This is a genomic window from Gilliamella sp. Pra-s60 (assembly GCF_009795755.1).
Lineage (GTDB): Bacteria > Pseudomonadota > Gammaproteobacteria > Enterobacterales > Orbaceae > Gilliamella.
In genome coordinates this window covers 115343-230685 of sequence record NZ_WTFA01000003.1, presented here as the reverse complement: position 1 = coordinate 230685, position 115343 = coordinate 115343, and the positions used below count along the sequence as shown (strand labels likewise).

At 35.0% G+C, this 115343-nt stretch carries 104 protein-coding genes, 5 tRNA genes, 1 other RNA gene, 1 pseudogene and 1 riboswitch (1 of these 112 cut by a window edge); of the genes and pseudogenes, 40 read left to right on the top strand and 71 right to left on the bottom strand.

All coding sequences use genetic code 11. From position 1 onward, the window contains the following. Positions 1–73: 73 nt before the first annotated feature. The 7 genes from GQ596_RS04120 to purH form a co-directional block, all read right to left on the bottom strand. Positions 74–385 (bottom strand): hypothetical protein, encoded by a 312-nt coding sequence (locus tag GQ596_RS04120; RefSeq protein WP_160400415.1) that lies wholly within the window; start codon positions 383–385, stop codon positions 74–76. 10 nt (positions 386–395) lie between these two features. Then, on the bottom strand, positions 396–566 hold the full coding sequence (locus tag GQ596_RS04115; RefSeq protein WP_160400414.1) for a hypothetical protein: 171 nt from the start codon (positions 564–566) through the stop codon (positions 396–398). Between the two features lie 51 nt (positions 567–617). Next, positions 618–1493: a DUF4225 domain-containing protein gene (locus tag GQ596_RS04110; RefSeq protein WP_160400413.1), complete on the bottom strand. Its 876-nt coding sequence runs from the start codon at positions 1491–1493 to the stop codon at positions 618–620. Further along, positions 1472–1645, bottom strand: coding sequence for a PAAR domain-containing protein (locus GQ596_RS04105; RefSeq protein WP_160400412.1), 174 nt, complete (start codon positions 1643–1645; stop codon positions 1472–1474). The genes GQ596_RS04110 and GQ596_RS04105 overlap by 22 nt, the downstream gene beginning before the upstream one ends. Next, positions 1632–1760, bottom strand: coding sequence for a hypothetical protein (locus GQ596_RS11165; protein WP_255471033.1), 129 nt, complete (start codon positions 1758–1760; stop codon positions 1632–1634). Before GQ596_RS11165 ends, GQ596_RS04105 begins: the two co-directional genes overlap by 14 nt. Before the next feature lie 19 nt (positions 1761–1779). Next, positions 1780–3078 carry a phosphoribosylamine--glycine ligase gene (purD, locus tag GQ596_RS04100; protein WP_160400411.1) on the bottom strand — a complete coding sequence of 433 codons (1299 nt, stop codon included), beginning with the start codon at positions 3076–3078 and terminating at the stop codon, positions 1780–1782. A gap of 96 nt (positions 3079–3174) precedes the next feature. Continuing rightward, the gene (purH, locus tag GQ596_RS04095) at positions 3175–4767 is read right to left on the bottom strand and encodes a bifunctional phosphoribosylaminoimidazolecarboxamide formyltransferase/IMP cyclohydrolase (RefSeq protein WP_160400410.1); all 1593 of its coding nucleotides are present in this window, start codon (positions 4765–4767) and stop codon (positions 3175–3177) included. A gap of 262 nt (positions 4768–5029) precedes the next feature. On the opposite strand from purH, the gene idnO reads away from it, so the two are divergent. From idnO to GQ596_RS04080, 3 genes are all read left to right on the top strand, one after another. Then, the gene (gene idnO / locus GQ596_RS04090; protein ID WP_160400409.1) at positions 5030–5794 is read left to right on the top strand and encodes a gluconate 5-dehydrogenase; all 765 of its coding nucleotides are present in this window, start codon (positions 5030–5032) and stop codon (positions 5792–5794) included. 140 nt (positions 5795–5934) lie between these two features. Next, positions 5935–7185, top strand: a complete 1251-nt coding sequence (locus tag GQ596_RS04085; RefSeq protein ID WP_160400408.1) for an MFS transporter — start codon at positions 5935–5937, stop codon at positions 7183–7185. 134 nt (positions 7186–7319) lie between these two features. Beyond that, positions 7320–8312: a substrate-binding domain-containing protein gene (locus GQ596_RS04080; protein WP_160400407.1), complete on the top strand. Its 993-nt coding sequence runs from the start codon at positions 7320–7322 to the stop codon at positions 8310–8312. Between the two features lie 115 nt (positions 8313–8427). On the opposite strand, the gene era is transcribed toward GQ596_RS04080, so the two are convergent. From era to GQ596_RS04040, 8 genes are all read right to left on the bottom strand, one after another. Continuing rightward, positions 8428–9333 carry a GTPase Era gene (gene era / locus GQ596_RS04075; protein WP_160400406.1) on the bottom strand — a complete coding sequence of 302 codons (906 nt, stop codon included), beginning with the start codon at positions 9331–9333 and terminating at the stop codon, positions 8428–8430. Further along, positions 9330–10007 (bottom strand): ribonuclease III, encoded by a 678-nt coding sequence (gene rnc / locus GQ596_RS04070; RefSeq protein ID WP_370516483.1) that lies wholly within the window; start codon positions 10005–10007, stop codon positions 9330–9332. The genes era and rnc overlap by 4 nt, the downstream gene beginning before the upstream one ends. Before the next feature lie 8 nt (positions 10008–10015). After that, positions 10016–11014: a signal peptidase I gene (lepB, locus tag GQ596_RS04065; protein ID WP_160400404.1), complete on the bottom strand. Its 999-nt coding sequence runs from the start codon at positions 11012–11014 to the stop codon at positions 10016–10018. A 46-nt stretch (positions 11015–11060) separates the two neighbouring features. After that, positions 11061–12857: a translation elongation factor 4 gene (lepA, locus tag GQ596_RS04060; protein ID WP_160400403.1), complete on the bottom strand. Its 1797-nt coding sequence runs from the start codon at positions 12855–12857 to the stop codon at positions 11061–11063. Positions 12858–13011: 154 nt separating this feature from the next. Beyond that, positions 13012–13923, bottom strand: coding sequence for a MucB/RseB C-terminal domain-containing protein (locus GQ596_RS04055; RefSeq protein ID WP_160400402.1), 912 nt, complete (start codon positions 13921–13923; stop codon positions 13012–13014). A gap of 78 nt (positions 13924–14001) precedes the next feature. Then, positions 14002–14562 carry a sigma-E factor negative regulatory protein gene (locus GQ596_RS04050; protein ID WP_160400401.1) on the bottom strand — a complete coding sequence of 187 codons (561 nt, stop codon included), beginning with the start codon at positions 14560–14562 and terminating at the stop codon, positions 14002–14004. 49 nt (positions 14563–14611) lie between these two features. Continuing rightward, positions 14612–15184: an RNA polymerase sigma factor RpoE gene (rpoE, locus tag GQ596_RS04045; protein ID WP_160400400.1), complete on the bottom strand. Its 573-nt coding sequence runs from the start codon at positions 15182–15184 to the stop codon at positions 14612–14614. Between the two features lie 218 nt (positions 15185–15402). Further along, positions 15403–17892, bottom strand: coding sequence for a class I adenylate cyclase (locus tag GQ596_RS04040; protein ID WP_160400399.1), 2490 nt, complete (start codon positions 17890–17892; stop codon positions 15403–15405). Positions 17893–18009: 117 nt separating this feature from the next. Between GQ596_RS04040 and GQ596_RS04035 the strand changes: the two genes are divergently transcribed. Both GQ596_RS04035 and GQ596_RS04030 read left to right on the top strand, forming a co-directional pair. Next, positions 18010–18621: a CoA pyrophosphatase gene (locus tag GQ596_RS04035; protein ID WP_160400398.1), complete on the top strand. Its 612-nt coding sequence runs from the start codon at positions 18010–18012 to the stop codon at positions 18619–18621. A gap of 352 nt (positions 18622–18973) precedes the next feature. Further along, complete coding sequence (locus GQ596_RS04030) at positions 18974–19774, top strand: YdgH/BhsA/McbA-like domain containing protein (RefSeq protein ID WP_160400397.1); 801 nt, start codon at positions 18974–18976, stop codon at positions 19772–19774. A 275-nt stretch (positions 19775–20049) separates the two neighbouring features. Here GQ596_RS04030 and GQ596_RS04025 read toward each other — a convergent pair. From GQ596_RS04025 to GQ596_RS04000, 6 genes are all read right to left on the bottom strand, one after another. Continuing rightward, positions 20050–20124: transfer RNA gene (locus GQ596_RS04025), tRNA-Gln, on the bottom strand. A gap of 181 nt (positions 20125–20305) precedes the next feature. Next, positions 20306–20380, bottom strand: a tRNA-Gln gene (locus GQ596_RS04020). A 23-nt stretch (positions 20381–20403) separates the two neighbouring features. Beyond that, positions 20404–20488 (bottom strand) — tRNA-Leu (locus GQ596_RS04015). A gap of 37 nt (positions 20489–20525) precedes the next feature. Next, a tRNA-Met gene (locus tag GQ596_RS04010) sits at positions 20526–20602 on the bottom strand. A gap of 116 nt (positions 20603–20718) precedes the next feature. Then, on the bottom strand, positions 20719–21816 hold the full coding sequence (locus tag GQ596_RS04005; protein ID WP_160400396.1) for a multifunctional CCA addition/repair protein: 1098 nt from the start codon (positions 21814–21816) through the stop codon (positions 20719–20721). Continuing rightward, entirely contained in the window at positions 21817–22431 is a 615-nt protein-coding gene (locus GQ596_RS04000) for a TIGR04211 family SH3 domain-containing protein (RefSeq protein ID WP_160400395.1), read from the bottom strand. A 275-nt stretch (positions 22432–22706) separates the two neighbouring features. Between GQ596_RS04000 and GQ596_RS03995 the strand changes: the two genes are divergently transcribed. Beyond that, the gene (locus GQ596_RS03995; RefSeq protein ID WP_160400394.1) at positions 22707–23474 is read left to right on the top strand and encodes a hypothetical protein; all 768 of its coding nucleotides are present in this window, start codon (positions 22707–22709) and stop codon (positions 23472–23474) included. An 82-nt stretch (positions 23475–23556) separates the two neighbouring features. Here the strand turns inward: GQ596_RS03995 and recB are convergent, their stop codons facing one another. From recB to proQ, 15 genes are all read right to left on the bottom strand, one after another. Further along, entirely contained in the window at positions 23557–27033 is a 3477-nt protein-coding gene (gene recB / locus GQ596_RS03990) for an exodeoxyribonuclease V subunit beta (RefSeq protein ID WP_160400393.1), read from the bottom strand. Next, the gene (gene sixA / locus GQ596_RS03985; protein WP_202112417.1) at positions 27012–27455 is read right to left on the bottom strand and encodes a phosphohistidine phosphatase SixA; all 444 of its coding nucleotides are present in this window, start codon (positions 27453–27455) and stop codon (positions 27012–27014) included. Before sixA ends, recB begins: the two co-directional genes overlap by 22 nt. A gap of 25 nt (positions 27456–27480) precedes the next feature. Further along, entirely contained in the window at positions 27481–27777 is a 297-nt protein-coding gene (locus tag GQ596_RS03980; protein ID WP_160400391.1) for a YfcZ/YiiS family protein, read from the bottom strand. A 243-nt stretch (positions 27778–28020) separates the two neighbouring features. After that, entirely contained in the window at positions 28021–29787 is a 1767-nt protein-coding gene (locus tag GQ596_RS03975) for a DEAD/DEAH family ATP-dependent RNA helicase (protein WP_160400390.1), read from the bottom strand. Between the two features lie 327 nt (positions 29788–30114). Then, positions 30115–30975, bottom strand: a complete 861-nt coding sequence (gene nlpI / locus GQ596_RS03970; RefSeq protein ID WP_160400389.1) for a lipoprotein NlpI — start codon at positions 30973–30975, stop codon at positions 30115–30117. Between the two features lie 25 nt (positions 30976–31000). Next, positions 31001–33121, bottom strand: a complete 2121-nt coding sequence (gene pnp / locus GQ596_RS03965; RefSeq protein ID WP_160400388.1) for a polyribonucleotide nucleotidyltransferase — start codon at positions 33119–33121, stop codon at positions 31001–31003. A gap of 307 nt (positions 33122–33428) precedes the next feature. Continuing rightward, positions 33429–33698, bottom strand: a complete 270-nt coding sequence (gene rpsO / locus GQ596_RS03960) for a 30S ribosomal protein S15 (RefSeq protein ID WP_085164450.1) — start codon at positions 33696–33698, stop codon at positions 33429–33431. Between the two features lie 149 nt (positions 33699–33847). Beyond that, positions 33848–34771 (bottom strand): LysR family transcriptional regulator, encoded by a 924-nt coding sequence (locus GQ596_RS03955; protein WP_160400387.1) that lies wholly within the window; start codon positions 34769–34771, stop codon positions 33848–33850. Positions 34772–35018: 247 nt separating this feature from the next. Beyond that, a complete protein-coding gene (locus GQ596_RS03950; RefSeq protein ID WP_160400386.1) occupies positions 35019–35771 on the bottom strand; it encodes a TSUP family transporter in 753 nt (250 codons plus the stop codon). Continuing rightward, positions 35768–36841 carry a chorismate synthase gene (gene aroC / locus GQ596_RS03945; RefSeq protein WP_160400385.1) on the bottom strand — a complete coding sequence of 358 codons (1074 nt, stop codon included), beginning with the start codon at positions 36839–36841 and terminating at the stop codon, positions 35768–35770. The genes GQ596_RS03950 and aroC overlap by 4 nt, the downstream gene beginning before the upstream one ends. A 30-nt stretch (positions 36842–36871) precedes the next feature. Then, entirely contained in the window at positions 36872–37765 is an 894-nt protein-coding gene (prmB, locus tag GQ596_RS03940) for a 50S ribosomal protein L3 N(5)-glutamine methyltransferase (RefSeq protein WP_160400384.1), read from the bottom strand. A gap of 141 nt (positions 37766–37906) precedes the next feature. Further along, positions 37907–37994: transfer RNA gene (locus GQ596_RS03935), tRNA-Ser, on the bottom strand. 71 nt (positions 37995–38065) lie between these two features. Continuing rightward, a complete protein-coding gene (locus tag GQ596_RS03930) occupies positions 38066–38155 on the bottom strand; it encodes a YnhF family membrane protein (RefSeq protein ID WP_160400383.1) in 90 nt (29 codons plus the stop codon). 24 nt (positions 38156–38179) lie between these two features. Further along, positions 38180–40258 carry a carboxy terminal-processing peptidase gene (gene prc / locus GQ596_RS03925; RefSeq protein WP_160400382.1) on the bottom strand — a complete coding sequence of 693 codons (2079 nt, stop codon included), beginning with the start codon at positions 40256–40258 and terminating at the stop codon, positions 38180–38182. A gap of 9 nt (positions 40259–40267) precedes the next feature. Further along, complete coding sequence (gene proQ, locus GQ596_RS03920; protein WP_160400381.1) at positions 40268–40792, bottom strand: RNA chaperone ProQ; 525 nt, start codon at positions 40790–40792, stop codon at positions 40268–40270. 406 nt (positions 40793–41198) lie between these two features. Here proQ and bamE point away from each other — a divergent pair, with 406 nt between their 5' ends. Continuing rightward, entirely contained in the window at positions 41199–41561 is a 363-nt protein-coding gene (gene bamE, locus GQ596_RS03915; protein WP_160400380.1) for an outer membrane protein assembly factor BamE, read from the top strand. A 134-nt stretch (positions 41562–41695) separates the two neighbouring features. Then, an RNA gene (gene rnpB, locus GQ596_RS03910) (RNase P RNA component class A) lies at positions 41696–42083 on the top strand. A gap of 1 nt (position 42084) precedes the next feature. On the opposite strand, the gene GQ596_RS03905 is transcribed toward rnpB, so the two are convergent. From GQ596_RS03905 to GQ596_RS03880, 6 genes are all read right to left on the bottom strand, one after another. Next, complete coding sequence (locus GQ596_RS03905) at positions 42085–42780, bottom strand: DedA family protein (protein WP_160400379.1); 696 nt, start codon at positions 42778–42780, stop codon at positions 42085–42087. Positions 42781–42812: 32 nt separating this feature from the next. Beyond that, a complete protein-coding gene (gene tldD, locus GQ596_RS03900; RefSeq protein ID WP_160400378.1) occupies positions 42813–44270 on the bottom strand; it encodes a metalloprotease TldD in 1458 nt (485 codons plus the stop codon). 52 nt (positions 44271–44322) lie between these two features. Beyond that, positions 44323–45798 carry a ribonuclease G gene (gene rng / locus GQ596_RS03895; protein WP_160400377.1) on the bottom strand — a complete coding sequence of 492 codons (1476 nt, stop codon included), beginning with the start codon at positions 45796–45798 and terminating at the stop codon, positions 44323–44325. 10 nt (positions 45799–45808) lie between these two features. After that, positions 45809–46294 carry a rod shape-determining protein MreD gene (gene mreD / locus GQ596_RS03890; protein ID WP_160400376.1) on the bottom strand — a complete coding sequence of 162 codons (486 nt, stop codon included), beginning with the start codon at positions 46292–46294 and terminating at the stop codon, positions 45809–45811. Further along, complete coding sequence (gene mreC, locus GQ596_RS03885; protein WP_160400375.1) at positions 46281–47159, bottom strand: rod shape-determining protein MreC; 879 nt, start codon at positions 47157–47159, stop codon at positions 46281–46283. Before mreC ends, mreD begins: the two co-directional genes overlap by 14 nt. A gap of 101 nt (positions 47160–47260) precedes the next feature. After that, positions 47261–48307: a rod shape-determining protein gene (locus tag GQ596_RS03880; RefSeq protein WP_160400374.1), complete on the bottom strand. Its 1047-nt coding sequence runs from the start codon at positions 48305–48307 to the stop codon at positions 47261–47263. 374 nt (positions 48308–48681) lie between these two features. On the opposite strand from GQ596_RS03880, the gene accB reads away from it, so the two are divergent. From accB to GQ596_RS03865, 3 genes are all read left to right on the top strand, one after another. Beyond that, the gene (accB, locus tag GQ596_RS03875; protein WP_160400373.1) at positions 48682–49146 is read left to right on the top strand and encodes an acetyl-CoA carboxylase biotin carboxyl carrier protein; all 465 of its coding nucleotides are present in this window, start codon (positions 48682–48684) and stop codon (positions 49144–49146) included. Between the two features lie 32 nt (positions 49147–49178). Next, positions 49179–50525 (top strand): acetyl-CoA carboxylase biotin carboxylase subunit, encoded by a 1347-nt coding sequence (accC, locus tag GQ596_RS03870; RefSeq protein ID WP_160400372.1) that lies wholly within the window; start codon positions 49179–49181, stop codon positions 50523–50525. A gap of 68 nt (positions 50526–50593) precedes the next feature. Further along, positions 50594–51232 (top strand): bifunctional 4-hydroxy-2-oxoglutarate aldolase/2-dehydro-3-deoxy-phosphogluconate aldolase, encoded by a 639-nt coding sequence (locus GQ596_RS03865; RefSeq protein WP_160400371.1) that lies wholly within the window; start codon positions 50594–50596, stop codon positions 51230–51232. 54 nt (positions 51233–51286) lie between these two features. On the opposite strand, the gene GQ596_RS03860 is transcribed toward GQ596_RS03865, so the two are convergent. Both GQ596_RS03860 and GQ596_RS03855 read right to left on the bottom strand, forming a co-directional pair. Further along, complete coding sequence (locus GQ596_RS03860; RefSeq protein ID WP_160400370.1) at positions 51287–52057, bottom strand: ABC transporter permease; 771 nt, start codon at positions 52055–52057, stop codon at positions 51287–51289. After that, a complete protein-coding gene (locus GQ596_RS03855; RefSeq protein ID WP_160400369.1) occupies positions 52050–52994 on the bottom strand; it encodes an ABC transporter ATP-binding protein in 945 nt (314 codons plus the stop codon). Before GQ596_RS03855 ends, GQ596_RS03860 begins: the two co-directional genes overlap by 8 nt. 204 nt (positions 52995–53198) lie before the next feature. Between GQ596_RS03855 and mog the strand changes: the two genes are divergently transcribed. From mog to GQ596_RS03835, 4 genes are all read left to right on the top strand, one after another. Continuing rightward, positions 53199–53777, top strand: coding sequence for a molybdopterin adenylyltransferase (mog, locus tag GQ596_RS03850; RefSeq protein ID WP_160400368.1), 579 nt, complete (start codon positions 53199–53201; stop codon positions 53775–53777). A 175-nt stretch (positions 53778–53952) separates the two neighbouring features. Then, positions 53953–54411 (top strand): transcriptional regulator ArgR, encoded by a 459-nt coding sequence (argR, locus tag GQ596_RS03845; RefSeq protein WP_160400367.1) that lies wholly within the window; start codon positions 53953–53955, stop codon positions 54409–54411. Between the two features lie 116 nt (positions 54412–54527). Then, positions 54528–54701: riboswitch (Lysine riboswitch) on the top strand. 75 nt (positions 54702–54776) lie between these two features. After that, positions 54777–56141, top strand: a complete 1365-nt coding sequence (gene lysC, locus GQ596_RS03840; protein WP_160400366.1) for a lysine-sensitive aspartokinase 3 — start codon at positions 54777–54779, stop codon at positions 56139–56141. 204 nt (positions 56142–56345) lie between these two features. Next, entirely contained in the window at positions 56346–56588 is a 243-nt protein-coding gene (locus GQ596_RS03835; RefSeq protein WP_160400365.1) for a GlsB/YeaQ/YmgE family stress response membrane protein, read from the top strand. 47 nt (positions 56589–56635) lie between these two features. Here GQ596_RS03835 and GQ596_RS03830 read toward each other — a convergent pair whose 3' ends face one another. Further along, complete coding sequence (locus GQ596_RS03830; protein ID WP_160400364.1) at positions 56636–56968, bottom strand: hypothetical protein; 333 nt, start codon at positions 56966–56968, stop codon at positions 56636–56638. A 113-nt stretch (positions 56969–57081) separates the two neighbouring features. On the opposite strand from GQ596_RS03830, the gene cysS reads away from it, so the two are divergent. After that, on the top strand, positions 57082–58476 hold the full coding sequence (gene cysS, locus GQ596_RS03825; RefSeq protein WP_160400363.1) for a cysteine--tRNA ligase: 1395 nt from the start codon (positions 57082–57084) through the stop codon (positions 58474–58476). A 97-nt stretch (positions 58477–58573) separates the two neighbouring features. On the opposite strand, the gene trmJ is transcribed toward cysS, so the two are convergent. Then, complete coding sequence (trmJ, locus tag GQ596_RS03820) at positions 58574–59263, bottom strand: tRNA (cytosine(32)/uridine(32)-2'-O)-methyltransferase TrmJ (protein WP_237398356.1); 690 nt, start codon at positions 59261–59263, stop codon at positions 58574–58576. 319 nt (positions 59264–59582) lie between these two features. Here trmJ and raiA point away from each other — a divergent pair, with 319 nt between their 5' ends. From raiA to mutY, 3 genes are all read left to right on the top strand, one after another. Beyond that, positions 59583–59915 carry a ribosome-associated translation inhibitor RaiA gene (gene raiA / locus GQ596_RS03815; RefSeq protein WP_160400361.1) on the top strand — a complete coding sequence of 111 codons (333 nt, stop codon included), beginning with the start codon at positions 59583–59585 and terminating at the stop codon, positions 59913–59915. 99 nt (positions 59916–60014) lie between these two features. Beyond that, positions 60015–61166, top strand: coding sequence for a bifunctional chorismate mutase/prephenate dehydratase (gene pheA / locus GQ596_RS03810; RefSeq protein ID WP_160400360.1), 1152 nt, complete (start codon positions 60015–60017; stop codon positions 61164–61166). 4 nt (positions 61167–61170) lie between these two features. Next, entirely contained in the window at positions 61171–62214 is a 1044-nt protein-coding gene (mutY, locus tag GQ596_RS03805) for an A/G-specific adenine glycosylase (RefSeq protein WP_160400359.1), read from the top strand. A gap of 84 nt (positions 62215–62298) precedes the next feature. On the opposite strand, the gene GQ596_RS03800 is transcribed toward mutY, so the two are convergent. Both GQ596_RS03800 and GQ596_RS03795 read right to left on the bottom strand, forming a co-directional pair. Further along, a complete protein-coding gene (locus GQ596_RS03800) occupies positions 62299–63483 on the bottom strand; it encodes an FAD-dependent monooxygenase (protein ID WP_160400358.1) in 1185 nt (394 codons plus the stop codon). Positions 63484–63501: 18 nt separating this feature from the next. After that, entirely contained in the window at positions 63502–63672 is a 171-nt protein-coding gene (locus tag GQ596_RS03795) for a Sec-independent protein translocase subunit TatA (RefSeq protein WP_160400357.1), read from the bottom strand. A 632-nt stretch (positions 63673–64304) separates the two neighbouring features. On the opposite strand from GQ596_RS03795, the gene GQ596_RS03790 reads away from it, so the two are divergent. Both GQ596_RS03790 and GQ596_RS03785 read left to right on the top strand, forming a co-directional pair. Further along, entirely contained in the window at positions 64305–64994 is a 690-nt protein-coding gene (locus GQ596_RS03790) for a S24 family peptidase (protein ID WP_160400356.1), read from the top strand. Positions 64995–65248: 254 nt separating this feature from the next. Next, a complete protein-coding gene (locus GQ596_RS03785) occupies positions 65249–67084 on the top strand; it encodes an ABC transporter ATP-binding protein (RefSeq protein WP_160400355.1) in 1836 nt (611 codons plus the stop codon). A 69-nt stretch (positions 67085–67153) separates the two neighbouring features. Here the strand turns inward: GQ596_RS03785 and dacB are convergent, their stop codons facing one another. Beyond that, entirely contained in the window at positions 67154–68590 is a 1437-nt protein-coding gene (gene dacB, locus GQ596_RS03780) for a serine-type D-Ala-D-Ala carboxypeptidase (protein ID WP_160400354.1), read from the bottom strand. Between the two features lie 180 nt (positions 68591–68770). Between dacB and GQ596_RS03775 the strand changes: the two genes are divergently transcribed. Further along, on the top strand, positions 68771–69793 hold the full coding sequence (locus GQ596_RS03775; RefSeq protein WP_160400353.1) for a TerC/Alx family metal homeostasis membrane protein: 1023 nt from the start codon (positions 68771–68773) through the stop codon (positions 69791–69793). A gap of 29 nt (positions 69794–69822) precedes the next feature. Here GQ596_RS03775 and cycA read toward each other — a convergent pair whose 3' ends face one another. Continuing rightward, positions 69823–71196, bottom strand: a complete 1374-nt coding sequence (gene cycA, locus GQ596_RS03770; RefSeq protein ID WP_160400352.1) for a D-serine/D-alanine/glycine transporter — start codon at positions 71194–71196, stop codon at positions 69823–69825. A gap of 191 nt (positions 71197–71387) precedes the next feature. Here cycA and mltA point away from each other — a divergent pair, with 191 nt between their 5' ends. The 3 genes from mltA (at position 71388) to asmA (ending at position 75032) form a co-directional block, all read left to right on the top strand. Then, the gene (gene mltA, locus GQ596_RS03765; RefSeq protein WP_160400351.1) at positions 71388–72467 is read left to right on the top strand and encodes a murein transglycosylase A; all 1080 of its coding nucleotides are present in this window, start codon (positions 71388–71390) and stop codon (positions 72465–72467) included. A 70-nt stretch (positions 72468–72537) separates the two neighbouring features. Beyond that, on the top strand, positions 72538–73119 hold the full coding sequence (gene dcd / locus GQ596_RS03760) for a dCTP deaminase (protein WP_160400350.1): 582 nt from the start codon (positions 72538–72540) through the stop codon (positions 73117–73119). 32 nt (positions 73120–73151) lie between these two features. After that, complete coding sequence (gene asmA / locus GQ596_RS03755) at positions 73152–75032, top strand: outer membrane assembly protein AsmA (protein WP_160400349.1); 1881 nt, start codon at positions 73152–73154, stop codon at positions 75030–75032. Between the two features lie 53 nt (positions 75033–75085). Here asmA and hslU read toward each other — a convergent pair whose 3' ends face one another. The 11 genes from hslU to sucC all read right to left on the bottom strand — a co-directional run bounded on the left by hslU (position 75086) and on the right by sucC (position 84967). Continuing rightward, the gene (hslU, locus tag GQ596_RS03750; protein WP_160400348.1) at positions 75086–76414 is read right to left on the bottom strand and encodes an HslU--HslV peptidase ATPase subunit; all 1329 of its coding nucleotides are present in this window, start codon (positions 76412–76414) and stop codon (positions 75086–75088) included. Positions 76415–76435: 21 nt separating this feature from the next. Further along, positions 76436–76963: an ATP-dependent protease subunit HslV gene (gene hslV / locus GQ596_RS03745; RefSeq protein WP_160400347.1), complete on the bottom strand. Its 528-nt coding sequence runs from the start codon at positions 76961–76963 to the stop codon at positions 76436–76438. A gap of 153 nt (positions 76964–77116) precedes the next feature. Next, positions 77117–78247: a cell envelope integrity protein TolA gene (gene tolA, locus GQ596_RS03740; RefSeq protein ID WP_160400346.1), complete on the bottom strand. Its 1131-nt coding sequence runs from the start codon at positions 78245–78247 to the stop codon at positions 77117–77119. Between the two features lie 27 nt (positions 78248–78274). Then, on the bottom strand, positions 78275–78703 hold the full coding sequence (gene tolR, locus GQ596_RS03735; protein WP_370516482.1) for a colicin uptake protein TolR: 429 nt from the start codon (positions 78701–78703) through the stop codon (positions 78275–78277). After that, positions 78700–79371 carry a protein TolQ gene (gene tolQ, locus GQ596_RS03730; RefSeq protein WP_160400344.1) on the bottom strand — a complete coding sequence of 224 codons (672 nt, stop codon included), beginning with the start codon at positions 79369–79371 and terminating at the stop codon, positions 78700–78702. The genes tolR and tolQ overlap by 4 nt, the downstream gene beginning before the upstream one ends. Next, on the bottom strand, positions 79368–79763 hold the full coding sequence (gene ybgC / locus GQ596_RS03725) for a tol-pal system-associated acyl-CoA thioesterase (RefSeq protein WP_160400343.1): 396 nt from the start codon (positions 79761–79763) through the stop codon (positions 79368–79370). Before ybgC ends, tolQ begins: the two co-directional genes overlap by 4 nt. A gap of 186 nt (positions 79764–79949) precedes the next feature. Continuing rightward, positions 79950–80060, bottom strand: a complete 111-nt coding sequence (locus GQ596_RS11245) for a cytochrome bd oxidase small subunit, CydX/CbdX family (RefSeq protein ID WP_160400342.1) — start codon at positions 80058–80060, stop codon at positions 79950–79952. A gap of 10 nt (positions 80061–80070) precedes the next feature. Then, on the bottom strand, positions 80071–81207 hold the full coding sequence (gene cydB / locus GQ596_RS03715; RefSeq protein WP_160400341.1) for a cytochrome d ubiquinol oxidase subunit II: 1137 nt from the start codon (positions 81205–81207) through the stop codon (positions 80071–80073). A gap of 20 nt (positions 81208–81227) precedes the next feature. Beyond that, the gene (locus tag GQ596_RS03710; protein WP_160400340.1) at positions 81228–82799 is read right to left on the bottom strand and encodes a cytochrome ubiquinol oxidase subunit I; all 1572 of its coding nucleotides are present in this window, start codon (positions 82797–82799) and stop codon (positions 81228–81230) included. Between the two features lie 98 nt (positions 82800–82897). Continuing rightward, on the bottom strand, positions 82898–83770 hold the full coding sequence (gene sucD / locus GQ596_RS03705; RefSeq protein WP_160400339.1) for a succinate--CoA ligase subunit alpha: 873 nt from the start codon (positions 83768–83770) through the stop codon (positions 82898–82900). A 27-nt stretch (positions 83771–83797) separates the two neighbouring features. Beyond that, a complete protein-coding gene (sucC, locus tag GQ596_RS03700) occupies positions 83798–84967 on the bottom strand; it encodes an ADP-forming succinate--CoA ligase subunit beta (RefSeq protein ID WP_160400338.1) in 1170 nt (389 codons plus the stop codon). Positions 84968–85144: 177 nt separating this feature from the next. On the opposite strand from sucC, the gene fldA reads away from it, so the two are divergent. The 5 genes from fldA (at position 85145) to cls (ending at position 88760) form a co-directional block, all read left to right on the top strand. Beyond that, on the top strand, positions 85145–85657 hold the full coding sequence (gene fldA / locus GQ596_RS03695; protein ID WP_160400337.1) for a flavodoxin FldA: 513 nt from the start codon (positions 85145–85147) through the stop codon (positions 85655–85657). A gap of 78 nt (positions 85658–85735) precedes the next feature. Continuing rightward, positions 85736–86194: a ferric iron uptake transcriptional regulator gene (gene fur, locus GQ596_RS03690; protein ID WP_160400336.1), complete on the top strand. Its 459-nt coding sequence runs from the start codon at positions 85736–85738 to the stop codon at positions 86192–86194. Positions 86195–86263: 69 nt separating this feature from the next. Next, a complete protein-coding gene (locus tag GQ596_RS03685) occupies positions 86264–86809 on the top strand; it encodes an inner membrane-spanning protein YciB (RefSeq protein ID WP_160400335.1) in 546 nt (181 codons plus the stop codon). Between the two features lie 25 nt (positions 86810–86834). Beyond that, positions 86835–87290, top strand: coding sequence for an acyl-CoA thioester hydrolase YciA (gene yciA / locus GQ596_RS03680; protein WP_160400334.1), 456 nt, complete (start codon positions 86835–86837; stop codon positions 87288–87290). Between the two features lie 6 nt (positions 87291–87296). Beyond that, positions 87297–88760 (top strand): cardiolipin synthase, encoded by a 1464-nt coding sequence (cls, locus tag GQ596_RS03675; RefSeq protein WP_160400333.1) that lies wholly within the window; start codon positions 87297–87299, stop codon positions 88758–88760. 38 nt (positions 88761–88798) lie between these two features. Here the strand turns inward: cls and cpdA are convergent, their stop codons facing one another. Both cpdA and nudF read right to left on the bottom strand, forming a co-directional pair. Continuing rightward, positions 88799–89629: a 3',5'-cyclic-AMP phosphodiesterase gene (cpdA, locus tag GQ596_RS03670; protein WP_160400332.1), complete on the bottom strand. Its 831-nt coding sequence runs from the start codon at positions 89627–89629 to the stop codon at positions 88799–88801. Positions 89630–89797: 168 nt separating this feature from the next. Further along, positions 89798–90427 carry an ADP-ribose diphosphatase gene (gene nudF, locus GQ596_RS03665; protein ID WP_160400331.1) on the bottom strand — a complete coding sequence of 210 codons (630 nt, stop codon included), beginning with the start codon at positions 90425–90427 and terminating at the stop codon, positions 89798–89800. Positions 90428–90565: 138 nt separating this feature from the next. On the opposite strand from nudF, the gene tolC reads away from it, so the two are divergent. Beyond that, entirely contained in the window at positions 90566–91912 is a 1347-nt protein-coding gene (tolC, locus tag GQ596_RS03660) for an outer membrane channel protein TolC (RefSeq protein WP_160400330.1), read from the top strand. A gap of 72 nt (positions 91913–91984) precedes the next feature. On the opposite strand, the gene GQ596_RS03655 is transcribed toward tolC, so the two are convergent. After that, positions 91985–92875 (bottom strand): LysR family transcriptional regulator, encoded by an 891-nt coding sequence (locus GQ596_RS03655; protein WP_160400329.1) that lies wholly within the window; start codon positions 92873–92875, stop codon positions 91985–91987. A 90-nt stretch (positions 92876–92965) separates the two neighbouring features. Between GQ596_RS03655 and GQ596_RS03650 the strand changes: the two genes are divergently transcribed. Both GQ596_RS03650 and GQ596_RS03645 read left to right on the top strand, forming a co-directional pair. After that, entirely contained in the window at positions 92966–93661 is a 696-nt protein-coding gene (locus GQ596_RS03650) for an NADPH-dependent F420 reductase (protein ID WP_255475405.1), read from the top strand. 115 nt (positions 93662–93776) lie between these two features. Further along, a complete protein-coding gene (locus GQ596_RS03645; RefSeq protein ID WP_160400327.1) occupies positions 93777–94565 on the top strand; it encodes an SDR family oxidoreductase in 789 nt (262 codons plus the stop codon). An 87-nt stretch (positions 94566–94652) separates the two neighbouring features. Here the strand turns inward: GQ596_RS03645 and metG are convergent, their stop codons facing one another. Then, positions 94653–96680 carry a methionine--tRNA ligase gene (gene metG, locus GQ596_RS03640; RefSeq protein ID WP_160400326.1) on the bottom strand — a complete coding sequence of 676 codons (2028 nt, stop codon included), beginning with the start codon at positions 96678–96680 and terminating at the stop codon, positions 94653–94655. Positions 96681–96918: 238 nt separating this feature from the next. On the opposite strand from metG, the gene apbC reads away from it, so the two are divergent. The 3 genes from apbC (at position 96919) to GQ596_RS03625 (ending at position 100149) form a co-directional block, all read left to right on the top strand. Further along, positions 96919–97992, top strand: coding sequence for an iron-sulfur cluster carrier protein ApbC (gene apbC, locus GQ596_RS03635; protein ID WP_160400325.1), 1074 nt, complete (start codon positions 96919–96921; stop codon positions 97990–97992). A gap of 314 nt (positions 97993–98306) precedes the next feature. After that, the gene (tpx, locus tag GQ596_RS03630; protein WP_160400324.1) at positions 98307–98819 is read left to right on the top strand and encodes a thiol peroxidase; all 513 of its coding nucleotides are present in this window, start codon (positions 98307–98309) and stop codon (positions 98817–98819) included. A gap of 136 nt (positions 98820–98955) precedes the next feature. Further along, a complete protein-coding gene (locus GQ596_RS03625) occupies positions 98956–100149 on the top strand; it encodes a sugar transporter (RefSeq protein WP_160400323.1) in 1194 nt (397 codons plus the stop codon). A 75-nt stretch (positions 100150–100224) separates the two neighbouring features. Here the strand turns inward: GQ596_RS03625 and GQ596_RS03620 are convergent, their stop codons facing one another. Next, entirely contained in the window at positions 100225–102156 is a 1932-nt protein-coding gene (locus GQ596_RS03620; RefSeq protein ID WP_160400322.1) for an ABC transporter ATP-binding protein, read from the bottom strand. A gap of 198 nt (positions 102157–102354) precedes the next feature. Here GQ596_RS03620 and GQ596_RS03615 point away from each other — a divergent pair, with 198 nt between their 5' ends. Beyond that, positions 102355–104532, top strand: a complete 2178-nt coding sequence (locus tag GQ596_RS03615) for a phage holin family protein (protein ID WP_160400321.1) — start codon at positions 102355–102357, stop codon at positions 104530–104532. Between the two features lie 60 nt (positions 104533–104592). On the opposite strand, the gene glyA is transcribed toward GQ596_RS03615, so the two are convergent. The 5 genes from glyA to GQ596_RS03590 form a co-directional block, all read right to left on the bottom strand. Continuing rightward, a complete protein-coding gene (gene glyA, locus GQ596_RS03610) occupies positions 104593–105849 on the bottom strand; it encodes a serine hydroxymethyltransferase (RefSeq protein ID WP_160400320.1) in 1257 nt (418 codons plus the stop codon). A 346-nt stretch (positions 105850–106195) separates the two neighbouring features. Beyond that, positions 106196–107797, bottom strand: a complete 1602-nt coding sequence (locus tag GQ596_RS03605; RefSeq protein WP_160400319.1) for a hypothetical protein — start codon at positions 107795–107797, stop codon at positions 106196–106198. Positions 107798–108231: 434 nt separating this feature from the next. After that, entirely contained in the window at positions 108232–109707 is a 1476-nt protein-coding gene (locus tag GQ596_RS03600; RefSeq protein WP_160400318.1) for a hypothetical protein, read from the bottom strand. 328 nt (positions 109708–110035) lie between these two features. Further along, a complete protein-coding gene (locus tag GQ596_RS03595; RefSeq protein ID WP_160400317.1) occupies positions 110036–110737 on the bottom strand; it encodes a response regulator in 702 nt (233 codons plus the stop codon). A gap of 15 nt (positions 110738–110752) precedes the next feature. After that, positions 110753–112342 (bottom strand): sensor histidine kinase, encoded by a 1590-nt coding sequence (locus GQ596_RS03590; RefSeq protein ID WP_160400316.1) that lies wholly within the window; start codon positions 112340–112342, stop codon positions 110753–110755. A gap of 275 nt (positions 112343–112617) precedes the next feature. Between GQ596_RS03590 and GQ596_RS03585 the strand changes: the two are divergent. The 3 genes and pseudogenes from GQ596_RS03585 to citC all read left to right on the top strand — a co-directional run. After that, a pseudogene (locus GQ596_RS03585) lies at positions 112618–113910 on the top strand (2-hydroxycarboxylate transporter family protein); the annotation flags it as partial. An 89-nt stretch (positions 113911–113999) separates the two neighbouring features. Further along, the gene (locus tag GQ596_RS03580; RefSeq protein WP_160400314.1) at positions 114000–114845 is read left to right on the top strand and encodes a fumarylacetoacetate hydrolase family protein; all 846 of its coding nucleotides are present in this window, start codon (positions 114000–114002) and stop codon (positions 114843–114845) included. A gap of 4 nt (positions 114846–114849) precedes the next feature. Next, on the top strand, positions 114850–115343 hold the 5' portion of the coding sequence (gene citC / locus GQ596_RS03575; RefSeq protein ID WP_160400313.1) for a [citrate (pro-3S)-lyase] ligase. It continues 541 nt past the right edge of the window; the window shows 494 of its 1035 coding nt (coding positions 1–494); the start codon lies at positions 114850–114852; its stop codon lies beyond the right edge, outside the window.

Sequence of the window (115343 nt, the reverse complement as noted above, 5' to 3'; positions counted from 1 at the left end):
GACTGTTATAAAACATACCATAGCTATTATATTCTCCTTTATCATTATTTAGGCTTTTCATAATTCATTTAGGTTATTTCCATTTTTTCCTTTTTATGTATCTACGTGGTGTTTCAAGAAAGCTAATAAAAAATACATACAATATAAAAATAAAAACAGCTGACCAGAAAAAAATAATATTTGAAAAAAACCCTTCTCCTGGCTGACTTATAATTAACAGGCTATATAAAGAAATAAAATAAAAATAAAAAAGAGCTAAACGTCGTTTACGATTTAAAGTCTTATCATTTTCATAGTCCATTACAATATATCCCGAGAAATAGCGCCGGATAAAACACCCAACAATAGCAAAAAAATAATAGCTAACCCATATTTCAACAGCCATGCAAATCTCCTTATTTTATAATATTACCGCCTCTATCTTTTCTATATGTTGAACCATCACTACTTTCACAGCTATAATAATCTGGTGCATCATCATTACCTATTGTGATTATCAATGAACAATTCTCAACAATTTGTCCTGTATTAATAATTGTTTCTGGCTCTTTAACAACCATGCTCACTTGGTTGGTATCTTTATTAAGTACAAAAGCTTTTTTTAACTGATTAGCTAGTTATCTAAGAGAAATAGCATCACCAAGAATTTCCACAGTTAATAATTTCTTACTCATTTGTTTGTAAGCGTTTTCTAAATCACGGCGACCATATTTAAATAATTTAAATCTCGGATCACCAAACTTATTCAATTTCGGCACTAATTTCAACTTAGCCCCTACTGACATACTTAAATCTAAACTATCATAAGCAATATCACCTATTGAAGAATCAAAACCTAAAGACTCGGTAGCATCTTTATACCAACCTCTTAAAGGCCCATCAACTTCCATACTCCTGTTGCCGCCATCAATTTCGTTCATAACACCATTAACAATGCCAGCTCCTCCTTCATATATTCCATTTCCTCCATGCGCTATCATAGGGGCACCAATAAGACATGACAATCCCACAGAACAAAGTGCTACCCCAGTTTGAATCATTCCTACACCACCAAAAATAGACAAACCATTTTTCAACCATATAAAACTTTGCTCTAATAAATTATTTTCTTCAGTCTTTATTTTCTTTGCGCCTTCCTCATAACTCATTTCTCCACTTTCAACTTTATTGACAATATTCATGGCATATGTATCAACATCATCAATAAAAGATTGTTTTATTTCGTTATAATAAAGGTGTTTTTCGCATAGTTCGTGGGTGCAATCCATTAAGCGCTTGGCATCCAATCGAATTTTTGACGTGTCGTCACTCATTTCAAGTGGTGAGTCACTTTGCGTATACATCAGGTTTTGAAAAATAGGTAATGAGGTTTTTGAAGAGCTAGGCATTTTAAAACTTGAGCTTTTCGCTGATGAATGGATTGCAACATTAACATAAGTAAAGCTTTTAGTGGCGATAATTCGATTCTCACCTATTGGACATCTACAATACAATCATATGTTCCTTCAATAATGGAACCATACCCTTTTGTACATTTAGGACAACTTGCGTAATCGCCTAAGCATGCAATGCCTTGACCTTGAGAAAACCCTCCATTTGATGCGGAAATTACTTTACCACCAGTTGTCGTATCATCGCCCAACACTGCTAATAATTTGTTCACTCCCTTCTCCCATTCTTTTATTTAAAAATTTAATAAGAATTGATGAGCATTGCGTTAATTGTTCGTTCATACCTACTATGGCGTCATTAAACGCCATAATTAATTAACTTTAGAAATTAAGATTTATGGCCGTTTTGCTCTCGCTCAATCGCACGGTAACCTATATCATGCCGATAAAAACAACCATGCCAATAGATGTCTTTGGCTTGCTGATAAGCCCGTTGTTGGGCTTCAAGTACCGTGTTACCAAGTGCGGTTATGCACAATACTCGCCCGCCATTAGTGTGAACACGCCCTTTTTCTAAACTAGTACCCGCATGAAAGATTTTGCAATCTTCGGTTGATTCGGCAGGCAATCCAAGGATGACATCTTTGGTATTATATTTGCCTGGGTAACCGCCAGCGGCAAGCACCACGCCTAATGCAGGTCTTGGATCCCATTTTGATTTGACGGTATCTAATTTGCCATCCACTGCCGCAAGGCAGAGTTCGACCAGATCGGATTGCATTCGCATCATAATTGGTTGTGTTTCAGGATCGCCAAATCGGCAGTTGAATTCAATAACTTTGGGGTTGCCATCTTTGTCAATCATTAAGCCAGCATATAAAAAGCCAACATAGACATTGCCTTCTTGCGCCATACCGTTAACGGTTGGGTAGATAATCTTATCCATTACCTTTGCAAAAACCGCATCAGTTACAACAGGAGCTGGCGAATACGCGCCCATTCCCCCCGTGTTTAAACCTGTATCGCCGTCGCCAACACGTTTATGGTCTTGGCTAGTTGCCATTGGCTCGACATGTTTGCCATCAACCATGACAATAAAGCTGGCTTCTTCACCGTCTAAAAATTCTTCAACCACAACGCGGTGCCCTGCATCGCCAAAGGCGTTGCCTGCTAACATGTCATGTACGGCATCTTCGGCTTCTTTTAGGGTCATGGCAACAATCACCCCTTTGCCAGCCGCTAGGCCGTCGGCTTTGATGACAATTGGGACGCCTTTTTCACGGATATAGTTAATAGCTGGAGCAACTTCGGTAAAGTTTTGATATTCTGCGGTGGGGATATTGTGGCGAGCTAAGAAGTCTTTAGTAAAGGCTTTTGATCCTTCAAGTTGTGCAGCTGCTTTGGTTGGGCCAAAGATTTTTAATCCTGCTTTTTGAAAGCTATCAACAATGCCAATCACTAACGGGGCTTCGGGGCCAACTATCGTTAAATCAATTTGTTCTTGCTGAGCAAAACTAAGCAGTCCACCGACGTCGGTCGCTTTGATGTTGATATTTTCTAAGCTAGGCTCTAGTGAAGTACCTGCATTACCTGGTGCAACAAAGACTTTAGATACTCGTGGTGATTGTGCAATTTTCCAAGCAAGCGCATGTTCGCGCCCACCATTACCAATGACTAAAACTTTCATAAAAGATCCTTTAACGATGTCTTTTTTAATAAAAAGATAAATATAGGTAATTTATTTTTAATAATAAGCAAAGTCGCCATATTATTCATATCAAAATTAATGTCTAAAATGACGCATATTTGTAAATATCATTGCAATATTGTGTTCATTTGCAGCTTGAATCACTTCGTCATCACGAATCGAGCCACCGGGCTGAATTACACACGTTACCCCTGCAGCTGCTGCCGCATCAACTCCGTCTCGAAATGGGAAAAACGCATCTGAAGCAACGACAGAACCCGCTACTTCTAGGTTTTCGTCTTGCGCTTTGATTCCAGCGATTTTGGCGGAATAAACTCGGCTCATCTGTCCTGCGCCAATACCAATTGTCATGTTGTTTTTGGCATAAACAATGGCATTGGATTTAACAAATTTAGCCACTTTCCAACAAAATAAAGCATCAGACAGTTCTTGCTCTGTTGGTTTGCGTTTGGTGACAACGGTAAGTTCGTTTGGCGATACCATGCCTAAATCACGATCTTGCACTAATAAACCACCATTAACACGCTTAAAGTCTAGGCTGACTGTCGCAGGCTTTGACCATTCGCCACATTCCAGTACTCGTACATTTTTTTTCGCTTCAATAATAGCTAATGCATCTTGATTGACTATTGGGGCAATGATGACTTCAACAAATTGTTGTTGAACAATAGCTTGAGCCGTTGCCGCATCTAATGGGCGGTTAAAGGCAATAATGCCCCCAAAAGCTGATGTCGGATCGGTTTTATAGGCATTTAAATAGGCGTTTAGGATATTGTCACTAACCGCAACACCACAAGGGTTGGCGTGTTTGACGATCACGCAAGCAGGCTGTTCAAATGATTTTACGCATTCAAGCGCAGCGTCGGTGTCGGCAATGTTGTTATAAGATAGTGCTTTACCTTGCAGTTGTCTTGCCGTTGCAATCGATGCTTCCTTAATGCTTTCTTCAATATAAAAAGCCGCTTGTTGGTGGCTGTTTTCACCATAGCGCATGTTCTGTTTTTTTATAAATTGGAGATTTAATGTGCGTGGAAATTGACCTGCTGGTTTGTCGGTTTCGCCCATATACGGTGGTACTTGTTGCCCAAAATAGTTGGCAATCATGCCGTCGTATTTGGCGGTGTGTTCAAAGGCTTTAATGGCAAGGTTGAAGCGATATTCAAAAGAAAGGGCGTTTTGGTTATTATCCATCATATTAATGATATTTTCATAATCACCACAATCAACCACAATAGCAACATCTTTATGATTTTTAGCGGCAGAGCGCACCATAGTTGGACCGCCAATATCGATATTTTCAACGGCGTCTTCTAATGTGCAGTTGGGTTTGGCAACCGTTTTAGCAAATGGGTAAAGGTTGACAACCACCATATCAATCGGTGCAATTTGGTGTTGTTGCATAATGTCATCATCAACACCTCGTCTTCCTAAAATAGCACCATGAATTTTGGGGTGTAGTGTTTTGACTCGCCCATCCATCATTTCAGGAAAGCCTGTGTAGTCTGACACTTCAGTTACAGGTATTTGGTTGTCCATAAGTAGCTTTGCTGTTCCCCCTGTTGAAAGAAGTTCTACATTTCGTTCAGATAGGGCTTTGGCAAATTCTAAAATACCGGTTTTGTCGGATACACTAAGTAAAGCACGGCGAATGGGGCGAAACTGCTGCATGAGGGGGCTCCGAAGTTGATATTAAAATTCAAATTATTGAGTCGCATTATATATAAATTAAGGGGGGATGTTTAGTATTAACTTATTAAAAAATTTTATTAAACAAGCCTAAAAACGGTTAAATCATAATATTTGATATTGATCACAAAATTAACATTTTCATGGTAAATAACGCATTGTTGGCTTTCTTTTTTTACTTTTCCATAATATTGTTACGCGTAACTGTTATGCATAACAATATTTGAAATACAAGGAGAAAATCATGCAATCTTTATTTGAACTAAAAGGAAAACGCGCTTTAATTACAGGTTCAGCACAAGGTATTGGTAATTTGCTTGCCACAGGTTTAGGGCAATATGGAGCAAGTATCATTATTAATGATATTACCCAAGAACGTGCTGAAAATACAGCAAACCAACTTAAATCACAAGGCATTGATGCCGTTGGCGTCGGTTTTGATGTAACCAGTTATGATTCAGTCGAAAATGCCATTAATTATATTGAAAAAGAGATCGGACCTATTGATATATTAATCAATAACGCGGGTATTCAACGCCGTCATCCGTTTATTGAATTTCCTGAAGCTGATTGGGATGCCGTCATTAATGTTAACCAAAAAGCGGTTTTTTTAGTTTCACAGCAAGTCGCTAAGCACATGATCAAACGTAAGCAAGGAAAGATTATCCATATTTGTTCAATGCAAAGCGAACTTGGTCGCGACACCATTACCCCCTATGCCGCATCAAAAGGTGCAGTGAAAATGCTTGTAAAAGGTATGTGCGTTGAACTTGCACGTTACAACATTCAAGTCAATGGTATTGGGCCTGGTTATTTTGATACCGAGATGTGCAAAGCTTTGGTTGAAAACAAAGAATTTACTCAATGGTTATGTCAAAGAACGCCAGCCGCTCGCTGGGGGAAACCTGAAGAACTTATTGGCTCGGCGGTGTTTTTGTCGTCTGCTGCATCAAACTTCGTTAATGGGCATATTCTTTATGTTGATGGCGGAATGTTAGCGGCAGTTTAGAGCCATATTGCGACAATTGTATTTTTACGGACTTAAATCAAGGAAGGTTAAAACAATATATATAAATAAAAAATTGATAAAAATAGGGATGAAAATTGTCGCAAAATCACTTTATTATTAATTGAAAGCGAGAATAAAACATGAATATAACAAACAAACTAGCGCCGTCTCGTTGGTGGCGTTTAATGCCAATCATTTTTATTACTTATAGTTTAGCTTATTTAGATCGTGCCAATTATGGCTTTGCCTCTGCAGCGGGGATTAATAAAGATTTAGACATCAGTCCAAGCACTTCGTCATTAATTGGCGCTCTTTTTTTCCTTGGTTATTTCTTTTTTCAAGTACCGGGATCGGTTTATGCAGTTAAGCGAAGTGTTCGTAAGCTGATTTTTGTGTGTTTAATACTGTGGGGATTGTGTGCCGCATTGACAGGGATGGTCAGTAATATTCCAACACTTATGGCGATCCGTTTTGTTCTCGGTATTGTTGAAGCAGCAGTTATGCCATCAATGTTAATTTATATCAGTACATGGTTTACTAAAGCCGAACGTTCAAAAGCCAATACATTTTTAGTTTTAGGTAATCCTGTAACCGTATTGTGGATGTCAATTGTATCAGCGCACTTAATCGACCTTTATGGTTGGCGCGAAATGTTCATAATTGAAGGCTTACCAGCTGTATTATGGGCAGTAGTGTGGTGGTTCCTTGTTCGTGACAAACCATCCGAAGTTAAATGGCTCACCGACGCCGAAAAAGCTGATTTTAAAGCTGTCATGGATAAAGAACAACAAAATATCAAACCCATGCGTAACTATGGCGAAGCGTTCCGTTCTGCCAGTGTTATTAAACTCTGTGCAGTGCACGCATTATGGAGTATTGGTGTATATGGCTTTATGATGTGGATGCCGTCAATCATCAAATCGGCAGGCAATGTTGATATTATATCGGTTGGTTGGTTTGCGGCTATTCCTTATTTTGTTGCGATTGCTATGATGTTAATTGTCTCTTTCTATTCTGACAAACTACAAAATCGTAAACTTTTTGTTTGGCCATTATTACTTGTCGCAACCATTGCATTTTTTACTGCTTATTTGCTTGGGGCTGAACATTTTTGGATCTGTTTTGTGCTTTTATCACTTGCTGCTGGCTGTATGTACGCACCTTATGGACCTTTCTTTGCTTTAATTCCTGAATTATTACCAAGCAATGTATCGGGTGTGTCGATTGGATTAATTAACAGTTTTGGAGCACTTGGCGCATTTATTGGTGCTTGGTTAGTGGGTGTTATCAATGCAGCAACGGGCAGTGCCGGAGCGTCATATATCTTTATGGGCGTATCTTTAGTTTTATCTGTTATTTTGATGGCTAGCGTTAAAGCGCCTAAAAAATAACCAATAATATCAAAAAAATAAGAAGGCAATGGATACTGCCTTCTTAATTTATTCTAACGAATATTATTTATTTTCTTGTTTTTACTGGTAAAATGCCACACATTCAACCAGCATCCCTCCTAAAATAATAGGTTATGAAAGATAAGCGTATTAGTTTACAAGATATTGCCAATTTAACTGGCGTGACTAAAATGACCATTAGTCGCTATCTAAAAAACCCTAAACAAGTCTCTGAAAAAAACCAAGAAAAAATAGCAAAAGTGTTAAAAGAGATCCAATATATTCCCAATCTTGCACCACAAATCATGCTTGGTTCGCGCAGTCACTGTATTGGCATTGTTATACCGTCTTTTAAAAACCAAATATTTACAGAAGTGCTTGCTGGTATTGAATCGGTCGCATCAGCTCAACATTACCAAACAATTATTACTAACTATAATTATGATAAGCAGTTAGAAGAAGAAAAAATTATTAACCTGCTGTCATACAACGTCGACGCTCTTGTCTTGATGGAAAAGGAGCACACTCAAACCACCCTACAATATTTAAAAACTGCTAATATTCCTGTTGTTGAACTTATGGATATTACCAAAGCATTTTTTGACATCCAAGTCGGCTTTGATAATGAGCAAGCCGCCTATGATATGACTTTGCAAATGATTGAATCTGGCAAAAAAAATATCATCTATTTTAATTCCATTGCAAGTGCACGCGATAGCCAACGTTACAAAGGTTATCAACGTGTTATGAAACAATCAGGATTAACACCACGTCAGATTATCCCCAATGCAATATCATCAATAGATTTAGGCAAAAGTTTATTTCACCAAGCAATTCAAAAATATCCTGATATGGATGGTATTTTATGTACTAACGACGATATGGCAATAGGTGTACTACTTGAGTGCCAAAATTATCAGATCCCTGTTCCTGAACAAATTGCTATTGCAGGCTTTCATGGTTTAGAAATTGGTCGAGCAAACAACCAAAAGATTGCAACCGTCATTACGCCACGATTTGAGATTGGTAAAGTTGCAATCGAATTATTATTGCAAAAATTAAATGGTGAGCATGTGAAAAGTAGTGTTAATTTAGATTATAAGATTGATAAAGGGCAAACAATTTAGGGGATTTTTTGTTAAAAAAGTGGTCAGGAAAGCTATTGATTTTATTGAATTTTTTTAAATGAAAAATCAGGCATCGTTATGCCTGATTGATAACTTAAAAAATCTAGCGGAATCGTTAATCATCACTATAGCCTAAACTTCGTAATGCTCGCTCATCATCTGCCCAGCCTGCTTTGACTTTGACCCAAAGTTCTAGATGGACTTTGTTATCAAAAAATGATTGCATGTCTTTACGGGCTTCAATACCAATTTTTTTGATTTTTTCGCCTTTGTTGCCAATGACCATTTTCTTTTGTCCGTCACGCTCAACTAAGATTAGTCCGTTAATGCGGTACATTCCATTACGTTCATCAACTTTAAATTGTTCAATTTCAACCGTTACTGAATAAGGTAATTCGTCACCTAAAAAACGCATGAGTTTTTCACGAATAATTTCTGACGCCATAAAACGTTGTGAGCGGTCGGTAATGTAATCTTCAGGAAAATGGTGTTCACCTTCTGGTAAGTGTTTTTTGACGATATCTTTGATGATATCAACGCCTTCACCTTTTTCGGCGCTGATTGGTACCACATCAAGGAAGTTAACTTTTTGACTAATTGCTTGAATGTGGGGTAATAATTGCGTTTTGTCAGTGACATTGTCAATTTTATTAATGACTAATAATACTGGGCATTTGCAGTCTTTGAGTTTATTGGCAACCATTTCGTCATCGTCATTCCAATGAGTCCCTTCTACAACAAAGATCACAAGTTCAACATCACCAATCGAGCTACTTGCCGCTCGGTTCATTAGGCGGTTGATGGCTCTTTTTTCTTCAATGTGCAATCCAGGCGTGTCGATATAAATAATTTGGTCGTTATTCTGCGTGTCAATACCGACAATGCGGTGCCTTGTAGTTTGCGCTTTGCGCGAGGTAATCGAAATCTTTTGACCAAGCAGTTGGTTCAATAGTGTTGATTTACCTACGTTTGGTCGCCCCACAATGGCGACAAATCCACAATGTTGTGTTGTTTCTGTCATTTTATACCTAGTTGGTTGAGTGCTTCTTGTGCTGCTATTTGTTCTGCTTTTCGGCGACTTAAACCACGACCTAAATATTCGCGGTTGTCATTATCGATTTTGCACTGAATTAGGAATTCTTGTTCGTGATTATCGCCAGTAACTTCAAGAATAAGATAACATGGACGTGGTCGATGAATCCCTTGTAAATATTCTTGTAATCTTGTTTTAGCATCTTTTTGCTTTATACCTGGTTGAATTTGGCTTAAGCGAGTTTGGTACCACGATAAGATTAACTGACGAATTGTGTCGATGTTGCTATCTAAATAAATGGCACCAATAATGGCTTCAACGGCATCGGAAATAATTGATTCGCGACGAAATCCACCACTTTTTAACTCGCCTTGTCCTAAAATAAGGTGATCGCCTAATTTAAAATCTTTGCCAATTTCAGCAAGCATTTGACCGCAAACGAGTGTAGCTCGCATTTGGCTTAGGTCGCCTTCGTCTTGTTTGACAAAACGGTGATATAGCTCATCAGCAATGACAAAACTTAAAATAGAATCCCCAAGAAACTCTAAGCGTTCGTTATGCATTTTATTAGCGCTTCGGTGAGTGAGCGCTAATTCAAGTAGCGATAGATCTTGAAACTGATAGCCGATCGATTGTTGAATTTGTGTAAATTTTTTCATAATGATAATTTTTAATGTATTCCACCAATACGACTAAAGCGAATTCCTGTTGGCCACTCATCTGGTTGTTTTTCAAAGCTAATCCAAATTGCAGTTGCTTTACCCACAAAGTTACCTTCAGGTACAAAACCAAAGTATCGACTGTCACTACTGTTGTCACGGTTGTCACCCATCATAAAGTAGTGACCTTGTGGTACAACCCAAGTGGCTGTTGGTTGACCGCTTTGGTGGTAATAATTTGTATTTTCTTGTGCATCAGGCGTAATTAATATGTCGTGCGGTTTGTCGCCTAGTGTTTCTTGTTGAACATATATATTTAATGTTACAACACTAGCAGAGTCGGTAATACCTTTATCAGCATATTGTTCTAGCGTATAAAAATTAGGGGTTTGTTTGAACCGTTTATACACTTCTTTCCAGTTACTTAGTCTTGGTTCGCTGTAATGCAAGTCAAGCGGCTGTGATTGCTGACCTTTGCAATTGGTATCCGTTGTTTGGCACGCTGGATAAATTACAATTTTCTTTTCTTTATCCAGATAGACAATTTTATCGCCTGGTAAACCTACTACACGTTTAATCAGATCCCTTTCAGGCATATTTGGGTCTTTAAATACCGCTACATCACCACGTTTAGGGTGCCCTGTTGGGATGATAACTGTGTTAGTAATAGGATCACGTAAGCCATAAGCGTATTTTTCAACCGCAATAAAGTCACCAATGAGTAACGTTTGCATCATTGACCCTGATGGGATTTGAAACGGTTCATATAAAAATGAGCGGATAAAAAACACGACAAATAAAACTGGGAAAAACGATGCCAAGTTTTCAACCCACACTTTGGGTTTACCCACTTCAGCAAGTATCTTTCCGTCAACCTCACCATTGCTTTGGGTGCGGATTTCTTCTACTTTACGCTGTCTTGCCGGTTTCCATTTGAATTTTTCTAAAAACCAAAAGATCCCAGTAATAAAAGTTGCGGTTGTTAATATGATGGCAAACATTCCAGCCATTTTTTTTCCTCTTTAAATGAATCTTTTATCAATTCGTTTTAATTAGTTAATCTTTTCCTACATGCAAAATCGCTAAAAATGCTTCTTGTGGTAATTCAACATTACCAACTTGTTTCATGCGTTTTTTACCTTCTTTTTGCTTTTGTAAAAGTTTCTTTTTACGACTCACGTCACCACCATAACATTTAGCTAATACGTTTTTGCGTAGTTGTTTTACAGTTGATCGTGCTATGACGTGATTTCCGATAGCCGCTTGTATGGCAATATCAAATAGTTGACGAGGAATAAGCTCTTTCATCTTTTCGACTAATTCCCGTCCTCGATAAGGTGCATTGTCTTTGTGGGTAATCAAGGCTAATGCATCAACACGTTCACCGTTTATTAATACATCTAATCTTACCATGTCGGCAGCTTGGAATCGTTTAAAGCTGTAATCTAATGAAGCATACCCGCGTGAAGTTGATTTTAGTTTGTCAAAAAAGTCTAATACAACTTCGGTCATTGGAATTTCGTACGTTAAAGCAACTTGGTTTCCATGATAAACCATGTTAGTTTGTACCCCACGTTTTTCAACACATAATGTGATGACGTTACCTAGATAGGTTTGTGGTACTAAAATATTACATTCAGCAATCGGTTCACGCAGTTCCTGAATATTATTTACCGCTGGTAATTTGGCGGGGCTATCAACATAAATAATGTCATTGGATGTGGTTAGCACTTCATAAACAACCGTTGGTGCAGTAGTTATAAGATCAAGGTTGTATTCACGCTCTAAGCGCTCTTGGATAATTTCCATATGCAGTAGACCAAGAAAACCACAACGGAACCCAAATCCTAATGCCCCTGAATTTTCAGGTTCATAAAATAATGAGGCGTCATTTAGGCTTAATTTGCCTAGCGCATCACGAAAAGCCTCGTAATCGTCAGAACTAGTTGGGAATAACCCAGCATAAACCTGTGGTTTGACCTTTTTAAAGCCAGGTAATGGTTCTTGTGCCGGTGCTTTTGCTAAGGTTAAAGTATCCCCGACTGGGGCACCTAATATATCTTTGATAGCACAAACAACCCAGCCCACTTCGCCACAATGCAGGCATTGTTTATCAACTTGTTTAGGCGTAAATATACCAAGTCGATCAACGTTGTATGTCATGCCTGTACTCATAACTTTAATTTTGTCACCTTTGTTTAATTCACCATTTTTTATGCGAATTAATGAAACAACGCCTAAGTAATTATCAAACCATGAATCAATAATAAGTGCTTGTAATGGTGCGCTTGAGTCGCCTTCTGGTGGAGGAATGTCGTTGACAAGTTGTTCAAGAACATCCGTCACGCCCACACCTGTTTTGGCTGAACAACGAACAGCATTACTTGCGTCGATGCCAACAATGTCTTCGATTTCGGCCGCTACACGCTCTGGTTCGGCTGCGGGTAAATCGATTTTATTTAGTACAGGAACAACTTCAAGATCCATGTCTAAGGCGGTATAGCAGTTTGCTAGTGTTTGTGCTTCAACGCCTTGCCCTGCATCAACAACTAATAATGCGCCTTCACAAGCGGCAAGCGAGCGCGAGACTTCATACGAAAAGTCAACATGACCGGGAGTGTCGATAAAATTGAGCTGATAGGTTTCGCCATTTTTAGCATGATAATCAAGCGTAACACTTTGAGCTTTTATGGTGATACCTCGCTCACGCTCAAGATCCATTGAGTCGAGCACTTGGGCTTCCATTTCACGATCTGAAAGTCCGCCACAAATTTGAATGATGCGGTCTGAAAGTGTTGATTTACCATGGTCAATATGGGCAATAATCGAAAAATTGCGGATATTTTTATTCATATTAATAATATTATAATGAGTATCTTGGTTATTAATGGTTAACTATCTAAAATGCCTTTGGTTATTACCAACATTGCTAATAATTACATAGTCATAAAGGCGTCATTTTACACATTTATCACTGCTAAGCATAGCGTTATCGAGAAGTTTGCACTTATTTCTGGATAATATTTTGTGCTATACGTTCAAGCGTGGTATGCGGTAAATTACCAATGATGATAATATTTTTATGACCCAAGTTAGTTGAATAGATAGTGCGCCCACCTTGTTGTATAATTTGGTGTGATTGCTTAGCTTGTTCCGAGGAAATATTAACCGTAAATGAAAATACACCATCTGAAAACAATTTAGTTGCAATATCAGAGTTGTAAAAGTTCAGATTATAAGCAGCGATTTCCTTAAATCCTTTAGGTAACCAAGCTAATCGCCATTGGTCAAATGCACTATCTTGCTTTTCGATCGATAATAAAACAGGATAAGTTCGGTTGTTGATATAATCTAGCTGTTTTTTCTTATCAAGATTTTCATCTAACTGGATCACTTTTATCTGATTAATAATGTTGTTATTTTCATCCAATAAATCAACTCTGATCGGCAAATAGGTTTGATCATCAATCCAAATCAGGTAGCTATAACGGTCCTTTTCTTTAGCGATAATTTTTACCTGTTGTGCACTACGATTTGCCGTTCTTGCTTTGCCTAATAAAATAAAATCGTAAACCTCGCTTAAGTCATTAAAATTATTATAAATCACATCAGGAAAAGCTTCGATAATGCGTGGGCTAGTGATCGAAAACGATGGGCTATCAGGTTGAAAGTAACTCGTTACGCCATTGTGCAAGATGATCTCTTTATCTGGACCTTCAAGATAGCGTAAACAGGCATTAATATCGTTTGTGTCTGCTGCACCTAAATGGCTATATTCAAATGTGGTTGCATACTGATCTTTATCTTCAAATAAGAAGTGGATATGATAATTTTGTGTTTGAGCTGCATGATGCATTTTGTTTAATAGTGTTAAGGCATCATTGGTGTCATTAGCATAAACGGATGCGGAAAAAAACACGAAAAACAGAGTGAAAATAAAATTTCTACTCTGTTTTATAAAATGTAGCACAAAATAATAGGGTAATTTCATTTCGAATTAGTGAGCATTAAGTCTTTTCTGTAATTCGTAATCTTGCACAAGCAATCTAATTTTGTCGTATTGTCGCTTTTCAAGCAGTTGCTGATCGTTTTGCTGATGAATTCCACCTACTGGTGCGATATTAACGCCCACCGGCACAGTGTTTAATGTAGGAGTGCCATTCACATTATCCGTTTGGCTTTGTTGATATTGAACACCAGCAATAATACCGAGTGTGACACACGCCGCAAGTCCAACTTGGCTCACTTTAGCAAAAAAGTCTTTAAGGTGAATCCAAATTAGGTTTTCAGCTTTTGGTAGTGCTGTTGCGTTGATATTCGGTTGATCTGTTAGTGGATTGTATAGATCTTCACTCGCAATAGCTTGAGCAATTTGATTAGAGATATCTAATGTTAATGAGCAACTATGCAACTCACCTCGCATTGTATCTCTTACAATATGATAGCGGTGCCAGCATGATTGCAAACTCTCATTATGCGATACTTCATCAACAATATGATCATGAGTGAACTCGCCATCCATAAGTGATGAAAGTTGCTCTTTCTGTTCTATTTGCATAGTAAATACCTTAAATTTATGACTACTTTTATCAATCTGTTTGTAGCCATTAATTGAGTAATGGTTTTAATTTTTCATCTATTGCTTCACGAGCTCTAAAGATACGTGATCGCACTGTTCCAACAGGTGAATCCATAATTTCAGCAATCTCTTCGTAGCTTAAACCATCGATTTCACGCAATGTAATTGCTGTTTTTAAATCATCAGGCAGAGCCTCAATCGCTGCAAATACAGTTTTTTTCACTTCATCTGAAAGTGCTAAATTTTCAGGATTATCAAGATCCCTTAGTGAATCTGCACCTTCGTAACCTTCGGCTTCGCTAGCTTCGATATCTGATGCTGGCGGCCGTCGCCCTTGAGAAGTTAAGTAATTTTTTGCCGTATTAACCGCAATGCGGTACAACCATGTGTAAAAAACGCTTTCACCTTTAAAAAGACTTAATGAGCGATATGCCTTAATAAAGCTTTCTTGCACAACATCAGGGACTTCTGACGCTAATACATAACGAGAAACCAAATGAGCTAATTTGTTTTGATAACGAACCACAAGTAGATTGAATGCATTTTTGTCTCCATTAACAACGCGATCAACTAATACTTGGTCTGTTACTTGCTCCCCCATTAAAGGCCATTCCTTATTACGTTAATAACTGTCAATCGGCCCAAATTTGTGCTCTCAGACAGTTAGATTCTTAAATTTAAAAAAAGTTCCCATTATTCTAATAGAAATTGAATTATTTTACTTATTAATTGTAAATTTTTATCTTTTTATACTAAAAAACATGCTTCCCTGAAAGTTTTTGGCAGGAATTATAGTTAAATAAGATCATTGTCGATCATTTAATTAAGCGGAATGATCTCTCGATCTCCAGAGTCATTATAAGTGATTTGATAAAATTGTGGTAAATTAAAATTAACGGCACTGCCAGTAGTAAAAGTAAAACGGTCATCAGATAAAACATAAAAATCGTTAATATCTTTTACCATGTTTTCTTTTGATCCATTGCAATTACGGTAAATTTCAACTTGATTATGTTCGTTTAAGATATAAAGATCAAAACCTAAATCAGTATCTTCAAAAAAGAATTGGATGATACCTCGATAAGCAAAACTGTCAATTTCTTTCGGTAGTTCATTAGTTTGATCTAAGATATTTAGCGGTCTGCCTTGTATTTTATTATTTGATACTGCACCATAAAAGTCGATCGCATTTTCAAATTGATGACTAGAAACACCTAATCTTTCAAAAAATAGGTACCAAGAAGATCCCCCTACTCTTAGCGGTTTGACTTGTGTTGAATTATTTTGTGTCGTAGTTAGACGTAAATCAACACATTCATCCATGAGTTTTTTTATTTGCTGTTTGATTTCGTAACTTAGGTGCTCACTATAACAAAAAATGTCAATGGAATTGGGTAGATCGGCATCTTTGTGCATACGATTTAATAATGCTTTTATGGCTTCAAGCACAGACAATGTTCCACTAAAGTGAAGTATGCGAATTTCATTCCACGAATTTCGATAAAGAAGATCAATCGTTCCAACTAAGCTTAGTTCATCTTTACCATAATTAAGTACACTATTGGTAACTTCATCATCTAATTCAATATTAGCAGTTGGATCGTCTTCCAGATTTAAAATGATCGCCAAGTGACGGATTTCACATGGCCCATATAACTGTTCTTCAGTTGCTGCAGGAACATCGATAGGAAAGTAATTTTTTAGATCAGCGATCAATTTATTAATTTTTGCGTTATTACGGTTTTTACCATCCCGATAATAAAATTGGGTAGTATCAGCAATTAAACCGTTAAAATAACACCAACTAACAAGTTTTACTAAATACTTGCTATATTCAAGATATTGATGCCCAATAATTGATTGCAACATGGGTTTTTGATTGTAAACATACCATCCCGCTCGATTAATGCGATCTTCTGCCACATGAATAAACGTCAAGGCATCTTCTTGCAAATTGTCGGATATGTTAAGTTTTAATGTTGTTATTTTTCCCGGTAACACTTCAAAAGCAGCATAGAGTTTACGCGTTAAAATCGCAAGATCTTGAGGACTAATTAATGAGTCTAAATTATTACGACGACCAAAATTGAGTAGGTTCCGATAGCCTGTCATCATAGTGTGTAATAAAATTTCATGCATTTCACGAACTTGCTCTATTTTCCAAGTTTGGCAGGCATCTAATTTAGCAATTTGGTGCTCATTCCATCCCCAATCTTTAACTAAATCGCTCAAAATTTTACGGCGCCAAGATGGTGATTGCATAGAGACAGATAGTTTTTCATTCACTTTTAAATAAAAACAGTTGCGAATTAGTTCAAGTCGTTCATAGTCATTAATTTCTATAAGATAGTTACTGATTCGGTCTAACAGCATGTAGTATGAATCTAGATTCATTCCTTGATGTTTTTTACCTTTTTGAATGAATTCTCTCATCTGGTAAGCAATCGGTTTATTTTCAGGATAGATCCATGAATACGCTTCTAATAATAGAGTTTTAAGTACCGCTTTAAAGGGGGAATCGATACTTTTATAAAGCTGCCATAAACTTGCACCAAAATATTCTTGCGCGGATAAGCTAGTTAGTGGACCAAAATCAATCCAGTCATTTCTCTCAATTAAATTAAGATCTACCATAGCTCTAACGCACTGTTCGTATGTGGGATAAGTGACATTATTTATGGTATAGTTATAAGGCACAGCAAACCACAACAAAAGTTTTCCTGCTAATAAATTTGCAGAGCGATAAAATTCTTCAAGTAATAAAATATGTTGCGCAGAGCCACAATTTTCACCCATTAAACATTCGTGATGTTGTTTAATAAAACGATCGGCATCAACCACAAATAACGTTAACTTGACTTGTAAACTTTCTGCCCATTTTTCGATTAATCGACATTTTTGTTGTAAATTATCTTTTTGCTGATCTGTTAAGTTATTTTCAATACATATCCAAATATCAAGATCAGATTGAACTGATTGCCCAAGAGAGCAAGTACTACCCATCGAATATAAAGCGGAGATCGCTGCTGGTAGTGTTTTTTCGGTTGGCGTTTGGTCTGTAGGTGGAATAAAATTGTATTGGTTTTTCAGTAGTTCATTTGCATCGTCAGATAATTGATAATACGCAATACCAGAAGGTATATGACCTTCTATATATCCGGGTAATTGAGGAGTATGGTAATGAAAAAGTGCCGGAAGTAACAAAAAAACCTGTTGAAATTCAGCTGACATGCCTATAAGCGCACGCTCACGCTTTAAATTGGCAAGATCTTCGAGTTCTTTTTTTAGGTTATTGATATAATATTGCATAGCTTCAATTAGGAAAAACGTGCGTATTAAACTAACGCTTTTATTAAGTTAGCATGTTATTCGTGTAAGGTAAATAGAGCAACAATTTAAATTAAATGCTGGATAAAATTAATTATTATGATCACAATCGAAAGGATAACAAAACAGATTCAAAAATGTACAACTATAAAACGTGTTGATAATAAAGCTGCTGTGCTATTACCGATCGTTCATGTTGATGATCAACTCCAGCTATTGTTTCAAGTCAGATCAAAAAAACTAAAACGACAACCGGGGGATATTTGTTTCCCTGGTGGGCGTGTTGAATTAGCGGATATCAATCCCGAATACACAGCTAAACGCGAAACCGTTGAAGAATTAGGCCTCCCCCTTAATCAAATTAAAATTTTAGGGCAATTACCTAAATTTATTGCCACGTTGGGTATGATGATTTATCCATTCGTAGGTACAATAAATTCACTAGATGATTTGCAACTAAACCATGATGAAGTTGAACAAATTTTTACTGTTCCTATTGCATGGTTTATTGACAACCCACCACAACGTGCAACGATGTTTATTGGACATAAACCTGCCGATGACTTTCCTTTTGATATTATTGTCAACCGTTCAGCCAATTGGCAAAAAAGATCTGAACATTCGGTCTATTTTTATCAGTATCAAGATTGGGTTATTTGGGGTTTAACCGCACAATTGATTAATTTATTTATTGAAAATATTTGTGAATAACTGTCATCAATAAAATACTGTTAAAAAAATAGCAAACAAAATCAGTGCTGAATTAACGCCATTTTTAGCAATTAATTTCATTTTAAGCAAATAATGCTAGGCGATTTGCTGTTTCATTAAAAGAGCTTGAGGATTTTTCATAAACATCTTATAACAGTAGCTAGTTGTTTTACTATCTGTTCCTACTAAAACAACTATATCTTAATGCTTTTAACAAGTAGACAAGGATAAAACACTCAGGAGCTTCATAAATTCGAATACTCTCTAAGCGACATCATTAATACATCTGCAAATTAAATAAGCGTTAAACAGTGATTTTCTATTTTAATAATTCAAATTGAAGGGCTATATCATGAAACGTTTTACTAAATCTTCTATTGCTTTAGCTGTATTATTATCTTTACCTATTGCTAATCTTTATGCTGCTCAACCATTAACATCTAAAGAAAGCCGCCATTTAATACCATTGAAAGAAATTTCAGTAACAGGAAATTATCTACAAGCTGATAATGCTGCAGATGATATTTCGCGTGCAGCTGATGAAGCCGGTGCTCAATATTATTATATTACAGCAATGGAAACTCCAGCTAGTGGAACTTCTTCAGATCGTGCTATTGTTTACGCTAATATTTACAAATCTAATGCTCAAATAGCTGTCGAGCAAAATCCAACCACTTATAATGGCGTTGTTTCCTATAACCGCTCAAAAGCCCTTTACTATGTACCATTTGAAGTCGTTAAATTTAAAGGTAATTACAACAACACTTCCGAAATTACTGAAGCGGCAAGTAAATTAGCCGCTGAAAAAAATGCCTATGCGTTTTATATCGATTCTATTTCATCAGTCGGTAGTCAAGACCAAGCCCAAGACATTGATGTTTCATTATATAAACAAGATGCACCTGTGAGGGATTACATCGTTACAACCGCAATACAAGGTCAAGATGCTTACGAAATCAGTAGCGAGGCATTTAAACGCATGACACCATACGATACTATTAGCTTCCATGGTGTCTTTAACGATACTTCTGAAATCAGCGAAGCAGCACAAAAACATGCTGTTGCTAATGGTGCACATTTTTATTATGTAAAAGAAGTATCAAACAACCCAGCAAGTACAGCGCAAACTGTTTTTATCAATTTATATAAATAATAAATAAACTTGTTCTTTACTAAAATCAACCCATGTAGCAATTCACTTTCCTACATGGGTTTTTATTTTAAAAAGCGGTCAGGAAAGTTATTGATTTTATTAGATTTTTATTTTTGATTAAAATCAAAGAGTTACTAACAATTAAGTAAGCAAAAGCACACCAAAATTCTATTCAGCAATAACAAATCAGCATTTCCGTTCAATTAAAATGATATTTAGATAAGCAACGGCCACTAAAAAAACATTTATGTGTGCATATGTTTAGTGTGAATAGTTGGCTGGGGTACCAGGATTCGAACCTGGGCATGGCGGGATCAAAACCCGCTGCCTTACCGCTTGGCTATACCCCAATTGAAGGAGGTGATATCTGGTACGAGTAGTGGGATTTGAACTCGCACACCTTCCGGAACTAGAATCTGAACCTAGTGCGTCTACCCATTCCTCTATACCCGTTTAGGATAATCGAAAAAATAAATTGCAAAAGCAATAGTAGACTGAATAATCAGATATCAAAAAATTAAGCAGTTGGAATGGCTGGGGTACCAGGATTCGAACCTGGGCGTGGCGGGATCAAAACCCGCTGCCTTACCGCTTGGCTATACCCCAATAAAGAAGACACTAAAATTAAATGGTGCGGGTGGAGAGACTTGAACTCACACACCTTGCGGCGCCAGAACCTAAATCTGGTGCGTCTACCAATTTCGCCACACCCGCACTGAATACTTCCGGTAAAAGTACTACCTAATCTTAATGGTGGCTACGACGGGATTCGAACCTGTGACCCCATCATTATGAGTGATGTGCTCTAACCAACTGAGCTACGTAGCCATTCATTCGCAACGTCATAACCAACACTGCGAGGCGCATTATGCTTGTATTACGCAAAATCGTCAACCCTTTTTTTTAGATATTTTGAAAAAAATTGACGACTGATTAAGATGCAATCAAATCCAGTTTAATAACGCTTCAATTCGCCTTTTTTGTAGTTCAAAATGAATTTGCTTTCCTGTGTAACCTTCCACAATAATGTGTTGTACATTGACATTATTGGCAATCTTATAAGCTTCTTTTAGGTAATTTGCTTGTACAAATTCAGGCGTTTTGGCAAACGATTGACTTGCTGTAATGAGTTGCTCAAGGTGTGAAGGGTTACGCCAAACATCGATACTATTTAGTAAAGACACAATTTGCTCAGCGGTAAGCATGTGTATATGCTCAAAATCATGACGATATTGCTGAACCATAACGGCAATTTTAGTGTAATTATTAGGTGCTTTGATTTTTTTACATAGGGCTTCAACCACTGGCTTGCTAGGTAACTGAGCACACAACACGGCAAATCGGATGGTTAAATCATCAGTTAATAAAGCAGATTGTTTTAGTGCATCAACTATATTGGTTGATAACTCTAATGAGGGAAAGAGTAATGTCAACGCACCGCATTGTTCAAGCACTTGAAAGTAGATTTGTGGATTTTTTGCTGATAATGCTTTTTCAGTTTCCTTCCATACACGTTCGGCAGTTAGATAGCTAATTTCACCCGCTATTACCATTTGTTTCATTAGCGCTAAGGTTTGTGGTGCTACCTTAAAACCAAGCTGATAAAAACGTGCTGCAAAGCGAGCGACACGCAAAATACGCAATGGATCTTCACGAAAAGCAGGTGATACATGGCGTAAAATCTTATGTTTAATATCATCCACACCATGATAAGGATCGACAATATTGCCATTTTCATCCATGGCAATAGCGTTAATGGTTAAATCCCGACGAATGAGGTCTTGTTCTAATGTAATTTCTTTACCAAAATCACAAATAAATCCAGTATAGCCTTTACCTGATTTGCGCTCAGTTCGAGCTAATGCGTATTCTTCTTTTGTTATAGGATGCAAAAACACGGGGAAGTCTTTACCTACTTGTTGATACCCTAAAGCCAAAAGTTCTTCAGGCGTAGCACCAACAACAACCCAGTCATGGTCAGAAACGGGCAGATGTAACAATCTATCACGTACACTTCCGCCTACAAGATAGATTTTTCTCATCTATCGCATCCAACGGTCTTTTTTGCGTCGGCTAGGTATAATACTTGGTAATATCAATCCTAAAATAAGTCCTCCTCCTGCAACAAGTCCGCCATAGGTAAACCAAGTTACAATAAGATCACGGCGTTTATCGTCCACTTGATTTAACATCGATTCAATTTGTGAGTTCTGCTCTTTAACTTGTTGTTCTAAAACTGCATTTTTATTTTGCAGTGTTGCTATTGATTCTTCTGCTAGTTTTAGTTTTTGAACATAGTCGCTCACCAATTTTTGTTGATTTGCTTCAGCGTTATCTACTTTGTCTTGATATTCGGCAAGTTTCGCTTCTAATGATGGAAAGCGTTCTTTATAACTTGGTTGTTCATTGAGTTTATTCGTTTCAATCCAAGCTGTACTGCCATTATTAAGTTGAATTCGGGTATATTTGCCATCGGCACTTTTTTCAAGCTCAACAACTTTTGCTCCTGCTTTAACAGCATTAGAAAACGCATATTGCGAACCTGGTCCTCGACGCAAATAAATATCAACATTATCAGTCACATATTTGTCTACAGCATACGTATCAAAAGCCATCACAAAAAATGAAAGCATCGCAATAATATTTTGTTTTTTCATTAAATTTCCAAAAAAAGCTTATAAATAGGTACATAATAACATAAATAAACAGCAATTCGCATAATCATTTTATAACAAACCGTTTTTAAAGTTTAAAATAGAATTGTTTGTAAAAAACTGATAAACACCAGTCGTTTATAATAAGTTGTCTATGAAATTATTACGAAAGGCACAATCATCTAAATTTATTCCAAAGAATTTAATTTTCCCCAAATAATACAAATTTTGGCTAATATATGTGATTAGTTATATGATTAATTTAGTAAGGAATAGAAATGAAGCATTTTATCTCATATTGTTATTTAATTTTATCTATTTTCCTTTGTAGTTGCGACTCAGCAGAAAAGCCTTTTAATCGTTTGAATGAAGAACCTTCTATAGCGCCATACTCGCGCTATATAAAAAAACAAGTATTTAAAACAGAAGCTAATGGCGAATTGGAAAGTGTTGCAAATTATCAATACACAAAATCAGGAAATATATTATCAAGTCATGTCAAATACACTAACTCAAATGTGCTTGAAACCAGTTTTGAATTCGATTATAAAAGCAAAAAATTCAATCATTACAATCAATTATATAAAATCAATATCACTGGAGGAAACTTTGTTTTAGATAATAATAATGATTTTATTAAATTATCTGGAGTTAACGATGGTACTATTTTCAATAATAATTTTGAATACAGCCGAACAAATACTTTTAAAGATGGTAAAATTATTCTTTCTGTTATTGAAGTTGGCGAATTAAAAACTGAAATTAAAATGCACTGGCAAAATTTTCAGCTAGTAAAATTGGAAAAACAAATTTTTAAAAATAACAAACTAAAAATTTATACCCAATTTAATTATTCATACAACTCAAAAAAACAATTAACAAAATTAGAAAGCTATTTAATTTTTCCGGATAAAAAAATTGTTAGCTCAGAAACAAGTTTTTCTCAATATAATAAATACGGTGATTGGACTAAGGCCATCACATGCAGAAAAAACCAAAATTCTTCTGGAAATATAATAACTACAAGAGACATTGAATATTGGTAATTGAAAAAAATAAGGCACTATTTGTTTGTACCTTATTTTTAGTTATTTCATCATGCTTTTTTACATAATAATTTTTTAAAATTTATAGCTCATTTGGCACTTTCCCTTCAAATAACTTGTCAAGATCTTCGATAAATGCTTGTTCTGGTAAATGGTAAAAGACGCCGTGCTCGGGCATGCCACGCAAAAAGAGATAATAAACGCCACCAAAATGAGTTTGATATTGGTAATTTGCTAAACGGCTTTTTAAAAAACGATGTAATGCCAAACAATAAAGTTGATACTGCAAATCATAGCGGTGCTCACACATTACTTTTTCTAGTGATTTTTGGCTATAAGAATCAACGCTATCACCTAACCAATTTGATTTATAATCGACTACATAATATTTACCTTCAAATTCAAAAACCAAATCAATAAATCCTTTTAACATGCCTTGTACGGACTCAAAATCTAACTCAGGGCATAATTTTGATAAGCGATCATATTGTTTACATAAGCTATCTAATTGTTGGCTAGTAACGGTACTTCGTATCGGGAGGTAAAATTGTAATTCGTTAATGCACTGCCTTTTTAATACTTGTGATAACATTAAATTCGGTTCTTGTAATTGTGTTAAAAGTATTCGTTGCATCCATTTTGTTATTACCTCATTCCATACCGAATCTAAATTGAGTTTTTTTATCATTTTGTCAGATAGTTCATCAAGGCTATCTGAGGTGATATTTTCCATCATGCTATGCATTAATGTGCCAACATATGCACCTTTAGGAAAATGGTGAATATCATATAGTAAATCGTTTGCTTGCACGGTATCAGATTCAAGTGTAGCCTCATCCCAATCATTGATAACATCAGAGTTATAATCCAATACACTATGATTATGTTTTTGTAATTCAGTATAGCTTGTAACTCGCCAGCTATTTGAGATCTTACGGGTAAATACGTTAGCCGATAATAATTGGTTTGGTAAAATTGGAGGATCATATTGTTTGCTTTCTATTGGCAATTGTATATCAACTAAATGAGCCATATTGGCAATTGATCTTAATTCACCTTTTAATAAATAACTTATAGCAGATCGGTTTTTTTTCAAAGGAGCAAGCCCTATACTACAATGATAAACCGAACGAGTCATTGCAACATATAATAGTCGTAAATCTTCAGCAAGGCGTTCATCTTCTATTTGTTGCTTAATTTCATCAGTCAATAACCATGCATAGGTTGGTTGATAATCATTGTTCTTATCATGGTAAAATTGACTGTCAGACTCACGATACATCGAAATAAAGGGTAACCAAACAACAGGAAACTCCAATCCTTTGGATTTATGAATAGTGATAATTTTGACAAGATTTTCATCACTTTCAAGGCGTTGCTGATGGTTTTCTAAATTAGGATCTGGACTAACGATTTGTTTTGTTAGCCAACGAATTAAAGCATGTGGGCTGTCTAATTCATCAGAAGCGTCTTGGAGTAATTCCCCCAAATGCATTAAGTTGGTTAATATTCGCTCTCCATCTTGTCGGACTAATATATTTTCAGCTAAGTGACGTTTTTTCATCATTCGGCGTAGCATCACTAATACACCATAGTATTGCCAAATTGCTTGGTATTGTTTGAATTCTTCGACTAAGCTTTCCCACTTATCTTGATCATCGCTGATTTGTTCAAGCTCGGTCATTGTTTGCCCCAATAGCGAGGTCATTAACGCTAATCTTAGTGTTGTTTCGTTTTCAGGCATTAAAACCGCTTGTAATAAGTTCAATACATCTTTTGCCTCAATAGAAGAAAAAACGCTACTATTATTTGATAAATAAACACTTTTAACGCCACAATCTGCCAATTTTTGTTGGATAATTTCAGCTTCCCGCCCTGTACGTACTAAAATTGCAATATCAGCAGTAGTTACTGGGCGTTGTTCACTTTCGTTATCAATGAATAGTGAAGAGTTAGATAACAAAGTCACAATTTGGCTAGCACAATAACGTGCTATGCATTCTTGATAGTCAGCATTCGTGGTAATATCATCTGGCAATAAATAAGCAGTTAATGCAGCAATTTTTTGGTTATTAACTTGTAGAAATTTTTGCTGATTTCGCTTTGCCGCATCCATAGGCAAAAAAGGAATATCATTGAATATAAATGGATTATCATTATTGGCAAATAATTGGTTAACCGATTTGACCATCGAAGCAGATGAACGATGGTTCACATCCATAGTGAAATAATTTTCACCAGTCGATTGTTTAGCTTTTAAATAAGTGAATATATCGGCACCTCGAAAACTATAAATTGCTTGTTTTGGATCACCAATAAATAATAGCCCCCGATCTAACTTTTGCTTGTCATAAATACGGTCAAAAATTTGATACTGAGCAGGATCGGTATCTTGAAATTCGTCAATCAAAGCAACACGATATTTTGAAGCTATACTTTGTGCTAATCGTTCACCTGTTTTTGCTTGTAATGCACGATTGAGTTGCCAAATAAGATCATCAAAACTCATTTCGCCATGTTTGATTTTTTCATTGTAGAGCCCTTGTTGAATTGCCCCAACAATATCCATTAAGATTTGACTACGTAAATTAAATGGCTGTTGATATAAGTTATCAATTTGTTCAAAAACAAAATGATATGGTGCAACCTTTCCTTCTTTTGTTTTTTCAATTAAAACCGATTGCTTAAACTTTTCAAGCTCGATTGGTAATTCAAACGTTAATGTTGGCTTGTTAGCCCATGTAGAGACTTTATTTATCCAAGTGGGCAAGTTTCGACTACTGTAAGATTGTTTATTGACACCTGATTCGGTAATGATTTTAACTAATTCATCAGTCGATGCTAGCCAAGACTGTTTAATATCTTCAATCTTTTTATAATTTTGTTGGTAAAATGACTTAATTGTTGTACTGATATCAGAATTTATTTTGTTATTATCATCAAGATTCAGACTTAAATATGGTTTAATATCTTTCAATAATGCGATTGGATCTCGCCATGTGCTAAGTACTAAATAAGCCAGAGGTTTATCTAATGGGGTAAAATAGTGCCGCCAAAAGTCTTGAGCTACTCGTAATTTTAGTTGATATTCGTCCGAGATTAGCCTTTGTTCAAATAAAACACCTGATTCAAATGCATGGCTAGTCAGTATTCGCTGACAAAAACTATGTATAGTATAAATTGCTGCATCATCCATTGATTGTTGAGCAACAGTAAGCTGTTGCACAGCCCACTTGCGATCAACAATTAATTCAATGAGTTTTTGATAAATAGGATCTTTATGCTGTCCTTGTAGTAGTCCTATTCGTAATTCTTGTATGTTTTTTCTTATCCGTGAACGTAGTTCTTGCGTTGCGGCTTTAGTAAAGGTAACCACAAGAATTTCTTTAACTTCTAAAGGCCTTGGATAGCTATTTTGACCAATACCAAGTAATAACCTTAAGTAAATGAAGGCCAGCGAATAAGTTTTACCTGTTCCTGCCGATGCTTCAATTAAAGTTCGACCTGTTAAAGGCAAATCAAAAAGGTTTAGTTTTTTTACTCCACTTGATGAAACCATTCAAACTTTCCTGCAGAGTTGTGCGATAAATTAATACAAGCAATTGCAGCAGTAGGAAACATAGGAGGAGAAACTTGCGGACACAGTTCATTAACTAAATAGCCCACTAATGGCAAATGTGATACCACAATCACATTTTCAACACCATCATTTAACAACATCGTTAACATATCGACAATAGAAGATGGGCTACCACTTGGCACTAAACATGAATTAGTTTCAACTTTTGCAACACTAACGTGTGATGATAATTCGGTTAATGTTTGTTGAGCACGTATATAAGGGCTTACTAAACCAAAATCAAATCGACAATTTTGCTGTTTAAGCCATATTCCTGCTTGATTTGACTGTTGAATACCATAATGCGTTAACGTGCGACTTGAATCCGATGAAGCAGAAAAGCTAGCTTCACCGTGTCTCATAATACAAACTTTCATCAGTATTTAATTAGCGTAATTTTAATTGAAAAATCATGCATTCAGCACCACAACAAAAAGTAAAATTAACATTTAGCTTAAAAGCATTGTCTACTTTTTCAATTCTGCTTGTAATTTCACATGGTTCAGTTGCAACATCTTCAGCTGCTTTAGTCAATAAGGCTAATTTACTTTGCGCTTCTTGTTCTGTAGCAAAAATATGTTCATATTCCGCGCTACAATCTTCATTATCAATTATTGTACCAACATCCACACAACAACATGCTGCGGTTTCATTTGCTTTACATTTGTTTAAAGAATCTGTCATGCTATACCTCGGTTTACCAGTTAATATTTTCAACAGTATACTCTCAATCATAACTGAGGGCAAAATGCTAACACTTTTTATTTCAGTTAATATAATGATGAGATAAAACTTTTAATTCTGAATAGATATAACTTAGATAAAAAATTTTTATATTGCTGATTATATAATGCTATTAAATAAAATTAGTAATAATATATAAGAAATGAATAAAAACCTTTGCCATTAGGGCAAAGGTTAATCAAATTAGAATTTAGGAGCAGAAGGACGACCGCGTTTTTTAGCAAATTCTTTATCTGATGAATCAGATTTACCGCCTTTACGGCCTCGTTTTGCTTCAGATTTTGTACCACTAACAAGGCTCATTTTCATTGGTTGATTAAGCACTCTTACTTTTTCAAAATGTTTCAATATGTCTTTTGGCATCCCTTTAGGCAATTCAACAGTAGAATAAGTTTCATAAAGCTTAATATTACCAATATAACGACTACTAATATCTGCTTCATTAGCAATAGCACCAACAATATGGCGAACTTCCACACCGTTTTCTTTACCTATTTCGATACGATACATATCCATATCACCTACATCGCGACGTTCACGACGTTTTGGCATTTCGCGGTTATCGCCTCGCAGGCGTCGTTCACCTCGACGATCGTCACGATCACGTATATCTCTTGATGGCTTAAAGACAGGATCGGGAGGAAGTATAAGTGGGCGTTCACCTTGAGCTAATTTTAATAATGCCGTTGCTAGCGTTTCCATGTCAGTACCACTGCCATTGTGTATTTGTGATAACAAGGTTTGGTATTGATCTAAATCACTACTTTCTAATTGCTTTTGAACTTGCTGAGTAAACTTAGCTAAACGGCGTTTTTCAAGTAATTCTTTTGACGGCAATCCGACTTCTGGAATTGGTTTTTTAATAGTATGTTCGATGTTTTTAAGCAAACGACGTTCACGACTATCAACAAATAAAATAGCACGACCAGCACGACCAGCTCGACCTGTACGACCAATACGGTGAACATAAGATTCAGAATCCAATGTAATGTCATAGTTAATTACTAAGCTAATACGTTCAACATCTAAACCTCGAGCAGCAACATCTGTTGCAATTAAAATATCTAAACGACCATTACGTAAGCGATCTAATGTTTGTTCACGCAACTGTTGTGTCATATCTCCATTTAATGCAGCACAACTATAGCCATGTTTTTCAAGCACTTCTGCCACATCTAAAGTAGCTGATTTTGTTCGAACAAAAATAATAGCAGCATCAAAATCTTCTGCTTCTAAAAAGCGAACAATCGCTTCGTTTTTACGCATACCACGAACAAGCCAATAACTTTGGTCAATATCAGGTGCTGTTTGATTGGTACCTTTAATTTGAACTTCTTTGGGATTATGCATAAACCGTTTAGTAATACGACGAATAGGAGCAGGCATCGTTGCCGAAAATAACGCTGTTTGGTGATTTTCAGGAATGGTTGCCATGATGCTTTCAACATCATCAATAAAGCCCATTCTTAGCATTTCATCGGCCTCATCAAGAACTAAACCTTTAAGACTTGAAAGATCTAATGTTTTGCGATTAAGATGATCTAATAAACGACCAGGTGTACCAACGACAATCTGTGGACCTTGTTTTAACGCACGTAATTGAACGTCATAGCGTTGACCACCATATAGAGCAAGTACTTTTATCCCTTTCATATATTTTGAATATTCAGAGCAAGCATCTGCAACTTGTATAGCCAATTCACGCGTTGGTGCTAGGACTAAAAGTTGTGGGGCTTTTAAATTTGCATCAATATTCATTAAAAAAGGAATTGAGAATGCAGCAGTTTTTCCACTACCTGTCTGTGCCATTCCCAATACATCGTTACCCTCTAATAATAAAGGAATACACTCAGATTGGATTGGTGATGGTTTGCTAAAACCAAGATCATTTAATGCGTTAAGGATATCCTCGGATAAACCAAGGTCAATAAAAGAAACTTCTGTTGTCATGTAAACTCGCTTATAAATTTTGAATATATAAACTTGTTTATTTAGTTAACAAAAAAATTGATGGTTATTAACTAACACTCAATTTTGTATTTCTTATTTTTGTTAAACCAAATAAAAAAGCAGATATAAATTTATGCCAGCTCACTAAATTGAAAATTTACAACTCACCCCAATAACTAACTGCCAATATCAACTCAACAAGTATTCAATATACATAATAAATAAACTTAAAGTTAATTACATTATTCAATGTTGAGAATATATTATTTGGCAAATCAGAACTCCGCTATAACAATATTTTCACTTTTAAAACTGGCATGACCCATGTTACTTTTCTTTTTCTTCAAGTAACTTTATTTCATAGAGTGCCTGTTGATGTTCAACATAGTTATAAATATTATTGGCTAAAGCATATTTAAATAACATTTTGGCACGTTCGTTATCACCTTTACTTTGATAATATTTACCTAAGTAAAAGTAGGCTTCACAAAGGCGTTCAGCTAATTGACGATTATTCTCGACACCTTGTTGAAGGTTCAGCATTAATTTAGACTCACTTATTTTGCCTAAATAGAATGCAATAATATTGCCACTATAAATCGTTTTATCATTAATCAGATCATAACGTTTTTGTAGCTCATTTTGGGCAACTTTATCATTAGTTTCCTTTTCAATCAGATAAAGCCATAAAATTCTGATGGGTTCATTCACATCATATTGATAAAACTGTAATGCATCACGCTTTGCTGCTTGATAATGCCCTGTACGATATAACGTAATGGCACGATTTAAGTAAGCATAAGCATAAGATGGATCAAGCTCTAATGCAGTATTAAACGACGTTAAAGCTTCGTCAAAGTTACCATCTCTTAACGCATAAGTACCAAGAAAATTATAAATATCAGGAATTTCAGGGTTAAAACCTAACAAATACGAAAAATCACTTTGTGCAAAAGCTTTAAACCCCAATGAATCATAAACAATACCACGTTCAAATATGAGCTGCATCCGCGTTACAGTATCAAGATCTTTTTGTGATAATTGCTGGCTGAGCTGAGCAATTTTCAACTCATCATCATATGAAACTTGCTCAGGAACAGCCAATAAATACTGAGAATTAGAACAACCTGACAACAGAGCAACAGTTAGCAAAAAGCAGCATACAGTTCTCAGGTTGAATAATTTCATTTTTATCCCCTAGTGAATAATATTTTTATTCTGCGTTTGGTTCTGTTTCTAATGCCGATGTTGACTCAACAGCATCTTTCATACTCAAACGAATTCTACCTTGGCGGTCAATTTCGAGTACTTTAACATTCACTTCTTGGCCTACTTTTAGATAATCAGCCACTTTCTCAACTCGATGATCCGCAATTTGAGACACATGAACAAGTCCTTCTTTACCACCAATAACCGATACAAAAGCACCAAAATCAACGATTCTTGTTACTTTACCTGTATAAATTTTACCAATTTCGACGTCAGCAACTAAGTTAGTAATACGTGCCATAGCATCTTTAGCTTTATTACCATCCGAGGCTGCAATCTTAACGGTACCATCATCAGTAATTTCAATGGTTGTCCCTGTTTCTTCGGTTAAAGCCCGAATTGTTGCGCCACCTTTACCTATAATATCGCGAATTTTGTCAGGATTTACATTCATTGTATAAATACGTGGTGCAAATTCTGAAATCTCTTGGCGAGGCTTATTAATTGCTTGTTCCATTACACCTAAAATGTGTAAACGTGCCCCTTTTGCTTGGTTAAGTGCTACTTGCATAATTTCTTTAGTGATACCTTCAATTTTGATATCCATTTGTAATGCACTAACACCTTCACGCGTACCGGCCACTTTAAAGTCCATATCACCGAGGTGATCTTCGTCACCAAGAATATCAGATAGTACTACAAACTGATCACCTTCTTTTACCAGTCCCATTGCAATACCTGCAACCGATGATTTAATTGGCACACCGGCATCCATAAGCGCAAGTGAAGCACCGCATACAGAAGCCATTGAAGATGAACCATTTGACTCGGTAATTTCAGATACTACTCGAACTGTATATGGGAACTCTTCACGGCTAGGCATTACTGCTGCAACACCACGTTTAGCTAAGCGACCATGACCAATTTCACGACGTTTTGGTGAACCAACCATACCTGTTTCGCCAACAGAATATGGAGGAAAGTTGTAATGAAGTAAAAAACGCTCAGTGTATTCACCTGTTAACTCATCGATGATTTGTGCGTCTCGTTCTGTACCTAATGTCGCTGTAACTAGTGCTTGAGTTTCACCTCGCGTAAACAATGCACTACCATGTGTTCTTGGTAAAACATTAGTGCGAATATCAAGTGCTCGAATCATATCTTTTTCACGACCATCAATTCGTGGTTCACCGGCAATAACACGCTGACGAACGATTTGGCTTTCTAAATCAACGATAATATTAATAATTTCGTTTTCATCAAGCTCTTCGTTTTGTTCTTTTAATACGGTTAATACATCTTCTTTGATTAAATCAATTTGAGCATAGCGAGCTTGTTTTTCAGTAATGCGATAAGCTTCACCTAGTCGATCTTTAGCTAGTTCTACAATAGCATTGTATAATGTTTCGTTTTTAGCTGGTGCTACCCAATCCCATTTTTCACAATTAGCTTTTTCTACAAATTCATTGATGTTATCAATAACAACTTGTTGTTGTTCATGACCAAATACTACTGCGGCCAACATTTGATCTTCAGTAAGTAAATCAGCTTCAGATTCCACCATTAATACTGCACTTTTAGTTCCAGCAACGACTAAATCTAAACGGCTCGTTGCTAGCTCTTTAACTGATGGATTTAGTACAAATTCATCATTAATAAAACCAACACGTGCAGCACCGATAGGCCCATGGAATGGCACACCCGATAAACAAAGTGCAGCAGAAGCACCAATCATTGCGACTAAGTCAGGGCTAACTTCAGGATTAACAGAAACAACAGTTGCAATAATTTGGATTTCATTAACAAATCCTTCTGGGAACAATGGACGAAGAGGACGATCAATTAGACGTGCTATTAAAGTTTCGCCTTCGCTTGGGCGCCCCTCACGCTTAAAAAAACCTCCAGGAATACGACCTGCAGCATAGGTACGTTCTTGGTAGTTAACCGTTAATGGGAAGAAGTCTTGACCTTCTTTTACTTTTTTATTAGCAACGACCGTGACAAACACAGCAGTATCGTCCATATTAACCATAACAGCGGCTGTTGCTTGACGAGCCATAATACCAGTTTCTAAAGTCACGGTATGACGACCATATTGAAATTTTTGACATGTCGGATTAAACAAAATAATGTCCTCTTGTTATTTGTTATGTTGAAGTTTGATATTTCGACAGGACGCAGCATTACGCTACGCTTATTGATACTCTCTTCAACCATGTGGGGATATATACAACAAAAAGATTATTTCACTGTCACGACTAATGACAAATCTATAAATTATAGAGCTCTCATTAGTCGCGCGAAACATGAGATATAATCTTTACTTTGTTGGCTTACATAAAATAATAATTTTTAACGCTCAATATTATATCAGAGCACCGATTTTTCACAACGAAAAAGAGGCCTAAGCCTCTTTTCAAGTAGATTGTCAATTAGCGACGTAAACCTAGTTTTTTAATCAATTGGTTATAACGTTCAATATCTTTACGACGTAAATAATCTAATAATTTACGACGGCTAGACACCATACGTAATAGACCACGACGGCTGTGATGATCTTTTTTATGCTCAGAAAAATGACCTTGTAAATCATTAATACGTGCAGTTAAAAGAGCAACTTGAACCTCTGTTGAACCAGTGTCATTAGTGCCACGACCATATTCGGCAACGATTTTCGCTTTAGTTTCTACAGTTAGAGACATAATAAACCTCTTAAAATAAATATAAAAAATGGAATGACCGATCTCTAATTCAGACATTCCTCGGTATCCATATAGTGAATATATGAGTTACGTAATTATACTGAAATTTATAAAAATAGCAATTTGATTTATTTAGTTAGCAGCAGTATTTACTTAAGCTCGAAACCATACTCTTCTTGAATTAGTTTTTTTAGCGCCTCAATATAATTGTGAGCTGATAAGCTTAGTTGAGCCTTTTGTGATGTGATCCAGCCAATTAGGATTTTTTCTTCTACATCTAGCGGTATTGATAAAATATCAGATCCGTTTAAGTCAGCACTTAAAACCCCTGTGCTAATGGTATAACCATTAAGTCCATGCAATAGGTTAAATAAAGTTGCTCTATCACTGACGTGTATACTCTTTCTATGATAAACCGTACTTAAAATTTCTTCGGAAAAATAAAATGAGTTATATTCACCCTGTTCAAAAGAGAGATAAGGATAATCTTCTAAATCATCTAAAGTTAATAACTTCATCGAAGCTAATGGATGATGTGTACTAATAAATACATGAGGATCCGCTTCAAAAAGAGGATTAAAGGTTAGTCGATGTTCTTTCAATAACCGTAAGATCACCTTCTGATTAAAGTCATTCAAATATAAAATACCAACTTCACTACGTAAATTCGCAACATCAATGATAATATCATGTGTTTTTGTTTCTCTGAGCGTAAACTCATACTCATCAGTTTGATTTTTTTTGATTAAATTTACAAAAGCATTAACCGCAAAAGCGTAATGTTGAGTAGATATACTGCATAACTGTTTAGAAGGTTCTTTTTTGGAGTAATGTTGTTCCAATAGCTCAGCCTGATCTAAAACTTGTTTGGCATAACCTAAAAACTCAACACCATCAGTCGAAAGTGAGACCCCTTTAGAACTACGCACAAAAATCTCAATACCAAATTCTGTTTCTAAATCTTTCACCGCCGTTGATAAACTAGGTTGAGTAATATATAAATTCTTAGCTGCTTCATTAATTGAACCAGAGCGTGCAATTTCTAAAATATAGCGTAATTGTTGAAGTTTCATAATATTGGTTGATGTGTTAACACAAACTACCTTACATAACACAAATATATACTAAATAATATTTAAGTGAAGTAAATACTTGTTTCTATTTTATACTCAAGCATATGCTTTCTTAAAAACTTTTTGAAAAATTTTTTTGATGCAAATGAATTATGAAAGGTAAAAGTGAGAAAAAGTAGAATTGATAATAAAATTACCTTAGATATTCTAGATAGCGCAAAACATGAACTATTTAGCTTATAAGTAATTAAAAAAAGTTTTCGTAAATTAATTTTATACTCATAAGAGTCGAAACTGTAATTAACATTGGTCGGATTAATTTACGACCTTTGGCTATAACCATTTTTGCTCCAAGTCTTGCCCCCATAAATTGACCAACTAACATAACCAATCCAATTGACCATATCACTTCCCCACCCATAATGAAAAATAGTAAACCAGCTAAATTTGAGGTGAAGTTTAACACTTTGGTATGCGCAGTCGCTTTAGTTAAATTAAAGCCAGCTAACATAATATAAGCTAACGCATAAAATGAACCTGCACCAGGGCCAAAAAAGCCATCATAAAAACCAACACCAAAAGCAGGAATTAGTGCAAATTGAATAAGTGAAAGACGGCTTTTACGGTCGTTTTCGCCGATTGTGGGAGAAAGCAAAAAATATAATCCCACACTGATAGTTAAAATCGGTAATAATAATTTTAAAAACTCAGTTTGGATATGCATCACGGACAATGTGCCAATTGCAGAGCCAACAAAAGCAAAAACAATTGCCCATTTTTGTTGTTTCAAATTCACCATCTGTTGACGAATAAAATATAAACTAGCAGAAAACGAACCACCACAACTTTGTAATTTATTGGTTGCTAACGCGCTAGCTGGAGGTAGACCAACAGCAAGTAATGCAGGTACAGTCAACAAACCACCTCCACCAGCAATAGAGTCAATAAAGCCGGCTAAAGACGCAATTAGAAAAAGTAATATAAGCAGATCATAACTCATAGTTTATTTACATCACTACATTGAGCTCGATAACGAAGGTATTGATCCATCAGTACAATAGCAACCATTGCCTCTGCAATAGGTACTGCTCGAATACCAACACATGGGTCATGTCGTCCATGTGTAGATACTTCAACGCTTTCACCCAAAACGTTAATCGATTGACCTGGGATTTCTATGCTTGGTGTTGGCTTTAAAGCAATACTGGCTAATATGGTTTGTCCTGAACTAATACCACCTAAAATACCGCCGGCATGATTAGATAAAAAACCCTTAGGCGTTATTTCATCACGATTTTCACTACCACGTTTATTTACAACACCAAAACCATCACCAATTTCAACGCCTTTTACGGCATTAATGCTCATTAATGCATGCGCAAGTTCAGCATCAAGTTTATCAAATACGGGGTCGCCAAGTCCTACAGGAATATTTTCAGCAATAATACAAACTTTTGCTCCAATTGAGTCACCCTCTTTTTTTAGTGTACGAAGCAACTGTTCAAGTTCATCTAGTTTGCTCTCATCAGCACAGAAAAATGGATTGCGTTCAACCTGTTGCCAGTCTTTCAACTCACACTTTACATCCCCCATCTGAGCTAAATAACCACGAATAGTAATGCCTAGCTTTTCTTGTAAATATTTTTTAGCAATAGCACCTGCAGCTACCCGCATAGCTGTTTCACGAGCAGAAGATCGACCACCACCGCGATAATCTCGTATGCCATATTTATTTTGATAAGTATAATCAGCATGGCTTGGTCTAAAGATATCTTTAATTTTACTATAATCTTGAGAACGCTGATCAGTATTTTCAATAAGTAAACCAATGCTCGTTCCCGTTGTAACACCTTCAAATACGCCAGATAAAATTTTAACTTGATCTGCTTCTCGGCGTTGAGTGGTATAACGAGATGAACCAGGCCGACGGCGATCTAGATCGTATTGCATATCTGATTCTGTTAACCCAAGCCCTGGTGGAACCCCATCGACTACACACCCTAATGCTATACCGTGCGATTCACCAAATGTAGTTACTTTGAATAATTTTCCGATTGAGTTTCCAGCCATAATAAATTTATTCCAATTATTAAAAACAGCTTAATTAAAACAGTAATGATATTGAATCAGTTCTTCACGTGTGATAGAAAATACGCCCAATCCACCACGTTCAAATTCTATCCAATTAAAAGGAACATCAGGATATTGTTGTTGTAAGCTAACCCAACTATTACCGACTTCACAAACTAATATACCTGCTGGTGTTAAATAATCTATCGCATCTCGTAAAATTTTTTTTACAAGATCTAAACCATCAAAGCCCGCCTCTAATGCTAATTTAGGTTCATATAAAAACTCATCTGGTAAATCACTCATATCTTCACTATCAACATAAGGTGGATTAGAGACAATAAGATCATATTGTTTTTCAGGTACATCATCAAATAAATTTGACAATATAGGAGTAACCTGAAAATCCATTTCGTGCATCTCAATATTTGTTTGGGCTATATCTAATGCTTCTAGTGAAATATCAGTTATGTCAACTTGAGCATCAGCAAACTCATAAGCACAAGCAATACCTATACAACCACTACCAGTACATAGATCTAAAATATTTTTAGGCTCTGTTAATATTATCTGCTCAAAATGGTTATCAATTAGCTCACCGATAGGCGAACGGGGAATTAATACACGCTCATCAACATAAAAAGCATGTCCACAAAACCAAGCTTGATTAGTTAAATAAGGTGTTGGTACACGATCATTAACCCGTTTCTGTATAATATCAACAAGTTGATTTTTTTCATCATTAGTTAAATTTGCAGAGTAAAATTCTTCAGGAATAAACAACGATAATCCTAACGTAGCTAAAATTAATTGTTTAGCTTCATCAATAGGATTATCTGTACCATGGCCTAAAAAGACATTTGATAGACTAAGTTGCGATGCAGTCCAGCGTATAAAGTCTTGAACTGTGCGTAAGTTTTCCATAATGGCTCCAAACGATTAAGGAGAGGGAGGTATTGTTGATCATTGATAATGACTCTAAAAATTGTAAACTATTAAAGTAATCTAGTTAGTTAGTCTTATAGTGATATAAACTTGATAGCTCTATCTTTCAACAACCAAATATGGCGGTGAGGAAGGGATTCGAACCCTTGATACGTTGCCGTATACACACTTTCCAGGCGTGCTCCTTCAACCACTCGGACACCTCACCTAATTATTAGAGCCTGCTTTGTTAAGCAGGCTGCATACTATAATAATCACAAGGTAATTAATCAAGCTTTTTTAATGCATACAAACAATAATACCAAATATGGCTAAAATAGCTAGTATACCAACGGTTGTGAGCAATGCATATTTTAAATTCGAACACATGTTATTATCTCCAATTATTTATTATTAATTAGCTTTTTGGATTGGCGAATCGAACGAAATAATTTTGCTAATAGGTTTATTGCTTTCAATTTTCGGGTAACTAGGAGCAAAATCTAGGAGTATCTCAATTGATTCATCTAAGTAAGCATCAGGTTGTTTGTAATCTTTAGGTAAATCATCCAATTTAGTAATTGATGGTAAACCAGCTTTCTTTAAACGTTCATTCATTCTTATTAAATCACGTTCGTCATTAGTTTTCTGTTCTAATTCTCGTTTTTTCTTATTAAGAGAAATAATATATTGACGCCCTTTTTTATCATTAAACCTTTTAATATCTTCATCAATATAGATAAATTCAGAATTTTTTGAAATTCTAGCCAAATGTTGTGATTCTAAATCAGGAAGTAATGGCTTAATGTTAGCAAGAGTTAAATAGTCAGCTGAAGGAATCTTGTCCCAAGGCAATGCATTGTCTAAGAATCGTTCACCTGTCTCATCAACATATTTCACTTTATTCATTTCAATGTCGGGTTCAACTCCTTTTAATTGTGTACTACCGCCGTTGATACGATAAAATTTCTGTATAGTGTACTGAGCACCACCTAGTTCAGGCCAATTTGGGTGTAATCTTGCATCAACTGGATAAGAAATATTACGAGATGTTTGTACAGTTCCTTTACCATAAGTCGTCTCACCAACAATTAGTGCACGACCATAATCTTGCATAGCAGCAGAAAATATTTCTGATGCTGAAGCGCTGTAACGATTAATCATAACAACGAGAGGTCCAGTATATTCAATACCTTTATTTCGGTCGTTATATGTAATAACCTTTTGTAAATTATCACGAACCTGAACAACAGGTCCACTATCAATAAATAAACCAGTTAAAGCAATAACCTCGGCTAAGGAACCACCACCATTATCTCGTAAATCAATAACTAAACCTTGCAAATTTTCTTTATTTGCTTTCTGTAAAAGAGTTTCAACTTTTTCGGTTAGTCCCATATAGAAGCTTGGTATTTCAACAACGCCTACTCTACCACGTTGATTATCAAAAATTTTTAATTTCGCTTCACGATCTTCAAAATGAATTTTATCACGAGTAAGTTCAATTACTTTCGCCTTACTATCATTACCCGCAGGCAAAATTTCTAATTTCACAACAGTGCCTTTAGGACCACGTATTTTATCGACAATATCATCTAAACGCCAACCAATAACATCTTCAATTGCCGACTCTTTTTGTCCTACACCAATAATTTTGTCTCCGATGCTAAGTAGCTTACTTTTTTCGGCCGGTCCTCCCGTTACAAAAGACATAATTGTAGTATAATCATCTTGCTGACTTAATGTCGCACCAATCCCTTCAAATGATAAACTCATTTCAGAATCAAAATCTCGTTTTTTGCGCGGTGCTAAATAACTAGTGTGAGGATCAATCTCTCTTGCGAATGCATTCATAAATACTTGAAAAGCATCTTCATTGTTTGATTGTATTATCGTTTTTAGAACACGATTGTAACGTTTAGTTAATACTTCACGGATCTGTTTTTCATCTTTTCCTGATAATGATAAACTTAGCTCATCATATTTAACTCGTTTATCCCAATAGGCATTGAGTTCCGTTTCAGAAGTCGGCCATGCAATTTCTTCACGATTGAAATCAACTTCATCATTCGTAGAAAAATCCATAGGTCGCTGTAAAACGTCAAGAGCATATTGATAACGATTATAACGTTTTAGTAAAAAACGATTATAGATGTCATAAGCCGTATTTAAATTACCATTAACTAATTCCTGACCTAATGACTCTTGTCGATCTCGAAAACTATCAACATCACTTTGAATAAATATGGATTTATTTCCATCTAATAATTTGAAATAACGATCAAAAATTTGAGCAGAAAAAGCACCATCTAGAGCAAAATTACGATAATGTGATTGAGTAAAAAAATTAGTCACACGTTTGGCTACAACTTGGTGGATTTCATCTTGCTTCAAAACGGGAATTTGTTCTTTAGTATTCGATTTTGCCTGAATATTTTGACTAATAATACCCAAAATAAGACCAAGTGTAATACCTTTCAGTAATTTATTCATTCAAATTCTCTACTTATTGATAATATGTTCAGGTTTAACCGTTAACTCCATCCCCACACCAACCTTTACTTTAATATGCTCTTTTTCAATATTAATGATTTGCACTTTTATAGGTTTATTACCTACAATAACTTTAACAAAATCACCAATTTTTAGAGTAGTAATTTTACGGCTTTCTTTTGCACGTTCTTTAAACCGTATTTTAGCCTTTTCTTTACTCTCTTTTAATTGTTGTTGAGCATGCTCCATTTGTTCTTGATTGATAATTTCATGAGGATTGCCATCTAAATCAACACGACTATACCCTTCTTTTATACTATGTAAATAGCGCCAACTCATTGTGTATGCACGCAATGCAGCACGAAGTTTAGTTTTACTAAGTACTTCACTATTATCCAGACGAGAGATGACATCTTGAAAAATTCCAATTTTTAATGGTTTAGCCTCACCTTCAACGGTAAAGCAATTCGGGTATTGTTGAGCTAAATAAGCAATAATTTCTTTACTATTTGTTAATTTAAACTGAGCTTCCATTGACTATCCCATAGCAACTAAATTTACTAAAATTAAAGTATATCGTAGCTTATATAATAACACTAATTATCTTTTTTTTGTTTATTAAAAACAGTATAAAATTTTGAATGATATTATAAAAATATCTTATCTTCGCATCTTAGGTTAAATAATTTGATAATTTTATATAATAATACAAAAACATAGCATAGATTCTTATAACTAAGAAAAATTAAAAAATGAAATAGAAGTAAAATTTAATAGCTAATATAAATTATACAATATTGTAAAATAAAAAATTAAGGAATAACATTGATGTAATAATTTTTCCAGTTCCTTTTTCGCCGCCATCATATTAAACGTTATCAAACATATGTTATTATCAATTCTCATTTCAATAACCTATAATGCAACAGGCAATCATATAATGAAAAATATAAAAAATTTTCTTATTTTAATATGTTTTATAACCACATTATCGGCGTGCACACAAAAAAATTTTATTGAAAAAGGCACGCCTCTTAGTAACGAAAAAGTAAGTAAAATTGTTGAAGGGTCATCAACAGAATCCCAAATTTTATCTATATTTGGCGAACCTACAAATAAAACAGTTATTAATAGTAACGAAACTCAATGGACATATCAGTATACAAAAAAAAGTTCAACCAGTCATATGTTAATTGGTGAAACACAATATAATATTTTTGAAGGAAAACTCGATATTATCATATCTAAAGGCGTAGTAACCTGGTTTAATTATGACGAAAATCAAAAGCAAAAAAAATGGTGATTAAATTAAAGCCCTTTTTATAGTACATCTTAATGATGTACTATCCATTTACTATTTCATTTTTATTCACTTCTATTTCTTAGTAAACACATAATTATAGACAAAATTGCACTTTAGGTTATATACTTATCGACGAAATTAACCAGACAATCGCTGCTTTATTGCTGTGCTTTATTAAAAGTGACAAATAAGGGGGAGGAAAGTCCGGGCTCCATAGGGCAGAGTGCCAGGTAACGCCTGGGGAGTTTTGGTGAGAACTAAAATTCACGACTAGTGCAACAGAGAGTAAACCGCCGATGGCTTATTTATAAGATCAGGTAAGGGTGAAAGGGTGTGGTAAGAGCACACCGCACAATTGGTAACAGTTGTGGCATGGTAAACTCCACTCGGAGCAAGGTCAAATAGGGATTCATTGGCGTGGCCCGCGTTGAATCCGGGTAGACTGCTTGAGCTGATGCGTGAGTATTAGCCTAGAGGAATGATTGTCCACGACAGAACCCGGCTTATCGGTTAATTTCACTTTCTACTTCTTTTTATTATTTGATGTAGATTTAGATTGTTTTTTATTGCTTAATGAACGTTTAACAGCAAGGAAAACTGAAAATATCAATCCTAACACCAATAAAAAGACAGGTATTAACATTAGTAGAGACATAATTTGCTTTTCATATTCTTTAAAAATTGGTGATAATCCAAACAAATAACCTAATGTTACAATCAAAAAAATCCATAATGTTGCGCTGATCAAATTATAGATATGGAATTTTCGACTATGTAATCCAGATAATCCCGCCATCATTGGTAATAACGTACGTACGAAAGCAATGAATCGCCCAATAAATAGCGCTTGTAATCCGTACTTATGGAATAATACTTCAGATTTATGATGATATTTTTCAGGTATATGCGCCATCCAACCTTGAACAAGCTTAGTATTACCAAGCCACAACCCTTGAGCATAACCTAGCCAAGTACCTAAAGCTGCACCAGCGATTAAAATAAAATTGATTAAACCAAAATGAAAAACATTTTGGCTAATTAATACCCCTGTTAAAAATAACAGACTGTCTCCAGGTAAAAAAGCTGCTGGTAAAACCCCATTTTCTAAAAGAATAATAGTAAACAACATGCCATATAATACCCATAAGACATTAGGATTTGAAAGAGTTGCAATATCCATGCTAACAAAAGCATGATAAAGTGTAATTATTGTTTCCATCTAGTTTAAATATCCCATTAATGTTATTGTTATTAGTGGTTAATGGTACCACCAACAGTTAAACTATCTACCTTTAAAGTAGGTTGCCCAACTCCAACAGGCACACTCTGTCCTGCTTTACCACACACACCTACACCAGGGTCTAATACTAGATCATTACCTACCATAGATATTTGCTGCATCGTTTCAATGCCAGAACCGATTAACGTCGCACCTTTAATTGGTGTTGTTATTTTACCTTTTTTAATCAAGTAAGCCTCTGAAGTTGAAAACACAAACTTACCGGAAGTGATATCTACTTGTCCTCCTGAAAAATTAGGAGCATAAAGACCATAATCAACACTACTAATAATATCATCAAAGGAAGAGCTTCCCGCCAACATATAGGTATTAGTCATTCTAGGCATAGGTAAGCAAGCATATCCTTCGCGGCGACCATTACCCGTTGAATACGTATTCATCAATTTTGCATTGAGTTTATCAAACATATAGCTTTTTAAAATACCATTTTCAATAAGCACTGTTTTTTGGCTTGGTGTACCTTCGTCATCAATAGATAGTGATCCTCGACGATTTTTAATTGTGCCATCATCAACAATAGTACAAACTTCTGAAGTGACTTTTTCACCAACTTTACCTGAAAAAACTGAACTATTTTTACGGTTAAAATCGCCTTCTAAGCCATGTCCTACAGCTTCATGTAACAATACACCAGGCCAACCAGAACCTAAAACAACGGGCATTGTTCCTGCTGGTGCGTCTTTAGCTGAAAGAGAAATAAGTGCTTGTCGCACGGCTTCTCGTACGTAACTATCAGCATAACTCTCTGATGTTTTCGGGTTGATTGTTGAGAAATATTCATACCCAAATCGGCCACCACCACCATTACTGCCACGTTCACGTTTACCATCTTTTTCAACTAAAACTGAAATGGATAGACGAACCAAAGGACGAATATCAGCACATAAAGTACCGTCCGTTGCTACTATTAAAATATCTTCATAACTTCCCGTTAAACTAGCTGAAACTTCAACAACTCTAGGATCGATGGATCGAGCTAATTGATCAACTTGCCACAATAAAGCAATTTTTTGTTCTTGAGAAAACAAATTGATCGGATTTATTGATGGGTATATTGGTGCCATTTGAACTGATTTAAATGAAGTTACTTTGATAGGGATTTGTGTTTTTGTTATTGAATTTGCTGCTAATATACTTTGCTCTAACCTCACTAATGAAAGTTGATCAGTATAAGCAAACCCCGTTTTTTCACCGACAACAGCTCTAACCCCAACACCTTGGTCTCGGTGAAATGAGGCATTTTTTATAATACCATCTTCGAGTAACCAATTTTCATAATAACCAGATAAAAAATACAAATCACCAAAATCAATTTTCCTTGAACTCAACATATCAAGAAAATGTAAAAGATCTTGTTGGCTTAGATTGTTTGAATTGAGTAGTCGTTCACTCACTTGAGCTAGTATCATAAATTCCTTAAATTCTAATTGTAGATAAAAGATATTTTATAAAATATTGTTTCTACATTAATACAACATCGTATTGTTCTTGAATATAGAGTGGTTCAACTTTTACTTCAACACGTTTACCCACAAACACCTCAACTTCAGCTAAGGCATGAGACTCATCATTAGTTAAAGCATTAGCCACAGAAGCAGATGCATAAACCAAAAAATACTCCGAGTGGTGAGCCTTATAAACACGAACTATCTCACGTAAAATTTCATTACAAACAGTTTCGACTGATTTAACCATACCACGACCTTTACATGCTGGACATTCCTCACATAGAATATGTCCTATGCTTTCACGTGTTCGTTTACGTGTCATTTCAACTAAACCTAAAGTCGAAAATAAATTAACAGTAGTTCTCGCCCTATCTTTAGATAAGGAATCTTGGAGTGATTTTAATACTCTCTCACGATGCAGATCCTCTTGCATATCAATAAAGTCGATAATAATAATACCACCTAAATTGCGTAATCGTAACTGACGAGCAATAGCAATGGTCGCTTCAATATTGGTATTAAAAATTGTTTCTTCTAAATTTCGATGTCCCACAAATGCACCAGTATTGATATCAATTGTTGTCATTGCCTCAGTTTGATCAATAATTAAATATCCGCCTGACTTTAATTTAACTTTACGATCTAGCGCTCTTTGAATCTCATTTTCAGTATCATAAAGATCAAAAATCGGTATACTACCACGATAATGTGATAATTTACTGGTCACTTCTGGCATAAATTCTTGAGTAAAATCGACCAATAAATCATAGGTTAATTTTGAATCAACTAAGATCCTCTCTATGGGATCGCCAACAAAATCTCGTAATACACGTTGTGATAATGCCAATTCACCATAAACTAGATTTTTACTTACTGGGCGAGCCATACGCTCTTGAATTTTAGCCCAAAGGCGTTTTAAAAAATTGGCATCCTGTTCTAACTCATGTGCATTAGCACCTTCTGCTGCAGTTCTGACAATAAAACCACCTTCAGGAGTTACATATTGCTCAACAATACCTTTTAATCTTTCTCGCTCTTGTTCACTTTCTATTCGTTGCGAAGTTGCTACATGCGCAGAATTTGGCCCAGGCATTAACACTAAATAACGCGATGGCAAAGTAATATCAGTTGTAAGCCTAGCGCCTTTGGTTCCAAGAGGATCTTTAACCACTTGCACCATTAAATCCTGTCCTTGGCGAACTAGTTCAGAGATATCTTTGACTTGAAATTGTTCTTGTTCCGTATCAGATACACACTCCGTATGTGGCATAATATCTGAAGCATGCAAAAAAGCAGCTTTATCAAGACCAATATCTACAAATGCAGCCTGCATTCCAGGTAAAATACGGATTACTTTACCCTTATAGATATTTCCAACAATACCACGTTTAGATTCGCGATCAACATGAATTTCTTGCAACACACCGTCTTCAATATAAGCAACACGAGTTTCTGATGGCGTTATATTCATTAATAATTCAACAGACATAAAATTCCCTTTAATTAATAGAAAAATTTCTTCTTATTAATCGCAAAAATAGATAGACAAAAATCCATAGCAACCCATCGACAAAGCTTGATAATAAAATCAATGGTGATATTGTTATAGTATGATAAATACTAACTTGAAATAAAAATACTAACAAACTATAGCATATTGAAATACCAAAAATAATAAACGACTGTTGCCATAGTGCCAAATTGCGTATCAACTGAAACCGAAAAACAAGCAAATAAGCAATAAATGAATAAATAAAGGCATGAATACCAAGGATTGAACCAGAGCAAAGATCCACAATAATTCCAAACACAAAAGCTGTGCCAATCCCAACTCGGTGGGGAAGAGCAATAAACCAATAAGCGAAAAAGAGCATCAGCAAATGAGGTTTAAACATATTGTATGGTGATGACCAAGGGATAATTTGTAAACATAAACCAATTAATAGTGTTATCCAAATAATTAGTATTTTATTACGAGCTCTCATTTTTCACTCCTTGATTTCCCCACAATAACAATAAATAACGTAAACGTTTCAAATCTGCTGTCGGGGTAGCTGAAATAATAGGAGTTGAATCGTTAATATCAAGCTTTACTGAACTTACTATTGCTACTGGATATCCTTCAGGAAAACGCCCATCAAGTCCTGAAGTAACTAAAACATCACCTACTTTTATATCAACGTTATTAGGCAAAAACTCCAATGTCAAATCATTACCACATCCATTACCCACTGCAATCATACCAATATCATTTCTAAGAACTTGTACCGGAATTGCATGTTGATAATCACACACTAAAATTGCACGACTCGTTGATTGTGCTGTTTCATAGATTTGTCCTATTATACCTTTTTCATCAACTACAGGTTGGCCAACATAAACGCCATCTTGTGTACCTTTATTTACAACAAATTGGTAAACATAGGGATCAGTATCTACCAGCAACACCTGTGCAGCCATTTTATGTTCATCAGGTTTTAATGGGGAACCCAGTAATTGGCGAAGCCTAGTGTTTTCGTGTTTTAAATGCTCCAGTAATAATAAATCATTTTTTTGTTGTAATAATTCTGTATGCAATTTTGCATTTTCATTAATTAAAGTTTCTCGTGTCTTTGACATCTCATAAAGAGAATCAAGCGAAGACTTTGGCGCATTCGAAATATAATAAATAGGCGAAATGATAGTATCTAAATAATAACGAATTTCTCTAAATGGACGATAATTGATATCTAATGTAATCAGCATCAAAGCTAACGCCAAAAAAGTAAATAGTTGTACACTGAGAGGCGAACGTTTAGAAAAAAGTAATTTCATTGTCCAGTACTTACCTGTTTTATGCTCAAGATCCAATTATTTCAAGATATGACTCCACCGACTATGTCGGCAGAAAATATGAAATATTTTTACTAATCGTTTCATGCATATAAAACTAATTTATAATGAAGTAGCAATTACTCTTCACTAAATAAATCACCACCATGCATATCAACCATATCTAGAGCTTTACCACCACCTCTTGCAACACATGTTAGTGGATCCTCGGCAACAACAACATGAATACCTGTTTCTGCTGACAATAACTTATCAATATTACGTAATAAAGCTCCCCCCCCAGTTAAAACCATGCCATGCTCTGAGATATCAGAAGCAAGTTCAGGAGGACATTGTTCTAATGCAACTTTAACTGCACTCACAATACCACTTAAAGGTTCTTGTAACGCCTCTAAGATTTCGTTAGAGTTTAAAGTGAAGCTACGGGGAACGCCTTCGGCAAGATTACGACCACGAACTTCAATTTCAAGTACTTCATCACCCGGATAAGCACTACCAATAAAATGTTTTATTTTTTCGGCAGTTGCCTCACCGATTAATGCACCATAATTGCGACGAACATAATTAATAATAGCCTCATCAAATCTGTCACCACCAATACGTGCTGATGCAGAATAAACAACACCATTTAATGAAATAACAGCAACTTCAGTCGTTCCACCACCGATGTCAACTACCATTGAACCTGTTGGTGCAGACACAGGTAAATCTGCACCGATAGCTGCTGCCATTGGTTCTTCAATTAAATACACCTCACGAGCCCCTGCGCCTAATGCAGACTCACGAATTGCACGACGTTCCACTTGTGTAGCGCCAACAGGGACACAAACAAGTACTCGTGGACTTGGTCTTAAAAAGCTATGACTATGAACTTGGCGGATAAAGTACTGTAACATTTTTTCAGTGACTGAAAAATCAGCAATAACACCATCTTTCATTGGTCTAATAGCTGCAATATTACCAGGCGTTCTCCCTAACATTTGTTTCGCAGCATGCCCAACAGCAGCAACACTTTTAGGTGTTCCTGTACGATGATCTTGGCGAATCGCTACAACTGAAGGTTCGTTTAATACAATACCTTGTCCTTTTACATAAATAAGTGTATTTGCTGTACCTAAATCGATCGATAAATCATTTGAAAACAAGCCGCGAACTTTTTTGAACATAATAAAAACTCTTCCTAGAATTAATCTTGCTTAAGTATATTTTAGTTTTTAAAAACAAACCATGGAATCAAAAAATATATATTTTCAACTTTATTAGTGGAATTAAATGAGACACTATTTAATCCTTTTAAACCATGGCCAACCTTAATAGTAATTTAGGTTTACTATTGTATCGCAATTATAAAATAATACCTAGAAAATAGTATAACAAGTGTTTGTAAATGAGATATATAATGACAAAATCAGTTTTACAGTGTATGCTTTCTTGTTAATGTTGAGTTACTGCCTTAATTATCTCGTTAAAAGATTGCTTTCAAGATATTAAGGATGCATTAAATAATTGTTACTTATATCAAATAAACACGGTGTAATTCATGGATATACGCAAAATTAAAAAATTAATTGAACTAGTTGAAGAATCAGGTATTTCAGAAATTGAAATTTCTGAAGGTGAAGAATCAGTTCGAATTAGTCGCTCTGTACCTACAACAAACTATTCAGCACCAATACAAAATATTCAAATCCCTCAATCTTCTCCGATCGTTATGGCATCAAGCGCACAAACTGAAGAAGCTGTCACAAATTCAGATAATCTTGTTTCTACAGGCATAACCATAAAATCACCTATGGTGGGAACGTTTTACCGCACACCAAGCCCTGAATCGAAAGCTTTTGTCGAGGTAGGACAAACTGTAAATATTGGTGATGTGCTTTGTATTGTTGAAGCTATGAAAATGATGAACCAAATTGAATCAGAAAAAGCCGGTACAATTAAAGCTATTTTAGTTGAAAATGGCCAACCAGTTGAATTTGATCAGCCACTATTCATTATTGAATAATATAAACTTATTTATAAATTAAGAGATTGGATATGCTTGATAAAATTCTTATTGCTAATCGTGGAGAAATTGCTCTGCGTATCTTGAGAGCATGCAAAGAACTTGGAATTAAAACTGTCGCAGTTCATTCTTCGGCAGATAAAGATTTAAAACATGTACTTCTTGCAGATGAAACTGTTTGCATTGGTCCAGCAGCTTCCTCTAAAAGTTACCTCAATATTCCTGCATTAATTTCTGCTGCTGAAGTAACAGGAACAGCAGCAATTCATCCTGGATACGGATTTTTATCTGAAAATGCAGACTTTGCCGAACAAGTTGAACGTTCTGGCTTTATTTTTGTTGGCCCAAAACCGGATACGATTCGTCTAATGGGAGATAAAGTATCTGCAATTCATGCCATGAAAAAAGCTGGGGTTCCTTGTGTACCTGGTTCTGATGGTCCTTTAAGTAATGATATCGAAACCAATAAACAAATAGCAAAACAGATTGGGTATCCTGTTATCATCAAAGCTTCAGGAGGAGGTGGTGGTCGTGGTATGCGAATTGTTCGTGAAGAAAAAGATCTTGAACAATCAATCAAAATGACCAAGCTAGAAGCAAAAACAGCTTTTAGTAACGATATGGTTTACATGGAAAAATTCCTTGAAAACCCTCGTCATATTGAAATTCAGGTTCTCTCTGATGGACAAGGTAATGCCGTTTACTTAGGCGAACGGGATTGTTCAATGCAAAGACGTCATCAAAAAGTTGTTGAAGAAGCGCCGGCTGTCGGTATTACTCCCAAAATGCGTAAATTTATTGGCGAACGTTGCGTTAATGCATGTATTGAGATTGGCTACCGTGGTGCAGGAACATTTGAATTCTTATTTGAAAATGGTGAATTTTATTTCATTGAGATGAATACTCGTATTCAAGTAGAACATCCGGTTACCGAAATGATAACCGGCGTCGATCTAATAAAAGAACAAATTTTAATTGCTGCAGGAAAACCTCTCTCGATCAAACAAAGTGATATTGAAATCAAAGGTCATGCTATTGAATGTAGAATTAATGCCGAAGATCCAAAAAACTTTATGCCATCACCAGGGAAAATTACGCGTTTCCACGCTCCAGGTGGTCTTGGAATTCGTTGGGAATCACATATTTATGCTGGTTACACTGTTCCTCCTTACTATGATTCAATGATTGGTAAATTGATTTCTTATGGTGAAACCCGTAAAGTTGCCATTGCTCGTATGAGAAATGCATTAGCTGAACTAGTTATTGACGGTATCAAAACCAATATTGATCTCCATATTGAAATTATGAATGATGAAGGTTTCCAAAAAGGTGGCACGAATATTCATTATTTAGAAAAAAAACTAGGCATTTATGAGTAACAAAGTAATCCCTATTTATTAGGGATTATTGTTATATTTAATTATAAATAAGGTATAAGTGGAAATAAATGAAAAATTGGAAAAAAAGCGCTGAAGAAATTTTAACCATGGGGCCTGTTGTTCCGGTTATTGTCATTGAAAGAATTGAAGATGCTGTACCTCTTGCCAAAGCTCTAATTGCTGGTGGAGTAAAAGTACTGGAAGTGACACTAAGAACGGCTTGTGCGATTGATGCAATAAAGAAAATCATTAAAGAAGTTCCTGAAGCAGTTGTAGGAGCAGGAACAGTTACTAGTGTTGAACAACTAAAACAGGTTACTGAAGCAGGAGTTGAGTTTGTTATTACACCGGGAATTACTGATACTATTTTAAAAGCTGCAGTTGAAGGTCCTATCCCTGTTATTCCTGGTATTGCAACTATTTCAGAACTATTAACAGCGCAAGAATATGGCCTAACAGCATTAAAATTCTTCCCAGCTGAAATCAACGGTGGTGTTGCAGCATTAAAAGCATTTTCTGGCCCTTGTGGATACATGAAGTTTTGCCCTACTGGCGGTGTAAATCCTAAAAACTACCGTGATTATTTGGCTCTAGATAATGTACTATGCGTGGGTGGAACTTGGTTTATTCCAACAGATGCAATTGCAAAAGGTGATTTTGCTAAAATTACTGAAATGGCAAAAGAAGCCATTACTGGTGCACAATAACCTTTATACTCCGCCGATACAATATCGGCGGATAACTACTAATGATCTACTTTATTAACTTCTCAATCCTCGCCCATTTTCAATAAGTCGCCATGCAATAACATAAAGTAGGGTCACAAACAAAATTAGCATCAAAAAAGTGATCCATAACGGTACATCTGTCACCCCCAAAAAGCCATAACGAAAACCGTTAATCATATAAACGATTGGATTAATTTTTGATAGCCATTGCCAAAATATTGGTAACATAGAAATTGAATAAAAAACACCACCGAGATAAGTTAATGGTGTTAACACAAACGTTGGAATAAGACTTATATCATCAAATGTCTTGGCAAAGACTGCATTTAGTAAACCAGCCAATGAAAACAGAATCGAGGTCAGTAATAATATGCATATAATAAACAACCAAGAATGCACTTCATAACGAACAAAAAATAACGATACAATAGTAACTAAAATACCAGTTAAAATACCACGCATCACCCCTCCCCCCACATATCCTAAAATAAGAATGTGAGTTGGAACAGGCGCCACTAATAATTCTTCAATATTACGTTGAAACTTAGCACTAAAAAAGGATGAACAGACATTAGTATAAGAACTAGTGATAACAGACATCATTATTAAACCTGGCACAATGAAAGCCATATAGCTAAAACCTCCCATATCACCAACACGAGAACCAATTAAGTTACCAAAAATAATAAAATAAAGTGACATCGTAATAACGGGGGGGATTAGAGTTTGGATCCAAATTCTTAAAAATCGTGTTACTTCTTTACGCCAAATACTTTTTAAAGCAATCCAGTATAAATTATTCATTAATACTTTCCTTTTGTTTGTTCTCATTATGCAACAAATCAACAAATAACTCTTCTAACCGATTTGCTTTATTTCGTACGCTGATCACTTTAATATTTTGTTGATTTAGTTGCTCAAATAACTGATTTAATCCATGTTGTTTATCTACTTTTACTTCTAACATACCTTGTTCAACATCAGAATAATTATAATCCTTTAATTCAATCCGTTTAGGTATTGGAATATAATCAATAACAATAGTTTCAGATTGACTTTTTGCCAAAAGCTCACGCATTGATGAATTTGCTATCAATTGACCGCTTTGAATAATACCGATATTTCGACACAACATTTCGGCTTCTTCTAAATAATGGGTGGTTAAAATAATTGTGATACCTTGACGATTTATTTCACGTAGAAAATCCCACATAGAACGGCGTAATTCAATATCAACACCGGCAGTTGGTTCATCAAGAATCAATAATTTCGGCTCGTGAACAAGGGCTCTAGCTATCATTAATCGCCTTTTCATACCACCTGATAACATACTAGCTCGGCTGTGACGTTTATCCCATAAATCTAAAACTCGCAAATACTTTTCAGCACGTTCTAATGCAAGCTTACGATGCAAGCCATAATAACCACCTTGATTAGTAACTATTTGTAGCACTTCTTCAAATTGATTAAAATTAAATTCTTGCGGCACTAATCCTAATTGTCTTTTTGCATTTACAACATCAGTATCTAAGTCATGTCCAAAAATTTTAACTTGTCCTGAGGATTTAGTCACTAATGAACTAATAATACCGATAGTTGTTGATTTTCCAGCACCATTTGGTCCTAACAAAGCATAAAAATCGCCCGCCTCGACAGTCAAATCGATGCCTTTTAAAGCTACTACACCATTTTTATAGATTTTTTTGAGTGAGATCAACTCAAGCGCAGGAATTAGTGGCATGAATATACCTTAATAGAATAAATTGTTATTTGAATAGTATGATATCATGTTAAAAGAACAGACAATATAACCAATTATTACAAAAAATTTTAGTCTTACCTATATCAATAAATTAACACATATTATTAATTAGACATTAGAGGTATTAGCAGTTTGGTTTCGATTTTGAACTGAGTGTGATTACCTTCTTAAGGAATAAGTATCATGTTTAAAATTGGGTTAATCTCAGTATCAGATAGAGCTTCAAACGGCATTTACCAAGACGAAGGTATACCATCTTTAATTTCATGGTTACAAACCGCATTAAAAACACCATTTACAACCGAAAATTATATTATCCCTGATGAACAGGTAGTCATTGAAAAAACATTATGTGAACTTGTTGATAATCTACATTGCCATTTAATTTTAACCACTGGCGGTACAGGCCCTGCAATTAGAGATGTAACACCAGATGCAACATTAGCAATCGCGGATCGAGTAATGCCCGGGTATGGAGAACAAATGCGGCAAATCAGTTTACATTTTGTACCAACTGCAATTTTATCAAGACAAGTTGGTGTTATTCGCAAAAAATGTTTAATCATAAACTTACCTGGTAGACCAAAATCAATTAAAGAAACACTTGAAGGAGTTAAGGATAATCAAGGTAATGTAATTGTTAGCGGTATCTTTGCCAGTGTTCCTTATTGTATACAACTTTTAGAAGGCCCCTATATTGAAACCCATGATCAAATAGTTAAATCTTTTCGACCTAAGGAAGCAATAAAATCAAATCTTTAATTTTATGCAAATTTAACGCATAATTATCTATATTATAGATTGTTACTAATGCTATCAAAAATAGTAACTATTTTAGTTTGAATAACACACAGACACAGATTTGATTACAAATATCATGATCATAAATACACAAATTAGCACAAAAACAGTAAAAAATTAAAAACCAAGGAACATTATGAAACAAGCCGATCTTACTAAAACATTTAAAGAGATGCTTCGTCAAGAGACGTTTAGTTCACAAGTAGAAATCGTACAAGCCTTACAAGAGCAAGGTTTTGACAATATCAATCAATCTAAAGTTTCACGCATGCTAACTAAATTTGGTGCAGTGAGAACCCGAAATGCGAAATCTGAAATGGTTTATTGTTTACCAGCGGAACTTGGCATACCAACAACGAGTAGTCCATTAAAAAATTTAGTAATTGATATTGATTTTAATAGCTCAATGGTAGTAACACGTACTAGCCCTGGCGCAGCCCAACTCATAGCTAGATTACTAGACTCAATTGGTAAATCAAAAGGAATCTTAGGTTCAATTGCTGGTGATGACACAATTTTTAGTACACCAACTAAAGAATGTACGGTAAAAAAATTATATCAAACCATTATTGAATTGTTTGAACAAGAATTATAGGTTTTTCTATTTTGTTAGAATCATATTATGAACAAATAATTTTTTAATTTTTAACCTATTGACACAAAAAACAAAATCGTTAATCTTATATGATGATAATTTCATAACTGAAATTGCAAAAACGAAGAGGTGCATTACTCAGGTAAATCATTTTAGGGACTGGAACCACTAATAAATGATCTAGGGGATGTAATGCCGAGATTTGATAGTCAATCCAGAAGCTATCAAATCGACTGCAAGGGCTGAATCCCTTGGGTTGTCACCTTAACAGGTGGAGCGCTTCATGGTCTGTGCTTTTTTAATCGTAAACAGGACACTACCGCTCTAACTCTGTTAAAAATAAAAATTTTTAATATGAGGAATTCATGGAAACATCATTTATAATTGCCAAATTTGGTGGTACTAGCGTTGCCGATTATCCATCAATGGTAAATAGCGCTAATATTGTAATCGCTAATTCTAACGTAAAAGTTGTAGTGCTATCGGCATCTGCAGGTGTGACAAATTTATTAGTCGCATTAGCAGAAGGTCGTGATGCCGATGTTCGATCTCAACATATTGCCAAAATTCAATCGATCCAATACAACATTTTAGAACAACTACCTGAAAACCCCGAGCTACGAAATGAAATTGACAAAATTATAGCTAATATAGCCTCTTTGTCTGAAGCTGCAAGTTTAGCTACATCACCAGCATTAACTGATGAGCTTGTTAGCCACGGTGAAATGATGTCTTCAAAGCTATTTGTCGAAATATTGAAAGAAAAACAAAAAAATGCTACATGGTTTGATGTCCGTAAAGTTCTACGCACCGATAATAAATTTGGTAAAGCCACACCTAAAATTGAAGATATTAAACAACTTTGCTGTGCGCATTTAAAATCGCTAAACAATCAGGGGATCATTGTAACACAAGGATTTATCGGTAGTGAAAACTCTGGTAAAACCACGACATTAGGGCGTGGTGGGAGCGACTATACAGCTGCGTTATTAGGTGAAGCATTAAATGCAACTCAAATTGACATTTGGACTGACGTTGCAGGAATTTATACTAATGACCCTCGCATTACCCCAGCGGCTAAACGTATTGATGAAATATCTTTTGCTGAAGCGACCGAAATGGCAACATTTGGTGCAAAAGTGTTACATCCAGCAACATTAGTGCCAGCAGTACGTAGCAATATCCCAGTTTTTGTTGGTTCAAGCAAAGCGCCTCAAGAAGGAGGAACAATTGTTTACAACACAAACAGTATTACATCTAAATTACCCACATTTAGAGCTTTAGCACTACGTCGCAAACAAACATTATTAACACTAACTAGTTTAAATATGCTTCATGCTCAAGGTTTTCTAGCTAATGTATTTAAAATATTAGCTGAACATAATATTTCGGTTGATTTAGTAACCACATCAGAAGTAAGTATCGCATTAACTATTGATACCACAGGCACTAATACCAACGGTAGCAGTTTATTAACAAAAGAATTATTTAACGAACTATCAAAAGTTTGTAATGTAACAGTAGAAGAAGACTTAGCACTAATTGCGATAATTGGAAACAACCTAACTTCAACAAAAGGTATACCAAAAGAAGTATTTGGTGTGTTAGATGATTTTATTATTAGACTTTGTTGCTATGGGGCAAGTACTCACAATATTTGCCTATTAGCAAAAAGTAATGATGCTGAATCAATTATTAAAATTCTACATAAAACAATTTTCGAACAATAATATTAAAAAGGGGGGATTAGTCCTCCACTATATTATAAAGAGTAAAAATACAAAACATTAAAATGTATAATTTTTGTATTTTACATGGCATTTCTTGTTTTTGAACAATCGATTAAAACTATCACATCAAACAACAGCACCTGTTAGATTTTTTAACTTATTTAAGTAAACTAAACTCAATTTCAATAACAAAAGGAAATTATCATGGGTATCATAAGTTGGATAGTTCTAGGATTAATTGCCGGCTGGATTGCAAAATTTTTTATGCCACTTGGACGTATAGGTGTAATTAAAACTATTTTATTAGGTATTGCAGGTGCCTTAGTAGGTGGCTATATTAGCACCTTCTTTGACTGGGGTAGTGTGACAGGATTTAATTTCCCAAGCTTATTTATTTCTGTTTTGGGTGCTATTTTACTGATATATCTTTATCGTCTTTTAAAATAAAATCATGTCTCAATCAAACTTGGTTGAATTCTTCCGCCAAGTTTGATTTATATAAATAAAGAAATTATTTTCGCCATCGATTTAAATAATTTTTTTAATATCCAAAAACAAACATAACCTATACATAAAGAAAAAAATGTCATTGCCCATAAGAAGCCAAATGTAATTAATGCTAAAATAAAACAGACAAAAAGTACTGGTATAAAGTAAATAATATCGATATGTGTTATAGTATTAAAAAGTATAAAAAAAACTATTGTTATAGCAATCAATACTAACCAATATAAAATTTTCATAACTTTATTTTTAGGTTTAGCATCAAGAGCAATACCTATAGCTTCCAAGCCTGCGTCTATGGCATCAAAAATAGCAAATGGCATAACCGATATTTCCTTTCATTTTTGTTGTAAAGATGTTAATAAGTAATTTCGTCGTATCTAGATTTTTGTTATATTAATATTCAAAAATCACTTATTAATAAATAGTAATTATAATGCTAAAAATATTCAATACATTAACCCGAGAAAAAGAAATATTCCAACCAATTACCCCCAATAAAATTGGGCTATATGTTTGCGGTGTGACTATTTACGATCTTTGTCATATTGGTCATGGACGTACCTTTGTTGCATTTGATGTTGTCACACGTTATTTACGATTTTTAGGTTATGATTTAACTTACGTCCGTAATATCACTGATGTTGATGATAAAATAATTAAAAGAGCATTGGAAAATGGAGAAACGTGCGAACAATTAACAGATCGCATGTTACAAGAGATGTATGCCGATTTTGATGCACTGAATATAAAACGCCCTGATGTTGAACCTAGAGCAACGCATCACATGCCACAAATAATTCAATTAGTTGAAGACTTGATTAAAAAAAACCACGCTTATATTGCCGAAAATGGTGATGTAATGTTTGCAGTTGATAGTGCACCTAATTATGGTGTGTTATCTCGCCAAAATTTAGAGCAACTGCAAGCTGGTGCTCGTGTTGATGTGGTTGATGTTAAACGTAATCCAATGGATTTTGTGTTATGGAAAATGTCAAAACCTAACGAACCTAGTTGGAATTCTCCATGGGGTAAAGGTCGCCCAGGTTGGCATATTGAATGTTCAGCTATGAACAGTTATCAATTAGGTAATCACTTTGATATTCACGGCGGTGGTTCAGATTTAATGTTTCCGCATCACGAAAACGAAATTGCCCAATCAACTTGTGCCCATGATGGGCAATATGTCAATTATTGGATGCACTCGGGTATGGTGATGATCGACCAAGAAAAAATGTCTAAATCACTAAATAACTTTTTCACAATTCGCGATGTATTAAAGCATTATGATGCTGAAACAGTACGCTATTTTTTACTATCTGGTCACTATCGTAGCCAACTCAATTATAGTGAAGAAAACTTAAAACAAGCAAGGATGGCACTAGAAAGACTATATACCGCCCTGCGAGACACAGATCCAACTTACCCATATATAACTCCGAGTGACAGTAATTACTACCGTCAATTCTGTGATGCAATGGATGATGACTTCAATACTCCCGAAGCGTATTCAATATTATTTGACCTAGCACGTGAAATTAATAAAGCCAAAGCTGATAATAATATGCTACTCGCTAATGAATTAGCAGCTCAATTGCGTTACTTATCGGCAGTACTTGGATTATTAGAGCAAGATCCTGTTGATTTTTTACAAAGTAATCAAAAAAATGACGTTAATGTTACATTAATTGAAGCTTTAATAAAACAACGTAATGAAGCAAGAGCAAATAAAAATTGGACACTGGCCGACGAAGCCCGCGACAAATTAAATGCAATGAATATTGTGCTTGAAGATGGAGCTAATGGTACAACATGGCGCAAAAAAAGCTAATATTTTAAAAAGCACAATTTTTTTGAATAAATAAAATAACGCATTAAATTAATCAACTAAAATAGCCCCCACAATGTTGTGGTGGGTCTATTTATGATCATCGTAATGATTTATCAATTGAGGTCAAAATACCTCGCAAAATATTTAGTTCCTGTTGTTCAATGCGTGCGCGAGTAAATAACCGTCGCAAACGTCCCATAATCTGTCCAGGATGATTGTTATTAATAAAACCCGTCTGTAATAAAGTCTGTTCTAAATGTTGGTAGAAACGCTCTATATCGGCATCTATAGGAAACTTAGTTTCGGTCATATTCTTACCTTTTGATTCAAACAGTTTATTATCAAGGTTTAACATTGACATACGAATTTCATAACACAAAACTTGCACTGACATGGCAAGATTTAAAGAACTATAATCAGGATTGGCAGGAATTCCAACATGATAATGACATTTTTGCAATTCATCATTAGTTAAACCAACCCGTTCGCGCCCAAATACCAAAGCAGTTTGAGTATGGAGATTTGAAGCTTCTTGAACAATCTTATCACCACACTCTTTTGGCGTTAAATAGGGCCACTGTAAACTACGAGAGCGTGCACTAGTACCAATCACTAAAGTACAATCAGCAATAGCTTGTTCCATCGACGAGAAGATTTGTGCATTTTTAATAATATCACTAGCACCTGCTGCTAACGAAATCGATTGAGAATCAGGTTTTATGACTGGGTTAACTAAACAAAGATTAGTTAATCCCATGGTTTTCATTGCTCTTGCAGCAGATCCCATATTACCAGTATGCGATGTTTCAACCAAAACAATCTTCACATTATCTAAATAACTCACATCGTCCTCATTATTAAATAACATTCTATAACAATAGAATAAACTATATTCTTAAAAAATAAGTATATATTAAAATCATTGAAAAATCAGTTTTGGCTTCTTCTGTTATACAATATCTAATTAATTGAATCTTTCCCTAATTTAAATTCATAAAAATGAGTTTTATAATAAATATCTTATTGACGAGACTGAAATAATTTGCCAATGTAGTAACAACAACATTATAAATCTTAGCTTGTTGATAAAAGAAAGGAGATCAATTATGACTTTAAGTATTACCAGTAAACAAATGGACATTACTCCCGCAATTCGTAGCTATCTAGAAGATAAATTTTCAAAGTTAGATAAATGGAAAGCACAGCTGATCAACCCTCATTTTATTTTATCCAAAGAACCAGATGGATTTATTGTTGATGCAACAATTACAACTAAAGGAACCCCATTAGTTGCATCTGCCAAACATATTGATATGTATGCAGCAATTAATGATCTTATTGATAAACTTGAAAAACAACTTAATAAACTGCAACATAAAGGTGAGTCTCGTCGTGCTATAAGTAGCATAAAAGACAAAGTATTAGAAGAAGAAATTTAATTAATCTATTTCCTTAATTAAATAAAAAGGCACTTTAATGGTGCCTTTATTTTTGTGCTTGTTATAATACATACTATCTTCTTTTAATATTTAATAAAAATGACTACAAATCCTTTATTACCTTTACGAAATAAAATTAATGAACTCGATAAAACATTATTAGAACTTATTTCCCAGCGACGTAAGCTTTCAACGCAAGTGATTCATACAAAAATTGAAGCTAATATTCCTGTACGCGATATTGAGCGTGAGCGTTCACTTATTAGAAATTTAATCAATCAAGGGAAACATCATCATCTTGATGATATGCTTATAAAACGCTTATACCAATTAATTATTGAAGATTCTGTACTATTACAACAAAAAATCTTACAAGAAAAACTTAATCACAACACAATTACTACTGCCAAAATCGCCTTTTTAGGTCCTAAAGGATCTTATTCACATTCTGCAGCTCGTCGCTATGCTAGTACTCACTTAGATAAAATGGTTGAATTAAGCTGTTCAACTTTTAAAGAAGTTTTTGAACAAATCGAAAATAGTTCTGTAGATTATGGCATTTTACCAATAGAAAATTCTAGTTCTGGCTCAATAAATGAAGTTTATGATTTATTGCAAAAAACTAATTTGCATATTATTGGTGAACTATCTTTGCCTATTGATCATTGTATTCTTGCCATGCCAAATTCACAACTCGAAAAAATTGATACCATTTATAGCCATCCACAACCGTTCCAACAATGTAGTAACTTCTTAGAAAACTATCCAAATTGGAAAATTGTATACTGCGATAGTACTTCATCAGCAATGAAAACAGTTGCTAAATTGAATAAACCTAATGTTGCAGCAATGGGGAATAAAGATGGCGGTGAATTATATGGGTTACAAGTACTTGAACATAATTTTGCAAATCAAAAAGAAAACATTACTCGTTTTATTGTGTTATCCCGCCAGCCTATCGAAGTATCTGATCAACTTCCAGCTAAAACTACAATTTTAATGAAGACTGGTCAGCAAGCAGGTGCTTTAGTTGATGCGCTATTAGTATTACGTAATCATAATATTATCATGACTAAACTTGAATCACGTCCAATTCATGGTACACCATGGGAAGAGATGTTTTATATTGACTTGCAAGGCAACATCCATTCTTATGAAATGCAAACAGCGCTTAAAGAACTAACTTCAATGACGCTATACACCAAAGTGCTCGGATGCTATCCAACTGATTCTGTTGTTGCTGTAATATAATAATATGACTATGCAATATTTTTCGCAATCTATACTTAACTGGTATGAACTGTGCGGTAGAAAATCGCTACCTTGGCAAATCAGCAAAAGTTCTTATCATGTTTGGTTATCAGAAGTCATGTTACAACAAACTCAGGTTGTAACTGTTATTCCTTACTTCAACCGTTTTATTGAACGCTTCCCAAAGATAACAGATCTAGCACAGGCATCAATTGATGATGTATTGCATCTTTGGACTGGGCTTGGCTATTATGCAAGAGCTCGTAACTTACATAAAACAGCACAAATAATAACCGAAAAATTTAATGGCGAATTCCCGACACAATTTGATAACGTCATCGCCCTACCTGGTATAGGACGTTCAACTGCAGGGGCAATTTTATCTCTTTCACAAAATCAGCATTACCCTATTTTAGATGGTAATGTAAAACGTGTATTAACTCGATATTTTGCTGTTCAAGGCTGGCCTGGTATAAAAACTGTCGAAAATAAACTCTGGAATTTAAGTGAACAAGTTACTCCCAAAATTGATGTTGCAAAATTTAATCAAGCTATGATGGATATTGGTGCGATGGTTTGTACACGCACTAAACCTAAATGTTCTTTATGCCCTTTACATAGCAATTGCATTGCTCATAAAACGGAAAGTTGGCAACAATATCCAACCAAAAAACCTAAAAATACTATTCCTGAAAAAACAGCCTATTTTTTAATGCTTGAATATAATCAAACTATTTGGTTAGAAAAAAGACCGCCAACAGGCATTTGGGGTGGATTATATTGCTTACCACAGTTTTCAAGTAAACAAGAAATAACTGACTGGTTAAAAAAACAAGGTATCGAAACCTTACCTCTAAAACAGCTTATTGCATTTCGTCACACATTTAGTCATTTTCACTTAAATATTATTCCTTTTCATTGTGTTATCAAAAAGCAGACAAAATGTTGGGATAAATCTTATGGATACTGGTATAACCTTAAATCGAAAAATAACAAAATTGGGCTTGCTACACCTATTTATAACTTATTAAAACAACCAATTTGCTAATGTTTTTTCACTAATTTTATACTGAAACGCATACTTCTATAAAAATTTTTGGCAACATAAAAGTAATAAAATATAAAAATTAGGTCAAATATTCATAGCATATTTAATCAGTTGTCTTTTTAATAGTGGGCTATGATCTATGGTATTCATGCCAATTGTTCTTAACGTTTTTTTTAGTAAATTATCACCATTAAACATATCTTGAATAGTTCGCATAGCTGCAAGCATAATTAATGTATCTTTACGGCGATTAAACTGATACGATTTTAAATTACTAGCCAAACCTATATCTTTTTGTTCATTAACTAATGTTTTAATTGTAGAAACTAATAAAGCGGAATCCTGAAAACCTAGATTTACACCTTGTCCAGCTAAAGGATGAATAGTATGTGCTGCATCACCAATCAACACAAATCTATGCTTAACAAACTGTTTTGCAAAGCGTTCTTTTAAAGGAAATACCATACGCGAATTAATTAATTGGCATTTACCCACTTTATCACCAGTTAACGCAAATAGTTTATTTGAAAATTCAAATTCAGAAATTGATGCTAAAACCGCAGCATGATCAGGTTTAGTCGACCAAACTAAACAACTTTTATTTTCCTGCCAAAGTGGAAGAAAAGCAATAATTCCATTTGGATAAAAAACTTGTTTAGCACAAGATTGATGAGGGTATTCTGTTTCAACCGTTGTAATGACAGCATTATGAAGATAATTACGTTCAAATGTAGAAATATTTTCATATTTACGCACCCAAGAATGAGCACCATCTGCACCTATCATTAATTTAGCTTGTAAAACACTTTTATCTGCAAGAGTCAGAAAGACAAAATCGTCATTAAAAGCACAATCAATTGCTTCACAATTATACATATTAATGTTAGGACAATTTAAAGCATATTGGTACAGATAATGAGAAATAACATTATTTTCTATAATATAACCTAAATTTGGGCAATTATAATTTTTAGCATGTGCGGATAAATGTGCTTGACCATTTTTTTCCCATACACCTATCTCAGTAAATTCTTGCACGCGATTGCTATTGCATAAATCATCCCAAATGCCTATTTGCGAAAAATACTGTTGGCTCGAACCATTAATAGCAGAAGCTCTAATACCGATTTCTACATGCGAAAAGAATTCGTGTTGATGAATTTTATTATCTATAATCGCAATATTTAGAGCATTTTTACTCAGCGCACAAGCGGTAGCTAAACCAACTAACCCACCACCAACAATTACTACATCGAATTGAATATTCATATGAATAAATGCAACTATTTAACCTAATCTATCATCATTCTTTGATTCAACCTCATCATCATTCATCGCTTTTTTAAAGCCTCTCAATGCTGAACCAAGATCGGAACCTAAATGACGCAATTTTTTAGTGCCAAATAATAAGATGACCACAGCAAGAAACACTAAAAGATGTGGAATGCTAAAAGACATAATCAAATCCTCTTAATAAATATAACTCTTCATTAGGATAGGTTACAAAACAAATTTTATGACAAAACTATTATACTCTTTTTATGGTGGGATTTCATGAATAGTTCAGAAATAAAAAAAGCCTGTATAAAACTATACAGGCAAACATGAAATATAAGGAATATAAGGAAAGAAAACAATGAAAAATCCTTACCACTCCTATTATCCATTTTTTTTCGCTTGAGTCAACGTTTTTATTTGTATTCTTTATTTATTTTTATCGGTTTAACTATTGCACAAAAAACAAAATAAATTAATAAAAAACATAAAAATAAACCATAAAAAATAGCTTTCAACAAATATTGATTAATATCAAATGCAATAAAAAAAAACAAAAAACATCATTCAAATAAACATTTTTAACAGAAAAACACGAAAAATCAAACAAAAAAAATAAGTTACCACTTTCACAAAAATGAGTTCAACGATAAAATAAAAACAGAAAAAAAATGAAAATAAAAGCATAAAATAAAAAAAACACGCCAATTAATGAATAAAAACACTTTAGATGTTTTTTCCACGATGTTTACTATTTAAAATCCCAAAAAATACTTTATAATTAATAAAATCACACAAAAAATAATGGGGCAAAGATGAAAGCAACAAAAAATAATAATGTCAAAACATTTAAAGATAGGTTACACAATTCAATGCAGGGGTTATCTGTTTCCGCTTTCGCTAAAAAATGCGATATGTCTGAAACAGTAATTAGAGATTATTTATCCGGAAAAACCTACCCTTCACTTACTCGTCTAGAAGTAATTGCTGAAAAATGTAATGTATCTTTCAATTGGCTTGCTACTGGTCATAGGCAAGAATTTGTGGACTCGAAAAATGAAGAAGATGTCTACAATGAAAATATTTATCGAATTCCTGTCTACAAAAAACAATTACCAACTAAAGAAGAAGCACAAAAAGAACGTTTTGTTAGAGAAACACCTCCGGTTATGAACTACCCTATTATTGAGGGTTGGGTAAAACATCGAGGCTTAGATGCAAAAAGATTAATCATATATTGGGCCAAAGGTGATTTAATGTCACCTGAAATAGAAAATAATAATGGTCTAATTCTTAATACTGAAATAAGTGATATTGTTGATGGAGCAATTTATTTAATTGAATATGAAGATATAACCTTTCTAAGAAAGGTACGCTTAACACTCAATGGATGGTTATTGATTTGTAATAATAGCCAACATCCTACCATCGAAGTACCCAAGAATGACTTTCATAAATATCATATTGTTGGACGTGTTGTACTAATTATTAAAGACATTTTTTAATGTTTTTAATAAATATATCAAATTCCAATACATAATCTAAAATTGAGGAAATATTTAACGTTTATTTCCTCATAGGTTTATTTAACATTTTTATCATCAAAAAACACAGGCATATAATTAAGCATTCTTTGTTTAACACATTAAATACAACCTTAGTCTTAGTGAAAAAAATTGTATTTATTTGCACTCCTTTCATTTTTCTATATTATTGACAACATCAACGGTGAAAATTTTTATTATTAATTAGGTCTAATATGTATCAATTTTTTGAAAAATTAGTGTCATCTTACCCAAAAGATGAACCTCAATCCATGTCTAAAAATTTTTTTAGTTTCATATGGCAATCAACCAAAGGAACTAGATTACTTTTACTGTTACTAATTATTTTTAGTGCCTTAGGTGGTGCTTTTGAAGCTTTTTTATACGCTATTTTAGGCAGAGTTATTGACTGGATTGCTTCTGTTGAACCTAACAAATTTTGGCAACAAGAAAAAACAACATTAGTACTATTAGCCTTAATCATTTTAGCAAGTACCATTATTATTGGACTACAAACTATTATTAAGCATCAATGCCTAGCTGGGAATTTTCCGATGAGAATGCGTTGGAATCTACACCGATTAGTGCTAAATCAAAGTATGCGTTTTTTTCAAAATGAGTTTGCAGGGAGAATATCAGCAAAAGTCATGCAAACAGCACTTGCGATTCGAGATACTTGTTTTTTAGTATCAGATATTTTTATCTATGTCTTGATTTCTTTTATTACTATGGCAACCATCATCGGGCAACTAAATATTTGGTTATTAATTCCATTTGTAACCTGGTGTCTAATTTATGGTATTGCCATGTATTATTTCATTCCCCGCCTAAGTAAAGTTGCTAGCATGCAAGCTGATGCCCGTTCTACAATGACAGGGCGAGTAACGGACGCCTATACCAATATTATGACAGTCAAACTATTTTCTCACTCGGGTAATGAGGCAAAATATGCACAGGAATCAATGGATGAGTTTTTAGTTACTGTTAATAAACAAATGCGTTTAGTCAGTACCTTTGAAATTGTTAATCATTTATTATCAGTTTCGTTAATACTAAGTACAACAGGCGTTGCCCTATGGTTGTGGACAAATCAATTAATTGGTGTTGGTGCAATAGCAACAACAACAGCAGTAGCGCTTCGATTAAATGGTTTTTCACACTGGATCATGTGGGAAATGACCGCCTTATTTGAAAATATTGGTGTTGTGAAAGATGGAATTAATACTTTTTCTATAACTAAAACAGTAGTCGATCAACCTAATGCATCTAAGCTTAATATAACTCAAGGAAAAATCGAGTTTAAACATATTAATTTCAGCTATGATGAAAAAAAACAAATTTCAATAATTCAAAATTTAGATCTAACGATAAAACCAGGTGAAAAAATTGGTTTAGTCGGTCGTTCAGGAGCAGGAAAATCATCGCTGATCAATTTGTTACTCCGTTTTTATGATTTACAAAGTGGCAAAATTATAATTGATGGGCAAGATATTACGACTGTCACCCAAGAAAGCCTACGAGCTCAAATTGGTATGGTGACACAAGATACTTCTTTACTGCATCGAACAGTTCGAGAAAACTTGCTCTATGGTAACAATCAAGCTACTGAAGAACAAATGATTACCGCAGCCCAAAAAGCACATGCTGATGATTTTATCCAAACATTAGTTGATGCAAGTGGTAGAAAAGGCTATGACGCATTTGTTGGTGAACGAGGTATAAAATTATCGGGGGGACAAAGACAACGAATAGCTATTGCACGCGTCATTCTTAAAAATGCTCCTATTTTATTATTAGATGAAGCAACAAGTGCCCTGGACTCTGAAATCGAACAAGCAATTCAAGAAAGCTTATACACGTTAATGGAAGGAAAAACAGTTATTGCCATTGCTCATCGTTTGTCAACTATTGCCGCAATGGATAAATTAATCGTACTCGATCAAGGTAAAGTTATTGAACAAGGAACCCACCAAGAATTACTGAAAAAAAACGGGTTATATGCACAACTTTGGAAACATCAAAGTGGTGGATTTTTAGGGAAAAATATTTAATTTAATACTTTACTAATAAATAAATCAGGACACATACCCATATAAAATCCATGTGTCCTTATTGAGCAATTAGTTCATAAAATTTTTATAAAATTCTGATTCAAATCGCATAATTGCACTATTTTTAGGACCATTTTGGCTATCTGCATGGTAACCCGATAATAACTGTACAAAAGCCATATATCTACCATCGGATTTTTGTATAAATCCAGCTAAATTATAGCATCCTTGAATATAACCTGTTTTAGCACGTATCAAGTCCTTAAAAGGTGCTTGGTTAAAGCTCTTACGATTTTGTAAAGTTCCATCAACCCCTGCTATTGGTAACTTTTCAATAATTTTTAATTGTTCGTTATGGGATGCAATATATTGTAAAACTTCCATTAATTTGTCAGCATTCACCAAATTTAATCGAGATAAACCAGAGCCATCAGCAATAACTAAGTTTTCAAGATCAATACCCGCTTTTTTACGTAAAATTTGTTTAACAGCATCGCCTCCATTACGCCATGTACCTTGGACATTATAATAATGCGCACCTAAAGTTCTAAAAATAGCATCCGCATATAAATTATTCGATTTTTTAAGCATTACAGTTAATAACTCAGAAAGAGGTGCTGACTGACTAGATGTTAATAAAGTTAACTTGGAATTAGTTTTTTGATTTCGTTCAGAAAGTGATCCTGTATAACTTATTTTTTGTTGCTTAAGCTCATTTTTTAAAATAGTAGAAAAATATTCAATACTATCAATTACAGCAAATTTTAATGGCATTTTATCCAAAGTAGTGGCAATACATCCCGATAGATAATATCGATTTTTATCCGAATAACTTACATCTAATTCACAATATTTATCATTTAAATCTTTACTATTGGCAGCAATAGTTTTCACATTACTTGTAATAACAACAGGAACATTAGATGATACAGAAACAGAAGCTTTAGAACCAATTTTACCGGGAGTAACGGTTGCATAAAAACAGTTATCATCAATAACAGCAGCTGATGGAGGTGCACTATAACATGCTGTTAAGTTATTCCATGACCACCCTTCAGCTTTATCATGACTTGTAAAAATTGAAGTATCTAAAATCACATTTCCTACAATTTTTTCAATACCTTTTTGACGTAAAGTAGCAATCATATTTTTTAATTGAGCTCTAGTAAGAGTTGGATCACCACTTAATTGAATAATTAGATCACCATTTAACTGCTTGTTACTTATTGAACCATTAGTTTGTATACGAGTTATAAATCTAAAATCACTGCCCAGTTCAAGTTGAGCTGCTAAAGCAGTTATTACCTTTTGGGTACTTGCAGGCTGTTTAAATTGTCCGCTTTTGTATTTTGCTAATATTTTAGGCTTAGTGCCCACAGATTGAACCAAAATGGATAAATCACTTCCTTTAGGTAAAGAAGATAGATAAGGTTCTACTGGTTGTGCATGTAATAATCCTGAAAAAAAAGGAAGGATGAAAAAAATAATTACCCTGAATTTTATCATGAATGTTGGCTCAAAATGTTATTAAATAAAAACAGTTAAATGTGAATTGCAAATATAACTTTTTTTGATATAGCTAGCAATATATACTCAAGCACTTTTATAATTATGTACTATTGAATTATTCAACATAATAAAAAACAAATTAACTCCATATAACTTTTAAAACTAGGTAATATAATTATGACTCAACATCCATTAGGTTTTCCAATAGAAACGATGCTAGTATTTATTGGGTTAGCCTTGGCTGCAATTATTATTGATTTATACGCTCATCATAGCAATAAACCTATCAATTTAAAAAATGCCATTATCTGGTCATTATTTTGGATAATAGTCTCATTAGCATTCGCTCTATTTTTATACATTCATCACGGAAGAGAGATAGCTAGTTTATTTATTACAGGTTACGTTCTTGAGAAAACTTTATCAGTCGATAATTTATTTGTAATTATGGCTATTTTTTCATGGTTTTCTGTACCAAATAATTATCGTCATCGCTTACTTTATTGGGGGATTATTGGTGCTATTATATTTCGTGCCATATTTGTTATTCTTGGTACAGGGTTACTATATTTAGGTCCTTGGATGGAGTTTGTGTTTTCAATATTGGTTGCTTGCACAGGAATAATGATGTTGAGGGGGCAAGATAATGAGCAAGATATAAAAGATTATTCAAATCACTTTGCATTTCGCATTGCTAAGGGTATTTTTCCATCTTATCCCAAAATTGTTGGTCATCACTTTTTATTATCACAAAAACAACTTGATGCTGAACTTATAAAACCTGAGAATAATAATTTAGTTGGTAAAATACCTAAAAGTTTTTTTTATGCTACACCGCTATTTTTATGTGTTGTTGTAATTGAACTTAGTGACGTTATGTTTGCATTTGATTCAGTTCCTGCTGTAATCGCTGTTAGTCAAGAACCATTAATTGTTTATAGTGCCATGATTTTTGCTATTTTGGGCCTCAGAACAATGTATTTTATTTTACAAGCAATGAAGCAGTATTTAGTTCACATCGGTAAAGCGGTTACCTGCTTACTTTTTTTTATTGCAGGAAAATTAGCTTTAAATGCAAGTAATCATCTATTTGGATATGGTATCGATATAGATGCAACCACAAGTCTTTATATCGTTTTAGGTATACTAACCTTAGGTATTATTGCCAGTATTATTTGGCCAGAAAGAAATAAAAATTAACAAATCATAGGCAGGTTTCCCTGCCTTAATTAGGAACGTTTTAAAGATCGAATGTAGTAACTCACGCCTAAAATAATAAACCAAATAGGCGTTGCAACTAATGCTTGACGAGTATCAGCTTCAAAACTAAGTAACAAAACCATTAAAGCAAAAAAAACCAAACAAACATAACTCATCAAAATTCCACCCGGCATTTTAAATTGAGATTGTTTATGCAAGTTTTGTTTTTTACGACGATAAGCAATATAAGAAATAAGAATCATCGACCAAATAAACATAAATAAAATAGCCGAAATTGTAGTTACTATGGTAAAGGCCTCCATTACATTAGGTACTAGATAAATCAACACAACTCCACCAAATAAACAAGTACACGAAAATAATAAACCATTTGCAGGAACTGAACGACTTGACAACTTACCAAAAGGCTCCGGAGCATCTTGTTTTTTAGCCAATCCAAATAACATTCTACTTGTTGAGTAAATACCGCTATTAGCTGAAGATGCAGCAGATGTTAATACAACGAAATTAATGATACTTGCAGCTGCAGGTAGACCAATTAAGGTAAATAATTCAACAAAAGGGCTTTTATTTGGTGAAATAAATATCCATGGTGTTACACTCATAATAATGATCAAAGCAAAAACATAAAAAAAGATAATACGCACAGGCACTGAATTAATGGCACGTGGTAAGTTTTTGTTTGGGTCAACTGTTTCTGCTGCAGTTGTACCAACTAATTCAATTCCTACAAAAGCAAAAATAGCAATTTGAAAACCTGCAAAAAAACCCATAAAACCATGAGGAAAAAATCCACCATATTCCCACAGATTCGAAAATGCAGCTGATGTATTAGTTTGTTCTGAATGAAAAGTAGTTAAAATCAGTACCAATCCAATGCCAATCAAAGCTAAAATTGCAATAATTTTAATCATTGAAAACCAAAATTCTGTCTCACCAAACATTTTTACTGTTAATAAGTTTAAGGTTAATAGCAAAACAACTGTTAACAACATTGGTATCCATGACTGTAATTCAGGAAACCAATGTTGAGCATATCCAGCAATAGCAACAACATCTGCAATCCCCGTAACAACCCAACAAAACCAGTATGTCCAACCAGTAAAAAAACCGGCCCAAGGACCTAAAAGATCATTAGAAAAATCACTAAATGATTTATAATTCAAATTAGAAAGAAGGATTTCACCCATCGCACGCATAACAAAAAATAAGATGAAACCAATAATCATATACACAAAAATAATAGAAGGTCCTGCAAGACTAATGGTCTTTCCTGACCCCATAAACAAGCCGGTCCCAATTGCTCCACTAATTGCAATTAATTGAATATGACGGTTAGAAAGGTTTCTCTTTAGATCATGCTTTGAGGATGTAATGCTCATCGCTATTATTTCCTTTTATTTTCACAATTTCGATTTTCTAAGAGTATAGGACTATAAAGTCTATAGAACAAAATCGCAAGCTGAATCGTTATGAAAAATTTTTATAGATTCATAATAATTATCTGTAGTCTCTTATAATATAATCTTGTAGCATAGCACTGTTTTATAACTTATTATAATTAATGACTAAGATGAAAAAAAACAACCACTACTATAGTTTTTACACTGTATGTATTTTTATTATGTTGTCGCTACTGACAGCTTGTCAAAGCAATACAAATCAAGGCCAACAGTATAGAAGTGGAAAATTACCATTACCACTTAATATCAGCTACCCACAACTACCTACTCCAGTTAACATTTCTGACTATGTTATCCAAGTTTCAAAAATAAAAGAAACATCACCATCTTTGTATCAAAAAAATGAACATATATATAAAGCGATTGACGCTTGGATTAACCGTTCATTAGGCTCTAATGAATTTAAAAAAGTCGGTTTAAATAGCTATGAAATGGCCGGCCAAGATAGCTACGGTAATGTTCATTTGACAGGTTATTACACACCTGTCATCAAAGCAAGACATTCTCCAACTACTGAATTCAGATATCCTATTTATAAAATGCCACCTAAAACAAAGAAAGAAAGACTACCAAATCGAGAACAAATTTATAATGGCGCTCTAACAGGGAAAGGGCTTGAAATCGCTTATAGTAACTCTTTAATGGATAATTTCATTATGGAAGTTCAAGGCAGTGCTTATATTGATTTTGAAGATGGTTCACCTTTGGTCTTTTTCTGCTATAGTGGTAAAAATGGACATGGCTATTCAAGTATTGGGCGCCTACTTGTAGAACAAGGCGAAATTGAAAAAGAAAAAATGTCGATACAAGCTATCAAAGATTGGGCTAAAAATAAAAGTGAAAAAAGGCTTAAAGAATTATTAATTCAAAACCGCTCATTTATTTTTTTCAAGCCACAACATAATGCTGAGGTAAAAGGCGCTGCTGCAGTACCTTTAGTTGCCAATGCCTCAGTTGCTTCTGATAAATCATTAATACCAATTGGTTCGGTGGTATTAGTTGATGTTCCTCTTCTTGATAACGATGGGCAATACCACGGTAAGAGAGAGCTCCGTTTAATGGTAGCACTTGATGTAGGTGGTGCAATTAAAGGACACCATTTTGACCTTTACCTCGGCATTGGAGATAAACCAGGTAAATTAGCAGGATACTATAATCATTATGGGCACGCATGGGTGATTAAACCTTAAACGACTGACATCGACGCAATCAAAAGAACCTGCTAGAATAAGGTTATATAAGCTCAATTAAGGATAACTCATGAGATTATGCGATCAAGATATCGAAGCATATTTACAAAATGGTAAATTAAAAATAACACCACAACCTGCAAGAAGCTTTATTAACGGTGCAACCGTTGATGTTAGATTAGGTAACCAATTTCGAACTTTTCGAGAGCATACCACCCCTTACATAGATTTAAGTGGACCAAAAGAAGAAGTCTCTGCAGTACTAGAACGGGTGATGAGTGAAGAAATAGTATTACCTGAAGGTGATGCTTTTTACCTTCATCCGGGTGAATTAGCATTGGCAGTAACATTAGAATCAGTGTCTATTCCTGACGATTTGGTCGGGTGGTTGGATGGTCGTTCGTCACTTGCTAGACTTGGACTAATGGTCCACGTTACGGCTCATCGTATCGATCCTGGTTGGCAAGGACAAATTGTATTAGAATTTTACAATTCAGGTAAGATCCCACTAGCACTTAGACCTGGCATGACAATCGGAGCACTTAGCTTTGAAACACTAACAGGTCCTTCTGCAAGACCATATAATAGAAGACAGGATGCAAAATATAAAGACCAACATGGAGCAGTCGCCAGTCGTATTGATAAAGACTAAACAGTTTATAACCTTAAAAAAGGAATATTAATATGATCAAAAAAATTTTGATTGCTCTATTTACCTTAATCTTAATTATCACAATAAGTATTGTTTCGCTTATTGTCTTTGTAGATCCCAACAATTTTCGTGGATTTATTTCTGATACGGTAAAAGATAAAACAGGTTATGAATTATCTATTAATGGAGATTTACGCTGGCATATATGGCCACAAGTAAGCATTTTAACCGACTCAATAAAACTATCTGACGATGGTGTTAAAAAACCCATTTTAACAGCAGATAATATGAGATTAGATGTTGAATTATTACCACTTTTCTCAAAAAAACTATCAGTTAAAAACATATTTATAAAATCAGCGGTTATTAACATTACTGACGAAAGTATAAACACTACTGAAAAAAATCAAACAAAAACACCATCCAATACTACCACTAATGAAACAACTAATTCAAAAAATCAAAAAAAACCATCTAATTGGGAATTTAACCTAAATAAATTTGAAGTTGCCGATAGCACTGTAACATTACAACATAATGATGAGATTATTAATTTTAGAAATATTAATCTATCACTAGAACAAAATAAAGATAAAAATATTTTCGTTGATTTAAAAGGTAATATAGATAAAAACCAACAAAATATATCTTATCTAGCACAGGCCTCAGTCGATTTAAATCAATTTCCAAAGCAAACAATAATCGATTTAAAAAAATTAGATTTTACTTACAAAGGCGTCAGTAATTCGGAAAAAGAATTAAAAGGTAATATTACTGGTATATTTAACTACCAACAACTCCCAATGTTACTAAAAAGCCAAAATTTATCGTTTTCAATTAATGAAAATGATTTTACTGGAGATATAAGTGCCGATTTAACAAATAAACCATATATAGATTTACAATTAAATTCAAATAAAATAGATCTGACTTCCTTTTTAGAAATAAATGAGAAGTCCGATAAAAAAGCAACTATTCAACAAACTTCACCTGTAGTATCAAATATCACAAAAAACGATAATGAATTAAGCTTTCTAAATACTTTTAACGCCAAAGCTAGGCTAAGTATTAAACAACTCAATTCAAACAAAATAACATTAAACAATGTTGATATTGTTCTCACAAATAATGATGGTATTGCAACAATTAAAAATGTTAATTTTGATTTTGCTAAAGGGCATGTAGCAGTAACAGGTATTGCAAATGGTAAACAAAAAAATACGCTAATAAAGCTTAATACCAAAATAACAAATATTGATTTAAATACATTTTTTAGCCAAATAAATATCACAAATGATTTAGAAGGTTTATTTAATGCTACAGGGAATATAGAAAGTAACAGTTTATCAAGCTCCAAATTATTAACTAACTTACACGGAAATTTAGAGATTTCAGTCACGGATGCTAGACTTAAAAACATTAATATTCAAAGCATTATACAAAATGCAGTAGCTCAATATTCAAAAGATATTATGACACCTGAAAACCAAGAAAAATACACCAAATTTCATAAAATTTCAGCAAATACCTACTTAAAACAAGGTAATTTAGAATTTACTACATTAAATGCTAATTCAGAAACACTTGACGTCATTGATGGTTCAGGAAGAGTTGAAATATTAAAACAAGACTTAGATATTAATTTAAACTTAAAAATGCTCGGAGGCTGGAATGGTAAAAGTGAAACAATTGGAAAGTTACAAAAATTAACAATACCTCTGCGTATTTATGGTCAATTTGCTAATCTTCATTATCAACTCAATATTGGTAAATTAGTTTCCGATGTACTTAGTGATAAATTGCAAGAACGTTTAAATAAACTCCGCGACAAATTAGAAAATCATGACTCCAGAAATAATTCAAAATCAAAAACAAAAGCAACCGATATCTTGGGAGAATTACTAAGAAAATAGCAATAAAAAAGGTGAATTAAACTCACCTTTTTTATATCAAGATTAAAACTACCTTATAAAATGAACTTGCTTAAATCTTCATCTGCTACAAGTTTGTCTAGATGATCACTTACATATTTAGCATCAATAGTGATAGTATTTCCATCAAGTTCACTAGCTTCAAATGAAATTTCTTCCATCAAACGTTCCAATACAGTATGCAGCCTACGAGCACCAATATTTTCATTTTGTTCATTTACTTGCCATGCTGATTCCGCTATTTTTCGAATACCATCAGGAGTAAAATCAATATTTACACCTTCTGTTGCCATTAATGCTTTATATTGAACAGTAAGAGAAGCATTTGGCTCAGTTAAAATACGTTCAAAATCTTCACTTGTTAGAGCTTGTAATTCAACCCTAATTGGCAATCTACCTTGTAATTCAGGAATCAAATCTGATGGATTTGCTGTTTGGAAAGCACCTGATGCAATAAACAAGATATGATCTGTTTTAACCGATCCATGTTTAGTCGATACAGTACACCCCTCAACTAATGGTAAAAGATCTCTCTGCACTCCTTCACGTGAAACATCAGGACCCGATGAATTACCGCGCTTGCAAACTTTATCTATCTCATCAATGAAAACTATGCCATTTTGCTCAACTGCTTCAATAGCTGCATGTTTGAGATCATCGGGATTAACTAATTTAGCTGCTTCTTCTTCAATGAGTTGTTTAAACGCATCTTTAATCTTCATTTTACGTGATTTGGTTTTTTGCCCACCTAAATTCTGAAACATTGACTGTAATTGATTTGTCATCTCTTCCATACCTGGAGGAGCCATAATTTCAACACCGATATTAACACCAGCTATCTCAATTTCTATCTCTTTATCATCAAGAGAACCTTCACGTAGTTTTTTACGAAAAGCTTGTCTTGCTGTTGAATCATTATTATTTTCAATTTGTCCCCAACCATCCTTAGCCGGTGCTACAAGCACATCCAAAATACGATCTTCAGCTAATTCTTCTGCTCGATTACGATTGCGTTCAATAGCTTCTTGGCGAATCATTTTTACCGCAGAATCAGTTAAATCACGAATAATTGAATCGACTTCTTTTCCTACATAACCAACTTCAGTGAATTTAGTCGCTTCAACTTTAATAAATGGTGCATGAGCTAATTTTGCTAAACGTCTTGCAATTTCAGTTTTACCAACCCCCGTTGGTCCAATCATAAGTATATTTTTAGGTGTAACTTCATGGCGTAATGTTTCATCAAGTTGCATACGACGCCAGCGATTACGTAATGCAATGGCCACAGAACGTTTTGCTTTATCTTGCCCTATGATATGTTGGTTTAATTCGCTTACAATTTCGCGAGGAGTCATTTCAGACATAATAATATTCTCTTTGTTCAATTAATAGTTGAGTTCTTCAATAGTTTGAAAGTTGTTGGTATATACACAAATATCACCAGCAATTGACAACGATTTTTGTACAATATCGTGAGCAGAAAGTGAAGTATTATCTAGTAGAGCACGAGCCGCCGCTTGAGCATAAGGACCGCCAGAACCAATAGCAATTAAATCATCTTCTGGTTGTATAACGTCACCAGTACCTGTAATAATAAGTGATGCACTTTCGTCAGCAACAGCCAATAAAGCTTCTAGTTTACGTAACATTCTATCTGTTCGCCAATCTTTAGCTAATTCAACGGCAGCTTTAGTTAAATGCCCTTGGTGCATTTCTAATTTTCGCTCAAATAGCTCAAATAAAGTGAAAGCATCGGCAGTACCACCAGCAAATCCTGCAATCACTTTGTTATTATATAAACGACGAACTTTACGGGCATTACCTTTCATAATAATACGTTCACCCAACGTGACTTGACCATCACCACCAATAACGACTTGCCCTTTACGACGGACACTGACAATTGTTGTCATGTTCTGTTCCTTTTTTAACTTAAATAATTTGATTCAGAATGGATAGACGATATATTGGGATGATTAATATAAATTCAATATTTTTATTAGAGAATATTGATAATTTATTGCAAAAAATTAGAAACTTTAGAAACATCGTGTCTGCATATAAAATTATTTCGGTTGAAAATCAATTTTCATTATTTTTACTTGATCATAAAATGCACTTGTAGGTTTTGGAATTACAGCTTGTTTAGTAGCAGAAAGTGCTTCTCGACATAATGCTTCATCACCACCTTTCGCAGTAACATCGAGTAATAAACCATCAGGCGCTATTTGAATTTCTAATACACAATTACGACCACTATATAATTTGTTGGGATTAATAAATTTATTACTAATAGCATTTTGAACCAAAGACTTATATTTATCAAGTTCTCCATCTGAAACGCCTTTACGGCTAGCCGATCCACCAGACGGACTAGGAGTACCAGATATCAACCCACCTAACAAGTTATCGAGTTCTTTATCTTTTTTAGCTTGTGCGGCTTTTCTTGCTTTTTCGGCAGCAGCTTTATCCGCCGCAGCTTTTTCAGCGGCTTGCTTTTTTGCTTGCTCTTCCTTTTGCTTAATTAGCTCTTCTTGTTTACGCTCATTTTCAATTTTTTGTTTTTCAATAAGTTCTCGCTCTGCTTTTGCTTTAGCCTCTTGTTCAGCTTTTTGTTTTGCTAGTTCTTCTTGCTTACGTTGATTTTCTTCACGCTGTTTATCTAATAATTCTCGCTCTGCTTTTAATTTAGCTTCTTGTTCAGCTTTCTGTTTTACAAGTTCAGCCTGCTCTTGCTCTAAGCGCTGTTTTTCAGCCTCCCTTTTTTGATATTCTAATTGTTCTTTAGCTTTTCGCTCCTCTTCTTCTTTTTGCCTTGCTATCTGTGCAGCTTTCGCTGCTTCAGCTTCTTTTCTCTGCAATTCCTCTACTTTTATGCGCTCTCTTTCTAATTCTTTAAGTCGTTGTTGCTGAGCCAGTTGTTGCTCTTGTAGCTCTCGAGCCTGATTATCTATTTGTTGCTGTCGTTGTTGCTCAGCTTGTTTTTGACTAACTTGAGTTTTTAATTGCCTTTGATACTGTTCAGTCATGACCGAAGGATCAACCATAATAGCATCTATAGAATTACCATTAGCGCTACCATAGTTAGCATCATTAGAATACATAGCTTTATAACCCAAAACAGTCAATAAAATTGCATGTAATATAACGGATATTATAATAGCTATACTTAATTTTGAATTTGGTTTATAAGACATTGCTGACATCTTGCTATATTATATTATTTAAATTGGTTGAGTCATTAATCCTACAGACTTAACACCGGCAGATTGTAATAAATTCAACGCTTTTATAATTTCTTCATATGGAACATCTTTAGCGCCACCGACTAAAAAAACAGCTTTTTCATTAAGAATCATCTGTTGCTTAACTTCTGCAATAATGTGTTCTTGTGGTAAATTACTTTGACGATCTTGATCAATAATCAACGTATATACACCTACACCAGAAACTTCAATAATAATCGGCTTATTTTCAGAAGGCGAAACCGTTTTAGACTCCGATGCTTCAGGCAAATCAACTTCAACACTTTGACTAATAATTGGAGCTGTTGCCATAAAAATAAGCACTAATACCAAAAGCACATCAAGTAAAGGTACTATATTGATTTCAGATTTAATTGAAAAACGTGATGAACGTCTACTCATAATTATTTCCTAACAGCAACAGCTTGGCGTTGTAAAATTGCTGAAAATTCATCAATAAAGTTAAGGTAGCTTTGTTCAATTCGACTAACTCTTAACGATAAACGATTATAAGCAAGTACCGCTGGAATAGCAGCAAATAAACCAATAGCTGTTGCAATCAATGCTTCAGCAATACCAGGAGCAACCAATTTTAATGTGGCTTGCTTAGCTTCACCCAAAGAAATGAATGCATGCATAATTCCCCAAACAGTCCCAAACAAACCAATATATGGACTAATGGATCCCACCGTGCCCAAAAAAGGAATATGTAATTCTAGGTTATCAAGCTCACGATTCATCGCTAAACGCATAGAACGCAATGATCCATCTAAAGCTGACTCAGCCATATTAGGGTTAATTTGATACAGTCTTGAAAATTCTTTAAAACCTGAATAGAAAATATGTTCTGTACCACTAATTTCTTCTTTATGAAATTTTGCTTTATCAAATAACACATTTAAATCATCAGCTGTCCAAAAATTATTATCAAATTGCTCAATTTGTTTTTTAGCTTTACCTAAAATTTTAGTTCTTTGAAATATAATAGCCCATGACATAATAGAAAAAGTAAGCAGCAGCAACATGACAGCTTGAACTAACAAACCTGCTTGCAAAAACAGATCAATAATATTCATATAAACTCCAAAACTAGTAACTTAGGAAGCCCACATGGCTTCATTTTCGTAATATTTACACAAGCAATAAGGACATCAGCTGTACTAATAACTTGGTTATTTTGATTAAAAATAGTCTGCTTAAAAACAATAGATGCCTTGCGAACTTGCCCAATGCAAGTCTCAATAGACAACATATCATCCAAACGAGCTGGAAAATGGTAACCAATATCCATCTTTTTTACCACAAAAGCAATACCTTCTTGTAATAACATTTGCTGGTTAATATTAAACTGTCTTAGTATTTCTGTCCTTGCTCGTTCATAAAAAGCAAGATAACGTGCATGATAAACTACACCACCAGCATCTGTATCTTCATAATAAACTCTTGCATTCCAATTGAATTTTTTCATATCAAAATCGCACTAACTATATTTGATTACATTATATCTAAATATAAAATTTGCTGCATTATGATATAAAAAAAAACAAATGAAAACAATTATCATTACAGTTTATTATTAATGGCTTCATGCAACAATTAAAAAGGTGACTAATAGCCACCTCTTTATTACTTTTATATTACTCTGTAAATAATATTATCTATTATTAGGTTCTTTTTCATTAGTGTCACGCTCTACCCATAAACCAACTACAACAGATAGCATGCATGCTGCAATAAGTCCGATAAGCCATAAAAAGTAATACATAACTCTTTCCTTAATAAAGTGAATGTTTATTATTTTCGATATGGTTTTTATCCAACCGTCCAAACATTTTTATATATGACCAAATGGTATAAAAAAGAACAATAGGCAAAAATATAAGAACAACAACAAACATAATATTAAGTGTTAATTGACTTGATGATGCATCCCATATTGTCAAACTCGCATTTGGCATGATGCTTGAAGGCATAATGAACGGAAAAGTTGCAATACCATAGGTAAATAAAACACATGCAATTGTTAATATAGATGAAACAAAAACTAATGCATTTTTATTTAAACCAGAAAAAAGAATAGTTAACAGTGGTAACACAATACCTAAAGCAGGCACTATCCATAAAATAGGATAATTCATATAATTAGCCAACCATGATGCATCAGTAGATACAGTTTTATTTAACGGTTGTGATGCTGCATTATAATCAATCACACTAGTAATTTCATAACCATGAATACCAAATGCAACCCAAACTCCCGCTAAAACGAAAGCAATTAACATAATTAAGCTAGCGATTTGTGTAGCCTTTCTGGCTCTTAAATAAAGTTCACCTGACGTTTTCATTTGTAACCATGCACCACCATGAGCAACAAATAGCATCAAGCTGACAACACCAGTCAATAAAGCAAAAGGGTTAAGCAAACCGAAGAAGTTACCATCATAAAATACACGATAAGAATTATCAAATCGGAATGGAACACCTTCTAATAAATTACCAAAAGCGACACCAAAAACCAATGCTGGCACAAAGCTACCAGCAAAAATACCAGCATCCCATAAATTACGCCATTTTGAACTTTCTAATTTACTGCGATAATCAAAACCAATTGGCCGAAAAAACAGCGCACAAAGCACTAAAATCATTGCAATATAAAAGCCAGAAAACGAGGCAGCATATGCCATAGGCCAAGCAGCAAATATTCCCGCACCAGCAGTAATTAACCAAACTTGGTTACCATCCCAATGAGGAGCAATTGCGTTTATCATAATTCGACGTTCAGTATCTGTTTTACCAATAAACGGTAATAAGATACCCACACCCATATCAAAACCATCTGTGACAACAAAACCGATTAAAACAACACTAATCAGTACCCACCAGATGACACGTACAATTTCGTAATCAATCATTGTATATACTCCCCTATGCTTTATTCTGATATTGGTTGTGTTTTTTCATAATAATAGTTGCCTGTACCTAAAGAGCTTGGACCTAAACGAGCAAACTTAAACATCAAGAACATTTCTGCAACCAAGAACAAAGTATAAAGCCCACAAATAAGCACCATAGTAAATAATACTTCACCTGGAGTTAAGGAAGAATTCGCTACGCCTGTTGGTAAAATATCTTGAATTGCCCATGGTTGACGGCCATATTCAGCCACAAACCAACCACATTCACAGGCTAACCATGGTAAAGGTAAAAATAGAATCAATAAACGGCATAACCAACGTTTTTCACCGATTTTGTTTTTATAAGTAGTCCATAAAGCGATACCTGTTCCCAAGATCATTAACAAACCAAAACCAACCATACCTCTAAATGCCCAAAATAATGGCCAAACAGCAGGAATTGAATCCTCTGTTGCTGCTTTGATATGTTCTTCCTTTGCTTGAGGAATAGTCAAATTATCCCGATCAGTGAAACGTTTGACCAAATAACCATAACCTAAATCAGATTTATTGTCTTCAAACGTTTTAAGAACTATTGGATCTTGACTTCCTTGCTGAATTTTTTCTAAATTCGTATAAGCTAAAATACCATTACGAATTCTAGTTTCATTATTTTTTAATATATCTTTTAATCCGATTACTTGAGTATCAAATGAACGAGTGGTCATTATACCCATTGCATAAGGAATCTCTATTGCAAATAAATTTTCTTTATTTTTTTGTGATGGAAAAGCAATAACATTAAATGATGCTGGCGCAGGTTGAGTTTCCCACTCAGCTTCAATGGCAGCAAGTTTAGCGGGTTGAACCGTTGTCATTTCGTGCCCCGCTTCATCCCCCATAATGGCAACAGCAATTGACATAATAAAACCAAATGTAGCTGCCACAGCAAAAGAACGTTTTGCAAATCCAATATCTCGTTTTTTTAGTAGATAATAAGAACTAATACTTAATACAAAAATCGCACCAGTTAAATAACCTGCTGCTACAGTATGAACAAATTTATATTGAGCAACTGAGTTAGTAATTAACTCGAAAAAATTAGCCATTTCCATACGTGAATTGATAGGGTTAAACTCAGAACCCACCGGAAACTGCATCCAACCATTAGCAACTAATATCCAAAGTGCTGAGAGATTAGAACCAAATGCAACACACCAAGTCACCATTAAATGTTTACCGCGACTCAATCTATCCCAACCAAAAAAGAATAAACCAACCATTGTTGATTCAAGGAAGAAAGCCATTAAACCTTCAATCGCTAATGGTGCACCAAAAATATCACCCACATAATGTGAATAATAAGACCAGTTAGTACCAAATTGAAACTCCATGGTTAAACCTGTTGCTACACCTACGGCAAAGTTAATACCAAACAATTTGCCCCAAAACTTCGTCATATCTTTCCAGACTTGCTTACCACTAACAACATATACGGTTTCCATAATTGCTAGCATAAACGCTAAACCTAGCGTTAATGGAACAAAAATAAAATGATACATTGCAGTAAGTGCAAACTGGAGGCGTGAAAGTTCTACTATATCTAACATAAGCGCTCCCTAATCCTTAAATGCTCACAAATTTTACGTTATTGACTGCCATTATACACTGATAATTACAGAATAAAAATTGATATACATCAAAAAATCTATATCTTAATTTGTTTGTTTACAGCATCGCCGATATCGGTAAGACTTTTTACAACTGTAATGCCTGCAGATTGCAATACTTTAGATTTTTCAGCCGCCGTCCCCTTATTTCCTGAAATAATTGCACCAGCATGTCCCATACGTTTCCCTGATGGAGCAGAAACACCTGCAATATAAGCTACAACGGGTTTAGTTACGTGTTTTTTAACGTATTCAGCTGCCTCTTCTTCGGCACTACCACCAATTTCACCAATCATAACAATGATTTCAGTTTTAGGATCTTGTTCAAGTAATGCTAAAATAGAAATAAAATCACTACCAGGAATAGGGTCACCGCCAATACCAACACACACAGATTGCCCTAAACCAATATCCGTTGTTTGTTTAACCGCTTCATAAGTTAATGTACCAGAGCGAGAAACAATTCCCACTTTCCCTGCTAAGTGAATATGTCCAGGCATAATACCTATTTTACATTCATCAGGAACAATAATACCGGGGCAATTTGGTCCGATCATAACAACATCATTTTGTTGTAATTTTTCTTTAACAACAAGCATATCTAAAGTTGGAATACCCTCAGTAATACAAACAATTAATTTAATACCTGCATCAATCGCTTCTAAAATAGAATCTTTACCAAATGCTGCTGGTACATAAATAACGCTTGCCGTCGCCCCTGTTGCATCAACAGCCTCTTTAACAGTGTTAAAAACTGGCAAACCTAAATGTGTTGAACCGCCTTTACCCGGTGTCACCCCACCAACTAACTTAGTACCATAATCAAGCGCTTGCTGTGAATGAAAAGTACCTTGACTACCGGTAAACCCTTGGCAAATAACTTTGGTTTCTTTATTAACTAAAATTGACATAATAACTATTCTCCATGCGTCCTATTATTAAGCAACAGCAACGATTTTTTGGGCCGCATCTATTAAACTTTCAGCAGTAATAATATTTAATTTACTTTTAGCGAGAATTTCTCTAGCAAGTACAGCGTTATTACCTTCAAGACGAACAACAACAGGAACAGTAAGACCAATTTCTTTAATTGCACTAATAATACCATCAGCAATTAAATCACAACGAACAATACCACCAAAAATATTAACCAAAATTGCTTTCACATTTTTGTCAGATAATATCAATTTAAATGCCTCTGCAACGCGTTCTTTCGTTGTGCCTCCACCGACATCCAAAAAGTTAGCTGGCTCACCGCCATACAGTTTAATAATATCCATAGTTGCCATCGCAAGACCTGCACCATTAACCATACAACCAATATTGCCATTTAATGATACATAGCTAATACCTTGTTTTGCAGCGATTGATTCACGCTCATCTTCTTGCGTTGTATCTCTTAAAACATTTAAGTTAGGATGTCTAAAAATAGCATTATCATCTAAAACCACTTTTGCATCTAAACAAATAAGTTCATCTGAATCAGTAATTACTAAAGGATTAACTTCGGCTAATGAAACATCATTTTCTAAAAAAAGCTTTGCAAAATTGACAAACAACTTTGTAAATTGGTTCACTAATTTACCTGTCAGCCCCAATTTGAATGCAAGCTCTCGAGCTTGAAAAGCACAAGGTCCAGTTAAAGGATCAAGCGAGGTTTTATAAATTAAATGTGGCGATTTTTCAGCAACACTTTCAATGTCAACACCACCTTCTGTTGAAGCCATAATAACAACACGCTTAGAGCTACGATCAACCACTGCCCCCAAATACAATTCCTTATCAATATTAGACGCTTTTTCAATTAAAATTTTGTTAACTGGTTGGCCTTTATCGGTTGTTTGATAAGTAACTAGATATTGCCCCAACCATTTTTCAGCAAACTGCTTTATCTCACTATAATTTTGAGTACAAATAACGCCACCGGCTTTACCTCGCCCTCCTGCATGAACCTGACATTTAGCCACCCAAGTACCTAAATCTTTCTGTGAAGATAACTCAGCTAATATATCTTGTACTTCACCAATTGAGTTACAAACGTATCCTTCAGGTACGGGTAAATTATATTGTTTAAAAAGACATTTAGATTGATATTCATGCAAGTTCATAAACGAATTCCACAGCCTAAGTTAACATAAAATAGACAACAATTTTAATTCAACATAAATAAATTGTATAGCAAATAATAACTTATGTTTAGCCTAAGTTAGGATTATTGCTGATAGTTAGTGACAATGATATACTTCTAAAAATATCTTAATATCGTAAATAGTAAAGGTAAAAATATGAAACAAGTTGGTATCTTTTTTGGTAGTGACACAGGTAATACAGAAAATGTAGCAAAACAAATCCAACTAGCTTTGGGTAATGACAAAGCTGACATTTTTGACATAGCCAAAACAACTAAAGAAGACATTGAGCAATATGATTATCTATTTTTTGGAATTCCAACTTGGTACTATGGTGAATCGCAAGCCGACTGGGACGATTTTTTTCCAAATTTAGAAAAAGTTGACTTTAACGGTAAAGTGGTAGCTATTTTTGGTTGTGGCGATCAAGAAGATTACGCCGAATATTTCTGTGATGCTATGGGTACACTTCGTGATATTATCGAACCTAAAGGTGCAAAAATTGTTGGGCATTGGTCAACTGAAGGCTATAGTTTTGAAGCATCAAAAAGCTTGGTTGACGACACTCACTTTATTGGTTTAGCGATTGACGAAGATCGCCAACCAGAATTAACTGAAGAACGCATCAACAATTGGGTTAATCAAGTCAAAATAGAAATGAAAATTTAATCTATTAAAACGATTTCTTTTATTTACCATATATAGTTTCTATAATGGTTAAATACTTATAACTTAACGGGAAGTAATATGACTAATCACGATAATGATAATAATGCAGCTCTGAAAAGCGCTGGTTTAAAGGTTACGTTACCACGATTGAAGATTTTAGAATTATTACGAGATCCTTCATGCCAACATATCACAGTAGAAGATCTTTATAAAAAACTACTTGATATGGGTGAAGAAATTGGGCTTGCAACCGTCTATCGTGTTTTGAACCAGTTTGATGATGCAGGAATTGTCACTCGCCATAACTTTGAAGGTGGCAAAGCAGTTTTTGAACTAGCGACACAACAACATCACGATCATTTAATTTGCTTGGATTGTGGCGAAGTGTTTGAGTTTCGCGATGATATTATCAATGCTAGACAAAAAGAAATCGCAGAACAATATGGTGTTAAGTTAACTTATCACAGCTTATACCTTTATGGGCATTGCCAATCTGGTAATTGTAAAGCGCATCCTGAACTTCATCACAAAAAATAAGCCTATTCCAATAGGCTTTTTGCTTATTTAAAATATGATAACTTACCTTTTTACTAGGTTAATACTTAAATGAAACAGCTTTTAAACTTTATTCCTCTTGTATTCTTTTTTATTTTTTTAACAATGTACGACGTCTTTGTGGGCGTTCAAGCATTAATGATCGCAGCAACAGTATGCTTTCTTCTTATTCTTATTTTATATAGAAAAATAGATAAAATAGAGTTAATTTCTTATCTGATGATCATGGTTTTTGGTGGATTCACACTTTATATGCGTGACCCTAATATAATCAAATGGAAAGTAACTATTATTAATTTTTTATTTGCTATGGCGTTATTAGTTAGCCAATTTATTTTTAAAAAAAACCTACTTCAAAAAATGCTCAGTAAAGAAATACAACTAGATACAAATATTTGGAATAAACTAAATTTATTATGGGTCGTTTTCTTTATATTATGTGGCACAATTAGTTTAGGTGCGACCTATTACACTACAGATAATTTCTTCTGGATATTTAAAGTATTCATTTTACCTGGCGCATCGTTACTATTGTCTTTAATATCAGGTATCTACATCTATAAAAATATGAATAAAGATATAGACAATAAACAATAATATAGTACAAATGGAGTATTTTAGCATGACACAAAATATAGCCCCTAAAGGACAATTAGTGCTTAGAACCCTTGCTATGCCTGCTGACACCAATCCTCATGGACATATTTTTGGCGGATGGATCATGTCTCAAATGGATCTTGCAGGTGGTATTTTATCAAAAGAGATCGCTAGAAATCGAGTTGTAACAGTTAATGCTAGTAGTATTACATTTTACAAACCAGCAATGGTAGGGGATGTTGTTTGTTGTTACGCACAATGCATTAAAACAGGAAAAACATCTATCACCATTGGTATTGAGGTTTGGGTAAAAAAAGTCATTGATACATTTGATACTACAGAACGTTTTTGCATAACCGATGCTGTATTTACTTATGTTTCAGTTGATAAGCATAATAACCCCAAACCATTACCAGAAGTTTTTCAAAATTATGATTGCACTAAAGATCCGCTTACTAAATTAAACTTAACTAATAATTAACTAAGTATGCAATTTACCACATTTCATGCTTTAATTAGCACTTTGATCTTTTTTGTTTATTGGTTGATCATTGTTTCAACAACATTACGGATCGTCTTCAAACGAAGACCAACAACTTATGTCATTGCATGGATGTTAGTTATTTATATCTTACCACTTGTCGGAGTGTTCCTTTATTTTGCCCTAGGAGAGGCTCACTTAGGACAACAACGCGTTAAACGGGCGCAAAAAATGCGTCCAACTATTTCAAAGTTTATTAATCGTCTAAGTGAATTTTCTGATATTTTTACCAGTAATGTTAGTCAAGTAAGTAAACCAATTTTTCAACTTTGCAAACACCAAACAGGTCTTGATGGAATTAATGGTAATCACATCGAACTACTAAGCGAAACTAACGAAATTTTTGACCGTTTAATTGACGATATAAATAAAGCGACATCAAATATCGAAATGGTATTTTATATCTGGAATGAAGGTGGTCGTGCTGATGATGTTGAACAAGCACTAATACAAGCAACTAAGCGAGGTGTAACTTGTCGATTAATGGTTGATTCTGCAGGTAGCAGACATTTTATAAAAACTGATGCGAATAAAAGAATGCGTGATGCAGGAATTATCATTGTTGAAGCTTTACAAGTAAACTTACTTCGATTTATGTTTAGACGACTGGACTTACGCCAACACCGAAAAGTAGCCATCATCGACAATTATATATCCTATACTGGCAGTATGAATATAGTTGATCCTCGCTTTTTTAAACAAAATAAACATGTTGGTGAATGGGTTGATATTATGGTCAGAATGAATGGCCCTATAACAACGTTAATGAGTGCCATATACGCCAGTGATTGGGAACTAGAAACAGGCAAACATTTAACTCTACCCAAAATAACCGACTTCGCCGAACCACCAGAGGATAAAAAACACATAATGCAATTAATAGCATCTGGCCCAGGTTATATGGAAAACATGATTCACCAAGTGTTATTAACAGCAATCTATTCAGCACAAGACCAAATTATTTTTACAACACCTTATTTAGTACCTAGTGATGATATTTTACATGCTGTCTGTACCGCAGCTCAAAGGGGAGTAGAAGTCATCATCATCATCCCCAAAAAAAATGACTCACTAATGGTAAAATGGGCAAGCCGAGCATTTTTTTCCGAATTATTAAATGGTGGTGTAAAACTCTATCAATTCAATGATAACCTATTACACACAAAAAGCGTTCTAATCGATAACCAGCTAAGTCTTGTTGGTACTGTTAATTTAGATATGCGTAGCTTATGGCTTAATTTTGAAATCACAACAGTGATTGATGACATAGAATTCGCTAAATCGTTAGCATTGCTCTTAAAAAAATATTTATCTAACTCAGATAAAGTAAAAACTGAAGAATGGAACCAACGCCCAATTTGGCAACGGGTTGTTGAACGGCTGTTTTACTTTTTTGCACCATTACTATAATTTTTATTTAGTTCTTCAAGCATCCCCTTTATTATTTATTAATAACCATTCTGAGAAATATCTGGTAAAAACTGATTGTTTGTTAATCTATAAACATCACTCTCGATAGAACCATCTGCATTAAGTTTAATTTCTCGCCAACCGGGAGCATCGTCACTTGATAATTGAAAATCATAGCATTCAGGTTTAAATTGAAAACAAGTTGAAGGCGTTGAAAAAGCATTACAATGATGCCAAATATAATCCTGTTTTTGATGAATGTGGCCCCAACCAATTCCCTTTATATTAGGATGTTGTTGAATAATCTGCTCTAATTGTCCACTATTTTTCAAAATGTGCTGATCTAACCAATGGCAGCCAGAACTAATTGGATGATGATGTAAAAAAGCTAACACATATCTAGAAGAGTATTTAGTTAAAGCATTTTGTAAAAACTCAAGTTCAGATTCTGGTAAAAAACCATAAGCCTGCCCCTCAACTTGGCTATTTAATAAAACAATTAACCATTTGCTTCCTAACTGAACTATTTTGTTATCGGCAAGTTGATAGTTATCAAATACATCTTGCATATAAGCATAATTATCATGGTTACCAGCCAACCATACACAAGGCGTATTAAACTTATTTATTTGCTTAGCAAAACGGGCATAAGCTTTTTTAGAACCGTCCTGAACAAAATCACCACTCGCTACAATCAAATCAAACTTCTTGTTACTACGTTCAATTTCATTAATAACTGATAAAAAGCTAGCATTAGAATGAACTCCCAACAACGAGCTATCATCATCTGAAAAAAGATGAGTATCAGTTATATGTAATATTCTACCGTAATTTCTATTCCGAATTGGAAGTTTTAAAAATGACTCCAAAATTTACCCCAATTATTTATCAATCTATAATTATGGTTAATAATGTCAGCAACAAAATAAACATTGTGACTGGAAACATAATTTTTATTATAAATCCTAGTGTTATATTAAAGTGTAAAATAGATCACACTTTTATGAAAGAAATAATTAAATCTAATCATTAAAAAATTATTTCCACTCTTTTTTTAATGACTCATGATTAAGCTCTAACCATTGAAGTGCAATAATAGATGCAGCATTATTAATAATTCCATCTTCTACCCATTGATAAGCTTGAGATCGGCTTACAACATGAACTTTAATATCTTCGTTTTCTTCAGCTAGGCCGTGAATACCTTTAGCGGTTGATGAATCAACTTCACCCACCAAAATATGCAGTTGTTCAGTCAAACCGCCTGGTGATGCCAAATAACTGATTATAGGTTTACATCTACCTACAGTGACTCCGGCTTCCTCCATAGCTTCACGCCTTGCTACATCTTCATATGACTCATTTTCATGATCCATCATACCGGCAATAAGTTCTAGCATCCATGGACTATCTTGAGTTTCAATAGCGGCAATTCGAATTTGTTCAATTAATACAACGTCATCACGTTTAGCATCATAAGCTAAAAGCACAACCGCATGACCACGTTCCAAAATTTCACGAGCTACAACTTCGCTCATTGAACCATCAAATTTACGATATTGAAAACGATATTCAAATAAAGAAAAAAAACCTTTATACAAAACTTTCTTAGTCAAATTAACCACATCGTTTTTATCAAAACGAACTGGATTACCTTTAATTTTCATATAAAATCCCAAATTTAAATTGAATTTGAATAAAAAGTGCGAATAGACATAAACTATGCTTACTATATGTTAATTATCTGCTAAAATTATACCATTAAAAATACTACTATATTTTAATGATTTTTAAAGAGAAGATTGATGAAAAAAACTTTAACCTTTTTAGTTGGCTTAATATTAAGCCAATCTGTCTTTGCTGAAAATTTAATACAAGTTTATGAACAGGCAAAAGAAACTAATCCAGATCTACGCAGTTCATTAGCTGAAAAAAACAAAGCATATGCAGCAATTTCTGGTTCTCGAGCGAGCTTGCTACCACAGATTGGTTTAAGTGCTTCTTATGGTGTTAATCATGGACGACGTGATAACAGTGGTATAAAATCTAAAAGTGGCAACTTATACCAAATCGCAGTATCTCAAAGCATTTTTAATTTCTCAAATTGGAAAGCCTTAGATATTACTAAAAAACAAGCAAGTATTGCCGATATTGCCTATCAATACCAAGGTCAAACATTAATCTTAAATACTTCTGTTGCTTATTTTAATGTGTTAAAAGCGCTTGATGCATTAAGCTTTATTGATGCACAGAAAAAAGCAATTGCGCGCCAATTAGAACAAACTAGTCAAAAATTCCAAGTTGGATTAGCAACAATTGAAGACGTACAAAATGCAAAAGCTAACCATGATCTAACTGTTGCACAACAAGTAAACGCATTAAATGAGTTAAACAATGCAATCGAAAATTTACGCCAAGTAAGTGGCCGTTTTTATTCAAGTTTGGCAAGTATTAACAGTAATACATTTAAAACTGAAGCCCCAACACAAATCAATACTTTATTAAAACAATCTGAAGCGTCTAATCTTAATTTATTAACAATGAAGTTAAATCAAGACATAGCGCGTGAACAAATCAAACTCTCACAATCAGGTCATTTACCAACAGCAAGTTTAGATGCATCGACAAATTTAAATAAAACTGATAGATATGGTAACAACATAGCACCTGGTGCACATGGTGGCAAATCTTATTCAGGGAACAACTATGTTGGCGTCAGTGTAAATCTACCTATATTTTCAGGTGGAGCAACAATGTCTAAAGTTGAACAAGCCCAACAAAACTATGTAAGTTTCAGCGAAAAACTAGAAAGCACTAATCGTAGTGTTATTAATCAAGTCCGTTCATCGTACAATAATATTTCATCATCCATTAGTGCAATCAAAGCTTATCAACAAGCAGTTATTTCTGCACAAAGTTCATTAGAATCAACAAACGCTGGTTATCTAGCAGGAACGCGAACAATCGTTGACGTATTAAATGCTACAACACAACTGTACAGTTCAAAACAGCGCTTATCTGATGCGAAATATAATTACTTAACTAGTCTACTACAACTTAAATATGCTGTTGGCACATTAACTGCAGACGATTTAGTCTATCTAAACAATATGTTAGGAAAAGAAGTTAGCACTTTAGTAACTATAAAATAATTATCGTATTAGTTATATAATAAAAAAGGCGAAATAATCGCCTTTTTTATTATATTTAAACGTAATTATCACTCAAGCCATCGCATTCAGCACAAATTCAATAAATGCTTTTAACTTTGGTAGTTGCTGACAATCAGCTGTGTAAAGCATATTAAGCTGCTTCGCGGGTGGTAAAAATGACTGTAATACAGGAAGTAATTTCTTTTGCTTGATCGGTTCTTGTAACATAGCTTCAGGTAGCATTGTGATACCTAATCCTTCAATTGCCGCTATCGCTAAAGCCGACGTCTGATTGCTTTGAAATGATCCTGATATAGGAATATTAATTAATTCACCATTAATCATAAATGGCCAAATATAGTCTTTGCTATTTTGATTAGCATACTGATAAACCAAACACCGATGTTGTTTCAAATCATATGGTGTTAATGGAATACCGTATTCTGCCAAATAATTTGGTGAAGCAGCAAAAATAAGTTGATGAGGATTAAGTCTACGAGCAATGAGGCTAGAATCACTCAAATCACCAATACGAAACGCGATATCAAAACCATCCTTAACTAAATCAACATAATGATCACTCAACTGAATATCAACACTAATTTTTGGATAACAATTTAGAAACCGACTAATTAGTGACACTAAAGCAGAATTACCAAACGTAAATGGTGCACTAATTCTAAGCACTCCACTAGGTTCGTCTAAAAATTGTTGTGCAAGCATAGTGGTAGCTTTAACTTCACCCAAAATACTTAAGCAACGTTCATAATACTGCTTACCAAATTCAGTAAGATTTTGTGAGCGAGTTGTTCGATTAAGTAACTTTAGCCCTAATTGCGTTTCTAAAAAAAGAATATATTTCGCAACCATTTGAGGAGAGGTATTTAATGAAATAGAAGCTGATGCAAATGAACCTGTTTTTACAGTCAATACAAAAGCTTCCATACTCCTAAATAAATCCATATTACCAACCAATAGTTGTTAATAAAACAACTTTTAAGATATTTATTACTTTTTATTTTACAAATATCATAACATAAATCAAGCAAACATCTGAAAAGGAGTAAATATATGAAAAAAATCGGCATTATAGGAGCTGGATTTGTCAGTCAAGCTTGTGCAACACTATTTATGCAAGCTGGTTATCAAGTTATGCTAAGTAATTCTAGAGATAAAAATACACTATTTAGCGTAGCTACACGCTTAAACTGTCAAATTGGAAGCCAAGAAGAAGCCATTAAATTTGCTGATATCATTCTCATTGCTATTCCTTTTATCAATTATACACAGTTACCCACTGAATTACTCCGTGGAAAAATAGTACTTGACGCAACTAACTATTATCCTGAGCGCGATGGTCATTTAGAACAATTAGATAAACATGAAATAACAACCAGTGAGCTAATGGCCAAACATCTTAATAAGTCTAAAGTTGTTAAAGTCTTCAATGCCATTCTTGCTAAAGATGTTGTTAAAGATGCAAAACCTAATGATCAATCCGATAGAAGGGCAATTCCTATCGCTGGAAACGATTTAGCCACCAAACAGACTGTTATCAATCTACTAGAAAATATCGGCTATGATTATGTTGATGTCGGTGCTTTATCAAATAGCTGGCGATTTGAACGAGCAAAACCGGCTTATTGCATACCATTAAATCGTCAACAGTTGAATGATGTTATAGCACAAACCACAAGAGAATTTGAAGTACCACACAATTCATGGCAAACAAATAATCAACAAAGATAAAAAATCAAAATAAGCCCTTTCTTCTATCATAATGAAGATACATTTATCGCCTATTCAATAGGTTAAATAGTGTTACTTAAAGAGAAATTTGAAATATTAATTAAAGGAAATAAAAATGACCAACCCAAATAAAAGATATACTGTTATAACTGGGGCTAGTTCTGGAATAGGCTATGCAACCGCCACTGCCTTTGCTAAACGAAATAAAAACCTTATTATTACAGCAAGAAGACAAGAGAATTTAGAACATTTACGACAAGAAATTACAAAAATTGACCCAGCATTAGAAGTAATTATAAAAATTTGTGATTTATCACAACCAACCAACGCTTATTCCCTTTTTAATGATTTAGACAACTATTTTATTGAAACATGGATTAATAATGCTGGTTTTGGTCATTACGGCAGTGTTCGTGATCAAGATTTAGAAAAAATCGAATCAATGCTTCATTTAAATATTGAAACCCTAACAATTTTTTCAACACTGTATGTACGAAAATATCAAAATGAATCTGGGACACAACTAATAAACATCTCCTCCCGTGGTGGATATACGATCGTTCCTAATGCGGTAACCTATTGCGCAACAAAATTCTATGTCAATGCCTTTACCGAAGGGCTAGCACAGGAATTAAAGCAAGCTAACGCCCAATTAACCGCAAAGGTGTTAGCTCCGGCTGCGACAAAAACAGAATTTGGTGAAAAAGCCAATAATGTCAGTAAATACAATTATGATGCAAGTTTTGCTAAATATCATACCGCCGATCAAATGGCTGAATTCCTACTCGCGTTATATGATAGTGACAACATTATTGGAGAGATTAACACCAAAGATTTTACTTTTTCATTAAAAAATAGCATATTCCCTTATTCAGGAAATCTTTCAGAAAACCAAAAATTATAAATTATAGAAAACAGCTAGATTAGCTAAAACATCTTAACAAGCATATCAACTTGTTAAGATGCCGTTTATTTATAATAAAGATATCAGTTACGAAATTCGCATTCCCGGTTTAGCGCCACTATCTGGAGATAACAAGTACACACCGTCACCATCATCTTTACCACTTGCACAAAGCACCATACCTTCTGAAACACCAAAACGCATTTTACGAGGGGCTAAGTTAGCAATCATAATGGTTAAACGACCAATTAACACATCAGGATCAGGGTAAAACTGCTTAATACCTGAAAACACGTTACGGGTTTCATCGCCAATATCAAGTGTCAATTGAAGTAATTTATCAGATCCCTCAACAAAACAGGCATGTTTAATCAACGCTACACGCATATCGACTTTAGCAAAATCGTCAAAATTAATCGTCTCAGCGATAGGTTCAGCAACGAGTGGTTTTGTTGGTTGCGCTAGTGCAGCTTGTTGTTTTGTTTCGTCAATCATAGCGGTGATTTTATCCATATCAATACGGTTAAATAAGGCTTTGAACTGATTAATCTTATGATTTGTTAAAGCGTTATCAATAGAATTCCATGTTAATTGACTATTTAAAAATGCCTCACTGCGCTCAGCTAACGAAGGCACAATTGGTTTTAAATAGGTCATCAAAATGCGGAATAAGTGAATACCCATCGAGCAAATATCTTGCAATGCTTGATCTTGCCCTTCTTGTTTAGCAACCACCCAAGGGGCTTTTTCGTCAATATAACGGTTAGCTTCATCAGCTAAAGCCATAATTTCACGAATCGCCTTGCCAGATTCACGTTGTTCAAAATAATCGGCAATAGTTTGAGATTTATCAACAAAACGTTGATAAAGTTCTGGTTCAGCGACCTTATCTGATAATTTGCCATCAAAACGTTTATAGATAAAACCAGCCGAACGCGAAGCAATATTGACAACTTTATTGACTAAATCACTATTTACACGTTGCACAAAGTCTTCTAGATTTAAATCAATATCATCAATATGTGATGATAGTTTAGCGGCATAATAATAACGCAAGCAATCAGGATCTAAATGTTTTAAATAGGTACTTGCTTGAATAAAAGTACCTCGTGATTTAGACATTTTTGCACCATCAACCGTGACATATCCATGAACAAAAATATTCGATGGCTTACGATATTCACTACCATCTAACATAGCAGGCCAAAATAAACTATGGAAATAAACAATATCTTTACCAATAAAATGATAAAGTTCAGTATTTGAATTTTTATTCCAAAACTCATCAAAAATCGGTTTATTTTGTGTATTGCAGTAATTTAAAAAAGATCCCATATAACCAATTGGCGCATCTAACCAAACGTAGAAATATTTGCCTGGCGCATCAGGGATTTCAAAACCAAAATAAGGCGCATCACGGCTGATATCCCAAGGTTGCAAACCAGATTCGAACCACTCTTGCATTTTATTCGCCACTTGGTCTTGAAGTGTTCCTGAGCGAATCCACTCTTGCAACATATTTGAAAACGCAGGCAAATCAAAAAAGAAGTGTTCAGACTCTTTTAAAATCGGCGTGGCGCCCGAAACCACAGACTTAGGGTCAATTAAATCAATAGGATTATAAGTAGCACTACACACTTCACAGTTATCACCATATTGATCGGGCGCTTTACAACGTGGGCAAGTGCCTTTTACAAAGCGATCAGGTAAAAACATCTGTTTTTCAGGATCAAATAGCTGTGAAATAACTTTAGTTTTAATATAACCATTTGCTTTTAAACGTTTATAAATTTGCTCTGATATTTCACGATTTTCTGGGCTATGGGTTGAATGGTAATTATCATAACTGATATTAAACCCAGCAAAATCGCGCTGATGCTCGGTTTTAACTTCACTAATCATCTGTTCTGGCGTAATACCAAGTTGTTGTGCTTTGAGCATAATTGGCGTGCCATGGGCATCGTCAGCACAAATAAAATAGATCTCATTACCACGCATACGTTGATAGCGTACCCATACATCAGCTTGAATGTGTTCAAGCATATGACCTAAGTGAATTGCACCATTGGCATAAGGCAGTGCACAAGTCACCAATATTTTGCGTTGAGTTGTCATGTTGATTTATTACCCTTTTTTACATAATGACAGAAATAGTACATCAAACGTGGGATTATCGCTAGATTTATGCCATAATTTAATAAAATTTCTATGCCCAATTAGCTTTGTTGGTAGTTAAATAATTTTGTTAAAAAATGCCAAATAACGCCTAACTATTTATCATGCGCTAAACCTTTAACGAATCAAACTAAAAAGCAAACAAGCATAAATATTGATACATAAAGAGATCACAATAATGAATATTGAAGTAAAAAAAATTCTTGAGAATTTTACTCATCCAACTTTGCAAAAAAATTTATTTGAACTTGGCGCAATACAAAAAATCGAAATATTAAACCACCGCTTATCTATTAACCTAACCATGCCTTTTGTTTGGCAAAGCGGTTTTGACGCCCTAAAAAAAACAACTACTCCTGAATTACTTAAACTTAACGGTATTAACGATATTGACTGGTGCCTTGAATATAAAATTGCCACCTTAAAACGTGCTAATAACCAACAGGCCATTAATAATATAAAAAATATTATCGCCATAAGTTCTGGTAAAGGAGGCGTGGGTAAATCATCAACAGCAATCAATTTAGCATTAGCTTTACAAAAGCAAGGCGCTAAAGTAGGTATTTTAGATGCCGATATTTATGGCCCCTCGATTCCAACCATGTTGGGTACAGAAAAAGAGCACCCATTAACACCAGACAATAAACACATGACCCCAATTATGGCATATGGATTAGCCAGTAACTCCATAGGTTATTTAGTTGACCCTGATGGTGCAATGGTATGGCGTGGACCAATGGCAAGCAAAGCATTACTACAAATATTACAAGATACGCTTTGGCCTGAACTTGATTATCTTGTTATTGATATGCCACCAGGTACTGGGGATATTCAATTAACGCTTGCTCAAAATATTCCAGTAACGGCGGCCATAATTGTTAGCACCCCACAAGACATTGCATTAATTGATGCCAAAAAAGGTATTACCATGTTTAATAAGGTCAACATTCCAACACTAGGAATTATTGAAAACATGAGTTACCACATTTGTGAAAATTGTGGTCACCACGAAACAATATTTGGTGAAGGAGGCGCACAACGTTTGGCCAATCAATATCAAACAAAATTGCTTGGACAAGTACCTCTTCATAAAATCTTACGCCAAGATCTTGATACAGGAAACCCCACCGTCATTAGCCATCCTGATAGCGAATTTACTCAACTTTATGGCCAAATTGCCGAACATATTGCTAGCGAGTTATATTGGCAAGGCAAAACGATTTTGCCTGATATAGCGTTTAAAACATTGTAACTTAAAAACCAAACTATTGGCTGTAAAAACCACAGCCAAAATTAGATAAATTTTATAACAAACAATACTGAATAATTTCCTCGATGATTTATTAATGAAATTTGATTAATATAGAAATTCCTCAATGTGTTAACAGCAACGTTATCAACGATAACAGTAATCGGCTAATTCATTCGATAAAAACAGATAATGCTATTGCTGATCTGCTCATTTAGTTCTATATTCAACTAACGCTATCATGTGCAAAAGCTTCAATGCATTGGAAGTCGTTACACTATCCCCCCATAATTTGTCACAACACTAAGGAAACAATTATGCAAAAAAGAGCGAATGAAGTCACAATGCGTGGTAACCCAATTACTTTATTAGGTCCAAAAATCAATGTCGGTGATTTGGCACCTGATTTTACTGTGCAAGATCTAGAGATGAAACCGATAAAATTATCCGATTTTAGCGGCAAAGTAAGAATAATAAATTCAGTACCATCAATTGACACATCGGTCTGTAGTGCCCAGGTTCACCATTTCAATGTCGAAGCAGCAAAACTAAAAGATACCGTAATATTTTCAATAAGTGTTGATCTACCTTTTGCATTAAACCGTTATTGTGCAGCTGAGGGGATTGATGCAGTTAAAGTCACCTCAGATCATAAAGAACTCAACTTTGGTTTAAAATATGGTGTTGTTATTGAACAGCTACGGTTACTTACTCGAGCCGTATTTGTCATTGATAAAAATGACAAGATTGTTTACGTTGAATATGTAAAAGAGACCTCGTCTGAGCCTGATTATGACAAAGCCCTAGCGGCAGCTAAAGTATTAGCATAAATCACGATATAATATATCGCTACCTAATAATATTGGTAGCGATATACTTTAAGATTAATTTATAGCAACTATTTAATAGACAAAAATATTCAGTTATAATCAAAAGTAATCTAATCTTCCCGCCACAATCTTAATCATGAATAATAACATTACCCGATCTCGTATTTGGTCATCTATTCTATGCCTTGCATTTGCTGCATTTATTTTTAACACAACAGAATTTATACCTGTTGGTCTACTTCCTGATATCGCAAAAAGTTTTTCGATGGATAATGCTCATGCTGGATTGTTACTAACAATTTATGCGTGGTCGGTTTCGCTACTATCGTTGCCACTAACGGTATTAACCTCCCAAATGGAACGAAAAAAGCTACTCATATTACTATTCTGCTTATTTATTGGTAGTCACCTATTAGCTGGGATAGCGTGGAATTTCTACAGCTTAGTGGCAGCCAGAATTGGCATCGCTTGTGCACATGCCGTCTTTTGGGCTATCACAACGCCACTCGCCGTTCGACTAGCACCCAATGGCAAAAAAGCCAAAGCCATGGGCTTTATTGTGATTGGTGTTTCAATGGCTACCATACTCGGCATTCCGATTGGAACAATAATCGGGCAATGGGTCGGCTGGCGCGTAACCTTTTTATGTATTGGCTTCTTCGCCTTTTGTGTCATGCTAATACTGATTAACTTATTACCTAAGTTACCAAGCACCAACATCATTTCGATGAAAAACATACCACAGGTACTAAAACGCCCAGTACTGCTTAACATCTACCTACTCACTGCGATCATTATTGCAGGACACTTTACGGCTTACACCTACATCACCCCATTTATGACAAATGTTGGTGGATTTGATCAACACGTCATTGTCGGTTTATTACTGGTTGTTGGATTTTCAGGCATGATTGGCAGTGTGATTTTTGCCAAATATGCCAACAAAAACCCAACGGCCATTTTGTTTATTCCCGTATTAACATTAGGCATTTGCTTATTATCGCTTGACGTTAGTTCGCTCAGCATCTACACCGCCATTATTCAGTGCTTGGTATGGGGGCTTTCAGTGACCATTATCGGCATGGTTATGCAAAGCAAAGTCATTGACGCTGCACCTGACGCAACCGACATTGCCACATCGGTTTATTCGGGCATCTACAACATCGGCATTGGAGGGGGCGCATTTATTGGCAGTAAGGTACTCATTTTCCTATCAACCAAAGACATCGGATTTGTAGGGGCAATTTTTGTCATCATTGCCCTACTATTGTTCGCCTTTCATTCTAGAAAGCTGTGGAACATCAAAACGGAAGAATCACAACAGAATTAATCCCCCACAAGCCAAACAGCATTATTTATTAACCACAATGATAAATAATGCTCAACATGGCTGATTGGCAAAGGGTTATGACTGACTTAACGACTCTAACTGCTCCCACCTTTCAAAGACAGCCTCTAGCTCGGCTTCTTTGTCGGCTAACTGCTGCAATATGGCGTTAGTCACCTCGTGAGGTTGATTAAAAAAGTCGTGATGACTCACTTGCTGTTGCAAATCGGCAATATCGCTTTCTAACTGCTCTAACCGACTTGGCAATTGTGCTAGCTCGCGTTGCTCGTTATAACTCAGCTTAACACGTTTTTTAGTGGCTTGTTCATGACGAGGCAAAGTTGCAACGTTGTTAGCTTCTTTTTTGGCTGACTCAGCATTCTGATTAACCGTCGCCACTTTAACTGGCTGAGCTTGCTGTTGTTGTTGAAGTGCATCGGCATAACCGCCAGCATAAACACCAATACGGCCTTTATCTTCAAAAAACCAACATTGAGTCACCACATTATCAACAAATTGCCGATCATGGCTAACTAACAAAACGGTTCCTTGATAATCGTTGACTAACTCCTCTAACAACTCGAGCGTTTCGATATCAAGATCATTGGTGGGTTCGTCAAGGACTAACAAATTACTGGGTTTTAAAAACAGCTTAGCTAGCAATAAACGATTACGCTCCCCACCAGATAGCGCTCGCACAGGTGTTCTTGCCCGTTTAGGTGGAAACAAAAAGTCTTGCAAATATCCCAATACATGCCGTGATCGACCATTTACCATCACCTCTTGTTTACCTTCAGCCAAATTATCCATCACTGTTTTTTCGGGATCGAGCTCTAACCGATACTGGTCAAAATAAGCTACTTCAAGCTTTGTACCACAATGTACACTACCTGATGTCGGTTGCAAATTACCTAACATCAGCTTAAGCAACGTTGTTTTACCAATACCATTAGGCCCAATCAACGCTATCTTATCACCACGCAACACTTGCACACTAAAATCATTTACGAGCAACTTATCTTCAACTTGATAAGTTACATTATCAAGCTCAAAAACGATCTTCCCTGAACGTAACGCCTCTTCAATTTGCATCTTGGCATTACCCATAACTTGACGACGCTCATTATACTCTTGACGCATTGCCTTTAACGCACGTACTCGCCCTTCGTTACGTGTACGGCGGGCTTTAATTCCTTGTCTAATCCAGACCTCTTCTTGAGCAAGTTTTTTATCGAATTCTGCATTTTGTAACGCTTCAACGCGTAGTGCTTCCTCTTTACCCAACAGATAATTATCGTAATTACCACTCCAAGACGAAATATGCCCTCGATCTAAATCAATAATACGTGTTGCCATTTGACGAATAAACGAACGATCATGAGAGATAAACACAATACTGCCATTAAAGCTTTTTAAAAACTCTTCTAGCCATTTAATGGTCTCAATATCTAAATGGTTTGTTGGTTCATCAAGCAATAAGACTGTCGGTTGACAAACCAACGCCTTTGCTAAAGCCGCTTTACGCAACCACCCACCCGATAACGAAGACAACAACGCATCGCCATCTAACGACAATGACGAAATCACATTACGAATACGGCTATCTAATTGCCAACCATTTTGATGATCTAACTGTTCTTGCAATTTGGCTAATTTAGTTAAATGACTTTCACTAGGATCTTGCTCAATACGGTGGGATAAATCGTAATAATCTCTTAACAACTGCGCCTGTTCGTGCAAACCTTCAGCAACAAAATCAAATACATTACCTTGCACATCACGTGGAGGATCTTGCTGTAAGCGTGACACAATCACATTATTTTCATAAATAATTTGCCCTTCATCTAGTGGCACTTCTTTATTTAGTACTTTAAGTAACGTCGACTTGCCAGCACCATTACGGCCAACAAGACAAACACGCTCGCTTGGCTCAATAGACATATCGATATGATCAAGTAGCGGTGCATCGCTAAATGAAAGATAAGCATTGGTAAGATTAATTAATGACATATTATTGGTTTTTATTGGATATTAAGTAATAAGACGCTATTCTATCACAAAGTTGCCCAAGTCAACTAAATCAAATACCAAAGATACACTAATAGGTCTCACAAATATTAGAAATCACTATTCAGCTCTATCAAAAAAAACAATTACTGTTTATATTAACTAACAAAATATTATTTAGATTTTTATATGAGGATAATTATGAGTCACATGTGGACATTTCAGCGTGTCGGTGGGCTTGATCAAGTTGTATTTAAAAACGCCAATGACATTATCAATTTACCTAATTTAGATCCTAAATTATGGGTAGCACTAAGTTGCCCAACCACAGGTCTTGATTTTGACGAAAGAACCTTAGAACTACTTGATTCAGATAAAGACGGACGTATCCGTATTCCTGATATCCTTGATGCTATTAGTTGGACACAAGACAAAATCACCTCATTTGACAGTATCTTACAGTCCAGTGAAACACTGCCTTTATCCGAAATTAACACCTCGACCCCACAGGGGCAAAAGCTATCGATTACCGCACACAGCATCTTAGCTAGCTTAAATAAAAACGGCATAGATTATTTAACGCAAGATGATATACAGCAATCAATACAAAGCAATGCAAACAAACTTTATAATGGTGATTTAATCTTCCCTGCCTCAAGCGAATTATCGGCTGACATGCAAACCTTTATCCAAACCGCCATCGACACAACGGGTGCACAAAAAGATATGAGTGGACAAGATGGCATCGATCTAAATATTGCCACCACCTTCGTTGACAACCTAAAAACATGGTTACAATGGCAAACACAAATCAGCACCACACCAACTCCATTTAGGGAAAACAGCGCCGAAATTTGGAAGTTAATCGAACAACTCAAACCTAAAATTGATGATTATTTTTTACGGGTTGAACTTGCACAATATGCACCGCAAGCACAAACCTCGCTCAATGTCGATGAAAAATTCATTGTGCCTACACAAAATGGACTATTATCAGACAAAGACTTAACTGAACTACCCCTATCAAAAATCGGCATCAACAACACACTTGATCTTGTCAATGGGCTTAACCCGCTTTGGAAAGCAAAAATTAGCCGCTTCAAAACATTAGTAGAATCATCGCTATCCAATCCCGACCAACTCACCCAACAAGAGTGGCAAGATATTCAACAAAATTTAAAAACTTATGCCACACTAATCAGCGCAAAACCCGAAATAGCGCAATTAACTGTTGCAACAAAACCATCGGCTAGCATAGAAGACATCCCCAACAACACCATCGTTAACTTAGCCAACGGTGACTTACTCAACGAATTTAAACAAATGGTTGAACAAGACAATCAAACACCGATATCCGCATCAGACATAATCACATTAGAAAAGTTAGTTCTATTTCACAAACATCTTTACCGCTTACTGGTTAACTTTGTTTCTTTTGCGGACTTCTTTTCGCTAAAAACACGAGCTGCCTTTCAGCTAGGAAAGCTGTATATTGATGGACGTTGTGCTACTCTCTGTGTTGCTGTTGATAACATTGCCAAACACACAGTAATGGCAAACTATTCCGAGCTCTGCTTACTCTATTGTGAATGCACAAGAAATGGACAAAAAAAGACCATTGCTGCCGCAATAACCGCAGGGCAAGGTGATTTATTGATTGAAGGACGTAATGGCGTATTTATTGACAACGACGGCAACGACTGGGATGCCAATGTGGTCAAAATCATCACTAAACCCATCAGCATACAACAAGCAATTTGGGCACCTTATCAACGAATGGGGCGCGTGATTACTGAACAAATAAATAAATGGGCAAGCAGTAAAGATGCCAACATTGAAAAATCAAGTGAACAGGCACTACAAAACCCAAACAACAAATTTGACATTGGCAAAAGTGTGGGAATTTTTGCCGCAATTGGGTTAGCAATTGGTGCAATCGGCACAGCATTAGCCACAATATTCCAAGCCATTTTTGCACTAGCTTGGTGGCAAGTACCTTTGGTTTTTATAGGATTATTCCTGATTATTTCTGGCCCTTCTGTTATTTTGGCATGGTTAAAATTACGTCGAAGAACACTTGGACCATTACTAGAAGCATCAGGTTGGGCAATTAATGGGCAAGTTAAAATTAACTTAATGTTAGGAAGCTTACTCACCAGTAAAGCCCAGCTCCCTGCCGATGCAAAACGCAATTTGCGTGATCCAATGAAACAACGTCACCACAAACTCGCTATTATTTTTTGGTTAGCAATTTTACTCGGTATTGGGGCTACAGGAGGTTGGTTATGGCATGAGGGTTACCTTGACCATTACATTAAGGAACACAAACAAGAACAGATACAAAATAAAACCGAGACAAACGCCAACATTGATAAATAAAATCAACTTAACAACACATTTCGCCGACAATTGTCGACTGTCGGCGAAATTAAACAACAATCAATGCTGGTAAACCGGCAAACATCGGCAAATAGCTAACACCTTTTCTTTCACGGCTTGAATCGTTTGCTCATCATCAATATTATCTAAAACATCACAAATCCAATTGGCTAAATCACGCGATTCGGCTTCCTTAAAACCACGACGAGTAATAGCCGGCGTACCAATACGCACACCAGATGTTACAAACGGACTTTGCGGATCTTTCGGCACACTATTTTTATTAACGGTAATATTCGCACTGCCTAACGCAGCATCGGCTTCTTTACCAGTAATATTTTTATCAACTAAATCAATTAAAAATAGGTGATTGTGTGTTTCACCAGAAACCACCTTATAACCACGTTTTAAAATCACCTCAACCATAGCTTTAGCGTTTTTCACTACTTGTTGTTGATAAGTTTTATACTCAGGCTCCATCGCCTCTTTTAACGCAACGGCTTTAGCTGCTATTACATGCATTAAAGGTCCACCTTGCGCTCCAGGAAAGACAGCAGAATTTAACTTTTTATATAACTCTTCACTACCACCTTTAGCCAAAATCAAACCACCACGAGGACCCCCAAGCGTTTTATGCGTTGTTGTCGTCACCACATGCGCATAAGGGACAGGATTAGGATAAACCCCTGCCGCAACTAACCCAGCGACATGCGCCATATCCACAAATAAATAAGCCCCCACACTATCGGCGATTTCACGCATACGTTGCCAATCCACTACCCCAGAATAAGCCGAAAACCCACCAATAATCATTTTTGGTTTAGATTCTTGAGCTGTTTTAGCCAACTTGTCATAATCAATACGCCCTGAATCATCAACTCCATAATCCACAATATGATAAAGCTTACCTGAAAAGCTAACGGGTGAACCGTGCGTCAAATGACCACCTTCAGACAAGTTCATACCTAAAACAGTATCACCGGTATTTAAAAGCGCCATATAAACAGCAAAATTCGCTTGAGAACCAGAATGTGGTTGCACATTGGCATAGTCTGCACCAAATAGAGCCTTAGCCCGTTCAATTGCTAATTTTTCAACAATATCAACATATTCACAACCACCATAATAACGTTTACCAGGATAACCTTCGGCATATTTATTGGTTAATTGCGAACCTTGTGCTTGCATTACGCGTGGACTGGTGTAGTTTTCAGATGCGATCAATTCAAGGTGATCTTCTTGACGCTGCTCCTCACCTTTTATCGCATCCCAAAGTTCCTTATCGTACTCGGCAATAGCCATCTTGTTGCTAAACATATTGGCTCCTTATCATCTAATTATACAGTTTGTCGGATTTTGCTTTATTGGCAGCAAAAATGGATGTTACACTCACATGGTTACTTAACAACCAAATCATTTCAATCTTTTTTTATTAGTTATAAGTAATATTAATAAACAGCAATAAAAATAGTAGCGTAACTTTTAAAATAAAATAGCAAACGGATAATCTTATTTAATAGCATTACTCAATGAAATCAATTAAACCATCAAAAAACATCCAGAAAATCCATTGATTTTATTTAGTTTCTTCATAATAAAAAAACACCATTTACCTAATCTTAATAAGATGACAATAACTAACTAGTTCTATAAAGCAAACACATTACGGGGATACACAAAGAGCCTGATCAAATTCATCAGTGATAGGGTTTGAAATAACTGCACCATGCATATAAACCGAATAATAATTATTATCTTTATGATGATTACTTGTCCAATAAGATGCACTATAAAAACCAGTTGTATAAAAACCTAAAGTCCCCCATTCAGAAATTAACCCGCCACCAATTTGTTTTACAGGATACATATTCATATTAGGAGGATAACCATGGTCCCAGCCAATATCTGGTGCCTTATAATTTGTTAATTCCGACACAGTAGGAAGACGATATCCAAGGCTTTCACAATATTCTTTAGTTTTAGTAAAATTACGAGCGACTTGATCATTTGTCACAACAAACCAATGGTTAAGCCTAAAACGGTAGATAGGAATAGTTTGCGCCTTATCGGCAAAAATCGTAAACGTAGTTGGGGTGAAAGATATATCAGCTTGCCCAATAACTGGCCCCAATAAATTAACTTTAACTTTATTCTTTATGTATTGGCCTGTCATGCTATTACTTACCTGTTCAAAACTCAAATTTACTTTTGAATCGGCAGGTTGTTTACTAAAGCTAAGGTCATCAAAATTTGCCCCAGTAAATGTTAAAACAAAATCAAAAGCATTTGAACCACCAGTCGGAAAATTAGTAGAAGGCTGATTAATATCTTGAACCAAATATCCTTTAGGTTGCATATAATTACCCGCCCAATGGCCAGTAACGTTATCCTCCACCAAAATGCCATAGTGACCACTTGGAAACAACCAACATGAATAAGGGTGCGAGACAGTAGGTTTAACATAATAAGATACACGATCATTATCATACATATTTTGATTTGGTATACCATAATCAGAATAAACAACAGCATAATCAAAAGATATATTTACCTGATAAGTATCCCAACAAGGATCGATAAAATCACTGCGACGAAAGGTCTGTTCTCCTATTAAAAAAGCTAGCCTCATAACCCCTTGTCCCCAGGCAATATTATCACCATCATCATCAAAAAAATAACCTTTATCATGACTAAAAGAAAAATTTACCTGATTATTATAGTCATCTAATATAGGAATATCTTTGGGAATCACCATGTTAATGTCAGTAAATGTTTTAACTGTTTCTGGTAACAAAATAGGATTATCTTCAGAAGACGGGTTATTATCGGGTGTATAGAGAACCTTTTTACCATTATCTTCATAGCTAACCCAAAGCGCATCTCGGCTTTTTTCTATTTTTGTTATGCCACCGTCAAAACTTAAATAAGGTGCACTCCCCTCAATGGTATTAGCTGTACTTGCCATTAAGGCCTGTGTCCCCTGAGTATATGACAACAAGACTAGTGGTACAAAAAACAACGAGGATTTAGATAATAATTTGGAAATCGACGATAATTTTGTCGAAAATGGCGTCGATTTCGCTACGCGAAATGACTTCGGTGATAAAAATAACTGTGGCGCCCTATTTTGGCCACTGTGCGAATCAATAAGATTTAGGGCATAGGTTTGGCAGGCCAGATGCCAGATGCCAGATGCCAACCATGGTAATGCATTTTTATTTTCCTGTAAAGTAATTTTTTGTTTTATTTCAATTTTTACATCCATTTGTTTTATTTACGAGCGATTCCTTGCCTGAAAAAACATAAAAATTATAACTTGATGGTGAATAATCTGCCACTTATTTTGCTAATTTATTGTAAAGATTTATTAGTGGTAAGAGGGGTAAAAGTACTGTTTTTTGGGGGTGTTTTTAATAGCTGTTTTTAAAGAAAACTGACCCAAAAAACTTCAATAAAATCAATACCTTTCCTGACCGATTTTTTAGCGAAAAATCAGGCCTTTTTTGTTTTTGTGAATAGAATGAATTGAGTACGATAGTTTCGGCTCGAAGGGCGGCGCTATTGTGGCTTTGCCACAACGGCGTAACCCTAAGGGGAAACGCCCCAACTGGCGCGGGGGCTTTATTCTTTTTTATATTGTCCTCTTAGGCACCATAACCCCCTTCCGCGCCCTAAGGATTAAGGACTAAACGCTAAGAACTAAGGAGTGGTGCAAATAGCCCCAAGACTCCAGAGCGCATGTTTGTGACTGACGTAACCGTCGTTCGAGTTGACAGTGTTAAAGTGGCTATCTGCGCTATCTTTCGTAAAGTATACCGATGATCCCATACTGCCCCACTCTGTAAAAAATCCAGCCCCTATTCGCCGCTGGTAATGATTACCAGATGAGCTACCTAGACCTCTAAAACGTGCATTGGTTAAATCCCTTACCCTAGCCAAACGATAACCCAAACGATCACACCATACGATTTGCGCCTGAGCACCATCACGAAACCTCCTAATAACAAACCACTTCTTTAAGACAAATCCATATTTCACGACAACATTACCACTACTATCCCTTCCCTCCAACTCAAATGTCTGCGGCAATGAGGGTCGAGCAATTGGATCTGGTGTACTTTCTCTTTCCTGAGAACTAACTGGACCAGATAATCCTACTTGGGCACCTGATCCTGTCGAACGAACCGATACCGTTATTCCTCCTCGACTGACAGAAGACCAAGTCAATTGGCTTGCATCAATTCCACTAATATCCAAATAAAAACTCGATCCATTACGACCCGTTGTCGGAAAATTTGAACTATAAGATGACTGAACCAAAAATCCTCTAGCAGGATTCCAAATATCAACTGGACCGGCATACTTATCTGTGCCTAGATTAAGATTCGGTCTTGCGTAACAAATAACGGGCTGTGATGGTAAAGTGATATAATACTCCGCAGTGCCTCCGCTAAAAGTACTACTATTGGGTATACCGTACTGTGTAGCTAAACTTCCTCCTGTGCTACTTAATGTTACTTTATAAGGCGCACTACAAATGTTTAATGTATTACCTCGACTAACAGTTCTACCGTCTTTATCATAAATTGATACCGATACATTCCCTGTCGCCGTTACCTGTCCATCGCCATCATCATCCCCCCACTTTCCTTGGCTAATTAAGCTATTTAAACTGGTAGCCGTTGAACCCGAGGGTATCACCATATGAATATCATTAAATGTAAAATTACCACTAGGTAACATTATCGGGTTTGTCGAACTTGATGTATTGGTCGATGGCGTGATAGTTCTTCCATCTGGCAACTCTATTGCTAAAAAGGTGTCTGTATTGGTTGCCTTACTCCGACCACCATCAAACGTTAAATATGGCGCACTCCCCTCTATGATCCTTGATGTATAAGCCGATAACGCCTGTGCTCCCTGCGTATACGACAATAACAACAATGGTGCAAGAACCAATGCGGATTTAGATAATAATGGTGATTTAAATAGTAATGGCGGTTTGGGTAACCACTTGGATATCGGCGATAATTTTGCCGATGACGGCGTCGATTTCGCTACACGAAATGACTTCGATGATGAAAATAACTGTGGCGCCTGTTTTTGACCACTGTGCGAATCAATAAGATTTAGGGCATAGGTTTGGCAGGCCAGATGCCAGATGCCAGATGCCAACCATGGTAGTGCATTTTTATTTCCCTGTCAAGTAATTTATTGTTTTATTTCGATTTTTATAATTATTCGCTTAACTAATAAGCGATTCCCTGCTTGAAAAAAGCTTAAAAATTATAGCTTGATGGCGAATAATCCGCCACTTTTTTTGTTAATTTATTGTAAAGAATTGTTAGGAGGTAAGTGTGCGTTGCTTTGGCTTTTTTGGGAAGTGGCGGTTTGGTTGGTATTTTTGGGTAGTTATTTTTAGGTAAAAATCAGCCAAAAAACTTCAATAAAATCAATACCTTTCCTGACCGATTTTTTTAATACTTTTCCTTCCCTTAAAGCCTTACTTTCCTAGCCGTTTATATAATCGTTCTGGTCGGCCTATCTTTCCATGATTAAGTTCTACCGTTAGTAATTTGATTTGGACGCAATATTCTAAATACCGCCGTGCGGTTGTTTTACTGATGTTAGCCTTTTCTACGATTTCGTCGACGGTGAGCGCTTTGTCCGTTTGCATAAATAGGTCTTTTACTTTTTGTAATGTGATTTCTTCAATACCTTTTGAGCGGCGATTCATGTTAACAAAGTCTTTGGTTTGTAAGTTGAACAGTTCATCAATTTTGCGTTGATTGACGTGTTTTTGTAGGCTTTGTCGGTATAAAAATAGTTCAAAACGCTCAAGCGAGTGTTTTAGCCGTTGGTAAGATACGGGCTTTATTAAGTAGTCAAATGCGCCATAACGAATCGCTTTACTGCAAGTATCCATGTCGCTTGCTGCGGTAATAAAAATAACATAACTGTTTAGCTGATTATTGATTATATATTCAAATAATTCAATTCCCTGACCATCAGGTAAATAGTTATCAAGCAAAATTAAAGTTGGTTTTAGTTTTTCAACCATAATTTTGGCTTCGTCTAGATTTGATGCGATGCCTATGACTTTGACTTTGGTGTCTTTTTGAATAAATTCTGCATTTAATTCGGCTAATATTGGTTCATCTTCAACAATAAGTACTTTGATGGCGTTTTCTTGAAATTCGTTCATACAATTACCTTTCTATTATTTGGGAATAAATACAGAAAAAATCGTTCCATATGGGATATTATCTTCAAATGTAATGTAACCATTGGCTTTTTTTATGTAGGTTGAAACAAGATGTAACCCAATACCGTGTTCTTTACCTTCTTGAGAGGTAACTCCAGGCTCAAAGATAGAGTTACGAATATCTTGATCAACCCCACAACCTTGGTCACTAATTTCAAGGACAATTTCGTCTGTCGCGTCACTAAGATATAAATAAATTGTTTTATCACCTTGTTCGTTTTTTAAGCTAGCATTGAAAGCATTATCAAGTAAATTACCTAAAATTGACATAAATTCTGTTTCGCTGATAAGTGCCGGTAATGCAATTAATTGGCATGCGGGGTCAAATATGAGTTTTAGGCCGATTTCGTGCGCTTTTGAATATTTGCCAATCAGTAATCCACAAATTGCGGGGATTTGGATATTTTCAGTAATAAAATCCAAATTGTTTTGGTTATCAGCGGATTGTAAGGCGATAAATGATTGTGCTTCTTCATATCGTTTCATATAAATCAATCCCGATAATGTTGCCAACCAGTTAAGATGTTCATGCCTAATAGCACGCAAATTATCGACATATTGGGTTACTTGTGTTAGTTGCATACTCAACAGGTTGATATCGTTAAAATTGCGAAAAGTGATAACCCATCCTTGGATCTTTTCGTCAACAATGATACGGATTCGGTTGGCGATGACGCTGATATCGTTAAAGTAACAGATGTGGTCGTGTATATCTTGATGTTGGTTGTCACTGCCATAAATAAAATCATTAGATTTTATAAAGTCGCTTAATTTACGGTTGATTAACAATTCATCGCTATTAGTAATATCTAACATGCATCTAGCCGATTGGTTAATATTAATTATTTGATAATGAGTATCAATGGCAATAATGCCTTCAAATATGGACTCCATAATCGATTTTTGGCTTTTCACCAACAGTGCTATTTCATTTGGTTCTAGGTTGAGCATCTGTTTTTTTATCGATTTTGAAAAACAAAATGAGAAGATAAATAATGCCCCAAAAAGTAATGAGCAAAAAATAATAATCGGTATAAACTGGCTGATATGTAATTCATAAATATCGTCGATCATATAGCCAACAGACACAATGCCAATGACGTTTCCGTTATCAATAATAGGTGCTTTGCCTCGTAATGCTAAGCCAAGTGAACCTTCACTAATGGTAACACTGCTATTGCCATTAAGAACCTCTCGGTTATCGCCACCAACCATAGGCGAATGCAACGGACTATTTGCAGTATGAAATAGCCGATTGGCATTGGCATCACCAATAACAATATAGCTTGCATCACTTTGTTCAAATATATCGTTAATTAAATTAGCTATTTCATTTGTATCATTATTTTTGACATATTGAATTAAACTTGGTAAAACAGATAACTCTTTTGCTTGAATTTGCGCCTTTTCACCGAGGCTTCTGTATAAATTAGTTTCTGTTGTATTCCAAATGTAGCTTTGCAATAATGCAAGAACAATCAATGAAAACAACAAAAGCGATAAAAATAGCTTTGTTGTAAACGTTAACTGGAATTTTTTTAGCATGTTTACACAACTTTTGTATTAAATGAGAGTAAGTGTAACACAGCATTAAAAAACATATAGCCTTTAAAACCATAAAAACCACAGTTAATTTATGATTTATATCACAAAAATTTTATTAATTTTTTGTAAAGATACGCGCCATTACATTTGAATAAATTAAATCATTTTGGAGAAAAAAAGTAATGGTGAATTTCAACTCATCTGAAAAGAACTATAACAACAAAAAATCAACAAGTAATCCTGTTGAACAAAACCTAAGTGGCTGGCCATACAATTGGTGGCGACTAATGGATAACTATAAAATTGGTGTAATCCCTCTTCCGTTATTTATTATTGCGGGTATTCTTATTTTTTTAGAAGTGTTAGTAACCGGTAAATTACCTAGCGAAATCGTTGTGATGGTCGTTACTTGTGCTTTCTTTGGTTTTTTATGTGGTGAAATTGGTAAGCGTTTACCTATCGTTGGTAAAATGGGTGCTGCGGCAATTTGTGCAACGTTTATTCCATCTGCACTAGTTTATTATGGTATTTTGCCTAAACCAGTTGTTGAAGCAACAACTAAATTCTATAAAGATACCCATATCCTTTACTTATATATCTGCTGTATTATCGTGGGTAGTATCATGAACATGGATAAGCGAACACTTATTCAAGGCTTCTTAAAAATCTTCGCACCAATGCTTTGTGGTGAAATTGTTGGTATGCTTGTTGGTGTGTCTGTTGGTTATTTTCTTGGTTTAACACCATTTGAAACATTCTTCTTCTTAGTATTACCGATTATGGCTGGTGGTGTTGGTGAGGGTGCGATTCCTCTTTCAATCGGTTATGCTGCAATTTTAGGTATGGAACAAGGCGATGCACTTGGTCGCGTGTTACCAATTGTTATGCTTGGTGGTTTAACTGGTATTATCTGTGGTGGTGTTCTTAACCGTATTGGTAAAGCTTATCCACATTTAACTGGTAATGGTCGTTTATTACCTGCGTCTAAAGATGATGAGTCAATGAACCAAAAAAATGCTAAAACTGAAATGGCAATTGACGTTACAACATTTGCATCAGGTGTTTTATTAGCCGCTATCCTTTATATGGTAGGTATGATTGGTCACAAATTAATCGGCCTTCCAGCACCAGTTGGAATGTTATTTGCTGCCGTTTTTGTTAAGTTAGTATCAGGTGTTTCACCAAAAGTATTAAGTGGTTCACAAGTTGTTTATAAATTTTTCCAAACATCTGTAACTTATCCTATTCTATTTGCAGTAGGTGTGGCAATTACTCCATGGGAAAGAATTGTTGATGCTTTCACTATTACTAACTTAATTGTTATTGTTTGTACTGTTGTGAGCTTAGTTACTACTGGTTTCTTTGTGTCAAAAGCACTTGGTATGTATCCCGTTGATGCTGCGGTTATCTCTTGTTGTCAAAGTGGTCAAGGCGGAACTGGTGACGTAGCAATTCTAACTGCTGCTGAACGTATGGAATTAATGCCATTTGCACAAATCGCAACGCGTATTGGTGGTGCAATCAATGTGTCTGTATCATTACTCATTCTGGGCAATTTCTTAGTATAGATTTTACATTTCAAAAAACAACCTTAGTTTATACTAGGGTTGTTTATTTTATAGTTACAATTAGCACAAACAGCTTTTAAGGAGTTTTCATGAAGCTTGTCAGTTATCTTGTCTCTGATAGAGCAAGTTTTGGTCTTCTTACTCACAATGGCATTGTTGATTTAAAACAAAAATTAGGTGATAAATACGCCGATTTAAAATCATTACTTGCCGATGATGAAGGTCTAGCGATGGCTAAAACCTATCTTGATGCCCCAAGCGACATTGATGAACAAGATATTACTTACTTACCGGTTATTCCAAATCCAAATAAAATTTTGTGTGTTGGTATGAATTATGCTGAAAAACGAGCAGAATTTAATGAAACCAGTTCAGCACCCACTCTTTTTGTTCGCTTTCCTGATTCTCAAACAGGAAATAAAACCAATATCATTAAACCAGCTATCACTAATGAATTAGACTATGAAGGTGAATTAGCTATTATTATTGGTAAAGCGGGTTTTCGTATTAGCCAAGAAGAGGCGTTATCTCATGTGGCAGGTTATAGCTGTTATATGGATGGTTCAATTCGTGACTGGCAATATACTTGGTTTACCGCAGGTAAAAACTGGCCAAGCACAGGTGCATTTGGTCCATGCATTACAACAAGTGATGAAATTCCTGATCCCAAAGTATTATCGTTAACGACTTATTTAAATGGTCAAGAAATGCAACATGATTCAATCAAAAATCTTGTGCATACTGTCCCTGAATTAATTTCTTATATTAGTACATTTACCCGTTTATCACCAGGCGATGTGATCCTAACCGGTTCACCAGGTGGTGTAGGGAAAAAACGTAATCCTCCTGTATTTATGCAAGATGGTGATACAATAGAAGTTGAAATTACGGGGATTGGCCGTTTAACCAATTATGTAGTCGCTGAAAAAAGGTAAATTTATGTACGATTTGGTTGATTATACAGTTATTGATATTTCTCAATCAAAACAAGATTATCAAGGTGTTGAGCAGTTATTATCGCGAGCCGATCTTAAGCTAGATTCTCAAGTTACTATTTTTGTTGTGGCAAAATTTAACACTACAATTATTGCTTGTGCAGGTATTGATCGGGATATTATTAAATGTGTTGCTGTTGATCCTGATTATCGTGGTAATCAACTAAATCTGACGTTAATGGATCACACCATAAAATATGCTAACGAGAATGGTTATTTTCACCTTTTTTTATATACTAAACCTGAAAATATAGATTTTTTTAAGGGATGTGGTTTTTATCCTATTGTTGAAATCACCGATCTGGCTGTTCTGATGGAAAACACCCCAGTCGGTATTAGGCAGTATTGTAAAAAACTCAATACGCAACAAAAAGAAGGGGAGAAAATCGGTAGTATTGTAATGAACGCTAACCCCTTCACAAAAGGTCATCAATATCT

Bases quoted from the DNA above. Each gene is read 5' to 3' on its own strand.
- dacB (WP_160400354.1), bottom strand. From the start codon at position 68,590: ATGATAAAATTCAGGGTAATTATTTTTTTCATCCTTCCTTTTTTTTCA.
- lepA (WP_160400403.1), bottom strand. From the start codon at position 12,857: ATGAATAAAAATATCCGCAATTTTTCGATTATTGCCCATATTGACCAT.
- purD (WP_160400411.1), bottom strand. From the start codon at position 3,078: ATGAAAGTTTTAGTCATTGGTAATGGTGGGCGCGAACATGCGCTTGCT.
- GQ596_RS04120 (WP_160400415.1), bottom strand. From the start codon at position 385: ATGGCTGTTGAAATATGGGTTAGCTATTATTTTTTTGCTATTGTTGGG.
- sucD (WP_160400339.1), bottom strand. From the start codon at position 83,770: ATGTCAATTTTAGTTAATAAAGAAACCAAAGTTATTTGCCAAGGGTTT.
- prmB (WP_160400384.1), bottom strand. From the start codon at position 37,765: ATGGAAAACTTACGCACAGTTCAAGACTTTATACGCTGGACTGCATCG.
- GQ596_RS04005 (WP_160400396.1), bottom strand. From the start codon at position 21,816: ATGAGAAAAATCTATCTTGTAGGCGGAAGTGTACGTGATAGATTGTTA.
- GQ596_RS03645 (WP_160400327.1), top strand. From the start codon at position 93,777: ATGACCAACCCAAATAAAAGATATACTGTTATAACTGGGGCTAGTTCT.
- glyA (WP_160400320.1), bottom strand. From the start codon at position 105,849: ATGTTTAGCAACAAGATGGCTATTGCCGAGTACGATAAGGAACTTTGG.
- fur (WP_160400336.1), top strand. From the start codon at position 85,736: ATGACTAATCACGATAATGATAATAATGCAGCTCTGAAAAGCGCTGGT.
- cls (WP_160400333.1), top strand. From the start codon at position 87,297: ATGCAATTTACCACATTTCATGCTTTAATTAGCACTTTGATCTTTTTT.
- GQ596_RS04080 (WP_160400407.1), top strand. From the start codon at position 7,320: ATGAAAGATAAGCGTATTAGTTTACAAGATATTGCCAATTTAACTGGC.
- mreD (WP_160400376.1), bottom strand. From the start codon at position 46,294: ATGAGAGCTCGTAATAAAATACTAATTATTTGGATAACACTATTAATT.
- sixA (WP_202112417.1), bottom strand. From the start codon at position 27,455: ATGAGACACGGTGAAGCTAGCTTTTCTGCTTCATCGGATTCAAGTCGC.
- GQ596_RS03620 (WP_160400322.1), bottom strand. From the start codon at position 102,156: ATGTCATTAATTAATCTTACCAATGCTTATCTTTCATTTAGCGATGCA.
- GQ596_RS03860 (WP_160400370.1), bottom strand. From the start codon at position 52,057: ATGAATAATTTATACTGGATTGCTTTAAAAAGTATTTGGCGTAAAGAA.
- GQ596_RS11245 (WP_160400342.1), bottom strand. From the start codon at position 80,060: ATGTATTACTTTTTATGGCTTATCGGACTTATTGCAGCATGCATGCTA.
- GQ596_RS03980 (WP_160400391.1), bottom strand. From the start codon at position 27,777: ATGACAGATTCTTTAAACAAATGTAAAGCAAATGAAACCGCAGCATGT.
- prc (WP_160400382.1), bottom strand. From the start codon at position 40,258: ATGAATAAATTACTGAAAGGTATTACACTTGGTCTTATTTTGGGTATT.
- GQ596_RS11165 (WP_255471033.1), bottom strand. From the start codon at position 1,760: ATGGCGTTTAATGACGCCATAGTAGGTATGAACGAACAATTAACGCAA.
- mog (WP_160400368.1), top strand. From the start codon at position 53,199: ATGTTTAAAATTGGGTTAATCTCAGTATCAGATAGAGCTTCAAACGGC.
- tolC (WP_160400330.1), top strand. From the start codon at position 90,566: ATGAAAAAAACTTTAACCTTTTTAGTTGGCTTAATATTAAGCCAATCT.
- pheA (WP_160400360.1), top strand. From the start codon at position 60,015: ATGACTACAAATCCTTTATTACCTTTACGAAATAAAATTAATGAACTC.
- rpsO (WP_085164450.1), bottom strand. From the start codon at position 33,698: ATGTCTCTAACTGTAGAAACTAAAGCGAAAATCGTTGCCGAATATGGT.
- GQ596_RS03685 (WP_160400335.1), top strand. From the start codon at position 86,264: ATGAAACAGCTTTTAAACTTTATTCCTCTTGTATTCTTTTTTATTTTT.
- ybgC (WP_160400343.1), bottom strand. From the start codon at position 79,763: ATGAAAAAATTCAATTGGAATGCAAGAGTTTATTATGAAGATACAGAT.
- nudF (WP_160400331.1), bottom strand. From the start codon at position 90,427: ATGAAAATTAAAGGTAATCCAGTTCGTTTTGATAAAAACGATGTGGTT.
- GQ596_RS03625 (WP_160400323.1), top strand. From the start codon at position 98,956: ATGAATAATAACATTACCCGATCTCGTATTTGGTCATCTATTCTATGC.
- yciA (WP_160400334.1), top strand. From the start codon at position 86,835: ATGACACAAAATATAGCCCCTAAAGGACAATTAGTGCTTAGAACCCTT.
- GQ596_RS04040 (WP_160400399.1), bottom strand. From the start codon at position 17,892: ATGCAATATTATATCAATAACCTAAAAAAAGAACTCGAAGATCTTGCC.
- tolQ (WP_160400344.1), bottom strand. From the start codon at position 79,371: ATGAATATTATTGATCTGTTTTTGCAAGCAGGTTTGTTAGTTCAAGCT.
- nlpI (WP_160400389.1), bottom strand. From the start codon at position 30,975: ATGAAATTATTCAACCTGAGAACTGTATGCTGCTTTTTGCTAACTGTT.
- trmJ (WP_237398356.1), bottom strand. From the start codon at position 59,263: ATGGGATCTGCTGCAAGAGCAATGAAAACCATGGGATTAACTAATCTT.
- GQ596_RS03655 (WP_160400329.1), bottom strand. From the start codon at position 92,875: ATGGATTTATTTAGGAGTATGGAAGCTTTTGTATTGACTGTAAAAACA.
- GQ596_RS03830 (WP_160400364.1), bottom strand. From the start codon at position 56,968: ATGCCATTTGCTATTTTTGATGCCATAGACGCAGGCTTGGAAGCTATA.
- lysC (WP_160400366.1), top strand. From the start codon at position 54,777: ATGGAAACATCATTTATAATTGCCAAATTTGGTGGTACTAGCGTTGCC.
- rpoE (WP_160400400.1), bottom strand. From the start codon at position 15,184: ATGGGGGAGCAAGTAACAGACCAAGTATTAGTTGATCGCGTTGTTAAT.
- idnO (WP_160400409.1), top strand. From the start codon at position 5,030: ATGCAATCTTTATTTGAACTAAAAGGAAAACGCGCTTTAATTACAGGT.
- GQ596_RS04035 (WP_160400398.1), top strand. From the start codon at position 18,010: ATGATCACAATCGAAAGGATAACAAAACAGATTCAAAAATGTACAACT.
- GQ596_RS03950 (WP_160400386.1), bottom strand. From the start codon at position 35,771: ATGAGTTATGATCTGCTTATATTACTTTTTCTAATTGCGTCTTTAGCC.
- purH (WP_160400410.1), bottom strand. From the start codon at position 4,767: ATGCAGCAGTTTCGCCCCATTCGCCGTGCTTTACTTAGTGTATCCGAC.
- proQ (WP_160400381.1), bottom strand. From the start codon at position 40,792: ATGGAAGCTCAGTTTAAATTAACAAATAGTAAAGAAATTATTGCTTAT.
- GQ596_RS04050 (WP_160400401.1), bottom strand. From the start codon at position 14,562: ATGCAAATAGAACAGAAAGAGCAACTTTCATCACTTATGGATGGCGAG.
- fldA (WP_160400337.1), top strand. From the start codon at position 85,145: ATGAAACAAGTTGGTATCTTTTTTGGTAGTGACACAGGTAATACAGAA.
- metG (WP_160400326.1), bottom strand. From the start codon at position 96,680: ATGACAACTCAACGCAAAATATTGGTGACTTGTGCACTGCCTTATGCC.
- argR (WP_160400367.1), top strand. From the start codon at position 53,953: ATGAAACAAGCCGATCTTACTAAAACATTTAAAGAGATGCTTCGTCAA.
- era (WP_160400406.1), bottom strand. From the start codon at position 9,333: ATGACAGAAACAACACAACATTGTGGATTTGTCGCCATTGTGGGGCGA.
- rng (WP_160400377.1), bottom strand. From the start codon at position 45,798: ATGTCTGTTGAATTATTAATGAATATAACGCCATCAGAAACTCGTGTT.
- accB (WP_160400373.1), top strand. From the start codon at position 48,682: ATGGATATACGCAAAATTAAAAAATTAATTGAACTAGTTGAAGAATCA.
- GQ596_RS03930 (WP_160400383.1), bottom strand. From the start codon at position 38,155: ATGTGTTCGAATTTAAAATATGCATTGCTCACAACCGTTGGTATACTA.
- tpx (WP_160400324.1), top strand. From the start codon at position 98,307: ATGCAAAAAAGAGCGAATGAAGTCACAATGCGTGGTAACCCAATTACT.
- mltA (WP_160400351.1), top strand. From the start codon at position 71,388: ATGAAAAAAAACAACCACTACTATAGTTTTTACACTGTATGTATTTTT.
- GQ596_RS04085 (WP_160400408.1), top strand. From the start codon at position 5,935: ATGAATATAACAAACAAACTAGCGCCGTCTCGTTGGTGGCGTTTAATG.
- hslU (WP_160400348.1), bottom strand. From the start codon at position 76,414: ATGTCTGAAATGACTCCTCGCGAAATTGTAAGCGAATTAAACCAACAT.
- GQ596_RS03785 (WP_160400355.1), top strand. From the start codon at position 65,249: ATGTATCAATTTTTTGAAAAATTAGTGTCATCTTACCCAAAAGATGAA.
- bamE (WP_160400380.1), top strand. From the start codon at position 41,199: ATGAAAAATATAAAAAATTTTCTTATTTTAATATGTTTTATAACCACA.
- GQ596_RS03955 (WP_160400387.1), bottom strand. From the start codon at position 34,771: ATGAAACTTCAACAATTACGCTATATTTTAGAAATTGCACGCTCTGGT.
- sucC (WP_160400338.1), bottom strand. From the start codon at position 84,967: ATGAACTTGCATGAATATCAATCTAAATGTCTTTTTAAACAATATAAT.
- accC (WP_160400372.1), top strand. From the start codon at position 49,179: ATGCTTGATAAAATTCTTATTGCTAATCGTGGAGAAATTGCTCTGCGT.
- GQ596_RS03975 (WP_160400390.1), bottom strand. From the start codon at position 29,787: ATGACAACAGAAGTTTCTTTTATTGACCTTGGTTTATCCGAGGATATC.
- GQ596_RS03775 (WP_160400353.1), top strand. From the start codon at position 68,771: ATGACTCAACATCCATTAGGTTTTCCAATAGAAACGATGCTAGTATTT.
- cysS (WP_160400363.1), top strand. From the start codon at position 57,082: ATGCTAAAAATATTCAATACATTAACCCGAGAAAAAGAAATATTCCAA.
- GQ596_RS03995 (WP_160400394.1), top strand. From the start codon at position 22,707: ATGAAGCATTTTATCTCATATTGTTATTTAATTTTATCTATTTTCCTT.
- GQ596_RS03605 (WP_160400319.1), bottom strand. From the start codon at position 107,797: ATGGATGTAAAAATTGAAATAAAACAAAAAATTACTTTACAGGAAAAT.
- GQ596_RS03590 (WP_160400316.1), bottom strand. From the start codon at position 112,342: ATGCTAAAAAAATTCCAGTTAACGTTTACAACAAAGCTATTTTTATCG.
- recB (WP_160400393.1), bottom strand. From the start codon at position 27,033: ATGGTTTCATCAAGTGGAGTAAAAAAACTAAACCTTTTTGATTTGCCT.
- GQ596_RS03710 (WP_160400340.1), bottom strand. From the start codon at position 82,799: ATGTTAGATATAGTAGAACTTTCACGCCTCCAGTTTGCACTTACTGCA.
- GQ596_RS03835 (WP_160400365.1), top strand. From the start codon at position 56,346: ATGGGTATCATAAGTTGGATAGTTCTAGGATTAATTGCCGGCTGGATT.
- GQ596_RS04030 (WP_160400397.1), top strand. From the start codon at position 18,974: ATGAAACGTTTTACTAAATCTTCTATTGCTTTAGCTGTATTATTATCT.
- lepB (WP_160400404.1), bottom strand. From the start codon at position 11,014: ATGGCTGGAATGTTTGCCATCATATTAACAACCGCAACTTTTATTACT.
- GQ596_RS03800 (WP_160400358.1), bottom strand. From the start codon at position 63,483: ATGAATATTCAATTCGATGTAGTAATTGTTGGTGGTGGGTTAGTTGGT.
- GQ596_RS03595 (WP_160400317.1), bottom strand. From the start codon at position 110,737: ATGAACGAATTTCAAGAAAACGCCATCAAAGTACTTATTGTTGAAGAT.
- mutY (WP_160400359.1), top strand. From the start codon at position 61,171: ATGACTATGCAATATTTTTCGCAATCTATACTTAACTGGTATGAACTG.
- GQ596_RS03880 (WP_160400374.1), bottom strand. From the start codon at position 48,307: ATGTTCAAAAAAGTTCGCGGCTTGTTTTCAAATGATTTATCGATCGAT.
- cycA (WP_160400352.1), bottom strand. From the start codon at position 71,196: ATGAGCATTACATCCTCAAAGCATGATCTAAAGAGAAACCTTTCTAAC.
- GQ596_RS03865 (WP_160400371.1), top strand. From the start codon at position 50,594: ATGAAAAATTGGAAAAAAAGCGCTGAAGAAATTTTAACCATGGGGCCT.
- GQ596_RS04000 (WP_160400395.1), bottom strand. From the start codon at position 22,431: ATGAAAAAACAAAATATTATTGCGATGCTTTCATTTTTTGTGATGGCT.
- GQ596_RS03580 (WP_160400314.1), top strand. From the start codon at position 114,000: ATGAAGCTTGTCAGTTATCTTGTCTCTGATAGAGCAAGTTTTGGTCTT.
- GQ596_RS03905 (WP_160400379.1), bottom strand. From the start codon at position 42,780: ATGGAAACAATAATTACACTTTATCATGCTTTTGTTAGCATGGATATT.
- GQ596_RS03615 (WP_160400321.1), top strand. From the start codon at position 102,355: ATGAGTCACATGTGGACATTTCAGCGTGTCGGTGGGCTTGATCAAGTT.
- GQ596_RS03795 (WP_160400357.1), bottom strand. From the start codon at position 63,672: ATGTCTTTTAGCATTCCACATCTTTTAGTGTTTCTTGCTGTGGTCATC.
- tolA (WP_160400346.1), bottom strand. From the start codon at position 78,247: ATGTCTTATAAACCAAATTCAAAATTAAGTATAGCTATTATAATATCC.
- GQ596_RS03790 (WP_160400356.1), top strand. From the start codon at position 64,305: ATGAAAGCAACAAAAAATAATAATGTCAAAACATTTAAAGATAGGTTA.
- dcd (WP_160400350.1), top strand. From the start codon at position 72,538: ATGAGATTATGCGATCAAGATATCGAAGCATATTTACAAAATGGTAAA.
- asmA (WP_160400349.1), top strand. From the start codon at position 73,152: ATGATCAAAAAAATTTTGATTGCTCTATTTACCTTAATCTTAATTATC.
- tldD (WP_160400378.1), bottom strand. From the start codon at position 44,270: ATGATACTAGCTCAAGTGAGTGAACGACTACTCAATTCAAACAATCTA.
- cydB (WP_160400341.1), bottom strand. From the start codon at position 81,207: ATGATTGATTACGAAATTGTACGTGTCATCTGGTGGGTACTGATTAGT.
- raiA (WP_160400361.1), top strand. From the start codon at position 59,583: ATGACTTTAAGTATTACCAGTAAACAAATGGACATTACTCCCGCAATT.
- aroC (WP_160400385.1), bottom strand. From the start codon at position 36,841: ATGGCTGGAAACTCAATCGGAAAATTATTCAAAGTAACTACATTTGGT.
- apbC (WP_160400325.1), top strand. From the start codon at position 96,919: ATGAATATTGAAGTAAAAAAAATTCTTGAGAATTTTACTCATCCAACT.
- GQ596_RS03855 (WP_160400369.1), bottom strand. From the start codon at position 52,994: ATGCCACTAATTCCTGCGCTTGAGTTGATCTCACTCAAAAAAATCTAT.
- hslV (WP_160400347.1), bottom strand. From the start codon at position 76,963: ATGACAACAATTGTCAGTGTCCGTCGTAAAGGGCAAGTCGTTATTGGT.